We start from the raw sequence: 115,343 nt of genomic DNA, 5'->3' as shown, positions 1-115,343 counted from the left end.
GGGCTTGGGATCGCTCGTCGTATCGCACACATTAACTATCGTTCGGAAACAGAACTGAATGCTCGTTTTGGACGGAAATTCCAAAATGAGGAAGACCCGTTGAGTTCACCGGTCGCAGTCAGAAACGGTCGATATCAAGTCGAGTCGTACCTGGATTATAAAGCCAAGGATCTCGCGGTGCGGTTTGACCCCAATTCCTATATTGCGCTGACGGAAGCCCTAATGTCTCATGACGTCGGTCGGGGACGCGGAGGGCAAGCCGCCGCGGTCGCTGAGATTACTGCAACACCGTTCATCGTGGCAGTGAACTCAGATAGGCTATATTTCCCAGAACAGAGCTACCAGTTAGCGGCTGACTTTGGGCCGGACACTCCGGTGCACCTGATCGATTCACCTATCGGACATGACGGATTTTTGACCGATCTTCACCAGGTAGCTGATGCCATGATCGATACGTTAGGACTCTGAAATAGCATGCACGTTCGTTGGTCCCATGAAACACCCCTTCCAGATTCAGATCTCGTTGTCTTTCTCCACGGGTTCGGAGCTGACGAAAATGACCTGCTGCCACTGGGTAACGCTTTCGATGACCGGTACACGATCGCTAGCGTACAAGCACCTAAGAAACTGCCGGATCATTTCGGCGGCTACTGCTGGTTCCCCATCTCGACTGAGCTGGAAGCTAACGGCCAAGACATCATTACGCCGGTGCAGCAGCTGGATGACTGGGTGCAATCCGTAGCCTCTGATTATCGCAGCGTGTCTCTGCTTGGTTTCTCCCAGGGTATGGCTATGGCAACATCGTTGATGCGCATGCGGCCAGGGACATACGCGACCATTATTGGTCTCTCCGGATTTGTCGTCGACGCCACGGAAACTCCTGAGCTGCAAGCTTTGTTCCAGGACGACCAGGTGGCCGCAACCCAACAGCCTTTCTTCTGGGGGTACGACCCAGGTGATCCGATTGTCGCCTCGGACCGAATCGCTGAAACCGGTGCCTGGCTACGACCACGTGTCACACTCGAAGAACGTACCTATAACGGGATTGGCCATGGCATCCACCCCCAGGAAATCTCGCACTTCATGGCGTTCCTGAACGAGCAGATGTAGCCAACCCCACACTCATCGACTACTCGGTTTCAATGACAACATCGAGGTCAAGCTGTGCAAGGGTGATCACGTCGTCAGCAAACAGCTGGCGCCCGCGACGTGTCTCCGTTGTTCCGTTGACCTGCACTTCTCCTGCAGTAATAACATCACGGGCATCGACCCCATCTTCCACCACATTGGCCAGCTTCAACGCCTGACCAAGTCGGATCATATCGTCACGGATCATTAGTGTTTCGCTATTGGTGCTCATACTCCCATTGTCACCCACAAGCGCCAAAGTTTCGACTAACCTAAACTAGTTGCAGGTCTATCCATGACCCCACCATCAAACGTGTAATTTTTCGATAATGGAAAGTGATACCTCCATGGCACAACCGTCCACTCTCGACCAGGTCATTAACCTGGCAAAACGCCGCGGATTCGTCTTCCAGGCCGGTGAGATTTACGGCGGTTCACGCTCAGCATGGGACTACGGTCCACTTGGCGTCGAACTCAAAGAAAACATCAAATCTCAGTGGTGGAACAACTTTGTCCGAGGTCGCGGCGACATGGTCGGTCTGGACTCATCCATTATCCTGCCCCGCAAAGTCTGGGAAGCATCCGGCCACGTCGAAACGTTCGTCGATCCATTGGCCGAGTGCACGGCATGCAACCACCGCCACCGCGACGACCATTTGATTGAAGCTTTTGAAGACAAACACGGCCGCACGCCGGCACGCGAAGAGCTTGTCTGCCCGAACTGCGGTACCCGCGGTAAAATGACCGAAGCACGGACCTTCTCCGGTTTGATTCGTACATTCCTCGGCCCGGTGGCCGATGACGATGGTCTGCACTACCTGCGCCCTGAAACCGCGCAAGGTATGTACCTCAACTTCTTGAACGTGGTCAACACCTCTCGCAAGAAACCACCTTTTGGCATCGGCCAGATCGGTAAAGCCTTCCGTAACGAAATCACTCCCGGAAACTTCATTTTCCGCACCCGTGAATTCGAACAGATGGAAATCCAATTCTTCATCCCACCCGCTGAGGCCGACACCTGGTTCGACACGTGGGTCAACCAAGCACAAGACTGGTTCTTTGACCTCGGCATCAACCCAGACAATCTACGCCAGTACAACGTCCCAGACGGCGAACGTGCACACTACTCTTCGGTGACCATCGACCTCGAATACAAGTTCGGATTCTCAGGTGGCGACTGGGGCGAACTCATGGGGATCGCCAACCGTGGTGACTTCGACCTCACGAACCATACTGAAGGTTCCGGAACCAAGATGCAGTACTTCGACCAGGCATCAGGCGAGCGCTACACCCCATACGTGATTGAACCGTCGTGGGGACTGACACGCTCGCTCATGGCTTTCCTCGTCGATGCGTACTCTGAAGATGAGGCCCCAAATACCAAGGGTGGCATCGATACCCGCACCGTGCTGCGCCTGGATCCTCGTTTGGCGCCTGTGAAAGCTGCTGTGCTCCCGCTATCCAAGAAAGCAGAACTGGCAGAGCCCGCCAGTAAACTTGCTGCTGATCTGCGCAAGCGTTGGAACGTAGACTACGACGACGCAGGTGCTATCGGCCGTCGATACCGTCGTCACGATGAAATCGGTACACCGTACTGTGTGACCTTTGACTTCGATTCGCTTGACGACAACGCCGTGACAATCCGTGATCGCGATAGCATGGCCCAAGAGCGTGTCTCACTCGATAAGGTTGAAAGCTACCTATCGGAAAACCTGGGAGTCTAAGTGGAATTCCGCGACTGGCACGACGGAGACGACCTACGTTTACTGGAACTCTTCTCGGATCCGTACAACGCACAGCACCACCATGATCGCGCCATGCTGGGCGCCTCAACGCAGGAGCCTTTCGGCGTAGGTGTGGTGGCCGTCGACGACGGTATTCCGGTTGCAGCTGGAGCATTACGAGCACAGGCTATTCATCCGCAGCGGATGTGGTGCTATATCGAAACTGCTCCGCTGCAACGCCAACGCGGCATCGCGACTGCACTACTACAACAACTGCTCGAGCGGGCACCCGAGAATACTGAACTCAAGACTCGTTCTGCTGCAACGGATACAGCCACCGCCAACTGGCTGACCACCCACGGCTTTGCACCGGTTCAGCATACACAGCGTGTCATTGTAGCGTCGAAGTCGTTTGAACCAGTCGATATCGACGTCCAACAACTGGCAACCGGCTCAGTTGAACTATCCAAGGTGGTTGCTGAATACTACAACGCCACCCATGGATGGGATCCTTCCGAAATCACACTGACGCAGGCGCAGCAATTGTTGCTAGCCCCGCAAACGGGAGCCCAGCAAGTGTTCATCACACGTTCGGAGAATGGGATCGCAGCCTTTGCCATCGCCTATCCCGGTCCGGTGCCCAATGTAGTTGATCTGTTGATCGGCCACGATCCCAAACACCCAGAGCCGACTGACGACCTCCGGGCGTTGTTGGCGACCGCCGGTGCAGAGCGCAGCTTAGCCATCGAAATCGACAACTCGACGACGGTGCTGAACCCACTGATCGAAGCGGCGGTGGAATCCGACACCGCCCTTATCGAGCACGCATCCACCATTTGGGCAACTGACGCCACACCAAATGCATAACGTACCGTCGAATATTCCTGCCACGCGGCGCAGGGTGGTCATCTGGATGGTCAGTATCTTGGTACCTATGGGCCTTGCCCTTATTGCCGCCATGATCTGGCTATGGCCGTCCGGCGTCCACCAGGAACTTTCCCTTGATGACCCATACGGAACGACCGAGAGCTTCGCAGTCGAATCGGGATCAGTGGTATCTGTTGCGGCTAGTGCTTGCGAGGGTGCATCAGATACTGGGAGTCCCACCGAGGTGCAAGTAGACATCGAATGTCAGACAGCCCAGGTTGCTACCGACTCAGGAACATATGACGTAGAAATTCCGGTGCAAGTCTCTGCTTCTTCAGAAGTGGTGCGTGGCGATAGCGTCAAAATTCTTGTCGGCGATCAGCTTGCCGAAACCGGAGTCTTCGTCGACTTTGAACGAACAGTTCCGGTTGGCCTCCTAGCCGCCCTCTATGCGTTGGTGGTTATCGTTGTTGCACGGTGGAGAGGCGTCCGCGCGATTGGTGGCTTGGTCCTGTCATTTGTCGTGTTATTCGGCTTCATGATTCCTGCGCTACTCGAGGGCGGTCCGCCCTTCTGGGTGGGGCTCATCGGCAGCATGTTGATTATGCTCGTTGTTCTCTATTTTGCCCACGGCTTCTCGCTACGGACGACGACCGCTCTCCTCGGGACTTTTATAGGACTCCTGCTCACGGCTGCCCTTGCAGCTTGGGCATCCGATGCAGCGTATCTCATCGGGCTGGGAGAAGAATACTCGTATATGCTGGCCTCGGTTGTGCCCGAGATACGGCTTTCCGGGATTGTCCTGACCGGCCTCCTAGTCGCCGGTCTGGGGGTGCTCAACGACGTCACCATTACTCAGTCCTCGGCAGTATGGGAAATTAAGGCAGCACAACCAACCATCTCGTCGCGAAGTCTGTTTGCTGCCGGCATGCGTATTGGTCGTGACCATATTGCTTCGACTGTTTACACGATCGCCTTCGCCTACGCTGGGGCGGCATTGCCAATGCTTATCGTCGTTTCCTTATACGACAGGTCTATGCTCGATACTCTCATGTCAGCAGAAATGGTCGAAGAGGTCGTTCGTATTCTTGTGGGTTCGGTCGGGCTAGTACTGGCAATACCGATTACCACAGGCATAGCTGTAGCCGTGTCGAATGCAGTGGCAGATCCACCCGCTCAAACAGCAGAGTCATCTGCAAAACACGTGCAGTAACGAAAAGGGATCTTCACCGCACAACCGGTGAAGATCCCTTCTCATATAGGTCAGAGTTAGACTAAAGTAACGCCATCCTTACGTGCTTGTCTCCAGTCTTTGAAAAAGCCGTGGGCAATCACATAGAGCATTACAGCTACGATAGCGGGCCACATCAGGACGTATACGGTGAGAAAGAAGGTTGTCATGAGTATTCTCCTCGTTCGGGTGGAGTGGAATTAATTTTCTGGTGAACCGTCATCGGATGTCTCTTTTTTCTCGCGTTTAACCGCTTGCAAGGCGAGTTCCTGTTCCTCAGTCGGATCGAAATCGCCGGTGCGATACTGAATCACGTCGAAGTCGAAATTCTGTTTACTACGAACCGACATGAAGTAGCACACCAGGGTACTGACGGAGTAGGCGATCAGAGAAGCACTGAGTGTCTCGTAGTCGCGTAGGACACCAAAAGCAAATGGTGCTGTGATCAGCACTGAAAGGATGCCGACAATTTGGCCCACTCGGATGCCGAAGAAACCAAACGCCATCAGCCCAAGGACAACTCCGACCCCAAGGATTGCCAGGATATCAATGACATATCCGAAGAAATTATCCAATGGAATCAGGCCGAACCGGACAGGGATGAACAGTGCCAAGCCGGCAAGGACCCCCACGGTAAAGGCAGCGTTGGTGACCTTTTTCCAGTAGAAGCTGGCCAGGACAGGGAATACTAGTGCGCCCCAGAGCGCGCCAACGAACACCAAAAGGTCCAGAATATTGAGCTGCAAGCTCGCGAAGACCACGGCTGTGGCCGTGGCGACAATCATGGTGATTCGGCCAACCATCAGCATCGTCTTCGGATTCGCTCGTTCTTTGCCTGCAACGTTCTGTCCGTAAATATCGGCCATGGTGATGGAAGACAGCGCAGCAAGGTCAGAATCAGCCGTTGACGACAACGCTCCAATGACCATAATCACAAAGAGAATCAACAGTACTGGCGGGAGGAAATCTGCTGCCATTTCAGGTATCAGATTATTTACATCGCCGCCTGTAGGTTCGAAGCCCATGTACAGTGCCAGGACACCGAGCATGCCGACGCCAATCACCATTGCACCGTAGCTAATGGTGGCCGTGATGAAGGTTGGCTTAATAAGATCCTGTCGGACCGCGAATAGCCGCTGGGCAATGGTCTGGTTACCAATCGCATAGGCGAGAACCGCTGCGATATACGGTGCGCCTTGGTGCATGAAGGCATCGCTTGAGAAGAAGTTGCTCTGCTGCGGCGTCAGGTTATTTGCACCGGATTGGAAGAGTTCCGGGAAACCGGCAACGAAGAAGATAAACGGCACGATGATGGCCACTGCTCCAAGCATTGCGCAAACTTGCACGAAGTCCGTCATAACGGAAGCACGGAACCCGGACCACAAGCTATACAACAGTACTCCGGCAGCTACTGCAATGACACCTTGAGCAAAGCTGAAGGGCGACAGCATCGAGATGAGAGCGCCACCAGCAATGAAGTTCGACATCAAACTGATGATGCTACCGACTACGTTGGAGCCCGCAAGCATGAGCTGTGATGAGCGGCCGTGGCGCGCATACATAACCTCAGCGAGAGTATGGGCTTTAGGCGCAACGGTTCGAATGCGTTTACCGAAGGGGTAGATGAATAGGATCATCAAAGCGCCCCAGAGGCCATAGTGGATTGGCCCGGATATGCCGTATGTATAGCCCGCCGTTGCTGATGCATACATTGAAGATGCCCAGATCCAAGTCGCGGTCATCGATGCAGCCGAAACACCAAATCCGAGCGTATTGCCTGCGGTCATGAAGCCATCGGCATTTTCCTTGCGCTTGGCAATCGTTGTGGTGATGTAAAGTGTGCCACCGTAGAAAACAAGTAAAATGAGAATGATCCCAAGATAACCGAATTGAAAACCATCGCCGTCCATAGCTTTCCACCACTCCTTCCATAATTTGTTTCTCAACAAGGTGCTCAAAACACCACGCAAAGTGTGATGTGTGTCACCGAGTGTAGCGTGATTGAATCCGGGAGGGGAGTGACGGTCTGCTGTAAAAATCTCGAGCTAATGACGAGGTCAGTCCGTAGACGTTGAGGGGTTCGTAGGCGTCTCTTGTGATTCTGGTGTTTTGGCCGCTAGGAAGGATAAGGCGAAAAAGAGCCCCGCTACTGTCAAGGCAATCGCACAGACGATATAGGTCATGGCAGGTCCCCAGTAGGTGAAGCCAAATCCGCCCACGAGGCCGGCGAAGCCCAGGCCAATGTCGAATGTCATATTCCAAGCAACACTTCCACGATTGGTGCTGCCAGACTGCTCAAAGCAGAGCAATAAACTTGAGGCTTGCACTGTACCGATCCCAAAGCCTAAGACCATCATCGCAATCATCAGCGCTGTCCCCGCGGGTAATAGGGCAATGAAAATGAGGCTGACCAAGGTGATCGCCAGCCCCGCGTTCATAACCGTTATTGGGGATCGCCGATCTAGAGACGAGCTCGCGAGGAACCTTCCAGCAATGGCCAAGAGCTGCATGCTCACAATGTAGAGCGCCGGCGATGCATTATCAGCAGCAGGCCCAAAAGCTAGGAGCAATCCGAGTGTCGTCAAGACGATAGCAACTGGAAGCAATACTGTCATGAGGCCGCCCCAGTGCATGCGCCCATTCTGGTTCTGTCGGACCGCTTGTGCAGCCGTGCTGCGCAGGCTGTGTTGTCGCGGAATGGCAAGGAGCGCGGGTAAAGCTAACAGCACGAGAGCAAAGGTTAGCCATCGAAAACCGGTGGCTGACATGATATTGATAAGCCACAACCCCGACGGCGCACCGATCGCGGTGGCGCCTGAGGTAGTGACACCAAAATATCCGAGGGCTTTGCCTAAGCGCTCCGGCGCCACGGTCGAAGGCACTGCTGCAGTGCCGATCACCACAAGGATGCCGAATCCTAGACCACCAATAAGGCTGCCAGAGATGAGCGCAAAGAGCGGGAAATGGGTCAGCAAGCCCAAGAAATTTCCGAGAGCCTGCAGGGTGAGCGCAATAAGGAACGTCAACCGCGGACCAAGCCAGTTATTCAGGATCGGCGCCAGAGGCTGAACGACTACGACCGCTATCATCATTAGCGTGAGTACTGTGCCCGCGGTGACCGCAGTTAAGCCCATCTCGACCCCGATGGAGACCAGCGTGGCGTAGTTGAGGAAGAAGGTGCCGAAGCCAAAGAGCGCAATGCACATCACCGCTAGTAATGCGGGCGTGAGTGTGCGCTGCACTTTCGGCGGGTAGGCTGAGGCGGTCAACTGGAGGATTTCAAACGGAGCACGGCCACGAGAAATTCCCCGTCTTCCACGAAAGCTTCGAACTGCCATGTGCCAAAACGTTGAACGACTTCCAGACCCGCCGCTTCAGCATCATTTGTAAATTGCTGATTGGAGTAGCCTCGGGCCAGCTGAAAGCCGCTAATATAACGAGATCCGCTATGCATATGCTTGGCGACATTCTCAAGTGCAGGCAGTCGCTCCCAATCGGCGAGAAATGTTTGCACATTCCCGGCGGCCACGACGATGTCAAAGGTTTGCAATTGGCCTGCATCGTCGTGCAGCGAAAAGTCAGCTAGGTCTGCAACTTCGAAGTGCGCTTTCGGGTACTTGGCCTTTGCAACGTCCACTAGGTAGGGGTCGAGGTCTACGCCTATGACCTCATGACCAGCGGAGGCAAGATAACCCGCTAGGCGTCCGTTGCCTGAACCAGCGTCTAGGATCGTGGATCCCCGGTCTGCAAGGGCGTCAATGGCGCGCCCCTCGCCATCGATGTCTTTTCCTTCGGCTTCCATGCGTTCCCATCGTTCTGCGTAGCGCGTCGAGTGTGTTGGGTCCTGCATGGCAGCGCGCCACTTATTCATCTCCTGTTGTGCTGCAGGCCTTGGCGTAGCTGATAGGGACAAAGTGTGGGACGCGTCGAGTGTCGGGTCAAAACCTTGGTTAGACATGCACTCATTCTAGGCAGCCTGGCGAAACTTGGCTGACCATTTGACGCACAGCGTAGATGACGGGCATGTGCATATGTGCACACGAGCTGTGAACCATTCGGTATCGATCAACCTGGAGCAGAGTGTGGCCAATACCACTGTCGAGCTGGCATATTAGACACTAGCGGATGCAGTGCAACTTCAATACTGCACCATCAGAACTATTGCCGAACCGTAGGCTTTCCTGCGGTTCGGGTCATGTCGGAAGGGACAATATGACACAGACTCTTACGCACTTTATAAACGGCGCTGCCGTAGAGGGTACGTCCGGCCGCTTTGCCGATGTGTATCACCCAGCGTTCGGTACGGTTGCTGCACAGGTACCTTTGGCATCGGTCGAAGAGGTCAATGATACTGTTGCTATTGCGGCAAAGGCCCAGGTTGGTTGGGAAGCTCTTAATGCCCAGCGCCGAGCCCGTATTCTTGGTCGCTTTGTGGATCTGTGTCAGGAAAACATGGATGACTTGGCTACCGCGCTCTCAAATGAACACGGTAAAACTTTTGAAGACGCTAAAGGCGACGTACAACGAGGCTTAGAAGTCATCGAGTTCTGTATGGGCGCCCCGCACCTGCTGAAGGGCGAATTTTCTGATGGGACAGGTAGTGGCATTGATACCTATTCGATGCGCCAAGCTCTCGGTGTCAGTGTCGGTATCTCACCATTCAACTTTCCAGCTATGATTCCTCTCTGGCAGGCCGGGCCAGCGCTTGCAGCCGGTAATGCGTTTATCTTGAAACCTTCCGAGCGTGACCCGTCGGTACCACTGATGCTTGCTGAACTCTTCAAACAAGCTGGAATGCCAGACGGTGTGTTCCAGGTAGTCAACGGAGACAAGACAGCTGTGGATGCGCTCATGGAACATCCTGAGGTGCAAACCGTAGGCTTTGTGGGATCCACTGCGATCGCTCAGTCCATCTATACGACAGCTGCTGCGAACGGAAAGCGCGCACAGTGCTTCGGTGGTGCCAAGAACCATGCCATTATCATGCCCGATGCTGACTTGGATCAGGCTGCGGACGCGCTAATCGGTGCCGCATTTGGGGCCGCAGGTGAGCGCTGTATGGCGCTGTCAGTCGCCGTACCCGTAGGAAAGGAAACGGCTGACGCGCTTGTTGCCAAAGTGCTTGAAAAAGCCAAAAAACTCAAAGTTGGACCGTCACTGGATCCATCCTCAGATTTCGGACCAGTTGTTACGGCTGAAGCAAAACAACGCATCGAAGCCGCGATTGCTACGGGCGTCGAAGAAGGGGCCGAGCTAGTGCTTGATGGCCGCGGCGTGGCAATCGACGACTACGAAAACGGTTTCTACGTGGGCGCTACGATCTTCGATAAGGCGACGAAGAACATGAGCATTTATCGAGACGAAATCTTCGGTCCGGTCCTGACAATTGTGCGCGCCAACGATTTCGAAGAAGCACTCGCACTGCCATCGGAACACCAATACGGAAATGGCGTTGCCATCTTCACCCGCGACGGCGATACGGCCCGCGAATTCACACGCCGTGTGGACGTGGGCATGGTTGGCGTCAACGTGCCAATCCCGGTACCCATCGCGTACTACACGTTCGGAGGTTGGAAAGCATCCGGCTTCGGCGATCTCAACCAGCACGGTGCGGATGCATTCAGATTTGTCACCAAAACCAAGACTGTCACTTCACGATGGCCGTCAGGTGTCAAAGAAGAAGCCAGTTTCGTCATGCCCCTGCAGTAAAGGATCACATGTCACAAGACGAACTTTTGACATCCGTCCAGGGCGGATTGGGCGTTATGACGCTCAACCGCCCCAAGGCGGTTAATGCACTCTCGTACAACATGATCGGGCTTATAGACCAAGCCCTCACGGAATTCGAACACAATGACGATGTCCACGCCGTGCTAATTCGCGGCTCAGGAGACCGTGGACTGTGTGCTGGTGGCGACGTGGTTTCCATCCACGACAACGCCATTAACAACGACCTCGCAGCAGCAACACCCTTTTTCAGGGATGAGTACACCCTCAACAACCGCATCTATAACTACCCCAAGCCGTATATCGCTATCATGAACGGGCTGGTACTCGGCGGGGGAGTAGGCGTCTCATCGCCAGGATCGCACAGGGTGGCTACCGATTCCACCAAACTGGGTATGCCAGAAGTGGGTATAGGTTTCAGCCCGGACGTTGGCGGTTCTTACTTTCTCGCCAACGCACCACAACATGTCGGCAACTATATGGCCCTTACTGCCTCCCACGTTTCGGGAGCGGACGCCGTGTATGTGGGCATGGCAGATGTGCGCGTACCGGACGCTCACATCGAGGCGCTCATTGAACGACTCGAAACTATAGCCACTCCGGAACAGGTTGACGAGATCTTGGCAGAATTTAACGAGCCTGGGGAATCCACCTTAGAAAAAGAATCCACCTGGATCGATGAAGCCTTCGGTGCTGCGACCGTGGAGGAAATTCTCACCGCGGTCGAGGTGGTGGCTGCCCAGGGCAATGAGACGGCGCAAAAAGCCGCCAAAGTATTACATCGGCATTCACCAACAGGGCTAAAAGTCACCTTGGAAGCTATCCGTCGGGCCCAGGATCTGCAGTTTGCCGAAGTCCTGGCCCAAGACTTGCGTACCACAATGCACGCTATGGAGGGGGCCGATCTTGCCGAGGGAATTCGCGCCCAAATCATTGATAAAGACCGGGACCCACAGTGGGACCCCGCACAGTTGATTGATGTCACCGATGCTGCTGTACAAGCGTTCTTCGGTCCCGTCGATGGCATCGAGGATCTCACCGTCTAATATGTAAGGACACGGTATGAAAATCGCATTTCTCGGCCTGGGGAATATGGGTTCCCACATGGCACGAAACCTCGTAGGCGCCGGATATAGTGTCAAAGGATTCGACGTGGTTGACACGGCGATAAAAAACTCAGCCGATGACGGGGTGGCCCCGGCTGAAACAGCTGAAGACGCAGTAACCGACGCTGACGTCGTCATCACGATGTTCCCGGCAGGAAAACATGTTTTGGAAGCGTACTCCAGCGGGCTGCTAGCAGCAGCCCAGCCCGGAACATTATTTATCGACTCGTCAACTATTGCCGTCGACGATGCAGTCGAAGCCGCCAAGCTGGCCAACAACGCCGGACACCTGACCTTAGACGCGCCAGTTTCAGGTGGTACGGCAGGCGCTGAGAAAGGCACGCTTACCTTTATGGTCGGCGGGAGACAGGACGCTTTCGACAAGGCTAAACCACTTTTTGAAGTGATGGGTCGACAGATCGTCCACGCAGGCGAATCCGGTACCGGACAAGCCGCCAAGATCGTGAACAATATGGCCTTGGCGATTAACACCATCGGCACTGCAGAAGCGTTTGCTCTGGGGGAGAACCTTGGACTGAGCAACCAAACGCTTTACGATGTGATGTCAACTTCTGCAGCGCAGTCGTGGGCGGTTACCACGAATTGTCCTGTACCCGGTCCCGTTCCAGAATCGCCGTCCTCAAATGATTACCGCCCGGGCTTTGCCACCGGTCTCATGGCAAAAGATCTGAACTTGGCACGAGAAGCTATTGAATCGACCAACACTCCCGCAGACTTCGGGCTGGCGGCTTATCGTGCGTACACTGAATTCAACGCGGAGGATACTTCGGGCAAAGACTTCTCCGCGATCATTGCCACCAAGCAGAAAGGCTAACTGTGTCTGAGCAAGTTATACTGACCGAGACCGTCGACCGGGTGGGCGTTATACGTCTCAACCGACCAGATGCGATGAATGCGCTCAACGTTGACATCATGCATGCCATTGTGGAAGCTTCCGAAGCGTTTCAAGAAGACGCCAATATCATGGCGATCGTGGTGACCGGCAATGAGAAAGCTTTCGCAGCCGGTGCCGATATTAAAGAGATGCAGACCAAGCCCTATATCGAGATGCAACAGTCAGACTGGTTTGGGCATTGGAACCGCTTTACTGCAATACGTCTCCCGATTATTGCCGCAGTCAATGGCTACGCCCTCGGGGGCGGGTGTGAACTGGCGATGATGGCCGACATGATCATTGCCGGTCCGAAGTCGAAATTTGGTCAGCCCGAGATCAATCTGGGAGTTATCCCGGGTATGGGCGGTTCTCAACGCTTGACGCGCGCGATTGGCAAATCTAAAGCTATGGACTTGGTTCTTACCGGCCGCATGATTGACGGAGAAGAAGCTGAACGTGCAGGTCTCGTCGCTCGGCTCGTTGAAGATGACAAAGTATTAGAGACTGCCATGGAAATCGCGCAGACTATAGCCTCCAAATCGCGTCCCGTGGTGATGGCAGCAAAAGAAGGCGTCAACAACGCATTCGAAACCACATTGCAGCAGGGTCTGTTATTTGAACGTCGTACGTTCCATTCTTTGTTTGCCCTTGAGGATCAAAAAGAGGGGATGGACGCCTTCTCAAATAAGCGCCAGCCCGAGTTCAAAGATCGGTAGTTTGCACAATTAACCCAAACAAATGCCGGTTGGTCAGTATCTGTTGACCAACCGGCATTATTGTTTTGCAACTTGGTTCGTGCTTAGTTAAAATCTGCTGCAGAAAACTCATGGTTGTAGCCATGAGTCGTTGTCCGAGCGGCAAGTGACTGCCCAGTTTTCTCCCCGTCAGCTCCGTGGAACTCAGCTTCCTTCTTTCGTAATTCAACCCGACGAATTTTGCCTGAGATAGTTTTTGGCAGATCAGAAAATTCTATACGGCGGATTTTTGCATACGGCGGCAACTTACTGTCAGTGAATGCCAGTATGTCTTGAGCTGTCTCAGTATCCGGCGCATACCCGTCTGTAAGCACAACATAGGCTTTGGGCACCGCTAAGCGTATCGGATCAGGTGAGGGGACCACTGCTGCTTCCGAAACACCTGGATGCTCAATAATCGCGGATTCAAGTTCAAAAGGTGACAGCTTGTAATCGGATGCTTTAAACACGTCGTCGGCTCGTCCAATATAGGTAAAGACATCATCGTCATCGCGATACATGATGTCACCGGTACGGTAGTAGCCATCTCGGAATGCTGCTTCATTCTTGGAGGGGTCTTTGTGGTAACCGGCCATCAGCCCCATGGGTTTCGGATTGATAGTCAGGCAAACTTCACCCTCGCCAGCCCCGCTAATGAGCTCGTCGGTTGCCGGATCTATCAGCACGACATCATAGCCCGGAAGTGCTCGGCCGAGGGAACCCGGTTTCACGTCCTGTCCAGGTGTATTGGCTATTTGTAAGGTACTTTCTGTCTGGCCAAAACCATCACGAATGTCGGCGTTCCATGCCGTCTTCACTGCCTCGATGACTACCGGGTTCAGGGGCTCTCCGGCTGCTAGAACTTTCTTCGGTGGTGAGACCATCTTCGTCAGGTCGGCCTGGATAAGCATGCGCCATACGGTTGGCGGAGCACAGATCGAGGTGACTCCTTCGGTGTCCATGACCGACATCATTTCCTGAGCCTCGAACCGCGGATAGTTATACAGGAAGATCGTGGCCTCGCCTATGAATGGGGCGAAGAAGTTGGACCAGGCATGTTTTGCCCAACCGGGCGACGCAACATTCAGGTGAATATCGCCGGGTTCTAACCCAATCCAATAAAGAGTCGAAAGGTGTCCTACCGGGTAGGTCGTATGGGTGTGAGCAACCATTTTTGAACGAGATGTTGTCCCAGATGTGAAGTAGATCAGAGCAATGTCGTCGGCTGGTGTGGGCTCAGTGGCCTCAAACTGTGTAGGTGCCATATCGGCGTCCGCATACAGGTGCTGGGGATGCACGGTGTCAGAAGGCAGTTGAGTAGTCGAGGTTGTGATGACCTCGAAGTCGCCTTCCACGGCATCAAATTTCGCCGTGTTGTGTGGGTTGGTCACTACCCAGCTAGCTTCCGAGCGTGAGATGCGTTCATCGATCTGTTCGGGACCGAGCATCACGGTCGTCGGCAAGAGCACGGCTCCGATTTTAAACCCTGCCAACATCGTTTCCCACAACTCATATTGGTTGTCGAGCATGACTATGATGCCATCGCCACGTTTCACCCCGAGATTGCGCAACCAATTTGCTACCTGCGACGAGCGGGCGGAGAGCTCTGCATAGGTAGCCGAATACCGTGAGCCATCTGCTTCGAGAATGACCAGTGCATCTTGATTCGAACGCTCATCGGACACCGCGAGTTTGTCGAACCAATCCAGCGCGAAGTTGAAATGCTCAAAGCTTGGCCAAGTGAAATTTTTTCGAGCAGTCTCAATATCGGTGCGATGGGCTAGTAAAACGTCCCGAGCGTGTCGGTACTGATCGGTCACAGACATAGGGCTCCTTCATTCGAGGTAGAAAACTTGTCTCGGAAGTAGAGTAGATGCACTGTGACATAGCGTACATAAGTTTTGTGATTCGTGCGCCGGGTGACTGGCAGACAGTGTTGTGCCGTGAGTTAGTGGCTTGGGGTGCGGGCATGCGGTAGGTCAAGCCAGGGGTGGGGCCGACAAGGCTTGATACATTATTTCCTCAAGGTCTGCGCCTGGAAATTGGGTGCAATTTCGCGGCGAGACTTTCAGTGAAGCGCTACTCACTGTACACTTGTGCAGTGAATGGGTGAGATGTTTATCACCACTTTGCTTGAGAGAAGGATGCACATGACAACTGTGGAATCGAACGGACTTATTGATAACGCGAACCAAGCCCCGTTCCCCGACGCGGACGTCTTGGATGTTGTGTCCCTCCTGGACCCAGCTGAACAGGAGCAGCTTCTCAAGATTCGTGGGCATCTACAGCGCAACGTTCGTAAACAAGTTATTGATTACTGGAATAGCGAGGCATTCCCTTTTGAGATGCTTCCTGCACTCGGAGATCTAGGTCTGGGTGAGCTAGTTGTAAGCAACTACTCCTGTCTTTTTCGAGGACTCGTATATGCCGAAGTCGCTCGAGTTGATGTCTCGTTATGTGCTTTGGTGGGTATTCACAATGAGCTCATCGTGGGCATGATCGATCAACTTGGGTCAGATGCCCAGCGGGCACAATGGCTCGATAAGTTACGTCGTTTTGAAGCCATTGGATGTTTTGCCATGACGGAACCGGACCACGGTTCCGATGTTGCCGGAGGTATGGAAACCACCGCCACAAAAACAGCAAACGGATGGGTCATACATGGCGAAAAGCGTTGGATAGGCGGCGGGACGTTTGCAGACTTTGCGCTCGTTTGGGCTCGTGACACAGCCACCGATACCGTCAAGGGATTCCTCGTTCCAATGGATTCACCGGGGGTGACCGCGAACAAAATCTCGAACAAAATTGGCTTGCGGATTATGCAGAATGCCGACATCTTCTTTGACCATGTGGAGATTTCCGATGCTGACGCACTTCCTGGCGCGGCTGAATTCAGCGCAGCGAACGATATGCTTCGCAATTCACGGATATGGGTCGGGTGGCAAGCATACGGTGCGCAATTGCATACCTTTGATGTGGCTCGAGATTATGTCCTCGGTCGAACACAGTTTGGTCAACCCTTGGCGAAGTTCCAATTGGTGCAACAGGATCTTGCCGAAATGATTTCCAATGCCATGGCCTCCTTCGGACTGATGCAGCAAGTTGCGCGTTTACAGGCTGAGGGTCGCGTTGAAATGGTCCATGCTGCAATGGCGAAATCCACTGGATCACGAATGTTGCGTGACTCAGCGGCTAAAGCTCGAAACATGCTTGGCGGTAACGGAACGGTTTCTACCTACGAGGCGGCAAAGATTTTTACCGACGCAGAGATCGTGCATACTTACGAAGGAACCTACGAAATCAATTCACTCATCGTGGCACGAGCCGTCACGGGCATGTCGTCATTTGTATAGAAGAGGAGTCAACATGGAAATTCAAGGACAAGCAGCGATCGTTACCGGAGGAGCATCGGGGCTCGGAGCTACCACTGCACAACGTTTTGCTGAACAAGGCATGAAGGTGTACGCCTTCGACCTGGCCCCCGGACTCGAGCAGGCGCCTTCAGTTGACAACGTTGAGTACCTAGAAGTCAACGTCACGGATCATGACTCAATTCGCGGGGCTATACGTCATATCGCAGACAAGAACGAACCACTGAGGGTGGTCATAAACTGTGCGGGGATTGGCACCCCCGGTCGGATCTTGTCAAAACGGGGACCCCACGATCTGGACCAATTCGCCAATGTCATCAACGTCAATCTCTTAGGCACGTTTAACGTGATGACGCTCGGGGCAGAGCTGATTTCCCAACAAGAACCAGTCGATGATGACGGCCAACGCGGTATTGTCATCAACACAGCCTCCGTGGCAGCATTTGAAGGACAAATTGGTCAGGCAGCCTATGCAGCTTCTAAGGGCGGCGTGCACTCGCTCACCATTTCAGCTGCTCGGGACCTGGCCTCCCACGGCATCCGTGTCAATACCGTTGCGCCCGGCATTATTGAAACCCCGATGATGGCGGGTATTACACCAGAGTTCCGTGAAACGCTGGAAGCTTCGGTACCGTTCCCGGCTCGCCTGGGTCGTCCAGATGAATACGCGCAGCTGGTGCTTGATCTCATCGGCCACAATTACATCAACGGGCAAACCGTGCGCATGGATGGTGCACTGCGGATGGGACCACGGTAGTTGCGTGTAGCCACAGACTTGATGATTGGTCCAGGAGGAAACCGATGACACAAGCTTTTATCGTTGATGCGCTTCGTACACCAGTAGGACGTCGTAATGGAGCGTTGGCGGATATACATTCCGCTGATCTCGCAGCAGCACCGCTATCGACGATGTTTGATCGCGTGGGTGTTGAAACTGAAGCCTACGATGAAATCATTCTCGGTTGCATCGACCAGATTGGACCGCAGTCTTTCGACATTGCTCGTACAGCGTGGCTTGGCGCGGGTGGTTCAGAAGCGGTCCCGGGAACGACTATAGACCGTCAATGCGGTTCCGGCCAGCAGGCGATCCACTATGCGGCACAGGCGGTGATGTCGGGAACCTCAGACCTCATCATCGCAGGTGGTGTGCAGAACATGTCCACCATACCTATAGGCACGGCAAATTCCATCATGAAGGATCAAGGCTTTTCGACCCCCTTCACTGGGTCGAAGTCCTGGGCGGATCGTTACGGTGATCAAGTCATTTCGCAGTTCCACGGTGCCGAGATGATCGCGAATCGATGGGGGATTACGCGCGACCAAGCTGAAGCTTTTGCCGCTGAATCGCATCGTCGCGCAATCGCTGCTCAAGAGTCCGGATTCTTCGCTGAAGAGATTCTTCCATTGGGCGGTCTGCGTGACGATGAAGGTCCTCGTACTCCGAATCGTGCCAAGATGCGTGAACTGCAAACACTACGGCCCAACGGCATACATACCGCCGCAAGTGCTTCACAAATTAGTGACGGTGCTGCTATGCTCGCCATTGCTTCTGAACACGCAGTTGAAGAACACGGCTTGGTCCCAAGGGCGCGTATTCACCACATCTCGGCTCGCGCTGACGACCCGGTCATGATGCTGTCTGCACCAATTCGTGCAACGCGCTTCGCATTGGAACGCACCGGCATGGACATTGATGATTTTGACGCGATCGAGATAAACGAGGCATTTGCTTCGGTGGTGTTGGCATGGGAGAAGGAACTGCGCCCAGACATGTCCAAGGTAAATAAACATGGCGGTGCCATCGCGTTGGGCCACCCGATCGGGGCAACCGGGGCGCGTTTAATGACGACGTTGCTGCACTCGCTGGAAGACTCAGGGGGCCGTTATGGTCTCCAGACCATGTGTGAAGGTGGCGGGCAAGCGAACGTGACAATTATTGAGCGGCTCGACAACTAATCGGCCGTGACGCTAGCCATTGCACCTCTTACGGATGGAGCTACCTTATGACGACCATTGGCCAATTTTCGTCTTCAGTTCAAGACCAAATCAGAACTAGCCAACGCAATTCAGTGTCGCTGCAGTTCGCCCGAGTTGCTGAAACGCAACGCGATACGATCGCACTGAAGTACCAGGATCGTAGCTGGACCTACACGAAGTTGAATCAGGCTATTACCGCGGCCGCCGCTCAACTGCGCAGTCTGGGATTGCAAGCCGGTGACCGTGTGGCTGTAATGGGCAAGAACTCGGATACCTTCCTCATCCTGTTTTTTGCCGCATCGCGTGCAGGGTTGGTGCACGTACCAATCAACTTTGCTCTAACCGGACCTGAACTGCAGTACCTGGTAGATGACAGCGCTTCAACGACCATCATCGTGGATGATGAGTACGAAGCCACCGTGCAAGCCATAGCCGAATCAACCGGACTTAACCATGTAGTGAGAATCTCTCAGATCTCTGAACATATTGAGACGGTCTTGGCCAATGAACGCCAGTGCCAAGAAGCTGCGGAATTAGAAAAATGGGATACCGCCGAAGAAACTGATCTTGCCCAGTTGCTCTATACATCCGGCACCACATCGGCACCCAAGGGAGCGATGCTCACGCAAAGAGCACTTTTGGCTCACTACAACGGCACTGTTCAGTCGCTGGATATGACCGCAGACGACAATCCGCTGGTGCCCATGCCGCTATACCACTCAGCGGCCATGCATGTGTTTAGCGCACCATACCTCATGCTGGGTGCCACCATTCGGCTGATGCGTATCCCCGATATCCCAGAGATACTGCAGCGGATAGAAGAGGAACACATCGGTTCCTTGTTTCTGGCGCCTACCGTGTGGGTTCCACTCTCTCAACATCCAGACCTTGAGAAACGTGATCTCTCCTCACTGAAGAAAGCTCAATACGGTGCATCCATCATGCCCGTCACTGTCCTACAACGGTTACGGGAAGACTACCCAAAGATAGGCTTCTACAACTGCTTTGGTCAAAGCGAAATGGCGCCGTTGTGTACCGTATTGCGTCCTGAAGAGCATGATGAGCGGCCCGCGTCGGCGGGTCGTCCAATCGTAACCGTCCAGCTTCGCGTCGTTGATCCTTCTACGGGTGAAGAAGCCGATACCGGCACTACTGGTGAAGTGCAGTATCGATCACCACAACTCTTCTCTGGATACTGGAATAAACCAGATCAAACCGCAGAGGCCTTCATGGACGGCTGGTTCCGCTCCGGAGACCTAGTCGTTATGGATGAGCAAGGCTACATCGAAGTTGTCGATCGAATTAAAGACGTCATCAATACCGGAGGCGTCCTCGTGGCATCTCGCGAAGTTGAAGATGCCATCTATCGACACCCGGCAGTAGCCGAAGTGGCGGTTGTCGGTCGAGCACACGAAAAATGGATCGAACAGGTCACCGCAGTAATTGTGCTGAAAGAAGGCCACAAAGACGTCAGTGCAGATGAGATCAGGGACCTCACACGAGAGACCTTGGCTCGGCACAAAGTCCCCGGACATATCGAATTCGTTGATGAGCTACCACGCAATCAGTCGGGTAAATTGCTCAAACGTGAATTGAAATAAGCCGTGGTAAGAAGGTCCATTTAGCGGAACTGAGCGTCGGAATACTCGTGGCCGTAGCCGTCCGTTGTCGTTCGCTTGGCTAAGACACTTGCCGTGTGCTGGCCTTGGTCACCGTGCACCTGAACTTCGTCATAGCGAAGCGCGACGCGACGTGTTTTCCCAGAAACCGTCTTGGGCAAACCCTCCACAAATTCCAAGCGACGGATGCGTGCATACGGCTGCAGGGCACTTCGAGCGTGGACAAAAATAGCTTCAGCTGTTTCTGCGGTCGGGGAGTAGCCCGGTGCTAACACGATATAGGCTTTTGGTACGGCAGTGCGAAGCGGATCCGGACTCGGAACAATCGCGACTTCAGATATCGAAGGGTAACCCATCAGACCGTTTTCCAGCTCAAACGGTGACAGCTTATAATCCGAGGCTTTGAACAAGTCATCGGCGCGACCCACGTAGGTATAGACACCGTCGTCATCACGGGACATGAGGTCCCCAGTCAAATATAGATCCGAACCAAAGGCCTCAACATTGCGTTCTTCATCCAAATAATAACCCGGTGTCAGACCAACAGGCTTTGATTCTAGGCGCAGTGCAACTTGGCCGGTACCGGCTCCAGCAATAACTTCTTGAGTCAACTCGTCGACGAGTTCGACGTCGAAGCCCGGAAGTGGCTTTCCAAGGGCTCCAGCAGGTACATCAAGCCCTGGTGTTGTCGCGATCTGGAGAGTGGTTTCGGTCTGTCCATAACCATCACGGATCGTGACGCCCCAGGCCTCACGCACACTCTCTAGCGTCGAAAGATTGAGGGGTTCGCCCGCCGACAGAGCATTGGTTGGTGGGTTTTGGACTTGTGCCATATCCGAGTGAATTAACATGCGCCACACAGTGGGAGGTGCGCACAGGCTCGTGACAGAAAACTCCTCGATTACAGCGAGCATCGTGGTCGCATCGAACCGAGCGTAATTCACCGATAAGACTGTAGCTTCTCCAATCCAAGGCGCAAAGAACGATGACCATGCATGCTTGCCCCAGCCTGGAGAGGAGATATTCAAATGGACATCTTCTGCATCAACCCCTAACCAATACAGGGTTGAGAAATGCCCGACCGAATAGGTCTCCTGGGTATGCAGGACCATCTTGGGTTCACTGGTTGTTCCAGATGTAAAGTACACGAGCATCTCAGCATCCGCGGGCGTTGGCCCATCCACAGTAAACTCATGGGTGGAAGCGTAAGCATCGGTATAGGCATAGGTGCCGTCGACAGCTTCAGCGCCCGTGACGAACAATCCCAGGGACGCCGGATCGATACCAAAGTCAGCGAGTTCACTAAACTTGTTAATGTTTTGCTGATTGGTCAGAGCCCACTGCACACCGGCTCGTTCAACACGTGAAGCAAGCGCCTTGGAATCCAACATGACCGTAGTCGGCAAAATAACCGCACCAATCTTGATAGCGGCCAGCATTGCCTCCCACAGCTCTACTTCGTTGTCTAACATCATCATGAACTTGTCGCCGCGTCCTACACCAAGCGATTGGAACCAACCGGCTACCTGTGTTGAACGGGCTGACAGTTCAGCAAAGGTCAGAGTCTGGGTGCCGACATCCCCGGTAACGATCAGTGCTGGCTGGTCAGCTCGTTCCGGGTCTTTGGCAACCGCATCAAACCAGTCCAACCCGAAATTGAAGTGCTCAAATTCTGGCCACGTGAACTTTTCAGCAACCTCGGACGGATCCAACGCCATGAGGCGATCACGGGCTGCACGATACTGTTCGGTCACATTCATTGAGCATCCTTCAAAACAACAGGTCAGATCCGAAGATCATTCTAATCAACGAGGACGCACATGGCGTGGTGTGCGTCGCCAGGTAACACTCAGCGGAAAATTTACTTCCAGCCCAGCAACTTGAAGACCTCGTACCAACCGGCAAAAATCTCACGGTTGCGCTCTGGCCCCAGCTGGGCGGGGTTGGCGAACAGTACATAATCGGCATCGACTACGGCTTGGTCCTGGGAAAGCATTTCAGCCAGTGCTTCGACATTGCCGACATAGGTTGGACCAGAGCGTGCTGGACCGCCATCTAGTTGGCCAGCCTGGTCACGGGTGCTGCCCGCGTAGCCAAACATCCGCTCGTCTTGGACAGAACGCAGCGCATACATCGAACGGCTAACGGCTGTCATGCCACCGGTCGTCAACCCTGAAGCAGCATAGGCGTCCTGGTAACGCAGAATTTGATCAGCTTGCTGAATGTGGAACGGCCGGCCGTCGTCCTGGAGCAGCAACGTTGAAGAGAGCAGGTTGTAGCCCTGCTGCCCCGCAGTGATTCCTGAATTGGTGGAACCTGAGCCCCACCAAAGACGATCAACCAGACCGGGGGATTGGGGCTGTGTCACAAGTTCAGTGGCGCCGCCAGGAGACCATGGCGAATTGGGGTCACCGGTGGCTACGGGATGGCCGGATACCGCGTCACGAATGCGTTGGCCGCGTTCTTTAGCCACATCGCTCCAGGTCTGACCTGGATCTAGGCTGTAACCGAATTGTTGCTGACCATCGATTGCCGCCTCAGGTGAGCCACGTGAAATACCAAGTTGTAGGCGACCACCTGAAATGAGATCGGTGGTAGCAGCTTGCTCGGCAAAGTACAGAGGATTTTCGTAACGGAGATCAATCACACCGGTTCCCAGTTCAATACGCTGGGTCTGTGCAGCCATTGCAGACAACGTGGGGAACGGTGCGGACATCATCCACTGGAAATGATGCACCCGAATCCAGGCCCCATCAAGCCCTTCCTCTTCGGCTGCCACGGTCATAGCCAGTTGATCATCGAACGCTGTCTTTGGGTCGACGGTTCCCGTTGCGCGGTCGTAACCAAAATTCCCAAAATTCAAAAATCCAAGTTTTTTCTGCATACTCGCCTCAACGATGCATCACGGAAATGTATTTCGAATGAGGTGATCGTTACTTTTGTCCAAAAATTTCTCGACAGGCTCAGACCTCGACTGGGTGTTTGCCCCTGGAATCTGGGATACTTGATGTGTTATGACTACCGTTTCTTCAAAGACAGCCACCACAGGCCCGGGCCCCGCCTTCTCTACTCGCGACCGTGGAACCGGGGACCAAGGGTCCCACCACCCGGCACCCTCGGTGACGTCAATGCGTCTGGCGCCCCTGCAGATCGGCAACCTGACCATTGATACGCCTGTCGTTTTAGCACCCATGGCAGGTATTACGAATACGGCTTTTCGCCGTCTCTGCCGTGAATATGGTGGAGGCCTCTATGTCTCGGAGATGGTGACCGCCCGCGCTCTTGTGGAACGTCATCCAGAGTCAATGCGCATCATCGAACACGATGCAGACGAAGTCCCGCGCTCAGTGCAGTTGTATTCAGTAGATCCGGTGTACACACGCAAAGCAGTCAGGATGTTGGTTGACGAAGACCGCGCCGATCATATTGACCTGAACTTCGGATGTCCCGTCCCGAAAGTTACCCGCAATGGTGGCGGCTCCGCACTCCCGTGGAAGATCGATCTCTTCACCGCGATCGTAGCCGGCGCAGTCAAAGAGGCTGAACGCGCTAATATCCCGGTCACCATCAAAATGCGCCGCGGTATTGATGAAGAGCACCTCACCTACATCGAGGCAGCTCGCCGTGCTGTAGACGTCGGAGTCTCTGCCGTTGCATTACACGGTCGAACCATGCGTCAGCACTATTCTGGAGAGGCGAACTGGGATTCCATCGCACGTCTCAAAGAGGCTGTTACAGAAGTTCCGGTACTTGGTAACGGCGACATCTGGTCTGCTGAAGACGCCATGGCCATGATCGAATATACCGGGGCAGACGGTGTTGTAATCGGCCGAGGTTGTCAGGGTCGTCCGTGGCTATTCGGTGACGTCCAAAACGCTTTCACAGGGTCTGAAGCACGTTTTCATCCCGACCTGGGTACCGTAGCCGATGTGTTGTACCGGCATGCAGAACTGCTGGTAGAAACTTTCGGCGGCAATGAAGACAAAGCCTTGCGCGACATCCGCAAGCACATTTCCTGGTACTTCAAGGGCTACCCGGTAGGCGGGGACATGCGTCGAGTCATGACCGCAGTCGAAACACTCGACCAGATGCGAGACTTGCTCGACACCGTCGACCGTACCGTGCCCTATCCTGGTGCTGATGCCGAAGGACCGCGAGGTAGAGCTGGAGCACCAAAGAAACCACACTTGCCCGAAGGCTGGCTGGACTCTCAAGACATCACAGACGCACACCGGACACAGATTCACGAAGCAGAACTGGACATCTCAGGGGGCTAAACGGTGAGCAACACCGGTCAAGGACTCAACGGGCAGCAAGCAAAAGCCCCCAAAAATTCGCAACAGCCGAGTCTGTTCTGGCCGCAATACCGGCCACCTTACGCGGGGGAAGCAACGCAAACCCCCGGTTATGCTCCCTGGGATATGGCACGCTGGGTCCCTGAACCCAAGAAATCCACGTACCGTTCGGATTTTGAACGCGATCGCGCTCGCATTCTGCACTCTGCAGCGCTTCGACGTCTCGCGGCAAAGACACAAGTGGTGTCTCCCGGAGACGACGATTTCATTCGCAACCGGCTCACGCACTCGTTAGAAGTAGCTCAAGTGGGGCGCGAATTTGGACGCTCACTAGGCTGCGATCCAGACGTCGTTGACGCAGCTTGTCTCTCACACGACTTGGGGCACCCACCGTTTGGCCACAACGGGGAAAAGGCGCTCGACGAGGCTGCGGCTGAAATCGGTGGCTTTGAAGGAAATGCACAAACTCTACGCTTATTGTCCCGCCTGGAACCGAAGAAAATGACGGACCACGGCACCCCCGCAGGACTGAATCTCACGCGTGCCACCCTGGATGCAGCCACCAAATACCCGTGGTTGAAAAACGACGCCCCGTTAAAATCAGACGGCAAACCCACTCGAAAGTTTGGGGTGTACGATGACGACGCAGCAGTGTTCAACTGGTTCCGGGAGGGCATAGACAGTCAGCGGTTGTCCATGGAAGCCCAAGTGATGGACTTAGCCGACGACGTTTCCTATTGCGTTCACGACGTAGAAGATGGCATTGTGTCAGGCATGTTCCAGTTAGGCTGGCTCACCAATCCTGAACAACGCGCGGCTGCTGTTGAAACGACTTGCCAGTGGTACCTACCCACTACAGAGCCCGAGGTTATTGAGGCCGCGTTGACGAGACTTGAAGCGACTTCCACGTGGGTGATGAGCGCCGATGGGGCGCGTAACGCACATGCTGCGCTGAAGGACATGACCTCGCAACTGATCGGCCGGTTTTCTACCGCCGCTTTCGAAGCAACCCGCGATGCCTATGGTAACGATGCACTCACCCGTCATACCGCCGATGTGATCGTCCCAGAAGAAACCGAAATTGAAATTGCCACGATGAAAGGCATCGCCGCGCATTACGTCATGTCCTCGGCACGCCGTCAGCCGTTATATGAAGCGCAACGAGAGATTCTGTTGGAACTTGTTGATTTCCTTCTGAGCACTGATGCACAGTTTTTGGAACCGATGTACGCACAAGATTGGCGCGCAGCGCCCAATGACGTCGTCCGAAAGCGCGTAGTTATCGATCAGGTGGCCTCACTGACCGATACTTCGGCCCTAGTCTGGCACGGGAACCTCGTGCGGGGGATCGCCCAGCCAACGAGCTTGCCGCACGGGATCCAGCTTTAGGCCAAGAGCCGGTTCAAGACTCGTGGCAAGGTTGCTGCAGCAGTTGATTGCAGGTAAACATCCGCGGTATTTGACAGACCCGTGGGGACCGGATTGATCTCAATAACTTTTGCGTCAGCTTCTTGACCGATGATCGGGAGTGAAGCAGCCGGTTGAACCAAACCTGAAGTACCAACGACAACAACAAGGTCGGCATGCTGCACTGCATGCACAGCAGAGCTAAAAACATCCTCCGGTAACCTCTCACCGAACCAGACGACACCGGGTCGTAGAACACCTGTTGCACAGTGCGAACAAGTTACAGGATCAAGCAGGTTATCGTCATCGAATTCTTGTCCTGGCCGAATCGCCGCTGACCTCGAGTCGTAAGCGACAGGTGTGTTGCAGTCGAGGCACCGATAATTTTGTAGTGCACCGTGGAGATGTAACACCCCGTCAGCTCCGCCACGTTCATGAAGATCATCGACATTCTGCGTTGCCACGGTCAAGAAGCCGCCGGTTGCAGCCAGGTGTTTTTGCCACGAACCGATCGCCTCATGACCTGCATTTGGCTCGGCAGCATCGATAAGTATGCTACGCCATACGTACCAACTCCACACAAGAGATGTGTTGGCACGGAAAGCCTCTTCTGTCGCGAGTTGCTCGGGCTCAAAGCGTTCCCAGAGACCTGTTTGGGCGTCGCGGAAGGTCGGAACCGAAGATTCAGCGGACATACCAGCGCCGGTTAACACCACTACCGATCGAGCCTCTGCGACCCAATTGGCGGCTCCCTCAATTTCGCTCATCATCGGTAGAGCTCCGGTAAGACATTTCCCGCGGTGTCAGCGATATAAACGTCAGCGTCCTCGGACAGGGGAGTGACATTCGGGTTTATTTCAATGATCTTAGCCCCTGCTGCCGATGCCGCAATTGGTAGGGACGCAGCCGGTTGCACGATATTAGAGGTGCCGACAACCAGTGCAACATCAGCGGAGCGGACAGCATCCAAAGCATCATTCATAGCTTGCTGTGGCAACATTTCCCCAAACAACACAATGTTTGGTCGGATGAATCCGTGCTGGCATTGGGTGCACGGAGGCGGATCTTCAAGTACTAATTGATCGAGCTCCGGTCTGGCTGCTAACTGTTCTGGGGTGGCAGTTTGCAGCTCGTAATCAGATGGAGCATCGCATTCGAAACACCGGAAACTAAAAGTTGAACCGTGCAAATGTGCCAGGACGTCGGCATTTCCGCGTTCATGGAGGTCATCGATATTCTGAGTGATGATGTCCAACGCGCCATTCTTCTCGCGTAGCTCGCGCTGCCAAGTGCCGAGAACATTATGACCTTCGTGGGGTTCTACAGAACGTATCACCCGTGCTTGGTGCAAAATCCAAGACCACACCAAATCGGGTTGATCCGACATTGCTTCAGCCGTGGCCAGTTGTTCAGGCGAATACTTTTCCCACAGACCGGTTTGAGCATCACGATATGTGGCGATGCCCGATTCGGCTGACATCCCTGCACCGGTGAGCACCGCGATCCGCTGAGCACCCTCCAAGTGGACGCGAGCATCACGAATTGCTGTACGTAAATCTTTGCGCATGGCACCACTGTAGGACAGTCGAATGGTGGCAGCGAATCCCGGGAGCGGGAAGATTCAATCGCTAAAACACAACGGCGTCTCGCAACGAGCCTGCAATCCTACGGGGACCGCAGTAGCGAGACGCCGTCATGGTGACGTGTCGTCAGAGTAGATTTAGAACCTCAGAGCTAGGTGGCAGGAACTTCGAGTTCGATGTCACCGCCGTTGGCGTCTTCAAAGTCCACTTCCCAGTGAATCGAACCGTCATCTTCGTCTAGTTGAATCTGGTCGAATCGCGCATCAGTGTGCTGACTGAATGCCTCATCCAACGCCTCGGATACAGTAACCGTTGCCTGATCTGCTTCACGGATGTCGTCATCATCAGTATCTGTTTCATCGACGGTGATCGTGCCATCTGCCGAGACATCCAACTGATGAACTTCATTGTCCGCGACGACATCTACCTCATAAGTCGATCCGTCATCTTCGCGGTCAATGTCGATGATGAATCCATTGCTATATTCAGATTCGACCGCATCAATGATCGAGTACACCTCGTCATCTCCGGTCGCTTCGGCGGTTTCTGACGCACCGTCGGAATTATCTTCCTGGTCAGCAGCATCGCTTTCAGTTGCCGGTGTTTCTTCTTCGGCAGGCGCGTTAGTGTCTTGCTGTTCAGTCTGTTGATCTGCCGGTTGTTCGTCCTGAGCTGGTTCTTCAGCAGTGCAAGCGGTAAATAACGCAAGCGCAGCCACGCCAGCAAGCCCAGCATAAAGTTTGTGTTGACCTGTTTCAGATTTCTTAAACATGGAACGTATCCTTCGGATGATTTCGTTAATTGTTAGTTTTGCGAAGTTGGTCCTCGACGGTCCAATTCATGTCCAGTCTAACGAAAATTCAACACCGTGTCTCTAGCGGTGAAACGCAGCCTGCAGCGAATTGGATCACTGATTGGTCGATACTGCCATGAGAGTGTTATCCACAATACGAAGGGGTATGGCTGCGCGAAAATCTTGATTCGGCTTACACTGAGAGATATGGCAGGACGCATCACTCGGGCATCAATCGACAAGGTACTAGAAGTCGCAGATCTAAAGTCTGTGGTTGAAGAGCACGTCTCACTTCGTACGGCAGGCATCGGATCCTTCAAAGGACTGTGCCCCTTTCACGACGAACGTACACCTTCCTTCCACGTGACACCTGCTAAAGGCTTCTATCATTGCTTTGGCTGTCAAGAATCCGGCGATGCCATCAAATTTCTGATGGAAATCGAACACACGTCTTTTACAGAGACAGTAGAGCTCCTGGCTGCACGGGCCAATGTCAGCCTGGAATATGAAGAGGGGGACGTTCCTGACCGTCCAACCGTTGCGACCAGGCAACGCATGCTTCAAGCGCATCAAATCGCTGACGAATTTTACCAAGAGGCCATCAATTCTCCCGCAGGGGCAGAAGGAAGAAACTTCCTCACGAATAAAGGGTTTACGAAGGAAGACGCACAGCGTTTTGGCGTGGGCTATGCACCTGGTGGGTGGAATAACCTCTTGTCCCATTTACAAGAACGTGGGTTTTCGGTTGAAGAGCTGACCGAAACTGGTCTCTTCTCTGAAGGTCGACGCGGTCTCTACGACCGGTTTCGTAATCGGCTCATGTGGCCTATCAAAGACATGACAGGAAACACAATAGGTTTTGGCGCTCGACAGCTTGATGACGATGACAATGGTCCCAAATATCTCAATACGCCAGAGACGAGTCTCTACAAGAAATCACAAGTCTTGTATGGCCTGAATATGGCAAAGAGCGAGGTTGCCCGGAAACGACAGCTCGTCGTTGTCGAAGGATACACCGATGTTATGGCGGCACATCTTGCAGGGATCACGACAGCAGTTGCCACCTGTGGCACGGCTTTCGGCGAAGGACACGTGAGAATCGCTCGCAGGCTTATTACCGATGATGGTTCTGGTGGTGAAATCGTTTTCACATTTGACGGCGATGAAGCAGGTCAAAAGGCAGCTATGCGTGCGTTCGAGTTCGATAATCAGATCGTTGCAAAAACATTTGTCGCGGTTGCTCCACAGGGGCAAGATCCGAATGATCTTCGCCAACACTATGGCGATGAAGCAGTGCAACAGCTCATAGAATCACGTGAGCCGCTATTCGAATTCGCTATTAAAACTCGGTTGAAGGACTATAACCTGGACTCTGTGGAAGGCCGTACAGGTGCACTCCACTACGCGGCTCCGATCGTGAACGAGATTCGTGATCCGGTGATGCGTGATGGCTATGTGCGGGAACTGGCGGGCTGGCTTGGCATGGATGTGGATGCTGTCCACTCAGCGGTGCAACGTGCACCCAAAGCGTCGGCGATAAAAGCCTCTCGGGAAGATCACCAAACATCACAATCTGGTGAAACTGCTCCCGAGCAGAATTTTCGGCCGGACCTGCGTGACCCTGTAGCTCGCATGGAAAAGGAAGCGTTGGAGGTTATTCTGCAGCGACCTGAGTCGCTATCGCAGGAACAATGGAAAGCACTTTTTACCTCACAGTTTAAAGTTCCCGTGTACAGAGCGATACAAGCTGCCATTCTGGCAGCCGCACGGAATGCACAGGACACTTCTAACTGGGTTCAGCATGTAACAGTAGAAGTACCGCAGCCCTTGTATTCGTTCGTAACAGAGTTAGCGGTAGCACCTCTGCCTGCTTCGACTGAGGAAGACGTTATGCGTTACAGCAGAGACATTATGAATCGCCTGTTGGAAATGCAGATTACCGAGCAGAAAGCAGACCTTATAGGTAAATTGCAGCGCTGGGACTCCGAAAAGGACCCGGAAGGTTTTCAGGCGATACAGCAACGTCTTGTCGAATTGGAAAACCAACGGCGTTTCCTGCGTCCGATTGACTAAATTCATAGTCAAGAGGGCAGGAAACGCCGCGGTTATACATCCAGAACGTATCCGGGATGGACCTCAAGGGTGTGAAGTTTGAGTCGCTAACTTTAGCGTCCGAAAAAGTTCGTGACGGAGTTAGAGCGCCCAGGAAACAGCGTTGCCGGCGAGGCCGGCGAGCGAAGTGGCATTGTCTTCGCCTGCGCCTTCGATTTCAGCGCCTTCTTCGGTTTCGCCGCCCATTGGATCCTCTGCTGGTGCGTCACCTTCTGGAGGTGTCTCGCCTTCGGCAGGGGATTCACCCATTGGATCTTCTTCAGCTGGGTCTTCTGCTGGTGCGTCACCTTCTGCTGGCGCTTCAGCAGGATCTTCGCCCATTGGATCTTCCTGGGCTGGATCCTCCTGTTCAACTCCTGGGTCAGCAGGTTCTTCTTCGGGTGCTGGTTCTTCTCCACCGCATGCGGTGAAGAGGGCCAGCGCAGCGACTCCTGCGAAACCTGCGTACAGCTTGGAACGGTTAGAATCGGTTTTCTTAAACACTGGGTTTAGCTCCTTCGTTCTTTCGGTTCGTTCGTTGTATTAGGTTTTCAACGATGGTCCTCGAAAGGTCCAACTGACATTTAAGTCTAGTTGTTTATCGACTAATTAGACATGAGGGGTTGGTTCAGTGAGACCGGTTTTTTGAAAGCAAATCACTGATTAGACATCTCCGAGAAGCGTCTGATATAGTATTCATTTGTTGCCTTCCCCCATAGCTCAACGGCAGAGCACTCGACTGTTAATCGAGGGGTTACTGGTTCGAATCCAGTTGGGGGAGCGAAAAGCCCCGTCCGTTTGGACGGGGCATTTTTATTGCCAGCGCTATCCTCGGTGAACACAGTGATCGTTGTGAGGACAGGCGAAGGGAAGTGCGGTATCTCGCTTCGAGTCATCGGGTGTCAAATCTCAAATGATGCTCATTTCACTGGTCTTCACCATTGATGACCAGGGTCGTGAAAGCTTCTTCAGAACGTTCAATGATGCGGGCGAACAAGCTCCCATGAACCGATAAACGTAGTCAGCTGGTGGTCACGAACCTCTGATGGAACTCTCAGTAACTATGGTGTGTCGCGGTGTCGGGTTTTTGAACAATATGTGCCGAGTGAAGCTTCTGCGCATAGGTGTTGCTGAATATTTGGTTCTCGTGAAGGCTGTTAGATATGTGGATAGGTTGGAACGAATTCGACATCCTGCTCGGGGATGTACATTCTTTGAAGGACAAGCGTTCAGTGGTGCGTCCAATCATCGCCGAGATTCGGAAACAATTTCAGATATCGGTTGCTGAAGTTGAAGACGTTTCCTTGCACCGACGTGTACGCCTGGGTGTTTCGACAGTGAGCGGGGATCGCTTTTATCTGCAAGAAACGCTCAATAGGGTAGAAGGTCTCGTAGCCAACAGACCTGAAATCGAGCTTTTGGCCTCAAAGCTGCGGATAGTACAGTCCACAGACTTCTAAGCGGCATGTACTTTTTCAGCCGAAGAACGCGAACTCGAACTTCAAAGGTTGCTCTGACAAACTGGAAGTATCAGGCTAATAAACTAGAACAGATGTAAAGAGGGTTATCGTCCGGTTTATACTTGTCGGAGATAGCATCATAGATCCGCCCGCATTACACGTACGAAGGTAGTGACTAATGACCATCAACGGCTCACCACAGGTGACGACGAAAACTCGGATGAGTTCGCTGCTTGACTTGTTATCAACGATTTTTCGTTTGGTTCCCAAGCAGTTGAGCGACAATCTCTCGCTGCTCAGCAGCCAGTTAAAAGCCAAAGGAATTCGTGCAGGTGCAGGCGTTGGTATTGCGCTCATAGGACTCGCGTTTGGCGCCATAACATTCATCGCGCTTGTTGCAGCACTGATAGGTGCTTTCATGGCAGAAGGGCCACTATGGCAAACATCGCTCTGGGTAGCGTTGGGAGCGTTCGTCGTCATGCTTATTCTGCTTGTCGTTGGTGCACTGGTAGTTCGTTCCGGCTTCCCACTGTTGCAACCTGAAATCGTACGTGGCATCAAACATGACGTTGGATACGTGCTCAAGGGCAATGCTTTCGACCCCGTTGAATTCGACCGCCTCGAAGAAGAGCGTCGTCAGCAGAAAATTGTTGAAGCTCAACGACGCAAAGAACAAGCCAAGCGAGCTAAAAAAGAGCAGAAACGCGCCATACGCCGTGGCGAGGCAGCCGGGTCATTGCCTAAGACTCAGCCAACGGAAGCCCAAATTCGTCATCGGATGGAACTGCGTCGCCGACACCTTGGTGACATTCGCTCCGGGGTAGACGAAAAAACTGATTACCGCGGACAGTTCAACACCTTCACCCGTCACGCTACCGGGAACGTTTCTCGGAACAATGTTGAGCACGCTACGTCGCCATTGGCACCGCACCACTCGGCAGCCCGTGCAGGTGAGCGAGTCAATGAAGGTGTTGAATACGTGAAAGGTCGTTGGCAGCCGCTTACCGTTCTAGGTGCATCGGTGACAACTGCTGCGGTCTTGATTCGGCGTCTTCGACGCCGTTAATGCCGTGAGGCAAAGTACATTCCATTTTTGAGGTTGATATGAATCGGCCAGTAGATCAAGAGCCGGGTCACGAGCCTGAATTTACTGCGACCGACAACTGGTTGACTATCCCGAACCTGGTGACCATAGTCCGTTTTCTCTTGGTCCCGGTGTTCGTGTGGCAGATGATTCATGATGAATACTGGGCTGCGCTCATCACATTGGTGGTGTTGTTTTCAACCGACTGGATAGACGGGTTTCTTGCTAGACGACTTGACCAAGTTTCATCGGTTGGAAAATGGCTGGATCCACTAGCGGATCGACTGTCACTCTGGGTCGTGATCATTACCGTTGTGCTGTCGGGCCTTGCTCCACTGTGGCTCATATTTGCGCTTGTCATTCCAGATTTGGTCCTGGCCGGGCTAATGCTCAGCGTCTACGCAGGTAATCCTCAGATGGAAGTGACATTTCTTGGAAAAGCCCGGACCGCAGCCCTTATGCTGGGCGTTCCCCTCTTGCTCTTTGCCGAGGCCCCATTTGTTGATGAGACACTGTGGACGTCGATCGCAACCGGCATTCTGGCAATCGGAGCGGGCGGGCATTTGGTTGCAGGCGTTGATTACGCAGTGCAGGGCATTCGTTACGCCATTAAAATGCGGAAGCTCGGTCTCGACCCCAAGGACAAAGGACATAGGGACGAGTTCTTCGAAATGAACTAACTCCTAACGATTGGGTGAAATTTTGAAATTTTGCGGCCAGACATCTACAAAATGTCTTCGACGTGCGGGCACACTGTTTTAGGATGATGTGGAGCAATGAGTTTCATAGGAGTTACGCCGTAGTGTCTCAGGACCAAACAGCCAAGTTTCGCGTGCTGATTGCAGCGGATACTTACCCGCCACATGTGAATGGTGCAGCGAAGTCGTGCTATCGGCTCGCTACGAAACTCACGGATCGAGGGTATGACGTGCATGTAGTCTCACCTCACTACGCGACAGGCCCAGACACCGTTGAATATCGTGAAGAGGCAACGGTGCACCGTCTGAAGTCTTATGGTGCACCAACCCACGAGTTCTATCGTCTGGTCATGCCACGACATGCCAATCGGGTAATCGATAGCCTCATCTCTGACCTTTCGCCAGAAGTTGTACATGCGCAGTGCCACTACATGATTGGAGACGCTGCAATAAGTTCGGCGGATCGCCGTAGAGTACGACTGATTTGTACGAATCACTTCATGCCAGAAAACTTGGATCCATTTATCCCAGGGCCCCAGTTCTTTAAAAATATCGTTTCAAAGCGGTCTTGGTATGACATGGGGCGGCTGATGCACAAAGCAAATGTCATTACGACTCCAACTCGACTCTCTGCGGACAACATGAATGACAAGGCGGGCCTGGATTATGTTGTCCCGGTATCGAACGGTATCGATGTAGCCAAGTACGAACTGCGCGAGCAGGAATCGATTATTCCACACCGACACCCGACAGCATTGTTTGTTGGGCGACTCGCTGTAGAGAAAAACGTCGACATCTTACTCAAAGCCTTGACTATGACCGACCCTGAGCTCAATGTTCATGCTGAAATCATTGGTGATGGGGAACAGCGCGATACCTTGCATCGCTTAGTTGAGGAACTTGGGATCGCGGACCGGGTTATTTTCCGAGGCTTGGTGACTGATGAAGAACTGCGAGAAGCCTACCTTCGTGCTGACCTTTTTACTCAGCCGTGTACGGCAGAACTCCAGTCTTTGGCTTCTTTAGAGGCCATGAGTGCGTCAACACCAGTAGTGCTTGCGAACGCCTTGGCGCTACCGCACCTGGTGTCAGAGGGCGTCAACGGCTATCTATTCCAACCAAATAATCCGGAAGATATGGCTAGCAAAATGAACCTGGTTCTCGGTGCTAGTCTTGAAGAGCGATTGGCCATGGGCCAAGCGTCACATCACTTGGCGTCCCAGCATGGTCATGAAAGAATTATGGATATTATCCATAGGATGTATCACGGTGCTACGTCAGACGAAGTCTCAGTTATGATTTCTGAAGGTAAGCTGCGCTAGACTATGTGATCGTGTCACTTGCCATCAGGACTGCAGATGTTGTCCTGGCCTGCGTAGCGGCACGCGAGGGGTGTTAGCTCAGTCGGTTAGAGCAGAGGACTCATAATCCTTTGGTCGCGGGTTCAAGTCCCGCACACCCTACGACGATGTCGGTGTCATTGAGACCGATAGAACATACTTCGAACATGAGGTGTTCAAACACTGCTGTGCGATGACGTCTGACAGAAACAGCTAGAGCAGAGGAAATCGCCGGGGAGTGACAATGAGATTTTTCATGGATGGCCGGTACATCAGAACCGATTTTCATGACGGAATTTCACGGTTTAGTCATTCCCTGATTCATGCGGTAGCGCAACAGATGACGCCAACGGTTATCATTCACGATCCTGCTCAACGTAATTTTTTGCCTTCAAACGTTGATGTCGTTGAACTCCATGCTCCGACGTCCCCGAAAGAACCCCTGGCGGCGCGGAAAATCAATGTATATGAGCCAGACGTGGTTTTTTCCCCGATGCAAACGATCGGTTCAGTTGGACGAAAGTTTGGGCTGATTTTGACGCTTCATGATCTTATTTATTACCAGCACCGATCTCCGCCACGGAATCTCCCTCCGGCAGTACGAGGGCTCTGGTACGCCTATCATCTCTCTTATACGCCACAGCGTTTACTGCTCAATAGAGCCGATGCTGTAGCCACTGTTTCTAAAACCAGCCAGCGGTTGATCCGGAGGCATCACCTGACCAGCCGACCCGTCCACGTTATTTCCAACGCGCCTCCACTAGTTGAGCGCCCACGCGACCCGGCCGGTAGACGGGAAAAAATCCTGATCTACATGGGCTCCTTCATGGAGTACAAAAACGTGGAATCGTTGATTGCGGCACTCAGGTATCTACCGGAGTATCAGTTGCATTTGTGCTCTCGCATATCTGATGCCAGACAACAGGATTACTTCCACATAGCGGATAGCTATGGGGTTCGAGCAGACCAGTTGTGTTTCCATAATGGCATCGATGACTCGGCCTATCGCACCTTGCTCCGAAAAGCCATGGCTTTAGTTACGCTATCTCGTTCTGAAGGCTACGGTCTGCCGGTCGCTGAGGCCATGGCCGAAGGAACACCGGTCATCCTCTCGAATCTAGAAATTTTCGAGGAGATCGGCGGTAGGTTCAACCCAGGTGCACAATTTGTAAATCTTCAGTCGTCACATGTGAGTGGTGAAGTAGCGGATTCCGTAACTGCATTAGAAAATGATGAAGCGTTCATCCGTGCATCAATCGCTGCTAGGCGCCAAGCGCAGACATTTCAGTGGGAAGACTCCGCTAAGGCCCTAGTCGGAATAGCCGAAGATATTCATCAACGCCGCAGCCGACGAATGTCCTAGAACGTCGGATCTGAGTGGATAGGCCACAAGACTGATGGTTCAGTCCAACCTAAGAGAAAAGCCGGGTCTATATATAGATCCCGTGTGGTCGCTCCAATCTGCCAAGCATTTAGCTTACGGACACCCCAGTGCACGCACTGGGCAGCACAGTGTGGTGACTCATCAGAGAGTTCGCCGACCAACTGGCCCTGGGATACTGTATCTCCAACGGCTAGATCGGAAGACACTGGTTCTAAGGATGAGACCAACCCGTCACTGTGTCGAATGGTAATGACAGGTCGATCTACTACGACCCCTACGAACGTCACCTCGCCGCTGTCAGGGGCGACCACCTCTGTGCTAGACGTAGCTATATCGATACCTCGATGAGCGCTCGACCATGGCATGTCTGGTGGGACAAAGGGTGCCAGTACATCTGTTTCATGAGCTGCTTCAATGGGAGGCAGCCACCTACCGGCGGGCGGTATAAGATCTGGGCGCTCAGTGGAGGCGTGAGCCGCTGGCATCCCAAACAACAGCAATGCCACTATGAGTGTTTTCCAAATGCAAGCCACAATTGTTTTGGAAAAACGAGGACTGGGAGACGAGTCGGTGGGGGAGATGTACTGCATGTATGTATCTTGCATCATCGGGATCGAGAGTGGGCCAGGAACCAGCAAAATGTGGATAACGCCAATGTTGCCTGAAGTCAAACCGTAGAGCGGATCTAGTTTCCGGATCCGGAAATACAGGCACGTGCGCAGGAGGAATTCCCGAATCGGGCTGATATGGGGAACACACGGCAATAGTGTCAGAGCCCTCTAACGCTTCGTGTGCAAAGCATCACACAAGGCGCAAAAGCGTTTGCTCAATAAGGTATGCTGGTTGGAGCAATTGTGCGCCTACTCTGTGGGTGCCTAATTGACTACGCGCGTGAGATGTGCACCCCAGGGTTGCAGTGACACCTTTCGGTCCGGAATGTTCTGGTCAACGGTGATTCCCGAGAAGATCGCTCTCACGCTAGGAAGCTGAGAAAGTCAGCTGTTTATATTGAACCGATAACTAGAGGGTCAATCCGCACGCGGATAGACCTTGAAGGAGCGACCATGTCAGTCGTAACCATGCGTGAAATGCTGGATTCTGGTGTCCACTTCGGCCACCAGACACGTCGTTGGAACCCGAAGATGAAGCGTTTCATCTTTACTGAGCGCAACGGCATTTACATCATTGATCTGCAGCAGTCCCTGTCTTTCATTGACCGTGCATACGAGTTCGTTAAGGAAACTGTTGCTCACGGTGGGAATATCCTGTTCGTAGGTACGAAAAAGCAGGCCCAAGAAGCAATCGCTGAGCAGGCGACCCGCGTCGGCATGCCCTACGTTAACCATCGTTGGTTGGGCGGTATGCTCACCAACTTCGCTACGGTTTCCAAGCGCGTTGAGCGTATGAAAGAGCTTGAAGAAATTGACTTCGACGACGTAGCTGGTTCCGGCCACACCAAGAAGGAACTCTTGCTGCTTCGTCGTGAACTCGACAAACTGCAGTCGAATTTGGGCGGTATCCGCAACATGACTCGCACCCCTTCTGCTGTGTGGGTCATTGACACCAAGAAAGAACACCTGGCGATTGACGAAGCCGTTAAACTCGGTATCCCCGTCGTTGCCATCCTGGACACTAACGCTGACCCAGACGAAGTCACCTACCCAATCCCGGGTAACGATGACGCGATCCGTTCCGTTGCCCTCTTGACCCGTGTTATTGCCGATGCAGTTGCCGACGGTCTGATGGCCCGCAACCAGGGCAAGGGTAAGTCAGGTGCCGCTGAAGAGCCCATGGCTGAGTGGGAACGCGAACTGCTGGAGTCCGGCCAGGCTGAAGAAGCTGCAGATCAGACAGCAGCTCCAGCTGACGAGGAAACTGTAGAAGTTGCAGAAGAAGTCGGAGCTACACCTGAAGGCGAGCAGCCTGTTGCCAAGGAAGACCACTAATCCACACAATCACGTTTCGTTTTTAGACTCGCGGGTGACACCCGCAACGAACATCCAAGGAATGGGATATCTGTAATGGCGAACTACACAGTCAAAGACATTCAGGCCCTGCGTGAGCGTACTGGCGCAGGCATGATGGACGTCAAGAAGGCTCTCGACGAAGCTGACGGCGATGTCGACAAAGCCATGGAAATTATCCGTGTCAAAGGTCTGCAGGGCGCTTCCAAACGCGAAGGTCGCGCTGCCGCAGAGGGCCTGATTGCTGCCACCGTTAATAACGGCGTTGGCATCATGGTCGAAGTAAACTCGGAAACTGACTTTGTTGCGAAGTCCGATAAATTTATTGAACTCGGCAACACCGTTCTCGAAGTTGCTGTTTCATCCGGTGCGGACAAGGTAGACGATCTGCTGGCCGCTGACTACAACGGCAACCCACTGAGCGAATACGTCAAAGAAGAAGGCGCACTGCTCGGCGAAAAGGTTGAAGTTCGTCGTCTGGCACGCCTCGAAGGCGCATACGTCGACCCCTACCTGCACCGTACATCTGCAGACCTGCCAGCCCAGGTTGGCGTTCTCTTTGCAGTGGATGCAGACAGCGAAGCAGCTCAGACGGCAGCTCACGATGTTGCTGTTCACATTGCTGCTATGAGCCCGACCTACCTCAACCGTGACGAGGTTCCAGAAGACATCGTCGCTGATGAGCGTCGCATCGCAGAAGAAACTGCTCGTGCTGAAGGTAAACCAGAGCGCGCAATGCAAAACATCATTGAAGGCCGCCTGACCGGTTATTTCAAAGATGTTGTCCTGCTGGACCAGCCATTCGCCAAAGACACCAAGAACACCGTTGGCGGCGTTCTGGACGAAGCCGGAGCAAAAGCACTCTCGTTTGCACGCTTCCGTGTTGGATCCTAGTCAGTTCACTGACACTGCACGTGTCCTAATGAACTAGGTACAATCAGCGTCGTTTTTACCTAACACAAGGGGGTGATCACCACAACCGGTGATCACCCCTTCTTTATGTCTATAAACCATCAGCACAAATAGGAGCATTGCCGTGTCAGACACTCCAGCGATCAACACCCCAGGCGGTTTACAAGACGGCCCGAGGGATGCACAAGACGAAGGCGTAACCCGACGAAGGGTACTGCTGAAACTTTCCGGCGAAGTATTTGGTGGCGGGTCCATTGGTATCGACCCGGATACTGTTCGATCAGTCGCTGAGCAAATCGCTGCAGCAGCTGGGCAAGTCGAAATCGCGATTGTCGTTGGCGGTGGCAACTTCTTCCGCGGAGCCGAGCTTTCCATCAATGGAATGGATCGTCGTCGGGCCGATTACATGGGTATGTTAGGTACAGTCATGAATGCCCTGGCGCTTCAAGACTTCCTGACTCAAGCTGGTGTAGATACCAGGGTGCAATCAGCTATCCATATGTCTCAAGTGGCGGAACCATATATTCCTCAACGAGCCATCCGACATATGGAAAAAGATCGTGTCGTGATCTTTGGTGCCGGAACCGGTCTACCGTACTTCTCTACCGACACTGTTGCTGCGCAGCGTGCCCTAGAAATTCGAGCCGATCAGGTACTGATGGCTAAATCTGGGGTTGATGGCGTCTACACATCTGACCCCAAGGTAGACTCGGCCGCCAAAAAATTCGATCATCTCACCTACGACGAGGCAATCGTCAAAAATATTCGAGTCATGGACCTGACTGCTATGACAATGTGTAAAGACAACAACTTGGATATGTTGGTATTCGGTATGGAAGGCGATGGGAACGTGACACGAGCGCTGTTGGGCGACTCCACTGGTACCGTCGTCACACCGTAAGGCTGCACTTCGAAGCGTGTTTTAGACTTAGTGCACACCTCAGATTTTATATAAGGAGAAACTGTGACTGCATCCGTATTATCAGACGCCAAAAAGGCGATGGCGCGCACACTTGAGGCAACCAGCGAGGATTTCGCCGCAGTCCGTACCGGACGCGCAAACCCAGGGCTCTACTCAAAAGTGCTGGTGAACTACTACGGTAGTCCAACACCGTTGCAACAGTTGGCATCGTTTGCCGTCCAGGATGCCCGGACCATCCTAATCTCGCCATTTGATGTCACCGCACTGCGAGAAATTGAAGTTGCGTTGTCGTCCTCGGAGATCGGCGCTAACCCTTCAAACGACGGCAAAGTTATTCGCGTCGTCATGCCAGAGCTGACTAAAGAGCGCCGCCAGGAGTACGTCAAGCTGGTCAAATCCAAAGCAGAAGAGCACCGCGTCTCGGTACGAAACGCACGACGCAGTGCCAAAGAATTCATTGACCAAATGGTCGATGATGGCGACATCGGTGAAGACGAAGGCCGTCGTGCCGAAAAAGACCTCGATGACCTGACACGCAAATACGTCGACCAGATTGACGAGATGGCGAAGAACAAAGAAGAAGAACTAATGGAGGTCTAGGCTCTCGAAGCCTCAGCTCGCATGTCCAACTCAGACCCAGAATCCGAACAGTTACCGGTCATACAACAACTCGAGGGGTTTCCCGACCCAGTTCGGGACCCAGAGACCGGGATGATTGTCCCTCAAACCCGTCGTGAACGTCGGGCGCTCGAAGATGCCCAAGCAACGGTGATTCGGAGAAAAGCTGCACGCCAGAAACAGCAGCATCCCCAACCCGAACCGACAACAGATGACAAGGACGTTGTCGAAACGGAAGACTTGGATTTTGGGTCTGATCCGGCAGCCGACCTTGACCCGGAGGAATCCACCATTCTGACGGTCACACAGGTCGATTCCGAGGAAGGGTCGACACCACAGCCACAACCGGCAAGCGTTGCACCGACTAAAGAATCTCGAGCTGGTCGTAATCTACCGGCTGCGATTACCGTCGGGCTCCTCTTATTGGGCGCTGCTGTCGTCGGTATTTTCTTTTACCCCATTGTGGTAGCAATACTCATTGCGGTACTAGTGCCCCTCGGTATCTGGGAACTGGCACAAGTTGCCAAGACAAAGAACATCCATCTGGCGCTCACGCCCGCCTTGGTTGCCGGGCTCGGTATACCGATCGCCGCGTGGTTCGGTGGGGTAGACGCCATGGTGTTCGCACTGTTCGGCGGCATCTTGCTGACGGTGTTCTGGACTGCGGTCGGCGAACCCGATAGGCCCGCAGCGTCTATGGCAATGACCCTGTTAGCGATTCTGTGGCTGCCGTTTTTTCTCTCGTTTGGCATTACGCTGTTGCACGTAGAAGACGGTGCCTGGCTCGTTGCTATTACTGTTCTAGGCATCGTGGCTTCCGATACATTTGGCTATCTGGTGGGCGTCACATTGGGCAAACACCGGATGGCGCCGAAAATTTCCCCGAAGAAGTCGTGGGAAGGATTCTTCGGGTCGCTCCTCGGAGCTATCGTCGTATCAGTGGTTGTCACACACTACTGGCTCGAATACGACTGGTGGGTAGGCATCATCATCGGCACCGTGGTTATGATTGCAGCAACAGCTGGAGATTTTGCGGCCTCAATGGTCAAGCGTGACTTCGGTGTTAAAGATATGGGAAATACCCTGCCTGGCCACGGCGGGGTTATGGATCGACTCGACTCGATCGTATTTGCCATCCCAGTTGGATACACCTTGTTCGTGGTAGTTCTGCCCACAATTATGGGCTAAACGTCAAAGGAAGCGCAGTGTCAAAGACTCAAACAGCCTCGCCATTTAACTCAGTTGCTAAACGCGATTACGGATATCACCCCGGGCAAGTAGACGAATTTATCGACAGCTCGCGGCAAGCCTACGAAACCGAAGCAGGCATTACCGCAGACATCGTCCAGGAAAAAACCTTCGATCTCGTACGTGGTGGCTATCGTACTGATCAAGTTGATCAGGTACTGGAGCGTCTTGAAGATGCGCTCCGAAAGGCCGAACGCGATGAGTATATTGCGACCCACGGACAACAAGCCTGGGATCTTCAGCTCATCAATCGGCTCGAAGACCTCACCGAACGACTCGAACGACCACGTGGGGAAAAATTCCGCCCGGCAAACCCCGGGTCAGCAGGCTATGACGTCGAAGAAGTTGACGTGTGCATGGCACGGGTCACCAGTCACTTAAACGATGAAGAACATGTGCGTCTTAAGGATATACGTAACGTGACCTTTAGTAATGAAAAAGGTCCTAGCGGCTACGATGAGGCCCAAGTCGACGCTTTTCTCCAGGCTGTCATCGAACTGCTTGTGGTCCTCGACTAGGTGCCCGCATGACAATAGTCCTCGCCGTGGTCGGGATCCTCATCATGGTGGTCGCGATCGCTGTATCAATCGCACTACACGAGGTCGGCCACCTCGTCCCGGCTAAACTGTTTAACGTTCGGGTCACCCAGTACATGATCGGGTTTGGCAAAACGCTCTGGTCGACGAAAAAAGGTGAAACCGAATACGGAGTCAAAGCCATCCCACTGGGCGGCTATGTTTCCATGATCGGAATGTTGCCGCCCAATAAGCCTGGTAGAAAAGTCTCAAAATCGCGTCAACGGTATTTTCAAACTATGGCGCAGCAAGCTCGTGAGGATGCTACAGCCGAACTTACCGAGCAAGATGACGGACGAACATTCATCTCATTACCCGTGTGGAAACGGATGATCATCATGCTGGGCGGACCATTCATGAATCTGGTCATCGCTCTCGTCATCACAGCTATCCTTGTCACCTCATTTGGCGTAGCAACGCCCACTACTAAAGTCAGCGACGTCTTTGAATGTATGACTGAGACGACAGACGCCACAGCGCTACAGGCTGAATGCGACACACACGACGACCCGTCACCGGCCTGGGACGCAGGACTGCGGCCAGGTGACAACGTCACGCACTTCCATAACCAAGCAGTTTCGGATTGGGACGAACTCTCAGGTGCGATTCGTGAACGAGCAAACACTCCCACCGATATCACCTTTGAACGTGATGGTGAGACCATAAGTTCAACCATCACACCGGTACTGACAGAACGTCCCAAACTGGACCGCTTCAACCAGCCGATAAGCGATGCTTCTGGAAACCTCGAAATCGAGTCAGTGGGATTCATCGGGATGTCGTCGCAGATCGAAAATGTCGAACAACCAGTTACTGCTGCCTTCGGCGTTTTGGGTGATCAAATTTCTGGAACGTTCTCGGTCATTACTGTACTGCCGGCTAAATTGTGGGACACCGCAAAAGTCTTGGTTACCGATGGCGAACGAGATCCCACCGGACCAGTCTCGGTTGTTGGTGTGGGGCGAATCGCTGGGGAAGCAGCAGCCCAGCAAGACATCCCGATCGCTGACCGCGGCGCCATGCTGCTTTCGTTAGTCGCGGGGCTCAACGTCGCACTCATGGTGTTCAACCTCATTCCACTGCTCCCATTAGATGGTGGTCATGTGCTCGGTGGCCTCTGGGAATCGATACGGCGGGGCTGGGCTAAGCTCCGAGGTAAAGCAGATCCGGGGCCCTTTGACATTGCAAAAATGTTCCCACTCACGATAGTGGTGTTCGGCTTATTATTAAGCATGGGAGTATTGTTGATCATTGCTGACCTCGTCAAACCTGTGACAGTGTTCTAAAACCCCCGATATCCGAAGAAAGGGTGACCTTGCGGCATCTGACCCGTACGTTGCGCTGGCTGCTAGACGCTGAAGACGCGGTGGCACGTGTCACCGGCGATACGGTGCGCATCCTTTCGAACTCGGATACCGCAGCGCTGACCAACCTCATCAGCAAGCAACCCGTCACGAGCGGGTACGTTCAGTCCATACTTGATACCGGGCGACGTGCGGGCCCCATCGGAGGTTTTGCACGCGGTATATTTCTGGGAATCTTTGACCCGGTTCATCCTGGCCAATTGCTCGCAGCTTGCTGGGCGGGGGCAAACATTGTGCCGGTAACTGATGATCCTGACTACGGCGCATATTTTGGTCAAGCTCTCGTCGCACTGGATGAACACTTCGGATCGATCTTTGGGCCGCAGCCTGCGGTCACTGGTGTGTGGGACGCTTTGCAACACGGTCGTCAAACGGCTCGCGAAATACGGAAAAACCAGCCATTTATGACCATCACTGAACATTCCTCGGTGCTCGATAACCCAAATGTCCGGACTGCCACCGAAGCCGACTATAACCTTGTGTTGCCTGCATCTGTTGCTATGTTCACCGAAGAGCTCGGTTACTCGCCGCTAGCCGACGGCTCAAATGGATACCGTTTGCGTGTACGGCAGCTTATCGCCAAAGGCCACACCATGATCGAAACAGATCAACAAGCGGTGAGGTTTAAAGCCGACTTTGGCATCGTCACGTCCGACGCGATTCAAATCCAGGGTGTATGGCTACGCCCCGACGCACGTGGGCAAGGACGCGCTGCACCGGCCATGGCCTCGGTCGTTAACCGGGCCTTGAAACTTGTTCCCGTTGTATCGCTCTATGTCAACGACTACAACACGGCAGCGATCCGTACGTATGAACGGGTTGGTTTTGCTACCGTTGACCGCTTCGCTACCGTATTGTTTTAATCACCGTGAGAGGAAAATAGCCATGCGTAATCACTTGGCTCTAGTCGCCGCTGGCGCGCTGGTCTTAACCGGTTGCGCTGAGCCGCGCGAGCACTCTTCGGTCGATGTGACACCGCCACCAGAGGTTGAAGTACCAGCTCAAACTCTCTTTCACGAAGCGATGAGTGCGGCCATGAGCGATGATGCGATCATTTCTACCGGTATCCCAGCGGTAGAAACATTGCAATCCGCAGATGCAAATCTGGCTCAGTATGCACCCGAGCCAGAAGAATGCGCTGGCATCGTAGATCAACAGTATTACACCACCAATGATGTTGTAGTGGGTTTTAGCTCGCAAACCGGCGAAAACACCCACGCAGCCCAAACAGTCGTTGCGGCAGCATTTGAAACAGCAGAAGAGGCAACGAATTATTTTAACGCGCGCACCGCAGCGTGGAGTGATTGTGATTCGGTTGATCTTACGATCGATGACACCAACGTGTTGACGCTGGACTACACGGCAACAACGTTGTCTGAAGCCGAGGAAATGACCGTTCCAGATTCACTAGCCGCATCCGATCAGGATTTAGTTCTAAATTCGTCCGGGGAGCTATCCGGTGATTTGGAAGGGGCAGATACAGCTATCCCGGATCCTGGTGCGCTGCCCGACTACGTGATTTCCCCGGATGATGTTCCAGAACCTGAAGTCGAAAATATTTCCGTCACATCCTCGACGGTCATCGTCCGATTCGACACACAGGTGTTTTGGATCCTCGTAGAACCGAGTAGTGACGTCGAACGCGCAGCCGAGACACTTGCAGAAATTACACAGGCGGTGCAGGAAGAATCATGAAACGTAGTTTCGCCCTGATGTTTGTTGGCGCACTTGCTTTGACAGCCTGTACCGATCAGCCTGTGCCACCGGAACCAACGGTGAGTGCCCCCAGTTCTCCTGAAACATCCGAAACGGCAATGACACCGGAAGTGCTCACCGACAACATCGCTGAACTCATGGAGCACCCCAAGCCGGAACAGATTCCGACCGGTGATGAGGCATTGGAATCTTTCACCGCAGTTCTATTGCCGGAACAAGCCGCCGATGGATCTCAATGCCCACCTGTCACGGTGACAAAGCCAGAAACTTCTGGATTTGGTCAGTTAAGCACTCGAGATGAAGATGACGAGGAAGAATCGCAGTCCCTTGGGGCCTTTGAGTTCCCATCAGCTGATGAAGCAGAAGCTTTTACCGCCGAATTGCAAAACTTCATTGACGAGTGCTCAGCGCTCGACTCTGAAATTGAGCCTCTGAATCACCACACCGACGATGCTTTTGAACTACAGATTGAACGCGATGATGACACGGCGTCATCAATGGTGATCTTACGAGACAAAAACACAGTCCTCGTGGCCTCATCCACACCTCCAGCAGACGTTGCCTTATCGCTGACACTGACCGATCAGCTGCAAGAAATGCTGCGGTAGAATACATCGAGATACCCACAAATTTGTTTACGAACGGAGCTTCGAGTGCCCTTGCGCATGTCAACCTTATTCCTCCGCACACTGCGTGACGATCCCGCCGATGCTGAAGTCGCCAGCCATAAGTTGCTGGTGCGTGCTGGTTATATTCGCCGTGCTGCACCGGGCGGTTATACGTGGCTGCCACTAGGACTGCGGGTGAAAAATAAGGTCGAGAATATCGTTCGCGAAGAAATGGACGCTATTGGCGGCCAAGAAGTGCATTTCCCAGCGTTACTGCCCAAAGAACCGTATGAAGCAACCGGTCGATGGGAAGACTACGGTGACGGAATTTTCCGGTTGCAAGACCGTTCTGGATCAGATTTTCTTCTGGCTCCAACACACGAAGAGCTCTTTACGCTCTTGGTCAAAGACCATTATTCGTCCTATAAAGACCTGCCCGTATACCTGTATCAGATTCAGACGAAATACCGGGATGAAGCTCGACCACGAGCTGGTTTGCTCCGTGTCCGAGAATTCATCATGAAGGACTCTTATTCCTTCACCATTGATCAAGAGGGTTTGAACGAGGCATACGACAAGCACCGCCAGGCCTACGTGCGTATATTCGAACGCCTCGGTCTCGAAGTTGTGGCCGTGCAGGCCATGGCCGGTGCGATGGGTGGCTCACGGTCTGAGGAATTCTTACATCCATCCGCTGCCGGGGAGGATACCTTCGTGGAATCTCCGGGCGGTTATCGAGCAAACGTTGAGGCCGTCGACACTGTAGTTCCAGAAGCCACCGACTTCACTGACGCACCTGCTGCCGAAGTCAAAGACACGCCCGTTTCAACAACCATTGCTGCGCTGGTAGATGTTGCCAATGAGCTTGCTCCAAAAGAAGGCGGAAGTTGGGGAGCATCGGAAACACTGAAATGTGTGGTCCTTACTGCTGTTCTGGACGGTGGCCAGCGTCAAGTATTCGTCGTTGCAGTACCGGGTGATCGTGATGTCGATGTTAAGCGTCTAGAAGCTTTCGTTCCCGAAGCGCTTGACGTGGCCGGGGAACCGGAAGTTGAACCAGCTACAGCTGATGACATTGCCAAACACACCGACCTGGTTCCCGGCTACATCGGCCCGACCTTGGTGCAAGATGGCAAGCCCGTTCAAATGCTGGGCACAAAGTCTCGAACCGGCATCCCGTTCTTTGTCGATCCAAGAATCGTCAGCGGTTCCAGCTGGGTCACCGGCGCGAACCAAGACCAAAAACACGTTTTCGGTTTGGTTGCAGAACGAGACTTCACCTGGGATGCCGTTATAGAGGCGACAGCTGTCCGTGATGGCGATCCGGCACCGGACGGCTCAGGCCCGCTTGCAACCCGGCGTGGCATGGAAATGGGACATATCTTCCAACTAGGACGCAAATACGCCGAAGCGCTGGATCTGAAGGTGTTGGATGAACACGGCAAGCAAGTAGTCGTCACCATGGGCTCGTATGGCATCGGCGTATCACGCGCGGTAGCTGCGCTAGCTGAAGCCCATCACGACGACAAAGGGCTGATCTGGCCAATGAATGTAGCACCCGCTCACGTGCACATCGTTGCCACGGGTAAAGATGACCAGATTTTCGAAGCCGCTGAAGAGTTTGCCTCCAAGCTGGAAGCTGCCGGGGTCGAGGTGCTCTATGATGATCGCCGAAAAGCGCAGGCAGGCGTAAAATTCTCAGACGCAGAACTCATTGGTGTCCCCCTACATTTAATTGTGGGCAGGGGCCTTGCCAAAGGCACTCTGGAGCTCAAAGATCGACTTGCGGACACCCGCGAAGATCTTCCATTGGAGGATGCACTTGATCATGTGGTGAACCTCGTACGCACCTATCAAAATAGCTAGCAAGAGGTCTTCGAGCGACACGCGAAAAACCGCCAGCCAGTGTGGCTGGCGGTTTTGCGTGTTCAGCGCTGAAGTCTGAGCTGGCTAGGTACTACCAACCGAGGGAAAAAGGGGATCGACCCGGTGAAGCTGAAACTTCCCAACTCACGACCTGCCAGAGGCCCGCCAGAGCGATCGCTCGTTCCTCCGTGGTCTCTGCGAGTAAGTAGAGCTGTGACCATTCTTCAACAAGCTCTTCTGAATATAGGAGCATTTGACGAATACTGATGGCATCGGCAAATCGTAAATTTGCCTCCAGCGAGTAACTCACCGGAACCTGTGGCATACATTCTTGAGGAAAGACCTGTTGGAGCGCGGTGGCACCAGTATGAGCTTGGGTTTGCAGAACTCGCCATGGTTCGACATCGAGTGAGCGAGCCCCGGCTACGGTCGACAGATAATCGATACCGGCCATGTGAACAACCGCATCATCTAATGCCGTTGAAAAGCGCGTCCCGCATTCAAGTGATTCAACGTCAGCCGCAGCTTCGGGAATAGAATCAATGTTTGGTGGCGTTGTAGTGGAAGCTGCTGAAATACGTAGCGATCGAACGAGATGACTCGTATGCTGCGAGGCCGTGAGCTCACTATCAGAAGGAGCGACCCCGCTAGTGCCCCGGATATAACTGGATCCAACCCAAATGCCAAGTCCAACCAGAGCGGCGGTCACAAACATTGCAACCAGTCTACGAAATATTCGCAGACGAGAAGTCGCCGTCGGGGCGCTTGAATTCAGTTCCATCACATCACAGTATTGTGTCACAGTTATCTACAACAACACCAAGACGACCCCGGGATTGGTACAACTGTACTACTAAACACTACAAGGAGTGCATCAACGCATTATGGCTAACCGTCGTAGTTTCGCAACAAACTCTTCTGAGTCCAAACCAGCAGTATCTGAGCTGGATGCTCTGGAACGATCCGAGTTACAAGCGCTTATCGGGGGCATTGTTGAAAGTCATGGACTCTGGTGCGAAGAAGTTGTCGTTGGGGGAGCACCGGGCGATCGAGTGTTGTCGGTTTTTGTAGACCGAATCGATGATGGCGATGGCGTTATTCTCGACACTATCGCCGACGTAACCCACGAGATATCCTCCGCTCTCGATGCGCAAGGGGATGACATTCCTGAGATTGGCACAGAGACATATACGCTTGAAGTCTCGACACCGGGTACTGACCGGCCGTTGGTGCGTCAGCACCACTGGGAAAAGAACCTTGGACGTGTGGTGAACGTCATGATTGATGGCGATGAACCAATCGATGCCAAGATCCACAGCGTTGACGGTGATGGTGTTGAGCTGGTGCAGGTCATCCCCGGGGCGAAAAAAGGTATGCCGGTGAAGTACTCTGATCCACAGCATTATCGGTACGAGCAGCTTTCTAACGCGATCGTACAAGTTCAGCTAAAATAGCCAGGATACTCGGACAGTATTCAAAAAATAACTGAACGATATAACAGAATCACAAGTGAATGAACCCCACGGAGGAACCTGGTGGATATCGATATTTCCTTGCTTCGAGTGCTCGAGACGGAACATGAGGTTCCGCTGGCGCAGCTCATCCCAACAATCGAGCAAGCGCTCTTGTTGGCCTACCACAAATCTCCAGGCGCGATTCAGCAGTCACGTGCTGAGCTTGACACCAAGACGGGCAAAGTCACCATTTGGGCCACTGAATACGGTGACGACGACGAACCCATTGGAGAATTCGACGATACTCCGTCCGGCTTTGGTCGAGTGGCGGCTTCGACCGCACGACAGGTTATTGTGCAGCGTTTGAGAGACGCCGAAGATGATCAAGTCCTGGGGGAGTTCAGGGACAAGCAAGACCAGCTTGTATCCGGAGTGATTCAGCAGGGTACCAACCCCCATATGATCCAGGTCGACTTGGGTAGCGTAGAGGCTGTTTTGCCACCTGCCGAACAGGTTCCGGGAGAAGACTATACGCACGGTACTCGACTGCGGTCCTATGTGGTCTCGGTAGGTCGGGGTAATAAAGGGCCGTCAGTCACGCTTTCGCGTTCTCACCCGGGTCTTGTCAGGAAACTGTTTGAATTCGAAGTCCCGGAGATCGCTAACGGGACAGTGGAGATATCCGCGGTCGCGAGAGAAGCAGGACACCGCACGAAGATTGCCGTCAGTGCAAAAGAACCTGGTATCAATGCGAAGGGCGCGTGCATCGGTGAGATGGGCGCCCGCGTCCGAGCGGTCATGACTGAACTCAATGACGAGAAAATCGACATCGTCGACCACTCTGAAGATCCAGTGAAATTCATAACGGCCGCGTTGTCACCGTCTAAAGTCGTCAAAGTTTATGGCGTCGACGAAGCCACGAGATCTGCTTCCGTCGTTGTTCCCGACTACCAGTTATCGCTAGCGATCGGGAAAGAAGGTCAGAACGCTCGGTTGGCCGCAAAGTTAACTGGATGGCGTATCGACATCATGGGCGAGTCCGCCTACGAACAGCAGGCTGCGGCACAAGCATCAGCTGACGACTAAGTGCTTTGGCATCAACGAGACGAATTGAGTTAGACTAGTACAGGTCGACGTGCGTTTGATAGGTCTGGAGGGCTATGGCCAACCATAAACCGGTCCGATTATGTATCGGATGTCGCACGCGCGAAAAGACTACAAACTTAGTGCGCATTGCGTATGACAGCACCGTTGATTCCCGATCAGTGGTGCTTGATGACCGCCGCGTATTACCGGGACGGGGTGCATGGGTGCATCGCGAACCGGGGTGTTTATCAACGGCACTACAAAAGCGTGCGTTTCACCGTGCTTTTCGTAATCAAGTCGATACTGAAGCACTTGAAGCAGCATTAACTGCGTGCCGTGCAGAAAACACCAACACACCGAACAATGATGAAAGCGGGTCAGAGAACTGATGGATACCCGGTGAGCACACGATGAGTGCCCAACGATGAATATCAAAGTCAGCTCACGACGCATGAGCCACCTGTTAGGCGGTCTTGTGCGTATGACGACAGAGCATACATTCGACCGGCCAGAATCGCGGTTGTGTACTAAATAGTGCAAGCCACGATTCAGCCAGAACAGGAGAATCGTGGCGAAATTGCGCGTCCACGAAGTTGCCAAGCAACTTGGGATTCCTTCCCGCGAGGCGCTGAGCAAACTTGAAGAAATTGGCGAGTTTGTATCTTCAGCGTCCTCAACTATCGAACCACCGGTGGTGAAACGCCTACGTGCCGAATTTGAAAATGCGGCACCAGCGGAGAAACCGAAACCGGCTGCCAAGCCGCAGGCGGCCAAGCCTGCTGCTCCTAAACCAAAACCGGCTAAGCCTGCTGCGTCTAAAACGGAACAACCAGAAGCCCCGGCAGAAGATCCAAAGCCGGCAGCACCGCAGCCTGCCGCAAAACCGGCCGCACCAAAAGCGGCTGCGAAACCTGCGGATCCAAAACCTGAAGCCGAACCTGCAGCGCCGAAGTCTGATGCAAAACCGGCTGCGCCAAAACCAGCGGCAAAGTCCGCGGCGCCAAAACCGGCCGCACCGAAACCAGGTCCAAAGCCTGCTCCAAAACCAGGACAAGCACGTCCTGGAAACAACCCTTTCCAGACAAAACAAGACACGACCGCGCCACGGCCTGGCCCACGCGGTGGGGGACCACGTCCTGGAAACAACCCGTTCGCTCCACAGCAAGGTATGCGCCAAGAGCACGGTGGAGGTCCACGACCAGCAGGACGTGGAGCTCCAAAACCTGGACCAAGCAAGGGCCCTGCAAAATCAGGACCAAAGCCAGGTCAAAAATCAGGTGCCAAGCCACAGCAGCCACGTGAGTCAGGTCCACGCCCAACACCGGCAATGATGCCTGATCAGATTCAGAAACCTACGCCAGCAGATGCTGGCCGTGGTGGACCTCGTCGCGGTGGTGGCGGTCCACGTCGTGGCCCCGGTCGCGGTTCGCCGCAGGGCGCATTCGGCCGTGGTCCACAGACCGGTCGTCGTCGCCGCTCCAAGAAGCGTCAGCGTCAAGACGATCAGCATCAACAGGCACCGGTAATCGGTGGTGTGAAGGTTCCGAAAGGTGATGGCACTACTGTTATTCGCCTTCGCCGTGGTTCCTCTATTGCTGATCTTGCGGACAAGATTAAGGCAGATCCAGCAGCACTTGTGACGGTCCTATTCCACCTCGGTGAAATGGCTACCACGAACCAGTCGTTGGATGAAGATACCTTTGAGGTATTGGGCGCCGAGATCGGCTATCAGGTCGAGATTGTCTCGCCCGAAGACGAAGACCGCGAAATCCTTGACGACTTCGACATCGATCTCGATGACAAAGACGCAGCGGAAGACATGATCGCTCGTCCAGCTGTGGTGACTGTGATGGGTCACGTCGACCACGGTAAGACTCGTACATTGGACGCTATCCGTAAAGCACGCGTTCGTGAATCTGAAGCCGGGGGCATTACCCAGCACATCGGTGCTTACCAGGTTGATGTCGAGCACGAAGGCAAAAACCGTTCGGTGACTATCATTGACACCCCGGGTCACGAGGCGTTTACAGCTATGCGTGCTCGCGGTGCCAAAGTTACTGACATCGCCGTGCTCGTAGTAGCAGCTGACGACGGTGTGATGCCGCAGACAATTGAAGCGCTCAACCACGCCAAAGCGGCTGAAGTACCGATCGTGGTCGCCATTAACAAGGTCGATAAGGAAGGCGCGAACCCGGACCGTATCCGTGGTGAGCTCTCCGAGTACGGCCTTGTTCCCGAAGAATATGGTGGCGACACCATGTTCGTGGAAATATCCGCCCTGAAGAACCAGAATATTGACGGACTGCTGGAATCGGTCCTTTTGACCGCCGACGCGGCACTGGAACTCAACGCAAACCCAGATCGTGATGCACGTGGTGTAGCCATTGAGGCAAACCTCGACCGCGGTCGAGGCCCCGTTGCGACCGTACTCGTCCAAACCGGTACTCTCCGCGTAGGGGATACCGTCGTGGTCGGAGACGCACACGGCCGTGTCCGTGCAATGTTCGACGAATATGGCGAAAACGTTAGCGAAGCACTCCCGTCACGCCCGGTACAGGTCCTTGGTCTGTCCAGCGTGCCCCGTGCAGGCGACGTCTTCTTGGTAACCAACGACGAACGCACCGCCCGGCAAATCGCGGAGCGTCGCGAGACAGTCAAGCGAAACGCAACACTGGCCCGCCGCCGTAAACGCATCACGCTCGAAGAGTTTGACCAGGCTGTTGCCGAAGGCAAACTGGATACGCTCAACCTCATTATTAAGGGTGACGCATCCGGTCCGGTTGAAGCACTTGAAGATTCGCTTATGCAGGTTGATGTTGGCGGTGAAGACGAAGTTCAACTGCGTGTTATCCACCGCGGTGTCGGTGCCATCACACAGAACGACGTCAACCTGGCTACTGTTGATAATGCGATCATCATCGGATTCAACGTTCGCCCAGCAGAACGCGTCAACGAAATCGCTGATGAAGAAGGCGTCGATATGCGCTTCTACAATGTCATCTACGACGTTATTGACGACATCGAACTGGCACTCAAGGGCATGCTCAAGCCAATTTACGAAGAAGTGGTCCTCGGCCGCGCCGAAGTCCGCGAGATTTTCCGCTCATCGAAGGCCGGTACTATTGCCGGTTCGATGGTTTCATCAGGCATTATGCGTCGCAACACCCAGGCCCGGTTGCTGCGTGATGGCAAGGTGGTCGGCGATAACGTGACGATTACGTCGCTACGTCGCTTCACCGACGATGTCACCGAAGTTCGCGAAGGCTTCGAATGCGGTATCGGACTCGGTAAGAGCAACGACATCCGCGAGGGCGACATCATCGAAAACTACGAGATGCAAGAGAAGCCACGCGACTAACTTGCAAGCCTGCGGTGTCCACATTGGGCACCGCAGGCCCACACCACAGGAGATCTACAATGGCAGATCGCACACGTGCCGCAAGGTTGGCACAGCGAATCAAAGTCATCCTTGCCGAAGCGTTGCAGAAAACGGTGAAGGATGACCGAATCGACAATGTCACCCTCACAGAAGCACGGGTTACGAACGACCTGCAACAAGCAAGCGTGTACTACACCGTCTTCGGTGATGAGGAAGCTGTAGCTGCCGCGCACCAAGCCATGGAAGAAAACCGTGGCCTGTTGCGTCGAGAAATGGGCCGAGGCCTGAACATCCGGCTAGTTCCAACCCTGGAACTCATCCGTGACACAGTGCCTGAAAGTGCAGCACAACTCGAAGAAGTACTACGCGAAGCCAAAGCACGGGATGCAGAAATCGCAGCTCAACGCGATTCTGCAACCTATGCAGGCGACGAAGATCCTTATAAGGACTAACACATGACTGGACTAATTTCGGGGTTAATACTGGTAGATAAACCTGCGGGTTGGACGTCCCACGACGTGGTGTCCCGTACCCGTAAAATTGCCGGTACTCGAAAAGTCGGTCATGCTGGCACGCTGGACCCGATGGCCACCGGAATGTTGGTCATCGGGTTCAACAAGGCCACTCGGCTGCTTACCTATATCGTGGATACCATTAAGACATACCGGGCAACAATCCGTCTCGGCCACAACACGACCACAGATGACGCAGACGGGGAAATCGTCCAAACTCGTTTAGCAAATGCTGTCACAATTGAAGATATCGACGAGGCCATCAGCGACCTCACCGGAACGATTCAACAGGTGCCCTCAGCGGTTTCCGCGATCAAAATTGATGGTAAACGCGCATATCAACGGGTTCGTGAAGGCGAATCCGTAGAGATACCATCTCGAGAAGTCACGATTCACCGTTTTGACATTGAGGATATTCAGCGGGCTCAAGACGGCAAGACCATAGACATCGAAGTTGAAGTGGTGTGCACCCCCGGCACATATATTCGGGCTTTGGCCAGAGACCTTGGCGAAACGCTAGAAACAGGTGGTTATCTGACCGCCTTACGACGGACGGCGGTCGGCCCCTATCATGTCGACGACGCTGTCACCCTCGAACGTCTCGCACAAGAATTCCGGTACACTGATATTTCCACGGCGACCGAAAAATTGTTCCCAACTCGTACGGTCACCGAAGCCGAAGCAACTGACCTGGTCCATGGTCGGCGTATCACCGCTACAGATTCCACAGAGCTCAGCGCAGCACATTTGGACAACGGTAAGGTCATTGCCCTCATCACTGATGCCGAGCGGGCCAATAAGATCGAAGCAAAACCAGAAATCGTATTCGCCACCATGGAAGACATCACCGGAGCAACCGCATGATCCTCGACGGCTGGTTCTTTACTGGCGCTACCATCGGTGCTCTCTCAGCGGTCATCTGCATCATCGCTACCATCTTCCGGAATTACCCGGCAGACTCATCAGTCCTTTCGCTAGCTGCAGTTGAGCTATATCTCGCGGTATACGCTGTCTACGCGCTACTCTCACCCATACCTTTAAACGGTCCTGGCTGGGAGTTCTGGGGATATATCTTTACCGCAATGATCTTGCCCCCAATAGCGTTTTTCTGGGGGATTACTGACAAAACTCGTTGGTCCAATCTGGTCATGGCAGCAGTAGGCCCAACCGTATTGGTCATGATTCACAGATTGCAGGTGATTTGGCATGGCTGAAACCACAGGCCGTACCACAGGAGTCGGGCGTATCATCGTCATGGTATACGCCATATTAGCGTTGGCGGCATCGTGGCGATCCGGATTCCAACTGCTATCAAAATTCGATGAGGCGCCAGTCGCGTTCATCCTTTCTGGATTCTCTGGTCTGGTGTACATCATTGCAACCTTTGCTTTAGCTACACGTGGTCGACGAGCCTGGCAGATAGCTCATCTTGCCGTCTGGTTTGAACTCCTGGGAGTCATCATTGTTGGTGCCTGGTCGCTTTTAACACCAGAAGTGTTTCCCGAGCCGACAGTATGGTCCACTTTCGGAATTGGTTACGGATTCATTCCCCTAGTCCTACCCATTATCGGCTTGTATTGGTTGTATAAACACCCGCCCAAACCGCTAACCTAGAGTCAACCGCTCGCTAAGCAAAGGAAGACACCAAGTGCAATATTGGGCAGGCACCGCTGCAATTCCCCAGCCATCACCGCCGTCTGTGGTGACGCTAGGCAACTTTGACGGCGTACATCGGGGGCACCGAGCCGTGCTCAAACTCGTCGATGACACAGCGAAACAGCACGACTTGCAGTCTGTGGCCGTAACGTTTGACCCACACCCTCGGCTTGTACACCTGCCCGAAGAACCACTCGTGCCAATCGTCTCACTGCCCCAGAAAATTCGGCTCTTGGAATCCAGCAACGTTGACGCCACCCTTGTCATTCACTACACGTTGGATTTTGCTACACAAACAGCCGAGCAATTCGTAGAAAACATTCTCGTCGACGCGCTCAACGTCCAGATTGTCGTCGTAGGGACAGACACGCGCTTCGGCGCCGGAAATACCGGGGACATCAATACCCTGCGCAAACTCGGCAAAGTTCATGATTTCGAAGTTGTCCAAGTGGATGACATCGGCGAAACCGAGCGATGGTCGTCAACATGGGTACGGGACACCCTCGAAGCGGGCAAAGTGGCCCAGGCAAGCCGTATTCTCGGTCGCTACCACACCGTCGAAGGCGAAATTGTCCACGGTCATGCCCGCGGACGTGAGCTCGGCTTTCCTACAGCGAATTTTGCTTCAGACTCCCAGGGCATGATTCCGGCAGACGGAGTCTACGCGGGGTGGTTCACCAATGAAGTTGGGAAGCAACTCCCCGCTGCTATTTCAGTGGGGAGTAACCCCACATTTAACGACGTTGTACGGACCGTGGAAGCCCATATTTTTGATCGGCCAGACGGGGAAGTGCTGGAAGACTTTAATCTGTACGGTCAACACTGTGCAGTTGAATTCGTTGCACGCATACGGGGCATGAAAGCTTTCACCGGTATTGACGATCTCATTAAACAGATGGATGATGACGTCCGACAAGCAGGAGAGGTCTTATCTGGCAAAGCTCCCGAAATAGATGCACCACAACCGCGGAGTTAAAAATCATTGTCTACGCGTCCCACTGTCGCGCCAAAACTTAGCCTCGACACCCGTAACCGGTATACCCTGGCCTTTGATACTGACCAAGCAGATATCTATCATGGCGTACGCCCCGGCTATCAGCCTGAAATACTCGAGTTCCTGACCCAGCAGCAACCAGGTCTAGCTGTAGACCTCGGCGCCGGGACCGGCCTCTTTACAGCACAACTTGTTGCAGCTGGATGGGATGTGGTGGCCGTTGATCCAGCCGCTAACATGCTGTCTGTCCTCGCGCGTGAACACCCGGAGGTTGAAACGGTAGTCACCCAAGTAGAGGAGCTCAACACCGCACAGCGGCAAGCACAAGCCCAACTCGTGGTCGCTGCGCAGGCATGGCACTGGATCGATACCGTACAAGGGTGCCAGAAAGCCGCCGAGCTGCTTACCGAAGACGGTGTATTTGGCATCGTGCACCATCAGATAGATACTTCCGAAGCCTGGGTTTTGCGGCTCTGCAAGATCATGCATTCCGGAGACATTCATCCCGCGGAACACCCACCAGAAGTGACTTCTCGCTTTACCCAACCGGTAGGGAAGTGGTGGTGCTGGGAACAATTGCTGAGCGTTGAACAAATTCACCACCTTATGATGTCCCGCGCGTTTTATCTCCGGACGCACGACAAACAGCGACAGCGCATGCATGACAACCTCAATTGGTATCTGCTGGAACACCAGGGATACGAACAAAACACTATGATCCGTATTCCATATGTGACTTCCGCATGGCGTATGCAGCGAACTGAGTTGGGCGCTTTGGCGTGAAGGTGGTATTGTGAAGCCTTGGTGTACGCTGCGGTCCGCGGTGGCGGCACCGGCCGAACCTTCGGCCTTTGACTGATCGCGGTACAACTCTCAAGGAGTTTCTCATGTCGATTTCCCGTGAAGTAAAACAGCAGATTATTGAAGAATACGCCACACATGAAGGTGACACTGGCTCACCGGAGGTACAGGTTGCTGTACTTTCCCGTCGTATTTCGAATCTGACTGCGCACCTCAAGGATCACCCACACGATCACCACACCCGCCGCGGCCTCATGGCCTTGGTCGGTCGTCGTCGTCGTATGCTGCAGTACCTCTACTCCGAAAACATTGAACGTTACCGTTCATTGATCGAACGTTTGGGTCTGCGCAAATAAGGTGAGACACACATTGGGGCGGCGCTCCGGGAAATTTACCGGACGCCGCCTTGAAGTTTAACTAGACTGGAACCTGGTACCAATTGGTACCGAAGAAATTTTGCATCAAGCCTGTTCCGAGTCCCGGTCCTCGACAGTGGCCTCCGGAGCACGCGTTGCGGAGGCTTCGATCGAAGACCGACCTGCAGGTTTGGTGCAAATTGTATGAAAGGAGACCTATGGAAGGTCCAGAAATTCAATTTGCAGAAGCCGTGATTGATAACGGCAAATACGGTACTCGTACCGTGCGTTTCGAAACCGGTCGACTGGCCAAACAGGCAGCCGGTGCAACCTTGGTGACGATCGACGAAGAAACGTCGATGCTATCGACCACCACCTTTGGCAAGAACCCACGTGAAGGGTTTGACTTCTTTCCGCTAACCGTTGATGTTGAAGAACGTCAGTACGCAGCCGGAAAAATCCCGGGATCCTTCTTCCGTCGTGAAGCACGGCCACCAACGGATGCCATTTTGACGGCACGTTTGATTGACCGCCCGTTGCGCCCTGCGTTTGCTGACGGCATCCGCAATGAGGTCCAGGTCGTTGTCACCGTGACCTCGATTGCAGCCGACGAAGTTTATGACACTGTTGCAATCAACGCAGCCTCGATGTCCACCACACTTTCGGGCATGGACTTTGCAGGTCCTATCGGTGCCGTCCGAATCGCACTGATTGCTGACGAGAACGGCGAAACCCAGTGGGTCGCGTTCCCGAAGTACTCCCAGCTGCAAAACGCTGTGTTCAACATGGCGGTAGCCGGCCGCATGTCCGACGATGGCGACATCGCCGTCATGATGGTTGAAGCCGAAGCACCTGAAGGCGCCTGGGAAATGATCAACGGCAAGGGTGTCTCTGCCCCGACCGAAGAAATCGTTGCCGACGGCCTCGAAGCTGCTAAACCGTTCATCAAGGTTCTATGCGACTCGCAGGCAGACCTGGCCGACCGTGCTGCTAAAGCACCGGTTGAAATCCCACGGTTCGTGGCGTTTGAACAAGACGCTTTCGACGCCGTCAAGGATTACGCCGGAACCCGTTTGGCTGAGATCTTCTCGATTGCCGACAAACAGGAGCGCGAAGCAGCCTCTGATGAGTACCATCAGGAAGTTGTTGAAGCACTTGCAGGTGAAGGCAAACCATACGCTGAGCGTCAAGACGAGATCGTCAAAGCTTACGGTGCGGTCACTCGCCACATCGTGCGTCAGCGCGTTCTGACAGAACAAGTACGTATCGACGGTCGCGGGCTCACCGATATTCGCCAGTTGACCGCGGAAGTAGAAGTTCTGCCGCGCGTCCACGGCTCAGCAATCTTCGAACGTGGCGAAACGCAGATCATGGGTGTGACCACCCTAAACATGCTCAAAATGGAACAGCAACTGGACTCCCTGAGCCCAGAAACCTCGAAACGCTACATGCACCACTACAACTTCCCGCCATACTCGGTAGGGGAGACCGGACGCGTTGGATCACCAAAACGTCGCGAAATCGGTCACGGTGCACTAGCCGAACGCGCCATCTTGCCAGTGTTGCCTTCTCGTGAGGAATTCCCCTACGCGATCCGCCAGGTATCCGAAGCACTAGCCTCCAACGGCTCAACGTCAATGGGCTCGGTCTGTGCCTCGACGTTATCCCTATTCAACTCCGGTGTACCGCTGCGTGCATCTGTTGCAGGTATTGCTATGGGCCTCGTGTCAGACACCGTGAACAACGAAACACGTTATGCCGCGCTGACTGACATCTTGGGTGCTGAAGACGCCATGGGCGATATGGACTTCAAAGTCGCCGGTACCAAGGACTTCATTACTGCTATTCAGCTGGACACCAAACTTGACGGCATCCCAGCCGATGTCCTGGCAGCGGCATTGACCCAGGCACGTGAAGCACGTCTGCACATCCTGTCAGTTATGGACTCCGTGATTGATGAAGCAGACGACATGAGCCCAACCGCTCCACGTATCCTCTCGGTCAAGATCCCGGTCGACAAGATTGGTGAGGTCATTGGGCCCAAGGGAAAGATGATCAACCAGATCCAAGAAGACACCGGTGCAGACATCAGCATTGAAGATGACGGCACCGTGCTGATTGGATCGGCCGAAGGCAAAGCAGCAGAAGAAGCCCGCGATACCATTAACGCGATCGCGAACCCACAGGTTCCAGAGGCAGGTGAACGCTACCTCGGCACCGTGGTCAAGACCACCAGCTTCGGTGCCTTCATCTCCCTGACCCCGGGTAAAGATGGGCTGCTGCACATCTCCGAACTGCGGAAACTCAATGACGGCAAGCGCGTTGATGAAGTTGACGACATCGTTGCAGTCGGCAGCAAACTGCAGGTCGAAATCGCCAAGGTTGATGACCGCGGCAAACTTTCGCTGGTACCCGTCATCGATGAAGACGGTGAAGAAGGCTAAAGCCTTCTGACAGCACAAAACGCCGGGCCGAACATAGCATTTGGTCCGGCGTTTTGCCGTTCAAAACATAGCCCACAGCTGCTGCGCTAGGCGCAGCACGCACAACATTGACTAAGCTAGGCGATATGTCCACTGAAAAAGATTCTGCACAAGACCCCGTCAAAGTAGCGTTGGTAGGCGCAACCGGAAAAATGGGGCAGTATGCCATTGATGCCGTAAACGCAGCTGACGACATGGAACTCGTTGCGAAACTCTCCTCGAAGCATCCACTGGACGATATCTGTGCAGCTGGCGCAACCCACGTGCTCGACTTGACCGTCCCGAACGTTTCCTCTCAGGTCGTGGAATACGCGATCAACAACGGCCTACATACCGTGATCGGAACGTCCGGCTGGACCGAAGATAAGCGAACGACATTGGCCAAGCAGCTGGCAGAACATCCCAATCTTGGTGTACTGATCGCACCAAATTTCTCAATTGGGTCTGTTCTAGCGACTCGGTTCGCAGCTCAAGCAGCGCCCTATTTTGATTCGGTCGAAGTCATCGAGATGCATCACCCCAACAAGATCGACGCACCGTCAGGCACGGCTGTTCGTACTGCCGAAATGATTGCTGATGCCCGTGAACAGGCAGGGGTCGCACCTTCACCAGATGCGACAGAACACGACCCCGATCATGCCCGTGGTGCCACTGTTGCAGGAATTAACGTGCATGCGGTACGGCTAGCAGGTCTAGAAGCGCACCAGGAAGTGCTCATGGGCACCCCCGGCCAGCAACTAGTGCTACGGCACGACGCTTTTGACCGGTCCTCCTACATGCCGGGTGTTCTGCTTGGCTTGCGAACTGTTGCTTCTCGACCGGGTCTGTCCTACGGCCTGGACGCTTACCTTGACCTGGATTAACCACTATGAAAAACAAAATAGCTGTGGCGCTGCTGACCGCGCTGACATTACTTTTTGCATTCTTAGCGCTGTGGTCCGCCCTGGCATTTATCATTGCCGATAATTGGATAGCTAAAGTGTTGGGTTTTGCGGTTGTCGCGATCGTGATCGCTGGTATTTGGGCGCTGATCCGCGAAATCCGGTTTGGTGCGAATACCGAGAAATTGGCCAGTATTCTCGAGCGGGAGGGCAAACTCCCTGAAGATAATCTGCCACGTGTACGTGGGCGCATTGACCGCGAGGCAGCCGACCAAGAATTTGAAAATTACCGACGCGAAACTGAAGCTGATCCGAAGAACTGGCGTAGCTGGTATCGCCTCGGTCTTGCCTACGATGCCGCCGGGGACCGAAAACGTGCTCGGGCAGCCCTACGCGACGCTATCAGCATGTATCACGGCGCCTAACGTTTTGCTGAAGATCCGACATTAGAGACCTTCCGGAGTAAAGACTCAAGTGGGCCGCGCACTCCAGCGAAATACACGACGATTCCTATCGCTACTACCATGACCCAGTGCACGATCAGCATGATCCATGCATCGGCGAATAGTGGATCGCCAACGTGTAGGGTTTGGCTCCAATCGGTTGGCCATAGACCGGTCACGATTACATGGACGACATAAGCAGTTAATGCAATCATGCCGGTGGCAGTCAGCGGGAAGAGGAGCTTGCGCACTAATCCCAAGCGAGTCACGAGCAAAAAAAATCCGATAACTGCCATCGCAGCGCCAGCTGTCGAATAGATATCCAGGGGAGCACCAGAGTGGGGGACGGCCAGACCATACCAATGGGGCGCTCCCATAGCTAAATCAGTATTAATGCCGGCACCGGTAGCGCTCATAGCCGGTAGCTGCTCCACAGGGACCCCGGTGGTATGCGCGATGCGATTCGCGAAGTCAGTATCGGTGAGCAACCATATGGCGAGGCCGCGACACACAAGATAGCTGAATACGCCTATACCTAATAGCCGTACTCCAATTGCCCACTTGTGCATATTGGTGCGACCGATTGCCATCCCGAGCAGCACGTACCCGAAGAATGAGACCACCGGGTAATAGCCCGTGAAAAAGATGTCCCAGAGCAAAAGTCCAGGTTGCTGTGCCACGTCCAACAGGGCTGGAGACGTCCATAACCGCCAGGTATCAACATAGGTGGTGGACCCGCCAGTTTGAAGATGCATGAACCGAGTCAGCACCCCGTGCAATATTGGTGCTAAGACAACCCAGGAAACTGCCAAGGCGGTCAGAGCCCGTGTCGACAGCTGAATGCACCACATAGCCAGGAAGAACAAAACCCCGTAGTGCACCAAAATGATGGCTACATTCGAGCCGGCATAACCCAACACTAGGCCGATCAAGATCAGGATGATTGCCCGTAATGACAGTTGCATCCGCGAGGTAAACACATCGGTGGAGTTCCTCGTCAACAGTGTGAGCCCTACACCGGCAAGCACCACGAACAAGGCGGAAGAAACACCTGTCAGCGAGACACCTACCCACGTTGGCGATAATGTCCCGTCTGGCTCAGATCGCAGCAGTGGAAAGATATGGGTGGCGATCATACCCAATATCGCAACAGCACGGGCTGTATCTAGGCCAGTGATTCGACCTGGGACATTAAGTGGACGCATGCAGTGCAACTTTCTGACGAATGTTGATCAACACAATTGCATTTGTGTGACCTATGGTGTTTTCATCTATTGTCACAGGTAAGCTGAGATCAAGAAGCTCAGACAACCTACAAACAAGCAGCGGTGAGATAAGATGACAGAACCAATTCTTGGCACCATGGTTCCAGCTATGGTCACCCCGTTTACGGATGACGGTGCGTTGGATCTTGATGCAGCCCAGTCGCTTGCCAATTATCTGGTGGATAACGGTGCCGACGGCCTTGTTGTAACTGGTACAACAGGCGAAACATCAACACTAACCGATGACGAGAATATCAAAGTTTTTGAAGCCGTCGTTGAGGCCGTGGGCGGGCGTGCAAAAGTGCTCGCCGGTACTGGAATGAACGACACGATGCATTCCGCGGGCCTGTCGAAACGCGCCGAAGCCGCTGGCGTTGATGGGTTATTACTTGTCACGCCGTATTACAACAAACCGAATCAGGCTGGCATCAAGGCACATTTCGAATACATTGCGTCTGCAACCGACCTTCCAGTCATGATGTATGACATTCCGGGTCGCTCAGTTATGCCTATCGAACCCGAGACAATCATTGCCTTGTCAGAACATCCAAATATCGTCGCGCTCAAAGACGCCAAATCCGACTACCAGTCCACCACATTGGTGTTAGCCAACACGGATTTAGCAGTCTATTCAGGTGACGATGGGTTGACATTACCGTTGATGGCGGCCGGTGCAGTCGGCGTGGTGTCTGTGTCAGGTCATGCCGCACCTCGCACCTACCGTGAGTTAGTTGATGCAGCGAACGCCGGTGATTTCGCGACCGCACGTCAGAAACACTTTGAGCTTGATCCGATCCAGCGCGCTGTCATGACGCATATTCAGGGGGCCGTCGCTGCGAAAACCGTGTTGCAGTGGCAGGGCATTATCCCTTCTGCACGGGTACGCCTACCACTTATAGCGGCAACTGCTGAAGAAGAGGCCATCATCAAGGCAGACCTAGCCGAGGCCGGTATGGCAATCTGACATCTGCGAAGCAGACCCCCACAACCCACACTTCACGAAATTTTACGGAGGAAAATCGCGACCATGACCGAAAACCAAGAACTAGCCCATCCACCAAAACTGCAAAACGGTACCTGTCGTATCGTGCCGCTGGGAGGACTTGGCGATATTGGTCGCAACATGACGGTCTTCGAGATCAACGGGAAGCTCCTTGTTGTCGATGCTGGCGTCTTGTTCCCCGAAGAAGTTCAACCCGGCATCGATGTGATCCTGCCTGATTTTGACTACATCAAACACCGGTTGCACGACATCGTGGCGATTGTGCTGACACACGGACATGAGGACCACATTGGTGCAGTTCCGTATCTGTTGCGTTTGAATCCGGATATTCCGCTTATCGGTTCGCAACTGACGCTTGCACTCGTGGAATCTAAACTCCAGCAGCATCGGATCAAGCCACTGACGCTAGAGGCACATGATGGTGGGCGCGAGCAGCTCGGCCCGTTTGATTTAGAGTTCGTGGCGGTGAACCACTCCATCCCTGACTCCCTAGCGATTGCTATCCGCACTGAGGCGGGCACGATCCTGCACACCGGTGACTTTAAAATGGATCAGCTGCCGCTCGATGGTCGCATTACAGACCTTCGAGCCTTTGCGAGACTCGGCGAAGAAGGTGTGGATCTGTTCATGACAGACTCCACCAATGCTGAAGTACCCGGATTCACCCCGACGGAGAAAGACATCGGACCCGTCATTGACCAGTATATTGGTCAAGCACAACGCCGTGTCATTGTCGCGTCCTTCGCTTCGCATATTCACAGAGTGCAACAAGTACTCAATGCCGCGGTCAAACACGGACGCAAGGTCGCCTTCGTTGGCCGGTCGATGGTCAATAACATGGGCATTGCATCCAAACTGGGCTACTTAGATATTCCTGCAAACACCGTGATCGAACTTAAGCATGTGAACGACTATGAAGATCACGAAGTCGTGCTGATGTCGACGGGTTCGCAAGGTGAGCCTATGGCCGCTCTTTCACGCATGGCCAACGACGAGCACCGTCAAATCACTATTCAAGAAGACGACCTCGTCATTCTGGCTTCCTCAATGATTCCAGGGAACGAGAACGCTATCACCCGTATCATCAACGGGCTAATGAAGCTGGGCGCCAACGTCATTCACAAAGGCAACGCCCACGTACACGTATCAGGACACGCTTCGGAAGGTGAGTTGCTGTACTGCTACAACATCGTCAAGCCAAAGAACGTCATGCCGATTCACGGTGAGTACCGTCACCTGATGGCAAATGCCAGAATCGCAGAAGCAACAGGCGTGGACAGAGAACACGTGATTGTGACGGGTGACGGTGGCGTCATTGATCTTGCCGACGGTGTTGCCCGACAAGTGGGGGAGATTGCTTCCGAGTATGTGTATGTCGATGGACGTTCTATCGGTGCTGTGACCGAAGACGATCTCAAAGACCGTCAGGTGCTGGGTGAAGAAGGCTTCATCTCTGTTATTGCGGTTATCGATCGTGACACGCGCACTGTTATCTCCGGCCCAGAGATACACTTCCGCGGGGTTGCGGAGGACAATGGTGTGTTTGACGCGATCAAGCCCAAGCTTGTTAAGGCACTGGAAGATGCAGCCGCATCGGAGAAGGAACACTCCACACACCAGCTCCAACAAATGATGCGTCGCACTCTGGGCTCATGGGTTGCACGTAAACTACGACGCCGGTCCATGATCGTTCCAATCGTCATTGAAGCGTAAATTTTTGTCTAAATTTCGCCTCGATGCGACCTTAATTGCTCAAAAGCGGTAGCCTAGACGGTATGGCGACACGAACTTCCCCAGCCCGTTCGTCGAATAAGAAGTCTAATTCGAAATCGAAAAAGACGACTGAGACGACGGAAGAGACCCCTTATAACGTAACCGAGACGACCCAACCGTGGGTGGTCCGGGCGGTCACGCGACTTTGGTCTGCCCTTGCCACACCGTTCGGCGCCGCAGTGCGGAAAATGGGACCAGACGTTGCCATCCCGGTGGAGAATCGCCGTGATGGCACTGGATTCTTCGTACTGATTCTCGCGTTGATTATCGCTTGGACGTTCTGGTGGGCACCGGCCAGCGACCCAGCCGTGGGATCCTTCATCTATCATGTCGTGGCGGGTACTTTCGGCTGGTTTTCCATTCTATTGCCGATGGTTTTACTGGTCATCGCCGTACGATTTTTCCGCTTTCCCCAGGAACATAGTGCCAACGGGCGAATCTTTTTTGGTTTACTTTTCGCCACAATCTCAGGCTCGAGTATCAGCCAGTTGATTTTTGACAACCCCTCTATGGGAGCAACGCTCGAAGAAAAACTCACCTCCGGGGGAGTCGTCGGGTACCTCGTCGTGGATCCACTAGCCACACTGGTGACACCTGTACCAGTGTGGGTACTCAGCGTTGTCGTTGCCTTCTTCTCGGTGCTCGTGATTACCGCGACACCAGTCGGCAGAATCCCTGCCCGCATTGTGGGTTCCTACCAATGGTTGACGGGCCAAGATGCCGCAGACAGTACTGCTGGTCGTGACGCCGATGGAACTGAAACAGAGCACCCAAACACCGGTCACGATCAGTCGTATCTCTACCAGCGCGAGCGTCAGCCCGAAGCCAAGACCAAACAGCCTGGCTTCTTCGCACGACTATTCGGCGCAAAATCTTCGGCGAAAACCGACGATGAGGGCCATTCTCTAGCCGGTGACGAAGCCTTTGCTTCCGCGATTATTGACGATGAAGAAGCTGTCCCAGCCGTCGAAATCCTTGGTGATGTTGAGGCGGAACCGGCACCGGTATCTCGTCCTCAAGCTAATAAACAAACCCAAGTCATGGACTTTGGGTCGCTCTTTGAAGATGAAGAATCTGCTGACTCAACTACAGAGGCTGTAGGTGGGGAACACGACGGCGCCGAAGAAGCGCAAGAACCTGCTGTCCGGCCGGGTGTACGCCGTCCAACGGCGGATGAAATTGCCCTACAGCAAGCACGTGATGAAGCAGGATTAGGGGAGGAAAAACCCGCAGTCGCAGCTGCTGAAGTTGCCAAACCTGTCGCAGACTTGCCGACTATCCCCGCCCGTTCTGAACAGCTGGAACTCGACGGTGACGTTACCTATACGTTGCCCAGTATGGAGATGCTTCCGCAAGGGCCGCCGGCTAAAGACAGGTCTGAGGTCAATGACCGTGTCGTTGCCGCGCTCGACACCGTGTTCAAACAATTCAAAGTCGAAGCCGAAGTGACCGGTTTCTCGCGTGGACCAACGGTCACACGCTATGAAGTTGAAGTAGCTCCCGGGACCAAGGTGGAGAAGGTTACGAACCTTGAACGCAACATTGCCTATGCGGTTGCTTCTACCGACGTTCGAGTTCTCTCACCAATTCCAGGCAAGTCAGCCATCGGTGTAGAAATTCCCAACACCGATAAAGAAATCGTTGCCCTCGGCGACGTGCTCCGTTCCAACGCAGCACGTAAGACCGAGCATTCCATGGTCATGGGCGTTGGTAAAGACGTTGAAGGCGGTTACGTCATGGCCAACCTGGCCAAAATGCCGCACCTCTTGGTTGCAGGTGCCACCGGTGCTGGTAAATCGGCGTTCGTGAACTCCTTGATCACGTCGATCCTGATGCGTGCCACCCCGGATGATGTTCGCATGGTCTTAGTGGATCCAAAGCGCGTTGAACTTACCGCTTACCAAGGCGTTCCGCACTTGGTCACACCGATCATCACGGACCCCAAGAAAGCATCTGAAGTGCTGCAGTGGGTGGTTGATGAAATGGACACCCGATACGATGATCTTGCCCACTTCGGGTTTAAACACATCGATGATTTCAACAACGCCGTGCGTGCTGGCAAAGTTGTTCTTCCACCGGATTCGAAACGCAAACTGAAGCCGTACCCGTACCTGCTCGTTATTATTGATGAGCTCGCAGACCTCATGATGGTCGCTCCGCGAGATGTGGAAGACGCCGTCGTGCGTATCACACAGTTGGCCCGTGCGGCAGGAATCCACCTGGTCCTGGCTACCCAGCGGCCTTCCGTTGACGTCGTGACTGGTTTGATTAAAGCAAACGTTCCTTCACGGATGGCTTTCTCCACTTCTTCAGTCACCGACTCCAGAGTGGTACTGGACCAACCCGGTGCGGAAAAACTGTTAGGACAAGGTGATGCCTTATTCCTACCCATGGGTATGTCCAAACCAATGCGTGTCCAAGGCGCTTGGGTCAACGAATCTGAAATCCGTGATGTAGTTGATCATGTGAAGTCCCAGATGCAGGTTCAATACCGCGAGGACGTCTTACCTGAGAAACAGGCCAAGGTGATCGATGAAGACATCGGAGATGACCTTGAAGACTTGTTGCAAGCTGTGGAACTTGTTGTCACCTCACAATTCGGTTCAACTTCAATGCTGCAACGTAAACTACGCGTCGGATTTGCCCGTGCCGGTCGACTTATGGACCTCATGGAGTCCCGCGGTGTTGTTGGACCATCAGAGGGTTCCAAGGCACGTGATGTCTTGGTGAAGCCAGAAGAGCTAGCAGAAGTTATTGGCAATATAAAAGGTGAAGACACCAAGCCGATGGCCGACCATACAGACGATACTGGATCACAGGCGTTCGATAGCCCCGTAGAGACCGATATCCCAGATTATTATGACCCAACAGATGACAGTGAATCCGAGGACGCATGGCAGCTAACGGGCAGGTAAGTGCATTGAATCTACCCAATGTGCTCACCAGTATTCGCATATTTCTGGTCCCATTTTTTATTTGGGCCTTATGGGAATCAGGTACCTTTGGCGAAGAGTCAATGCAGGCTCGGTGGATTGCTGTTGCCATATTTGCAGTAGCTATGTACACCGACAAACTTGATGGTGACATAGCCCGCGCTAAGGGACTAGTAACAAATTTTGGCAAAATTGCAGATCCAATTGCAGACAAGTTTTTGACCGGTGCTGCATGGATCACGATGTCGCTCCTAGGCGAGATCTGGTGGTGGATCACCATTGTGATTTTGCTTCGGGAATGGGGCATCACAGTCATGCGTCTAATGATGCTTCAAACCCGTGTGTTACCGGCCAGCCGCGGGGGCAAAATTAAGACTGTGCTGCAGACAGCTGCGATTCTGGCGCTACTTTTGCCACTGGCCACGTTTATAGGTGAATGGTGGCTATGGTTCGGCTGGGCCATCGTGATTGCAGCGCTAGCTGTAACACTCGTGACCGGACTAGACTACGTCTTCAAAGCCGCAACTGCGCCGAAAGAAGAGTCTCAGACCGATAAGTAAAGCGAGCGGGTATGATTGACAGCTACGACGCCGAACAGATTGTTGCACAGTTAAGAAAAAAGAATCTGACCGTTGCGACTGCAGAGTCACTCACAGCAGGTATGTTGAGCTCAACGATCGCTGATGTAGCCGGAGCCTCAGCCGTCTTGCACGGTGGTGTGGTCGCTTACAACAACACCATTAAACACCGACTACTGGGTGTGTCTGCGGATACCCTCGCAGCTCGGGGCGCAGTAGATGCTGAAACCGCAAAACAAATGGCCCGTGGTGCACGAGATCGTCTGGATACCGACTTAGGTATCGCAACGACAGGCGTTGCAGGGCCGGAGCCATCCGAGGGTAAGTCGGTCGGCATCGTGTTCATTGCACTGGCTACACCTGATGGGACATATGCCAAGTTGTTACGTTTTGCCGGCAACCGTGAAAAAATACGACGTTCGACGGTAGCCGCAAGCCTCAAGCTAATGGCAGAATGGTTCGAACAACGTGGTTGAGCATATCTTCACGAAGCGCAGACGTGGTGCCGTAGAGACCGAAGCCATGTGCGTTGTATCACATAGAACACCAATTTGAAAGAAATTTTAAATAATTTGATCCCTCCGGGAACAAATTCGACAACACGTGTGTTGTGTAATGGTGGAAGGTCTTAGAGTCCCCATGCTCCTCCAGCAGGGATTCATGTAAATACAGGAGATGGTGGTTAAATATGATGAGAGAACCGGTTGTCGTAAATGGTGTAACTCGTTGGCTGAAAGCTGGCGAATCGTTGAGCCAGCAAAACGAATCCAAGGAGCCCACCCTGCCAGTGCTGCGCGAAGAGATCGGCTACGTTTTGCGTGACGTTCGTCAACGCCAAGGACGTACTCTGCGTGAGGTATCGCACGATGCACGCGTATCTCTGGGATACCTCTCCGAAGTAGAGCGCGGTCAGAAAGAAGCATCCTCTGAACTGCTCAGTGCAATCACTGCAGCACTCGATATTCCACTGTCTGTGATGCTCCGCGAGGTGTCCGATCGTATTGCCGTTGAAGAAGCAGTGCAGATCCCAGACACTATTCCCGCCGAGCTGGCACATCGCTACGCACAGCAACAACAGCAAAGCCAGGGCTTCAGCCGTGGCGATCAACTGGCTAACCGTTAGTTAGTCTGCGATAGGTTCAAAAGCTTTGAACTAGGCCGCAAGCCCTCTACGATAGCTAGAGGCTTGCGGCCTAACTGTTTTTCGCGTGACCGGGGAAGAGGACGCTATATGAGAGAATCGCATTTCTGGACTCTTATCCAGGCTGAATTCGGTTCCGCAAACGCTGGTGTGATTGCGTCATCGCTTGAGCTGCCTGGACTGAACACGACGGCTCAGGACGCTCTGGCTCAGGGCATTGATCCAAGGGCCGTCTGGGCGGCCGTCTGCGACTTGCATGATATTCCACCCCAGCAGCGGCTCGGGAAAGATATCGAGCCACGCGACACCGGCACGCTGTAAGACCCACCGACACGCTAGGGGGTCCTCGATATATAATTCTAAGTTTGTAGAATTATCCACAGGTTGCCACGAAGGTCGGAGTATCAGAGGGTTTTCCACATAACGAATTTAGGTGGCTTATCGTGTCCTGGCAGCATCATAAACTTTTGAGCATGGCAGCAAGCTAACTCGGCTTGCCATCTACAATTCAAGGAGAACAGAGTATGTCTTCAAAAAATAACCGTGACAAAGCACTGGACGCAGCGCTTGCACAAATCGACAAGAGTTACGGTAAGGGCTCGATCATGCGCCTCGGCGATGAAGTACGGGCGCCTCTCGAAGTCGTTCCAACCGGCTCTGTTGCGCTCGATATTGCTTTGGGCATTGGTGGTTTGCCACGTGGACGTGTTGTTGAAATCTACGGTCCTGAGTCTTCAGGTAAAACAACCGTCGCTCTACACGCCGTAGCTGAAGCGCAACGTAAAGGTGGCATTGCTGCATTTATCGACGCGGAGCACGCACTTGATCCAGAATATGCAAAGAAACTTGGGGTTGATACTGATGCCCTGCTAGTTTCGCAGCCTGATACCGGTGAACAAGCACTGGAAATCATGGACATGCTGATTGGATCTGGGGCATTAGACATCGTCGTGATCGACTCTGTCGCTGCTTTGGTCCCTCGTGCTGAAATCGAGGGTGAAATGGGCGATGCACACGTGGGCCTTCAAGCGCGCCTGATGTCGCAAGCGCTTCGAAAGATCACCGGCCGTTTGGCCCAGTCAAAGACCACGGCCGTATTCATCAACCAGTTGCGTGAGAAAGTCGGTGTATTCTTTGGCTCGCCGGAAACTACTACCGGTGGTAAAGCTCTGAAGTTTTATTCTTCGGTACGCATCGATATCCGTCGCATTGAAACTCTCAAGGAAGCTGGCAACCCCGTTGGCAACCGAACCCGCGCGAAGATCGTCAAGAATAAGATGGCCCCACCGTTTAAGCAAGCCGAATTCGACATCCTATACGGTGAAGGTATTTCCCGCGAGGGTGGCTTGCTAGATATGGGCGTAGAGCACAGCATCGTCCGGAAATCCGGGGCATGGTACACCTATGATGGTGATCAACTCGGTCAAGGTAAAGAGAACTCTCGTCGTTTCCTGAAAGACAATCCTGATTTGGCGGTCGAGATTGAAGATCGCATCAAGTCGACTCTCGGAATTGGTGCAGAGAATCAAGAAGCTGTTGACGACGAAGTCGCACTGAAAGCTGTAGAGGACGCCTAAACCAGATGGTGGAACAGGACGCTGATAAGGCAGACCTGAGCCAGAAAGCACGAAATATTGTGTTGCGCCAACTCTCTGCCGCGCCGAAAACGCGCCACCAGCTTGCCGAGAAATTGTTGCAACGAGAACTTCCAGACGATGTTGTTAGCGAAGTGCTGGACCGGTTCGAAGAAGTTGAACTTATTGACGACGCGGCATTTGCAGAGAGTTGGGTCCGGTCCCGGCATCGCTCAAAGGGTTTAGCGCGTCGGGCACTAAGTATGGAACTCCGTAAACGCGGTATCGACGAACATGAAGCCGAAGTTGCGCTGGAACAAGTATCGGACGATGATGAATGGCATAAGGCGACCGAACTGGTAGCGCGCAAAATATCACGTGCCTCTGTGCCTTTATCAACAGATCCGGAAGAGCGCAAACAACGCGATAGAATGGTTCGACGCCTGGTCGGGATGTTATCCAGGAAAGGATACCCGCCAGGTATGGCATTCAGCGTTGTAACGGATGCGCTGAATGCAGATGATCTTGACCCCCTCGACGAATGAAAATGAGCCCCGTGACTGAAGCCGTAACCGAACTTACAACACCACGTTCATATGAAATCCGCACCTTTGGATGTCAGATGAACGTCCACGATTCGGAGCGTATTTCTGGTCTCTTGGAGTCAAACGGGTACATCCCCGCGGTTGAAGAGTCCACCCCCGATCTTGTGGTATTCAATACTTGTGCAGTGCGAGAGAACGCTTCGAACCGGTTATATGGGCACCTAGGGAACCTGAAAGCGACAAAAGATGTTCATCCAGGCATGCAGATTGCTGTAGGTGGCTGTCTGGCGCAAAAGGACCAGAATACGATTGTAGAGCGGGCTCCCTGGGTCGACGTAGTATTTGGCACGCATAATATCGGTTCGTTACCTGCGTTGCTCAATCGGTCGTTGCATAATAACGAGGCACAGGTGGAGCTTCTAGAAGCATTAGAAACTTTTCCGTCAACGTTGCCGACGAAGCGTGAGTCGAGTTACTCAGGATGGGTTTCAATTTCAGTCGGATGTAATAACACTTGCACATTCTGTATTGTTCCGTCGCTCCGTGGAAAAGAAAAAGACCGGCGCCCAGGTGACATCTTGGCAGAGGTCCAAGCGCTGGTGGATGACGGTGCGGCAGAAGTAACGCTGCTTGGACAAAACGTAAACACCTACGGGGTCGAGTTTCGAGATCGCCAAGCATTCTCCAGATTGTTGAGAGCAACAGGCGAAATCGAGGGACTCGAACGTGTCCGTTTTACGAGTCCACACCCGGCATCATTTACCGATGATGTCATAGACGCCATGGCAGAAACACCAAACGTCATGCCGCAACTTCATATGCCCCTGCAATCCGGCTCAGACTCTATCTTGAAGTCCATGCGCCGTTCTTACCGGTCAAAGCGCTTTCTAGGCATTCTGGACAAAGTCAGGGAACGGATCCCGCACGCTGCGGTGACTACCGATATTATCGTCGGATTCCCCGGCGAAACCGAAGAAGATTTCCAACAGACGCTAGACGTTGTAGAGGCTTCACGCTTCTCGATGGCGTACACCTTCCAGTATTCCCCCAGAGAAGGTACTCCTGCAGCGGAGATGGAAGATCAGATACCAAAAGAAATCGTGCAAGAACGTTTTGAGCGCCTCGTCGCACTCCAAGACCGGATTGCAGCTGAAGAATCGGCCAAGTTGGTCGGTACTCTACAGGAACTATTAGTGACCAATGACGCAGGGGCTCGAGACGAGAAAACAGGTAGACTAACCGGTCGAGCACCTGATAACCGTCTTGTGCATTTCAGCATGCCCTCGGGCGTAGAACGGCCGCGCCCCGGAGATTTCGTAACGGTGCCCATCACAGAATCGCATTCATATCACCTCATTGCGGACCCAGAGACTCCAGAAGACTACGTACTCCGTCGATCGAGTGCTGGAGACGCGTGGGACCGTGCACAAGCTGAATCGTGTGGAACGTCAACGGGAGCACCCGCAAGTGGCGTGAATCTCGGACTACCAAGCTTGCGTGTCGGTGCAAACTAACAGTCCTGTCATCGCCCTTGTAGGAGCAACCGCAACAGGTAAAACTGATCTGGCGGTTGGATTGGCGCACGCACTCAACGGTGAAGTGATTAACGCAGATTCAATGCAGTTCTACAAGGGTATGGATATAGGGACAGCCAAAGCGACACTTGCTGAACGTGAGGGTATTGCCCACCACCTGCTTGATATCTACCATCTTAATATGGAAGCCAGCGTCGCAGAGTTCCAAAAGCTTGCCCGCGAAAAAGTATGCGAAATACGATCCCGAGGAAAAACACCAATAATCACCGGTGGTTCTGGTTTATATATGAGGGCAGCACTCGACATATTGGAATTTCCCCCTACCGATGACGAGCTGAGAGAACGCCTATCTAACGAGGTTCATCAGCTGGGTAGCAGACACCTTATTGAAGAACTCAAGTCAGTCGATCCAACGGCGGCAGAACGCATCAAAGATGAACGACGCATCATCCGTGCTGTAGAAGTGTATCGGTTGACTGGACGGCCCTTCAGTTCCTTTATGCCGAGACGCCAATATCACCCAGAGATGTTGCCGGTTGTGCAGATAGGTTTACGCATTGATCGGGCCCGGCTTCACGAACGTATTGAACAACGCGTAGAAGCCATGGTTGATGATGGTTGGATTCCTGAGGTCCAACGACTATTAGCCGAAGGACTCGCTGATGCGCCTACAGCCTCGCGCGCCATAGGCTATCGGCAGATGATGGACTTTCTTGTAGATGACACCACTCAACAAGCGGCAATGGATTCTACAATAGTAGCGACCAGGCGATTTGCTCGTCGTCAGGAAACCTGGTTTAAAGCCGATCCACGAGTACGATGGATTGATGCAGAAGCCCCGGACCTCAAGATCCAGGCTTTGGACGTCATAAAATCCAGTTAAGGTAGCCATATGATCGCCCCTTCACCCGCCCAAGACGACAACCGTGGACTCCACGACCTCACAGGGACACGTTTTGTGAAGATCGCAGGACCGGTTGGGGACTGGATCGTGTTCTATGACCCGACTGACTCGGTGCAACTGACAGACACTCTTGCCGCGATATTGTGCGACCGCATTGCCGGCGTGGGTGCTGCGGGCATCGTTGTAGTTAGATCGGTACGGCAACAATCTAGCGCAACAGCCGCAGAGTATCGGCTCGTTGCCTGGGAAGCAAACGGTCAGCCTGCTCCAAATATGACTGAGCCGGCACGTGTTGCTACGTGCCTGCTAGCAGTGCTCAAGAAGATTGCATTCGACGAAACAAGTCATCATATATTCGATACAGATTTTGGACCGATTACAACGGTTTACACGCCGTCATATATTGGTGTGGATATTGGTAGTTGGGAATTTTCAGACTCAGAAACCGCCGTCGCTGCTGGGTCTGATGTTTTGGTCATGGCAGCAGGACTTCTCGATCCCCGGCCGGGACTGAGCATTCATATTCAAAGTAATCACGTAACTGTTGCTGTAGAAACTCTCGACGAACTTGAATCTATCGATCTCGAGCAACAGCCCTCGCTTGAACCACCAGCTCCCAGACTGACAGGGATCAACTTTGTCGTTCCTGAAGATCCTTTGATGTCAAGTGGCATGGGCCAATTGCGTTTACGTAACTATACAGAAAAACAACATGCCCACGATCTTGCAGCTGCCGCCGCTGCAGCCTCCGTCGCTTTACAGCATTGGAGTGGTCTAGACCAGCTGAATGTCTGGAACGTCGCCACGGAACACGGAGATATCGTTGTCCAAGTTCATGATCAGAATAGGTTGTCGACGTTTGCGAAACTAACGAGAGTCTTCTACGGGAAGCTATAAAACTCTCTCGATGTGGAGCACACGAAAACCTTTGTCTGTTGCCGTGCGTCGGACATTGAACTGGCCCGGCATCTTCTGCTCAAGCATCGCGTCTATCCAAGGCAACAGTGAATCAGCCCCGAGCTTTTTAGCAACAACCAGCCAGGCAGCGCCTCCAGGATTGAGCATTGGTAACCAACGAATCAGCAGTTCGTGAAGGGCTTTCTTCCCAATCCGAATTGGTGGGTTCGACCAAATTAGGTCAAAGCGTATATCTTCGGTGACTTCATCTGGGTGTCTGACCTCGATATTTGATAGCCCAAGGTGTTCTGCGTTTCGTGCTGTTAACTCGGCGGCCCGTTCGTTGACCTCGACTGCGAGAACATCTGCATTTGGCGCGAGCCGTCCCAAGGTGAGGGCAATTGGACCCCAGCCCGAACCAATATCGAGAAAACTACCTTCTTGCGGAGGCACGGGCACATTGTTCAGTAACACTTCAGTACCGCGATCCAACCCATCGGGAGAGAAAATGCTAGCGGCAGTGTCGACCTTGAAAGCCTCGCCCGCAATCTGTACATCAATGCGGCGGCGACGCTCTTCGCCTCCAGGGGCGGCAGAAAAGTAGTGCTCGTTCATTACCACCAGTCTAGTACGTGTATAACACGAGTATTTGAAGGGCAGTAGGACAAGGCAAACAGTAGAGACCCTCGGGAATACGTCATGCTGTCTCAGCGTTGTTCTAGACAGTAGTGAATATTCGAATAACCGCTAGGACAGGCCGCTGATGGCGGGCCTATCGGTGACAAATATGAGATACTGCTAGATAAGAATTTCGTCTCTGAACAAGGAGAAAATGGTCACACAACACGAGCCCTCTGAACCTCACATCGATCAACAAGTCAAAGCGTTGATCGACCGAATTCTGTCTGCCGACGACGCGAAGCCGTCGCATAGCAGCTCTGAACTTCCAGATGTAGCAGCGACTGCTCAAGCACTCGACACAGGGGCTTCGAATCATACCGAATTTGATGGTGATCAATTTGAGTTAGAACAACGTCACGCTCTGCGCCGCGTTGCAGGTCTTTCGACAGAACTGGAGGACGTTACCGAAGTTGAGTATCGAAAACTTCGGCTGGAACACGTAGTCCTGGCCGGGTTATGGACAGATGGTTCTGTTGCTGAAGCGGAACATTCTCTGCGCGAGCTCGCCGCCTTGGCGAGCACAGCAGGATCAACGGTGCTCGATGGCATTATTCAGCGACGCCATGCCCCGGATCCTGCAACATTTCTAGGACGGGGTAAAGCACAGCAGCTTGCCGACGTCGTTCGGGAGCACGGCGCGGATACGGTGATCGTTGATACCGAGTTGGCACCGTCCCAGCGGAGGGGCCTCGAAGACGTAGTTGGCGTCAAAGTTATTGACCGCACAGCGTTGATTCTGGATATTTTTGCGCAGCATGCCCAGTCAAAAGAGGGTAAGGCCCAGGTGGAGCTGGCACAACTTGAATACTTGTTACCCCGCCTGCGTGGTTGGGGTGAATCCATGTCACGTCAGGCTGGTGGTCAGGCTGCTGGCGGCGCTGGAATCGGCTCGCGTGGACCAGGTGAAACCAAGATCGAACTCGACCGCCGTCGTATTCGTGACCGTATGTCGAAACTGCGGCGCGACATCAAGCAAATGAAAAATGCGCGTGTCACCAAACGCGCGCGGCGTCGCCGTAATCAAGTCCCCTCTGTGGCTATCGCTGGATACACCAACGCCGGGAAATCTTCGATCCTGAACCGCTTAACTAAAGCAGGCGTCCTAGTCGAAAACGCGCTATTTGCTACGTTGGACCCAACTGTTCGTGCTACACAAACTGACGATGGTGTTGCATACACGCTGACCGATACTGTTGGCTTTGTACGTCAGCTACCAACTCAGTTGGTCGAAGCCTTTCGATCAACTCTGGAAGAAGTTGAAGAAGCAGATCTCATACTGCACGTAGTTGATGCCTCACATCCGGAACCAGAGGCACAAATTGAAGCAGTACACCAGGTATTTGCTGATACCCAGATTCAAGACATGACTGAGATCATTATCTTTAACAAGGCTGATGCGGCTGATCCGCTTGTGTTGGTCCGCTTGCGGCGTCGTTACCCAAACGCCGTCATAGTATCAGCAGCATCCGGTGAAGGCTTTGACGAACTTGAATCAGCTATCGCAGCGGCGTTGCCTCGTCCCACAGTGCATATGGATCTCTTGGTGCCATATACGGACGGCGACGTAGTTCACCGGCTACACTCGGATGACACTGAAATTCTGGCTGAAACGTATGAGCCAGAAGGTACGGCGATGACGGTCGTCGTGTACCCAGAAGACAAGGACCAGTACCTAAGTTATGTCCGGTAATCAACCGGTAGACACCCAGCCATCCAGTCAAACGCAAACCCAAGTTGGAGCGTGGCTGGCCGACGTTGTTGACGAGCTTGGAGGTCAAACGCGTCCCGGTCAGCAGCAAATGGCTGAAGAAGTCACTCATGCGTTTGAAACAGGAACCCACTTATTAGTGCAAGCTGGCACCGGCACGGGCAAGTCTTTGGCCTATTTAATACCTGCCGTGGACCATGCCCTTGGCAGCGATTCTCCTGTAGTGATTGCAACAGCAACCTTGGCGCTTCAATCGCAGATCATCAACCGAGACTTACCAAGCTTGTTGGACACACTTGAACCATCGTTGCCGAGAACCGTTGAAGTAGCGTTGCTTAAAGGTCGGGCCAATTATGTGTGCAAACATAAGCTCCACGGAGCTGCTCCCGAACCTGAGGATGAGAGTCTTTTTGGCTCGACAGATACAACCGGACAGCCCTTATCTCAGTTGGGCGAAGAAGTTGTTCGCCTGCGGGACTGGGCCGAAGAGACTGACACGGGGGACCGGGACGATTTGAAACCCGGCGTGACCGATGAAGCCTGGCGTCAGATTTCAGTGACAGCGCGGGAGTGTATTGGGGCATCCAAATGTCCGTTTGCCGAAGAGTGCTTTTCGGAACTTGCCCGTGACGCTGCAGGAAAAGCCGATATTGTCGTGACTAACCACGCAATGTTAGCGATTGCGGCTTTCGAAGACCTCAATCTTATGCCTGAAACCGATGCGATCGTTATTGACGAGGCGCATGAGCTTACCGACCGGGTGACCTCTGCGGTAACGTCGCATTTATCTGGGCCAATGATTCGCAATGTCGCCAAACAAGCCCGCCAAGAGGCCTCAGTAGTTGCTTCTGACCTGACAGATGCTGCAGCCGGGCTAGAAGCCGCGTTTACTCCGGCGCCATCTGGCTGGTTCGCTCAAGGACTCAATGAGCATCAGCTCACCGCGCTCGAAACCGTGCAACATGAGACGCGACAAATGATGACAGATCTGAAAGAACCAGCTTCTAAGGACACCGAAGATTCCAACCGCCAGCTGGTGAAAAACCGATTGAGCGAAATTCTAGAGACCTCAGAGTTGTTGATTTCTGCCGGATCTCAGCCCAAAGGCGATACGGTCGTCTGGGCGACCAGGCCTTCCCATTTTGAGCCAGGCCAAGGGTGGATGGAAGCTGACCCTCATAGTGCGCCTTTACTTTACGCTGCGCCCCTCTCAATAGCCGGGAAATTTCGCGACAAACTGCTCAACGAATCGACCACCATCCTGACGTCAGCGACATTAGCCATTGGTGGAAAATTTGATGGAATCGTCGGAGACCTAGGTTTCACGCTCAACGGAGGAACAAAGTACAAGACCCTGGACGTCGGCAGTCCCTTCGACTATCCACAGCAAGGGATCTTGTATGTTGCTGATGACTTGCCGAAGCCCGGGCCGCAAGCCTCACCCCAGACGCATGAGCGTCTTGAAAAACTTCTTGAGGCGTCCAACGGTGGTGCGCTCTGCCTCTTCTCATCCCGGAGTGCGGCAAAGGCTGCAGCTGAAGAAATGCGACTTCGGTTTGGCGACAAGCTCAACATTCTTTTGCAGGGAGAGTCAACGCTCTCCGGACTCATCGAAGAGTTCACTGAAGATGCACACACGTGTCTTTTCGGGACTCTCACCCTTTGGCAGGGCGTAGATGTTCCCGGTGACGCTTTACGTTTGGTCACGATAGATCGAATTCCCTTCCCACGTCCGGATGATCCGCTGGCTTCTGCTCGCTCTCGGTATATCAGCCAGCGCGGTGGTAACGGTTTCATGGCGGTGTCAGCAAACCACGCGGCAGTACGTCTAGCGCAGGGTGCCGGGAGGCTTATTCGCTCGACCTCGGACCGGGGAGTGGTTGCAATATTGGATTCGAGACTTGCTACGGCTGGATACGGCGGTTTCTTGAAAGCTTCCATGCCCGACTTTTGGGCGACTCGGTCCACCGAACAAGCGCTTTCGAGTTTGAAACGACTGTCAGCCGAAATTTAGTCACAGGTCTGGCGATGCCGGCTCTGGCTTATCATGTCCCACCCCGTTGATTCAATGAATGTATAGAACATTCGAGTTGAACAACGGAAGGATGCTTGCGATGGCTACAACACTGAATATCCGCAAGACAATACAGCACCTTAAACTGACCTCCAGAGGTCGTTGCGTGCTCCAGCTCACCGTTGGTCTTGTTGCGGTTGTACTTGCAGCTGTGACAATAGCAGCGTTCGGATCTCGGCCGCCGATCTCTTCTGCAGTAGCTGCTGATGACAAGGAACAGGTAACGTACCAACAAATTGTCGTGCAACCAGGAGACACCCTGTGGGGCATTTCTAGTCGACTTTCGGATAATGGCAATCAATCAGTGGTACTCGACAAAATCTTGACGTATAACCATCTCGAAACATCCGAACTGGAAGTTGGCCAAGTACTATTAGTCCCCGCATCTGAGTAGAAGGTACGCGTCGTGCGCGTCACTCAGCACTGCGCCAATGAACTCCCAGCTAAGCTATTGCCGTGACTAATCAGCAAGAACAAGCCAAAACTGTTGCCCTAGAGGCACTACCACTTCGTGACAACTTGCGCGGGCAATTCCCATACGGGGCGCCACAGTTGGAAGTAACGCACCTACTGAACACGAATGAGAACACACATCCGGTGCCCCAGGTGGTTGCTGATGCAATCGGCAAGGCAGTGCATACAGCGGCAACCTCGCTGAATCGCTACCCTGATCGGGAATTTACCGAACTGCGCCAACGCTTGGCGGCCTACCTCGGGCACGAACTCACGGAAAATAATGTGTGGGCGGCGAATGGTTCTAATGAAGTGTTACAGCAAGTCCTCCAAGCATTCGGTGGCCCGGGCCGTAAAGTGCTCAGTTTTCCACCAACATACTCGATGTATCCGCTCCTTGCGTCTGGTACGAACACTGAATACATCAGTGGTGTTCGGGCAGACGACTTTACTCTGACACCAGATGAAGCGGCACGCCAAGTTAAAGACACAGCGCCAGACATTGTCTTTCTGTGCTCACCCAACAATCCCACCGGGACTGCCCTCGGGCTTGACGTAGTTGAAGCGGTCTATCAGGCAGGTGAACAGTTCAACACCATCGTCGTGGTAGATGAGGCCTATGAAGAGTTCTCACTTTCAGGCACCAAATCAGCTTTGACACTGTTACAGGGGCGTGAACGGCTGATCGTCTCACGGACCATGTCGAAAGCATTTGCCTTAGCTGGTGCCCGTCTTGGGTATTTGGCAACCTCCCCACAAGTCACCGATGCTTTGAGGCTGGTGCGTCTTCCGTACCATTTGTCCGCTATTACTCAGGCCGCAGCGAATGCAGCCCTAGAACACGTAGACGTGTTGTTGGCGACTGTCGATGAAATCAAAGCTCAACGCGACCGGATTGTACATGAGCTAGAGGAAATGGGATTGAAGCCTGCTGTTTCTGACTCAAACTTTGTCTTCTTCGGCTGGTTTGAAGATGCCCACGCGGTATGGCAAGGCTTGTTAGACCGAGGAGTTTTGATTCGGGATGTGGGCATACCACACCATTTGCGTGTAACAGCTGGGACAGCTGAAGAAACCACTGCGTTCCTTGTTGCGCTTCGCGAGGTAATTAGCGCCTAGAATAGCTTGAAAATATGCGGCGGCGGCTACAATGAATTGTCGCCCCCAAATCCGCCTAATAAGGAGTTTCCTGACCTCTATGACAGCTGAACTGATCTCAGGTCGAAAAGCATCGATGAAGCGTACGACATCCGAGTCGGACGTCTATGTTGAACTCGACCTTGATGGCACCGGTACCTCCGACATATCGACCGGCGTGCCATTTTTCGACCACATGCTGGATGCTCTGACTCGTCACTCGCTCATGGACATGACAGTACAGGCAACAGGTGACACCCACATTGATGTTCACCACACGGTCGAAGACACCGCGATCACACTGGGCGAAGTATTTAGGGTTGCGCTAGGGGATAAGCGTGGCATCCGTCGCTACGGTGAAGCGACAATACCAATGGATGAAGCTTTAGCTCGAGCTGTGGTCGATCTTTCTGGCCGTCCATATTTTCTGCATGAGGGTGAATCTGAAGCCCAGGTCTACCACCTCATAGGTGGGCACTTTACTGGTGCCATGACCCGCCATGTTTTTGAGTCGTTCACCCATCACGCTGCAGTCAACGTGCACATCGACTTGCTGCGGGGTCGTGACCCGCACCACATCGTCGAGGTGCAGTTTAAAGCATTTGCCCGAGCCCTCCGCCAGGCGATTGAACAGGACCCGCGAGTTGACGGGATTCCTTCCACTAAGGGCGCGCTCTAGTGTCCGCTAAGAAACCTACTATTGCAATCGCCGACTACGGCATTGGCAACCTAGGATCATTAGCCAATGCATTTGCCTATAACGGTGCCGATGTGCTGGTTACTTCCCGAGGTGCTGACCTCGTTGCGGCTGACGGCATGGTGCTACCCGGTAACGGGGCATTCGGGGCATGCAAACAAGCTATGGACAAACTCAGTATTTCACGGTGGATCGGACAACGGGTGTCAGGCGGTCGTCCAGTGCTCGGGCTATGTGTCGGCCATCAAGTACTTTTTGATGACTCAACCGAGTTTGGCAGCCATGAGGGAATGGGCGAATGGCCAGGTACCGTTGAAAAACTCAAAGCGGCTACCGTCCCACACTTGGGCTGGAACACCATACGTCCGGCCCAGAACAGCACCATATTTGCAGGTTTAGAGAACGAGCGCTTTTATTTTGCGCATTCGTATGCAGTGCTGGAGTGGAATTTTGATCAGGGGATAGAGGTCATGGAACCGCCCCACGTATCGTGGTCGAATCATGGCGGAGACTTTATTGCAGCTGTGGAAAACGGACCGTTAACTGGCATTCAATTTCATCCCGAACTTTCAGGCTATGCAGGCCTGCAACTGTTAAATAATTGGTTAGGAACTCTATAATGCCTTGGTGGTCGACGTTGCTGTTGGCGCTAGGCGGTATCTTGTTGGGTGGCGCCTGGTCACTGCACAGACAAAAAGCACCTGTATGGGTTCGCATTGCCGCTATCATCCTCGCTGCCCTTGCAATAATTGCGGCGTTCTTTACCATTCCATGGGCCGACTAGTAACGGAGAATCATGTCCACACCATTAGAACTTTTACCAGCCGTCGACGTTCAAGATGGCAAAGCCGTGCGTCTAGTACAGGGTGCCTACGGTACTGCAACCAACTACGGTGACCCTTTCGACGCAGCAATTGGTTGGCAGCAAGCGGGTGCTGAATGGCTGCATCTCGTTGACCTCGATGCAGCGTTTGGACACGGCAATAACCGCGAAATTATCCGGCGCATCACGGGCGAGCTCGGCATCAAAATCGAACTCTCCGGTGGTTTACGTGACGACTCCTCCCTGGATGAAGCACTCGCAATGGGCGCGACACGCGTGAACCTTGGTACTGCTGCTCTAGAAAACCCAGAGTGGACTGCTCAAGTGATCGACAAGTATGGCGCTAAGATTGCTGTAGGTCTCGATGTGCGGGGCGAAAAGCTCGCGACCCGAGGTTGGGTTGAAGAAGGTGGCAACATCTGGGACGTCCTCGCCCAGCTCGAAGAAGCCGGCTGCGCACGATACGTTGTCACGGACATCACGAAGGACGGTACCTTGACTGGCCCAAATACCCAGCTGTTGGTCCAAATCGCCGAAAAGACCGGCAAACCTGTGATCGCCTCTGGCGGGATCTCAACTCTTGATGATATTGCCAAACTTACCGGCATGGTCGATCACGGTATTGAAGGCGCAATTATTGGAAAAGCCCTTTACGCGGGCCAATTTACGCTTCAACAGGCCCTACAGGTCGCTTCCGGCACTGCGGTGAAAGACGTCTAAGCAATAATGCGAGATCAACCCCAACTGCCAGGCCATATTCAAGCAGCGATAGATCGCAACTTGGCCCGCCAAAATCGAGATGCTTTTGGTCGTCCCGCTGATTCAGCCGGTGCGACGTGGGAGGGACGAGATTTGTCTGGTCCTGGGATCGATGGCTCAACCAACCCACTGCATGCATTCGACACAGATGACGGCCTAGCAGATGACGCATGGACCAAAGTCAGCCAAGATTTGATTGACGGCAATGCGAATGAAAATGACGTCTTCGAAGTCCTTGAAAAGATTCGAGTCTTTGCGGCAGTTGTGCCAACCGTTGCCGAATCGAACAGCCACACGCATATTGACCACCATGGTCACGAACACACAGTGGAGTCGGACAAAGAGTCCGATGTTGCGCTAGTCTCGCTGGCATCAGCCGACGGTCGCGGCGCTTTACCCGTCTTCACATCTATCCCGAAATTAACGGCTTGGCACAAAGATGCGCGGCCCGTTGCCGTCTGGATGCCTCGTGCGTGCCTGAGCGCCGTAGATGAAGGTAACGAATTAGTTGTAGTAGATCCTGGAGCGACGCTGACATATGTGGTCCGTCGTCCTGCTGTATATGCGCTTGCCCAGCAGCAGCAATGGACACCATCATATGAAGATGTTGAGATTGCGCAAGACCTTTCAAACCTCACGGATCTTATTCCTGGGTTAGCACAGCTCGCCATGGCGCCGGGTCGAGGCGTCGCAACTCAGACAGCTGACGGGACCGTCGTTGCAGGCGGGGGAGCGGGACCTGAACTTGCATTAGTTGCTACCCCGAATGATCCCTCGGACACCGTAGGGAATAAGCTGATGCTGTCGACATTGCAAACGCTTATTGCCGACGAAGAGCTGCTCGCGCAGCGGGCCGATACCGTGGAAATAATCCTTGGCGAGACCGACTAATTAGTCATCTTTGACTTGATCAAGATTTTCCGAGACCTGCCCAAAGATCTGACGGATCATCGCGAGCTGTTCGTCGGAGACAGCATCGGTGAAAAGGCTTTTGACGCCTTTTGCATGGACAATCGAAGCTCGTCGAAACATGGTTCTGCCTTCGGCCGTGAGCTCGGTTTGCCAAGCACGTCCGTCCTCTGGACACTTCACCCGTTTCACGAGACCCCGTTCGGAGAGCACCTTGACTTGATAAGTCAGTCTGGATGGTGAAAAGACGATCGCATCCGCAAGCTGCCCCATGCGCATACGCCCCTCAGGAGCCTCTGAGAGCAACAGCAGCATGTTGTACTCGCTCAAGGTGAGGCCCATTTGCTGCTTTAGACGCTTCTCTAAGGTGTCGAGAAGACGAGCCGTGGTCTCAAAGTAGACGCGAAACGCTGGGCCAAGAGGCTGACGCAGCTGTTCACTTGTCAGATCCGTTGAGGAGTTGTTCAAAGGGAATCACTTCCAGTACTTTCGGCTGTGACGGTGCACGGCGTGGGCGCGGGGCTAAGCGGGTGACGACGTCAGTCAGGTCATCTCCAGCGTGAGCTATTCTACGACTCAAATACGCTTCATTGGAATTCGGGTCGGGGTTGGCCGAACCCCAGTCTTCCGTGGCGGCGTACACCCCGGTGGGCATAACGCGCATTCGTAGATAGGAAAACAGGGGTCTCATCGCCGTATCGATCACTAACGAGTGGCGAGGACTGCCTCCGGTTGCACCCAACTGGATTGGCACGCCGGTCAGGGAATCATTGTCGATAAGATCCCAAAATGACTTGAAAAGACCAGAATACGTCGCTTTGAACACAGGGGAAACGGCGATGATCCCGTCGGCTTGTTCAACCTCATTGATCATTTTGCTCAATCGCTCAGAACGACTAGAAGTGACCATTGAATCGGCGATATCGGTAGCTACTTCGCGCAGTTCGAAATGCTCCACCTCAGCTCTGTAGCCACGCTGCGACAATGCATCAGCGGTGGCCTCAGCAAGCTGCTTGCCTAGCAGCGAGGTTGAGCTCGGGTCACTCAGACCTGCCGTGATGACTGCAATGTGTCGGGTGTGCGGAGTGAACGGGTCTGTTGATTCAAATGACAATTCCATGGCAATCCTCGTATCGTATCCGATAGCTTAGTGTACTCGGTTGTGACAAGGTGTTATTCAGATTCGCCTTCTTGCGCCTTCTGGCGTTCTTCATAGGCTCGAGAGCCGAGCCCGCCACCTGCGATTGGAGCATTGCCTGCGGCTTGGCGTGCTTTAAGGAACTCGTGGGTTGGTGCAGATGGGACATCTTCGGGGCGGCCTTTTGCAAATTCCTTGCGCAGGGCAGGCAGAACTTTTTCGCCGAACAAATCGATCTGCTCTAACACAGTCTTCGTTGAAAGACCGGCATGGTCGATCAAGAACATTTGACGCTGGTAATCGCCCACCCACTGGCGGAATTCTAGTGTTCGTTCAATGACTTGTTCTGGTGAGCCGACTGTCAGAGGGGACATCTTAGTGAAATCCTCCATTGACGGACCATGGCCATAGACCGGAGCATTATCAAAATAGGGGCGGAACTCATTCCAGGCATCCTGGGAGTTCTCACGCATGAAGGCTTGCCCTCCCAATGCGACGTATGCCTGATTGGCCTTCCCATGACCGTAGTACTCGTAGCGTTGACGGTACAGCTGTACCATCTGGATTACGTGTTCCTTGTTCCAGAAAATATTGTTGTGGAAGAAGCCATCACCGTAATATGCCGCTTGCTCAGCAATTTCTGGTGATCGGATGGACCCATGCCAAACAAATGGTGGCACATCGTCGAGCGGACGTGGAGTCGAAGTGAATTGTTGTAGCGCAGTGCGGAAGCGCCCCTCCCAGTCGACTTCAGTTTCTCGCCAGAGACGGTAGAGCAGGTTGTAGTTTTCGACGGCTAGCGGGATGCCTTGACGGATATCTTTGCCAAACCATGGATAGACTGGGCCGGTATTACCACGCCCCATGGCGAGGTCGACACGTCCGTCGGACAAGTGTTGTAGGTAGGCATAGTCCTCTGCCAGGCGAACCGGATCCATCGTAGTAATCAGGGTGGTCGCCGTCGATAAGACGAGTTTCTTCGTTTGTGCCGCGAGGTACGAAAGCAGAACCGGCGGGTTACCTGGCGCAACAAATGGAGGGTTGTGGTGCTGGCCGGTTGAGAAGACTTCAAAGCCAGCCTGTTCGGCATGCTTTGCTATCTTCACTGTGTCCTTTATACGCTGGTTCTCGGACGGAGCCTTCCCGGTGTGTGGATCCGGCGTTATATCGCCGATGGTGAAGATACCGAACTGCATGCATTTCCCCTTAAAAATTTTTCAACTCTGAACTAACCCGAGTGTATCTGCAAATTGCAAGTATTTCAAATCTGAAATACTTTTGGTGTTCAGACATATTCGAGTTCCGCGACATGCTCTTCGTGAACCAAGAACAACCGCTGCCGCGGATCTTGAGGCACACGATAAACTGGAAGGCATGCATAACACTTTGTCTCAACCAGTCGTTGTGGGTGCCGCTATTTTCGATCATGCGTCCCAGCCAACTAAAATGTTGGCGGCTCGACGGAAGGCACCGAAATCCTTAGCAGGATACTGGGAGTTTCCAGGTGGCAAGGTAGAGCCGGGTGAATCTCATACAGGTGGACTCCTCCGCGAGATTCGAGAAGAACTAGGTGTCGACGTTGAGATTCTGGATTTGATCGAAGCACCAGATGATACGGGCTGGCCTTTGGACAATGGCATGCATCTCCACGTTTTCACGGCTGTCGTGACTGCCGGTGAACCGCTGCCACTGGTCGAGCATGATCGCTTGGAATGGACCGAGTTGAATGCACACGACCTGCATGCTCTGGATTGGATTCCGGCGGATCGTCCGATTGTTGATGCCATACTTGCTCAGCTAAGCGACCACAAAAGCACGGTGTAGGACCGTAGTTGACGGCATCGACGTTGCACCGTCAACCAGAGCCGTTGTTCGATGGCTATTCGGCGCCTCGAGTATTCAATTTCGCGGCTCGATTCACTACATTCTGTGCATGGGCGATCAGGGGGCCGTCCACCATCGTTCCACGGAACTGGAACACTCCTCGCTGCCGTTGAACTTCCGCTAAGAGTGCAAGCGCATATTCATGTTCGTCATCAGTGGGTCGATAAGCCTCGCGGATGACCTGCACTTGGGCTGGGTGAATGCACGCCTTTGCTGTCCAACCGGTTGCTACAGCGTCCTGGGCCTCAGCAATGAACTGGTCAGTAGGCGACAGGTCGGTGTGGATGGTATCGATGCTAGCTTTGCCAGCTGCAGCTGCGGCTAATAACACCTGCGCACGGGCGAAACGTGGCACATCCCGATACGTGCCGTCGGCAAATCGCGAAGCCGAACCGCCCGTGGAGACCATCAGGTCCTCAGACCCCCACATGAGTGCAACGACTGAGGGATGTTTGGCGATCTGCGGAGCCTCCGTAACGCCCGACGCTGACTCGCACAGTGCAATGATCTCCACACCGGGCAGCTCCGAGGTGACACGCGAAATATCGTCGCTGCTTTCGACTTTTGGAACCATCACATAGCGAATAGCAGTGTCGGCTAATAGCTCGACGTCCTTGCCGAAATCTGGTTCCATGACAGGATTTACACGAACGATCGTTTTCGAGATTGTTGCTGCATCACTGCTGGACAAATGGTCTGCCAGTGCTTTCCGAGCGTTCGGCCGGTCACTCGGAGCCACAGCGTCTTCGAGGTCGATGATTACGGCATCGGATCGTTCATATGCTTTCGCATATCGCTCGGGACGGTCTGCCGGGACAAAGAGTATTGCTGGTCCCATGTCAAACGTCATCATGCAGTTGCCCCTCGATGCTTTGCTTCTGATTCCCACAACATGGTCGAGCGAATACACTCTGCTACAACATCGCCGTGTTGATTCCGACCGATATGTTGGAATTTAATGATGCCCTGACCTGGGCGGGACGACGACAGCCGTTTATCCAAAATTTCAGTCTCGGTATATAGCGTGTCACCGTGGTAAAGCGGTTTGGGGAAATTGACTTTCTCAAATCCTAGGTTTGCCACGATAGTGCCTTGGGTGAGCTGGGCGACCGATGCCCCAACGATCGTCGATAAAGTGAACATTGAGTTGACCAGCGGGTGACCAAACTCTTGCTGTGAAGACCAATGTGCATCCAAGTGCAGTGACTGGGTGTTCATCGTTAGCGTCGTGAAGTTCACGTTGTCAGATTCTGTGACTGTACGCCCGGGCGCATGCCGATAGATGGCGCCCGTTTCGATTTCATCGTAGTAAAGACCACGTTGCTGAATGATTTTAGGGTGATCAGTCATGCCGCTCCTACAAGCCCAGTGATCTGGCGATCAGCATAAGTTGTACTTCGGTAGTGCCCTCGCCAATCTCCAGGATTTTGGAATCCCGATAATGGCGAGCCACAAGCGTCTCGTTCATGAAACCATAGCCACCGAAAATCTGGGTGGCGTCTCGGGCATTGTCCATAGCAGCCTCAGACGCCACCATCTTGGCAATCGAAGCTTCGGTTTTGAACGGCTGACCTGCCACTATTTTCATAGCAGCTGCATAATATGCGGAACGTGCGGCATAGGCTCGAGCCTGCATCCGCGCAATCTTGAACGAGACGCCCTGGTTTTCTCCGATGGGGCGGCCAAAGGTTGTCCGAGTCTTGGCATACCGTACGGATTCGTCCACACAGCCCTGAGCAGCACCGGTGGCAAGAGCGGCAATTGCCACGCGACCTTCATCAAGGATGCCCATAAAATTGGCGAAGCCGCGTCCACGTTCGCCCAGTAAATTTTCTTCAGGGACCTGAACATCTTGAAGGGTCAGTGGATGGGTATCGGAGGCGTTCCAGCCGACCTTGTCATAGGCTGGTTCTGCGGTAAAGCCGGGCGTATCTGTCGGCACGATGATTGTTGTGATCTCATCCTGGCCGGTTACGGCGGTGACAGTCACCATCGAGGTAATATCGGTGCCTGAGTTCGTGATGAACTCTTTGTTTCCGTTGATGGTCCAGGTCCCATTGTCTAGTGTGGCCTTGGTTTGTGTGCCACCGGCGTCGGATCCCGCTGCAGGTTCTGTGAGTCCGAACCCGGCGAGCTGTTTTGCCTCGGCGAGCGCTGGGAGCCACTGTTGCTTCTGTTCTTCGGTCCCGTACTTCAGGATGGGCATCATACCAAGCGATACCCCCGCCTCAAGAGTGATGGCTACTGATTGGTCGACTTTGGCCAACTCTTCGAGCGCCAAACACAGGGTGAAATAGTCGCCCCCTTGGCCACCGTATTCTTCGGGAATCGGCAGCCCAAATAGCCCCATCTCACCCATCTGGTCAATGACTTCGTAGGGGAATGATTTTTCTTTGTCGTGCTTTGCAGAGACGGGGGCTACCACGTCTTGAGTGAACTCGCGGACGCCTTCAACGAGGGCGAGTTGTTCTTCATCCAGGAGGTGATCGATTGACATAGATAAACCTTCTTTCGCCGAACCAGCTCTACTCGCCGTCTTCGGTATTGTCTGCGGTGACCGTTAGAATATTCTGATCTAATCTGACTTGTTGCGCATCGGTAACGTGAATTGTCACGGTGCCATTCAGCGGGGCTTTGAGCGGATGCTCCATTTTCATTGCTTCAATCGTGACAACCGTTTGGCCTGCACTGACATGACTTCCGTCAGGCACATGTATCGCCGTCACGGTGCCTGGGAGTGGTGCTCGGACCTGTGGGTCGACGCCACGTTCTTCGGCTTCGAGGCTGGCCAGCGTGTGGAGTACCTGGGCTCGGTGATCAAGTACCGTCACCACACCGGTGAAGGTATTGGAATCCACCCAAACGCGTGTGCCGGTAGGCTTTCGCGCTTCTGCGATCAGTGTGACTAGCTGTGCGCCAGCTTCATCGTGATAGATGAATTCATGTTGTTTTTCAGCGGGGACCAAATGGGTATCGGCGTCAAGTGATATCTGAAAGACTTGGCTTTCTTCCTCGTCGGTGTGAACTTGGTAGGCGGGGGAGACGGAACCAGTGATTCTAAATCCGTCATTGGACCACGCGGATGTGGGCGCTTGCGTATTGATATGCACCAGGTGTGCTGCCATGTGAGCATGTTGTGGTGCGGGATCATCAAACTCCATGTTGGGAAGCCGTTGCTCTACCAGTGTTGTGTCCATCTCGCCTGCGACGACATTTGGATCTCTGATGAGGTGCTGGAGGTATTCGAGGTTGGTATTGACCCCCAGAATGGTCATCTCATCTAAGGCTTGATCCAACCGTGCTAACGCTTCTGCTCGGTTGCGGCCAGTCGCGATGACTTTGGCCACCATCGGGTCGAACTCAATGCCAATTTCCGAACCGACCCGAAGCCCAGAGTCGACGCGTATACCGGCGCCGGTAGGTTCAGTTAGATGTAGCACTGTTCCGGTAGAGGGCATGAATCCGGCTGCCGGGGTTTCCGCGTAGACACGAGCTTCAACGGAGTGCCCCTGTGAAATCACATCATGTTGTTCCACGGATAGAACTTCTCCAGCGGCAATCCGAATCTGCTGTTCTACCAGATCGATGCCGGTGGTTTCTTCGGTAACGGGGTGTTCAACCTGCAACCGGGTGTTCATTTCCATGAAATAGAACTTGTCGGGTTCTGTATCGGACACCAGAAATTCTACGGTTCCGGCACCCACATAGTTCACGGACTTTGCCGTTTCTACGGCAGCTTCTCCAATGCGGTTCCGCGTTTCGGGGGTCAGTAGTACTGAAGGGGCTTCTTCGATAATTTTTTGGTGACGACGCTGCAATGAGCACTCGCGTTCGCCCAGATGAATGACATTACCGTGGGTGTCTGCTAACACCTGTACTTCGATATGACGCGGCGCGCGGACGAGTTGTTCAATCAGCAGCGTATCGTCGCCAAAGGCTGCCTTGGCAACACGGCGTGCGGTTTCCAACTGCCCCGCGAGTTCACTGTGTGATTCGACGACGTGCATACCTTTGCCGCCGCCGCCGGCAGATGGCTTGATGAGCATCGGGAAGGTCATATGTCGGGTGGCATCGATGAGTTCTGCATCGCTGAGTCCGGGTTCAGAAACCCCCTCTACCATCGGCACACCGGCCTCGGCGACATGATTCTTGGACCGAATTTTGTCGCCCATGACTTCAAGGGCATGTTCATTGGGCCCGATGAATGTGATGCCGGCTTGTTGACAAGCCCGTGCGAGCTCCACGTTTTCAGAGATGAAACCATAGCCCGGGTGAATCGCCTCGGCACCGGTTTCAACCGCAGCTTGTACCACCGCATGGGGATTGAGGTAGGAATCCGCAGATGTCTCACCGAGCAATACAGCCTGGTGCGCGAACCGCACGTGGGCTGCATCCTGATCAGCCTCTGAATAGACAGCCACCGATCGAATACCTAGGTCATGGAGTGTTTTGGCAATGCGAATAGCGATTTCGCCACGATTTGCAATGAGGACTTTAGAAAATAGCTGCATATCAATCACATCCGGAATAGACCAAATTGGGGGTCAGCCATTGGGGCGCGGGCGCAAACATCGAGTGCCATGGCCACTACACGACGAGTATCTTCTGGATCGATGATGCCGTCGTCCCAGAGCCGCGCAGTGGAATAGTAAGCGTCGCCCTGAGCATTGTATTGGTCCAAAATTGGTTGTTTGAAGGCAACTTCGTCCTCGTCAGACCACTCTTCGCCGGCGGCCTCATACTGGTCTCGCTTTACAGTGGCCAAGACCCCGGCTGCCTGTTCGGGGCCCATGACGGAGATCCGGGCATTGGGCCACATGAAAAGGAATCGTGGTGAATATGCACGTCCACACATGGAGTAGTTGCCGGCACCGAAGGAGCCACCAATGACCACGGTGATTTTTGGTACTCGAGTGGTGGATACAGCGGTCACCATCTTGGCGCCGTTCTTCGCAATGCCGCCAGCCTCATAGTCTTTACCAACCATAAAGCCTGAAATATTCTGCAGGAACAAGAGCGGAATCCCTCGCTGATCGGCGAGTTCAATAAAATGTGCGCCTTTGAGAGAAGATTCCGAAAACAGGATGCCGTTGTTGGCGATGATGCCCACCGGGTGTCCATCGATGCGGGCAAAACCCGTGACAAGCGTCGTGCCGTAATTCTCTTTGAACTCATGAAACGTATCAGCGTCAATGATGCGTGAAATGATTTCGCGGACGTCAAACGAGGTTTGCTGATCGGTTGGAACAACTCCGCAGATCTCGCCTGGATCGTGAGCAGGTTCTACAGCTTCAAGCTTGCTCCAGATTCGGTCAGGGGTTTCCGGCAGCGTAGCGACAATATTGCGAACGATCTGCAGGGCATGGTCGTCGTTTTCTGCAATATGATCTGCCACACCGGACGTCCCCGTATGCACCTCAGCGCCGCCGAGTGCTTCCGAAGTCACGACTTCTCCGGTGGCCGCCTTTACCAACGGGGGGCCACCCAGGAAAATCGTGCCTTGGTTCCTGACAATGACGGATTCGTCGCTCATTGCCGGAACATATGCGCCACCGGCTGTAGAAGACCCAAGTACCGCTGCGATTTGTGGAATACCACGTGATGACAGTTGTGACTGGTTATAAAAGATGCGTCCGAAGTGCTCTCGATCAGGAAAAACCTCATCCTGCCGTGGTAGAAATGCGCCGCCCGAGTCCACAAGGTACAAGCATGGGAGACGGTTATCCATGGCGACCTCTTGTGCACGGAGGTGCTTTTTGACCGTCATTGGATAGTATGTGCCACCTTTAACTGTCGAATCGTTGCACACGATCATGACGTAGCGACCCTGGACTAGCCCGATCCCGGCGATAAGCCCGGCTCCGGGGGCATCGTCGTCATACATCCCGAAGGCTGCTAATGAGCCAATCTCTAAGAACGGGGAACCCGGGTCAAGTACGCGATGAACGCGCTCGCGGGGCAGTAAGCGTCCCCGATCTAGATGGCGTTGACGAGCACGTTCCGAACCGCCTTTAGCAACCTCAGCCATGCGGTCGCGCAGTTGTTGGCGCAGTTGGCTGTGATGGGTAAAGTTTGCTTGATATTGCTCGGAGTTGGCATCAACCTGTGTAATCAGCTGTTGCATTCTTCTCCTGACAGAATGGATGCAGTGGAAGTTTCAGTTTATGGAGACTAACTGAAATTCAGAATAGTGAATGGAGATTGCATTTGTCTAGTACTGAGATGAACACAGAGGGCGGCGGGACGAAAACCCAGCGCCAACTCGAAAAGGAAAAGCGCCGGGGGCAGCTCCTGGCTGCTGCGGGACGGCTCTTCTCGCAGCGAGGATTTGCCGCCGTCTCGCTCGACGAAATTGGAGCTGAAGTCGGGGTGACGGGTCAAGCTATATATCGGCACTTCGAATCGAAGCAGCATATGCTTGGCGCGCTCATCGGGCAGGCGGGCTATAACCTGCTGCAGGCGGGAAAGGTGATCGAAGCGGAGTGCACTGACACGTATGAGCGGCTGCAGCAACTGGTTGAGTTACAGACAGATTTTGCTTTAACCTCGCCCGACGTTATTCGAGTGCAAGACCGGGATCTGGCGGCCGTGGAGGCTCGACAGCAGCGCGAGATTCGGCGCACTCAGCGTGAGTACATTGATATCTGGGTTCGAGCCATGCGTGACATTCATCCAAGTGAGACTACAGAGCAGCGACTCGTGCGAGCGCATGCATTGTTCGGCTTGATCAACTCGACGGGCCATTCTTTCAGGGGATTGGCAAAGCGTCAGCAGACCGGCAATTTCCTCGCATACCTCAAAAAAATGTTGCCGCAGATGGCCATGGAGTCCATCTACGCAGCACCTGAGTAGTCCTTCGATCAGATGACCTGGTGACGTAGTTCACGGTTTGTTAGATTGATGGTCGAAACAATCAGTTCCCGAGGAAAAATGGTTATGACAGAACAACTGACGTACTCCTATGCCGCAGGTCCCACCGATGTTCCTTTGATCGAGGACACGATTTCCGCCAATCTTGCGAAAACTGCGGCTCAATATCCCAACAACATCGCGCTCATTGATGCAGCCGCGGCCCGCCAATGGAACTATCAAGAGTTTTATCGCGACGTGCGGAGTCTTGCAACCGGCTTGCACCGAGCTGGAGTCGTCACAGGAGAGCGTGTTGGTATCTGGGCCCTAAACCGGTGGGAGTGGGCAATGGTCCAATATGCGACCGCAGAATTGGGCGCCATCATGGTGAACATTAATCCAGCCTATCGGCAGCATGAACTGAACTACGTGTTGCAACAAGCCGGTATAACCACCCTCATTGCATCAGAGGCAGTGCCAACCTCGAACTATCCCAAGCTCATTCAGCGTGCGGAAGACGAGCTGGGCGCGTTGGACCGGGTGATTATCATGAATGACGCCTCCTGGGACGAAGTCTTTGACGTAGAACCCGACGACGCGGCGCTGGACGCGATTCAATCGACGCTGAGCAACACCGACCCCATCAACATTCAATACACCTCGGGTACCACAGGGTTCCCGAAAGGTGCCACACTGTCGCATCGCAACATTCTGAATAACGGTTTCTTCGTCGGTGAGATCAACCGCTATACCGATCAGGACCGAATTTGCATTCCTGTGCCGTATTACCATTGCTTCGGGATGGTCATGGGAAATCTTGCGGCAACCACTCACGGTGCTGCAATGGTTCTTCCGGCACAAAGTTTTAATGCCGAACAGACGTTGGCGACCGTTGAAAAATATCAGTGCACCTCGCTTTACGGGGTGCCAACAATGTTTATCGCAGAACTGGCGTTAGACCACTTGGCCGACTTCGACTTATCGTCTCTGCGGACCGGCATTATGGCTGGTTCACCGTGCCCCGACGAGGTGATGCGTAAGGTCATTGACACCATGAATATGGACGAGGTGACCATATGCTACGGCATGACAGAAACCTCACCTGTCTCCATGCAGACTCGTCCCGACGATGACCTGAAGCTCCGTGTCTCAACGGTGGGCAGACCGAGTCCACATGCCGAGATCAAAATCGTTGATCCGGCTACCGGGCAAACCCAGCCGATCAATACTGCCGGTGAGTTGTGCACCCGCGGTTACCTCGTCATGCAGGGCTACTGGAACCAGCAAGACCAGACTGATGAGGCCCTTGGTGAAGACGGGTGGATGCGCACCGGTGACGTCGCTCAGATGGATGAACGTGGCTACGTGCAGGTGACAGGCCGTATGAAGGACATGGTCATTCGTGGAGGTGAGAATATTTATCCACGGGAGATCGAAGAGTTCCTCTATACTCATCCGGATATTTTGGACGCCCAGGTTATCGGTGTTCCTGATGAACGCTACGGTGAGGAACTCATGGCATGGGTGCAATTGCGTAAAGGCGCACCACAGCTAACAGCCGAGGGGTTGCGCGAGTTTTCCGTGGGATCGCTAGCGAAATATAAAATCCCGCGCTACGTCTATGTTGTTGAGGATTTCCCTACCACTGTCACAGGCAAAGTGCGGAAAGTAGAAATGCGAGAAACATCAGTGTCGCTGCTGGAGCAAGGTGGAGTTATCGATGATTATCGTAGTCCGATGACCGAAACTGCTTCGCACTGAGTTCCCAGCAGTAGTTCGCTGGTGGGCGGGCTGCGTGACGCACGACGGCAATACTTCGGAGTTGTTGACTTCACGTCTTAGACTAATTGGGGTCGAAACATCATTGTTTCGGCCCCACGAGTGAACATTTGGTTTGAGAACTAAAGGCGTGTAACCATATGACCGATACTTCGAACCTCCCACCGGAGGTTTCACCGGCCGACGAAACGGCCGTAAATCAGGCTGTAGAAGCGGCTATCGCGGCCTTTGAGCAAGCCAGTAATCTGGATGAGCTCAAAGCAGCACGAATCTCCCATACCGGTGACAATGCACCATTGACGCTTGCGAACCGGTTGATCGGTAAGCTCGATAAAGCAGAAAAAGCCGACGCCGGTAAGCGCATGGGCCAAGCCCGCGGCAAGATGAACACAGCGCTCGCAGCCCGAGAAGAGCAACTGCAGGCGGAGTACGAAGCCCGCATGCTCGTGGAAGAGACCGTCGATGTCACCACCGTCGTGCGTCGACGTCGACATGGCGCACGCCATCCGCTGGAGCTCTTGCAGGAACGTGCCTCCGATATCTTCATCGGGATGGGTTGGGAAATTGCAGAGGGCCCCGAGTTGGAATCCGAGTGGTACAACTTTGATGCTTTGAACTTTGAGCCAGACCACCCAGCTCGAGAGATGCAAGACACCTTCTTCGTGGAACCTGCTGACGGGCATTTGTTGTTGCGGACTCACACGTCTCCGGTACAAATCCGTGCGATGTTGGAGCGCGGTGCGCCCACCTACATTCTTGTTCCAGGTAAAACCTTCCGAACGGATGAACTCGATGCCACCCACACGCCGGTCTTCCATCAGTTCGAAGGACTAGCGGTTGATAAAGGCCTGACCATGGCCGATTTGCGCGGCACGTTGGAATACTTCGCAACGTCGATGTTCGGTTCCGAAGCAGCCATACGGTTGCGGCCAAACTTTTTCCCGTTTACAGAACCCTCGGCTGAACTCGATGTTTGGTACCCCAATGCCAAAGGCGGCCCACAGTGGGTTGAATGGGGAGGCTGCGGTATGGTGCATCCGCAAGTACTGCGCGCAGCAGGAATTGACCCGAATGTATACTCAGGTTTCGCGTTTGGTATGGGTGTAGAACGAACCCTGATGTTCCGCAACGGTGTAACCGATATGCACGACATGATTGAAGGCGACGTACGTTTCTCGTCGCAATTTGGAATGGAGATATAGTCCCACCATGCGTATCCCGTTATCTTGGTTGCGCGAATACACGCAACTTCCAACCGATGCCACCGCTGAAGATCTCATGGCGGACTTGGTCACCGTTGGTTTAGAAGAAGAAGATGTTCACGGTTTCGAACTGACCGGCCCCATTGTCGTGGGCAAAGTGCTAGAAAAGGTGCCTGAAGAGCACTCCAACGGAAAAACTATTAACTGGACACACGTTCAGGTCGTCCCTGATGGTGCCCCACAGGAACTTGAAGGCAAAGGCATTGAACCCTCAGGTGTTCAAGGTGTAGTGTGCGGCGCGCATAATTTTGAGGTCGGCGACAAGGTCATTGTTGCGCTGCCCGGGGCGATCCTACCCGGGAACTTTGCGATCTCTGTACGAAAGACTTACGGGCACACTTCCGCTGGAATGATTGCTTCGGAAGCCGAACTCGGTCTGGGTGAAGGCCACGCTGGAATTGTAGTTCTTTCCGAATGGGGACTCGACCCAGAAATAGGTACTGACGTACGCGCGCTGTTGCACCTTGATGATGAAGCAGCGGAGATTAACGTCACTCCAGACCGCGGTTATGTGCTGTCAATGCGTGGAGTCGCCCGTGAATACGGACTGGCTACCGGCACCGAATTCACCGATCCAGCGGCTGCTGTCAACGTACCTGTACCTAACGAGGACGGATGGCCCGTCCGGGTTGAAGATCAGGCGCCTATCCATGGGGCTCCTGGAGCTTCGCGGTTCGTGGCACGGCGGGTCGATAACGTTGACCCAACGGCGCTCACACCGCAGTGGATGGTCTCCCGTCTGCGTTTGGCTGGAATCCGGCCGTTGAGCTTACCGGTGGACATCTCGAACTATGTGATGCTGGAACTAGGCCAACCACTGCACTTTTACGATGCCGAAAAGCTTACCGGCCCGATCGTAGTTCGTCGGGCTGCAGCTGACGAGACACTCGAGACGTTGGATGGTAAGACCAGAACACTACATCCCGAGGATTTACTCATTACCGACGACTCCGGAGCGATCGGTATGGCCGGTGTCATGGGGGGCCTGGCAACCGAAGTTGGCGATGACACCACGTCGGTTCTCATCGAATCAGCAAATTTCGATCCCATTTCTATTTCACGAAGCCAACGTCGTCATCGGTTGCCCTCCGAAGCCTCTAAGCGAAATACCCGTGGAGTGGACTGGCATGTCGCGGATAAAGCAGCACAGCGCGCTGCCGAACTTCTGGTCGAACTCGCCGGCGGTACCATCAATCCAGGCGTAACAGATATCGGAGAGGCACCTGTTGCACAACCGGTCCGCCTTCGTGCTGACTATCCTTCTAAAGTTGTTGGATACGACTACACCGAAGAGCAGATCAATGATGTGTTGGTCCAGTTGGGGGCCTATGTAACACAGCAACGCGACGACAGTGATGGGACCACCATTTTCGATGTCATTCCACCGTCTTGGCGTCTTGACATAGAGATCGCTGAAGATTTGGTGGAAGAAGTTGCTCGTCTCGTGGGATACTCAAAAATCCCGGCGACATTGCCGGTGCCTCCACCGGGGCGAGGTCTGACCAAACGTCAGCGGTCCCGACGTCAAGTGGCCAACGCTTTGGCCAGCGCAGGGCTGATCGAGACACTGTCGTACCCGTTTGTTACAGTTGCACAGAATCAGAAGTTTGGTGCGGCAGACGAAACCTCAGCGCAAACACAACGCATGGTCAAACTGGCCAACCCCATCTCGTCTGAATTTGGTTGGTTGCGCACGACAATCCTTCCCGGTCTGTTAGAAACCTTGCGCCGCAACGTATCACGCGGTTTCCGTGATATCGCCCTGTACGAATCCGGGCTGGTTTTTCTACCGGGGGAGCGAATTGGTTCTGCGCACATCCCACCCTTGGGCGCGAAACCTACCGCCGAGGTCTTGGCAGAGATCGAGGCGGGGATACCCGAGCAACCACATCGCATAGCCGCAGTCTTTGCCGGTCATGACTCACATCCCGGACCTGATCACACGCCTCGGAGGTACGACTGGCAAGATCCGATTGCTGCCGCGTTAGACATCGCCGACGTCGTTGGTGCGGAACTCACGGTACGCCAGGGTAAACACCAAGCCTTTCACCCCGGACGCAATGCCGAACTGGTTGTTGCCGGTGAAGTGATCGGCCATGCTGGTGAACTGCTACCTCAACTTATTGACACGTGGGACTTGCCTGCACGGACCGCAGCCCTGGAGCTGGATTTGGATGCCCTCATCGCAGCTGGTCCAGATGTGGTTGAAGCTGCACCGGTCGTAAGTTATCCTGCCACGTACCAGGATGTCGCACTGGTGGTAGATGCTGCCGTGGTAGCCGCAGACGTGCAGAAAACCTTGCGGTCAGCAGCAGGAGAGCTGTTGGAAGGCATCAGTCTCTTTGACGTCTATACCGGTACAGGCATTGCAGACGACAAGAAATCCTTGGCGTTCAATCTACGCTTCCGAGCGGCCGACCGTACTCTGACAGCGGATGAAGCTTCGGAGGCGCGTTTGGCAGCAATCAACGCAGCGGAAGCAGAACACGGAGCAGTACTACGGTGACACAACCTTGGGAACTGAATGATCCAGTGCCGGAAAACAACTATGACCGTTCTCGACGTCGACGGCGGCAGTTTGCGACGACGCTGATTGCCCTGCTGGTTGTCGTCGGGCTCCTCGGCACGACCGTGCTGTCGCTGTTCTAAGAAGCATTACGAAATGTTTGGCCCCGTTGGAAGTTTTCCCAACGGGGCCAGACATTTAACCGGATCGTGTTAGGCGTTATGGAATGAGAACGGTTTTACCGGTGGTCTCGCGAGACTCTAACGCACGGTGGGCATTAGCAGCGTCGGAGAGATCAAATCGTTGGTCCACGCTCAGTTTCAGCGCCCCCTCCGAAAGCCAACCGAAAATTTCTCCTGCGCGCCAGGAAACTTCGTCACCGGTTCTCGTATAGTGCGCCAGAGACGGACGAGTTGTGAAAAGCGCTCCTTCAGCATTGAGCCGTTGCAGGTCCAACGGGGGAACCGGCCCAGATGCTGCCCCAAAGAGAACAGCCATGCCGCGAACGCGCACCGACGATAACGTCGTATCAAATGTGTCAGCACCGACGGCGTCAAAAGCAACGTCAACACCCACGCCGTCGGTGACTTCTTGCAACTTGCTGCCAAAGGAATCGTAATCAAACACGTCATCAGCGCCGGCCGCTAGTGCAAGTTTACGTTTCTCGTCCGTTGAGACCACTGTGTAAACATTCGCACCCAAATGTTTGCACATCTGAGTCAATAACTGTCCGACACCACCGGCGCCCGCCGTGAGAAAGACATTGTGGCCCTTCGAAACCTCAAAGGTAGAACGACAGAGATAGTGAGCAGTCATTCCTTGCAGCGGGATGGCCGCTGCTTCGATGAGATCGATTGAATCGGGTACCGGGAGGAGTTTATTGGCCGGTGCTACAAAGAACTCAGCATACGTTGCGCTAGCTGAAGCGGTCGCGACGCGGTCACCGACCGCGACGTTATCTACGCCATCGCCCAGGGCCACAACGGTCCCAGAAGCTTCGCTGCCGGGAATAAACGGGTATTCGACGTCGTAGAGACCAGATCGTTGATACGTTTCGATGAAATTTAACCCGGTGGCCGCAGTCTCAACTAAGACTTGGCCAGACCGTGGTGTCGGAACTTGCGTCTCGCGCCACTCGAATTTCTCGGGCCCGCCAGCATCAGTTACAACGGCGGCGTGCATAGTTTCAGGAAGTTCAACAGGAGTTTGCGTCATATTGCTACGCTACATTCCACGGGAGTGCATCGCCAGAGCTGCACTCCTGCATAATTATTAGAGATACTGCATAAAATAATGTTAGGGTGGATTCATGACTCTTCGTGTAGCTGTTTCAGGAGCCAGTGGCTATGCCGGTGGCGAGGTTCTTCGCTTATTGTCCTCGCATCCGGAAGTAGAGATTGGCTCGATTACCGCCCATTCCAATGCCGGCCAAAAACTCGGGGGACTTCAGCCCCATCTACACGCACTCGCTGATCGAGTGCTTGAACCCACCGAAGTCGAAGTGCTGCGCGGGCACGACGTTGTGTTCCTGGCGCTGCCGCACGGTGCGTCTGCAGATATCGCCGCTGAACTTTCTGACGATACGCTGGTTATCGATGCTGGCGCAGATCACCGTCTGGAATCGACCCCAATGTGGGAGAAGTTTTATGGTTCACCGCACGCAGGAACCTGGCCTTACGGATTGCCAGAACTGCCAGGACGTCGTGAGAAGCTCGTAGGTGCTAGACGCATTGCCGTTCCGGGATGCTATCCCACCGGCTCATTGCTTGGTCTAGCACCGGGTTTTGACGCCGGGGTGTTAGAAGCCGAGGATGTGGTCATTGTTGCAGCATCAGGTACTTCTGGTGCAGGTAAGTCCTTGAAGCCCCACTTAATCGGTTCCGAAGCCATGGGGAATATGAGCCCTTATGGTGTTGGCGGCGTGCATCGGCACACTCCAGAGATCATTCAAGGCCTGTCCTGGGCCGCTGGTGAAGAGGTCAGCCTCTCGTTTACGCCAACGCTGGCACCAATGCCGAGAGGCATTTTAACCACTGCGACCGCGAAGTTTAAACGCGGCGTATCCGTTCCTGAAATCCGTGCTGCTTGGGACAAAGCCTACCGGGATGAACAGTTCGTCCACCTGCTTCCTGAAGGTCAGTGGCCATCCACGAAATCCGTGCTGGGCTCGAACCACGTCGTCATGCAGCTGGCGGTTGATGAATCCTCGGGACGTGTCGTCGTGGTCGTTGCCGTCGACAACTTGACCAAAGGTACCGCCGGAGGAGCGATCCAATCCATGAACGTCGCCCTTGGATACCCAGAAGGAACAGGACTCACCGCACAAGGAGTAGCCCCGTGAGTATTACCCAACCAGCAGGTTTTTCAGCCTCGGGAGTTGCCGCAGGAATTAAAGACTCCGGCGGGCTTGATGTAGCTCTCGTTGTGAACCACGGTCCGCGGTTTGATGCGGCGGGGGTGTTTACAACCAACCGGATTGCTGCCGCACCCGTTCGATGGTCCCAGTCCGCCATTCACAACGGACAAGCTCGTGCGGTCATACTGAATTCTGGCGGCGCAAATGCGTGTACCGGTACACCTGGCGACCAAGACGCTGCGGTCATGGCCGAACAGACCGCAGCAGCGTTAAAGCTTGCTGCAGATGATGTGTTGGTATGCTCCACCGGTCTGATCGGTGAGCGCTTACCCATGGATAACGTGACCTCGGGCATCAAACTCGCTGCCGATGTACTCAGTGCTGACGGATCCGAGAGTGCTGCCAAAGCCATCATGACCACCGACACCGTGCATAAAGTCGCTTCGGCCAACGGCACCGGCTATCTTGTTGGCGGCATGACTAAGGGGGCGGGGATGATTGCACCGGGCATGGCAACCATGCTGGCGGTTGTCACCACCGACGCGGTCGTCGAAGGCACAGATGCCCAAGAGCTGCTAGCCGAAGCGGTGCGAACCACGTTCAACCGTGCCGATTCAGATGGTTGCATGTCGACCAACGACACGGTCATTCTCATGGCTTCGGGGGCTTCGGGCGTGACACCAGATACCCATGAGCTCCAAGAACTCATTCGCGAAGTGTGTGCTTCACTGGCCCGACAGATTATTGGAGATGCCGAAGGATCAACCAGGGACATTGCCGTGACAGTCCACGGTGCTGCAACAGAACAAGAGGGCGAAGACGTAGCTCGGACCGTGACGCGTTCAAATCTGTTCAAGACCGCAATGTTCGGTAAAGATCCCAACTGGGGACGTATTATCTCAGCCGTCGGCACCACGGACGCTGCATTTGATCCCACTACCATTGATGTCGCAGTCAACGACGTCTTGGTGTGCCAGAACGCTGGAATCGGTGAAGATCGGAATTTGGTGAACTTTGATAATCGTGAAGTCACCGTCGACATCTATCTGAAAGCCGGCGAGCACGACGTGACAGTCTGGACCAATGATCTGTCATATGACTATATTCGCGAAAACGCCGAATACTCCTCATAGAAGAGCCACATGACTACAACACCTCGTGATATGTCCAAAGCTGCCGAAAAGGCAGCCGTTCTCATCGAAGCCCTACCGTGGGTTCAAAAGTTTGCCGGCACAACCATGGTTATTAAATACGGCGGTAACGCTATGGTCTCCGACGAGCTTCGCGAAGCATTTGTGAAAGACATGGTATTTCTGCACCACTGCGGCATCCATCCCGTGGTCGTCCACGGGGGAGGCCCCCAAATCAACGCCATGTTAGACAAACTCGAAATTCAATCTGAATTTCGCGGCGGACTTCGAGTCACTACTGAAGAAACCATGGAAGTGGTTCGCATGGTCTTAACCGGACAGGTTGGCCGCCAACTTGTGGGTTTGATCAACTCCCACGGCACGTATGCCGTTGGCATGTCGGGTGAAGACGCCGATCTGTTTGTTGCCCACCGCACCGAACATGTCGTTAATGGTGAGATTATTGATCTAGGACTGGTTGGCGATGTCGTCAAAGTCAACGCCGAAGCTATAACCGACTTGATCGACAACGGACGCATCCCGGTCGTTTCGTCTGTAGCGCCGGAGTTTGACGCAGAGACCGGCCAGCCTACGGGTCAAGTCCTCAACGTCAACGCTGATACGGCTGCTGCAGAGCTTGCCGGTGCGCTTGGGGCGGCCAAACTCGTGGTACTGACCGATGTCGAAGGTCTCTACGGAAACTGGCCGGATCCGGCATCCCTGATCACTTCGATCAGTGCTGACGAACTTCGCGACATGCTCGGAGACCTCGAGTCAGGCATGATCCCCAAAATGCGTGCCTGCTTATCAGCGGTTGAATCCGGTGTGCCACAAGCGCACATCGTCGACGGCCGTCAACCGCACTCCATGCTGCTAGAAATCTTTACAACCGCCGGTGTCGGCACCCAAGTCACACCATAGGAGCCCACTTGTCACAAAATGTATTGGACCGTTACCAGCGGACCATGACCAACATGTTCGGTACCCCAGCTCGCGCCCTTGTAAAAGGCGAAGGTGTCTATGTTTGGGACGCCGATGGCAAACAGTACACAGACTTTCTTGCGGGGATCGCGGTGAATGCCTTGGGCCACGCCCATCCCGCGCTGGTCCAGGCACTAACAGAACAGGCTCAAACCCTCGGTCATATCTCGAACCTGTTCACTTCACTACCGCAAGTTTCACTGGCTGAACGCCTCATCACGCTTGCTGGTGCCAATGACGGAGCATGTTTCTTTGCGAATTCCGGAACCGAAGCCAACGAGGCGGCGTTCAAATTAGCACGACGGTACGGACACTCTACCGGTGGTAAAAGAACCAAAATCATCGCGTTGGAGAACGCCTTCCATGGCCGCACCATGGGTGCACTCGCCTTGACTTGGAAGCAACAGTACCGTGAACCATTTGAACCGCTGCCGGGTGGGGTGACATTCGTGCCAGCCGGAGATCTTACTGCGTTGCAGGCTGAGCTCGACGACACCGTCGCGGCAGTCGTGATTGAACCAGTACAGGGCGAAGCCGGTGTGCAGAACTTCCCTGCGGGGTATCTCGCACAGGTGCGTCAAGCGTGTAACGATCACGGCGCATTGCTTATTTTTGATGAAATTCAATCGGGCATCGGACGCACTGGTACATGGTTCGGGTTTCAAAACACCGAGCTGACTGGCACAGCAGAACCTGTCATCCCTGACGCAATGACGTTAGCCAAGGGCTTGGGCGGTGGCATGCCGATCGGCGCGATGGTCACCTTTGGCCGTGCCGTCTCCGAACTCTTTACCGCAGGCCAACACGGGACCACGTTTGGTGGTAACCCAATGGCAACCGCAACTGCTTTGGCAGTACTCGATACCATCGAAGCTGAACAAATTTTAGACAATGTCCGCGATGTCGGAAGTTACCTTGCTCAACAGCTCAGAGAGCTGCCAGGGGTCAAAGCTGTACGAGCTTATGGTTTGTGGCAGGGCATCGAACTCGATACAGATGCTTTGCTCGCCCAAGGACAGAAGCTTCCCGAAAAAGGGCTCGCACCGAAAATTGTGGCTAAGGCTCTCGAGTACGGCTACATCATCAATGCCACCGGGGAACTAACGCTTCGTCTAGCACCACCGCTGATCATCACCAAAGACCAGGTCGACCCGCTGCTGACGGATCTGCCAAATATCATCGCTGAAACTGTAGCCGAAGCGAATTCGTAGACCACAGCATAAGGAGCGGCACCATGCCAACAACACCACGCCACTTTCTGGTCGATACCGACCTCACCCCGGCTGAGCAATCTGAAGTTCTCGATCTCGCAGAGATGATGAAGAGACAGCGCTATTCCTTCAAACCGCTGGCTGGACCACAGACCGGGATCGTCATGTTCGACAAGACCTCAACGCGGACGAGAATTTCGTTTGCGGCGGGTCTTACCGAACTTGGTGGGAACCCACTGATTATCAACCCTGGCGAATCCCAGCTCGGGCATAAAGAATCCATCTACGATTCGGCCAAGGTTTTTGAGCGTATGGTGTCTGTCGTCATCTGGCGTACCTATGCGCAGTCGGGGATCAACGAGCTCGCTGAGAACTCAGCCATCCCTGTGGTGAACGCGCTCACGGATGATTACCATCCGTGCCAGGTGCTCGCCGATTTGCAAACTGTGCGAGAACACCGCGGTTCGACCCAGGGACTCGTCATGACGTATCTCGGCGACGCTGCCAACAATATGGCCAATTCCTATCTTCTCGGTGGAGCTACCGCCGGGATGCATGTACGGATCGCCGGACCTGAAGGCTATTTACCAGATGAAGCTATCGTTGCAGCAGCCCAAGCTCGCGCACAAGAAACCGGCGGCTCCATTACGGTGACAACCGATGCATCGCAGGCTCTGGAAGCCGCTGACGTTGTCGTCACTGATACATGGATCTCCATGGGACAAGAAGACGAAACTGAACAGCGGTTGAAGTTATTTGAAGCGTACTCAGTGGATAGCGAGGCAATCGCCCAAGCTGCAGATAACGCCATATTTTTGCATTGCTTACCTGCATATCGAGAGTATGAAGTCTCATCCGAAGTCATTGACGGACCACAATCGCGAGTTTTTGATGAGGCCGAAAACCGGCTTCATGCGCAGAAAGCTCTTATCGCATGGTTGCTGTATGCATCCGGTTTGGCGGAGATTCCAGAAGAATTGATCCTGCCGCTGGCAGAAGCCTCTCGAGGCCAAGTGCAGTAGTCATGACCACTCCGTTGACCAAGGTCGCTCGACAACACGAAATTCGGACTGTGCTCAGCATCGAACACATCCGTTCGCAAGCAGAATTAGCAGATGCGCTTCAGCGACGTGGCGTTTCGGTCACGCAGGGTACGCTCTCTCGTGATTTAGTTGACATCGGAGCTACGAGAATACGCACTGATTCGGGTCTTACCGTGTACCACGTCCCAGCCGAAGGCATTGATAGCACAGCAGTTTCGGGTGCCCAAGGTTCGGAAGCTACAGGAGCGCGTCTTTCCGCATTGTGCAGAGATTTGCTGTTGTCTGCTGAAGGATCCGGCAATATTGCAGTGCTTCGTACACCACCGGGAGCAGCCCAGTTTTTAGCCTCGGCAATTGATCATGCCAGGTTGCCGAGCGTTTTGGGCAGTATCGCAGGTGACGACTCAATTATGGTAGTGACCCGACTGGCAGACGGGGGCCCTGAAGCCGCCTCGGAGTTTATTAGCTATGCGGAACAAGACCCGCGTTCCTAAAGACAAACGACAAAGCGCTCGGCTAGATACTACTATCCGAGCGCTTTGTGATAGTTATGTAGTGTGAACTGGGCCCGAGGTTAGAATTCCCAGTCCAGGTCGGCGATCTCATCTTCAGGCGGCGCCTCAATTGGTTCTACTGAATCGTAGTCACCGTACGTGTGGGTTGCAGTGCTTTCGCCTGCACTGGCCTCGACTTGAACTAATTCAGATGAATCTTGTGAGAAATAGAAGGCAACAGTGTCCGCGCCTGGATAGAGCTCGGTTTCTGTCTCGCCGGTGGCTGGAACAGTATATTTATAGACAGCCTGGTCTTCCAGTTCAGTTTCCTCGACTTCTACTGCTTCCAAGTCTTCTTCCGTCAGGCCCTCTGTGAGAGCAAATGTCCGGTCTGAAAGCCCTTCGAATTCATCGGTAAATTGTTCAATATCAGCTACTTCAGACTCTGGAGTCTTGATCCACTGACCTTCTTCGATACCCTCGGCGTCAAACATTGCCTGCATATCTTCATCGGTGAACGTCATTCGGATAAACGTAGATTGTTGATCAACGACCAAGATTTCCATGTCCATATCCGTTGTGTTCGCTTTGATCGCGAAGTTTGCTTGATCCGTCTGGCCAGAAAACTCCATGGCACTCAGGTCGTTCGCATGGACACCGTCTGGATCAGACAGGGTATAGGTCAGAGACTCAGCTTCTTCCATGGACTGTTGTGCCGATTCAGAAATCTCTGTCAGGTCTGGGGCACCGCCACTGCAAGCAGCGAGCGTCCAAGCAGAGACGACTCCGAGTCCTGTTAACGAAAGCCATCGGGTTGGTCGCGTCATCGTTCTAGTCAAAAAAGCTCCTCAGATGTGATGTGAAATGCGAGGCGAGAAATGCTGCACACCCCACGTATTGCTTATTGATGTTGTTCGGGTGGATCTGTCACCGGGTGATTTTCATAGGCAGTTAAGAACTCGCCCATTTTGTCTAAACCCATTGCGGTAATTGTCGCTCGAGCCGACTGCGGTCCGTGATCAGGATCTGCCCCCGCGTTGAGCAGGGCTGTCGATATCTCTTCGTTTTGCATAAAGATTGCACTCGTCAACGCTGACTGTCCACGGCTATTCAATGCGTTGACATCGGCATGACGCTCGATGAGTGCATTCACTACAGCAGCCTGCTCACGGTAGGCTGCCAAAATCAAAAAAGTATCCCCGTTATGGTTCGTGAGATTCACCGGTATACCCTGATCAATAGCCGACGACAAGGCTTGTACTTTCCCTTCACGGGCGAAGTCATACAACGAATTGAGGAATTCAATCTGATCGTCTGACAGTTCTGGTTCGTTATCAGTCATGTATGCAGTTTAGACAATTTTCGGCCACTAAATGATTTCAAGGCCATCACGTGGTCCACCGTGCCAAAGATGGACGTTGTATGAGGCGATTGGACGAGTATCGTGATTCATGGCGTCGCCAACTAGATCCCATAAGAAGCCGCAAGGGTGGTATTTCGTATTCTCAGCGTTCGGAGTCAATTTGCTTGAGGGATATTTGATAGTTTTGAAGTAAGGACTGACCGCAGACGAAGAGGGAACAACACATGACTGATAGTCAACCGCATGGTACGAACGAGGGGTCACTTTGGGGTGGCAGATTCTCAGATGGTCCTGCAGAGTCCCTAGCGGCCCTGAGCAAATCTACTGATTTCGATTGGCGACTGGCTCGCTACGATATTGCGGGATCTCGGGCCCATGCGCGTGTCCTCAACCGTTCTGGTCTGCTCACTGATGCTGAGCTGACCGATATGATTGCGGCTCTCGAGCAACTCGAAAACGATGTGCTCGATGGAACATACGTTGCGGCAGCATCCGACGAAGACGTTCACGGTTCTTTGGAACGTGGGCTACTCGAACGCGCCGGAGAGAACCTTGGCGGCAAACTCCGAGCGGGGCGGTCGCGTAATGATCAGATCGCTACGATGGGTCGGATGTTCCTGCGTGATCATGCACGAACTGTTGCCGGCTTACTTGTTGAAGTCGTCGACGCGCTTATTGCCCAAGCTGAAGCGCATCCGTACGCCCCGATGCCTGGACGCACGCACCTGCAGCATGCGCAACCCGTGTTGCTATCCCACCACCTATTAGCCCATGGTTGGGCCTTTCTCCGAGACCTCCAGCGGTTTGTCGACTGGGATCGCCGCGCCGCTGTGAGCCCGTATGGTTCCGGAGCACTTGCAGGATCGTCCCTCGGCCTTGACCCGTTGCCCGTGGCACATGATCTCGGCTTTGATTATGCGGTGTGGAACTCCATTGATGGCACCGCCTCTCGTGACGTCTTTGCGGAATTCGCGTGGATTGCGTCGATGATCGGCGTCAACCTGTCCCGTATTTCAGAAGAAATCATCTTCTGGGCTACCAAAGAGGTCAACTTCGTGACCCTGCACGATGCCTACTCAACAGGATCGTCAATCATGCCCCAGAAGAAAAACCCAGACGTCGCCGAATTGGCCCGAGGTAAATCAGGCCGGCTCATCGGCGATTTCACCGGTCTTATGACCACTCTCAAGGCGCTACCGCTGGCATATAACCGTGACTTGCAAGAGGACAAAGAGCCAGTATTCGACGCTGCGGACACACTCGAACTATTGTTGCCCGCATTCGCTGGTCAAATTGCCACTCTGAAATTCAATACAGAACGGATGGCTGAACTTGCGCCAGAGGGATTTGCCCTGGCTACAGACATTGCAGAGTGGCTCGTACGTCAAGGTGTCCCGTTCCGAGTTGCGCATGAGTTAGCCGGCGAAGCAGTTCAGGTAGCCGAATCCCGCGGTGTTGAACTCTGGGATCTGACCGACGAGGAATATGCCGGTATATCGGAGCATCTGACCCCAGCAGTACGTGCTGTGCTGAGCACCGAGGGCTCACTCAACTCGAGATCATCTCAGGGTGGTACGGGACCAGAGGCGGTCCAGGAGCAGTTGGCAGAATTTAAGCGACAGCTGAATGAAATGCGTGATTTTGCAGCCTCAAATCCTACCGGACTGCGCTGAATGACCACTAGACTAAGTGGTCGAAGTTAGCTGAGTGCTGGTGCTACGGCGCTAGCAGTAAAGGAGCCTTGGTGACCGACCAACAAGGGTCAACCGACACCACGTCCTGGTATGAACAAGAACTGGCAATAGAGCGTAGGTATGTTGCCAAGCTCTATGAACGTTTAGACGGACTACGGGACGAAAAACAAGAACAACTCAAGCGTATCCAAGCTCAAGGACTGCAGGGTTCGTTTCAGAACCAGTCAGAGCGTGATTCGTTCGCGAGTCTTTACCAAGACCGTATCAACCAATTGAATGCTGTAGATGACCGGTTGGTGTTCGGGCGTCTGGACACCGAGCAGGAAAGTCACCGTCATATCGGTCGGATTGGTTTATCAGATGATGAGCGAACTCGCCTTCTGGTCGATTGGCGCGCACCGGAAGCTGCACCGTTTTATCAAGCTACCGCCGCCAACGCACAAGGGGTAGCTCGGCGTCGTCACATTATGATGACCGGGCGCGAAGTTGAGTCGTTCGAAGACGATGTACTCAATAGTTCGCATCCAGGGGAGGCCTCTCAGACATTGTTGTCTGCTGTAAGTGCACCTCGTACCGGAGTCATGGGCGATATCGTCGCCACGATCCAACGCGAACAAGATGAGATTATTCGTGACGAAATGCGTGGCGTGCTCGTCGTTCAAGGAGGACCAGGTACGGGGAAAACAGCAGTTGCTCTCCACCGTGCCGCATACCTGCTCTATACCCATCGCGAACGACTCGCGAAAAATGGCGTTCTCCTCGTTGGCCCGTCCGAAGCATTCATGAACTACATTGACCAGGTCCTGCCCTCGTTAGGGGAGACCGGGGTTGTGATGAGCTCGGTCGGTAACCTGTATCCGGGGATTGAAGTCGTTCCAGGACATGACCGCAGTGCAGCAGAAATCAAAGGTCGTGCCTTGATGACCGAAGTCCTTGCGAACGCTGTAAGTCTCCGTCAACGCTCCATCCCGGAAACCACCTGGGTGCATGTCGACGGCATCGATCTAAGAGTGCGTCCTGTACAAATCCGTAGAGCAATAGGACATGCTCGGAAATCTGAACGACCACACAACCAAGCACGAGAAGTCTTCGTCGACCATATGGTGCGGACGTTATATGACCAGCTGCGCGATATTGTGAGCCCGAAGCGTGAAGACGGCCTCGTAAATAAGGCTGATAGGACGTATCTGCATCAAGAAATCCGGCAGTCTCGCGACGTCCGCCGGTTATTGAATATGTGTTGGAAACCGTTGACACCCACCGGGGTTGTCAACGACCTGCTATCCCAACCGAAGTATCTGGTTGATGCGGCCCCGATGCTCAGTACGAGTGAAATCCTGACATTGCTCAGAGAAGACGGGACACCATTTACCGATGCTGATGTCCCGTTGATCGATGAAGCAGCGGAATTATTAGGGGAACTCGTAGCGGACACTGCCGAAGCGGAACAGTCCCTGAACCAACGCAATGTCGATACCGCAGAAGCAGCGTTAGACAATATGTACAATGCGCTAGAAGACATCGGCGTCGACGGCATCGTTACAGCTGAGATGCTTGCAGCAGCCCAAGAGCCTGAAACCACTTGGGCCTCGGTGGCCGACCGAGCGAAAGCTGACCGCACGTGGACATATGGTCATATCATCGTTGATGAAGCCCAAGAATTGACGTATATGCAGTGGCGGATGCTGTTTCGTCGCTCACCCTTGCGTTCCTTCACCATTGTTGGTGATCTTGCTCAGGCTTCCTGGGCCGACGCTAGTGCAGACTGGACGACTGTACTCGAACCGTTTGCAGGGCAGAACTGGAGACTTTCTGAACTGACCGTAAACTACCGCACTCCAGAACGAATCACCGATGTTGCGACGCGTGTAGCAACTCATGCTGGCCGCCCAGTGACAAGGCCGAAAGCGCTGCGTTTGGGAGACTTCGACCCAGAACTTATTCGAACCACCGACGAAGATGTTGGCGATACACTTCTGCATGTCGTGCAATCACAGTTGGAACGGCACCACGGTGGGCTCGTAGGCATTATCGTAACGGCTGACCAATACGTAGATGTGTACCGGCAGCTTGAGAGCGCCTATCCGGGAAGAGTCTGGACGGGAGCAGGACGACGTCGTCAACGTGACTTAGCGCTGGTGACCCCACAACAAGCAAAAGGTCTGGAGTATGACGTAGTGATTATCTCTGAACCACAACATGTGGTTGCATCAGCGAATGGTTCGGTCGGTGACCTCTATGTGGCGATGACACGAGCAACTCAGAGCCTCGCCATAATCACGACCGCCCGAGACGAAGATCTGCCTGCAGGCCTTCGTGACATATAAACACAATTTTTTATTCAGCCACAACTAGAACTGGTAGTTTGATCAGCGTGAACAATGAAGAGTTTTTGAGCCGACAAACAAATGATCCTTCGTTCGAGAATATCTGGCAGGAATTGCAATGGCGTGGCCTTATTCAGGTCTCGACTGATGAAGCCAAACTCGAGGAAGCCCTATCGGGGGACCCAATAAACTATTATTGTGGCTTCGACCCGACGGCCGCATCTCTGCATCTTGGACACCTCGTGCAACTTTTGGTGCTGCGCAGACTGCAATTGGCAGGTCACTACCCGGTCGCATTGGTCGGTGGTGCAACCGGACTGATCGGGGACCCACGTCAAACGAATGAACGTAGTCTCAATACTCGTGACACCGTCGAAGGTTGGGTCGACTCACTGAGAACACAGATCGAGCACTATCTATCCTTTGAAGGCGACAACGGTGCCACCATGGTGAATAACCTGGATTGGACCGGTGGATTGTCAGCTCTCGATTTTCTGCGAGATATCGGTAAGCACTTCCGGGTCGGGACTATGATCCGAAAAGAAATTGTGGCCTCACGGTTAGATTCTGATGAAGGAATCTCCTACACCGAATTTTCCTACCAGGTGCTGCAGGGTATGGATTTTATGGAGTTGTACCGGCGACATAACGTCACCTTACAAACAGGCGGTTCGGATCAATGGGGCAACCTCACGTCGGGTACCGAACTCGTGCGCAAGGTAGAAGGCGAACATGTACATGCTATTGGTACGCCGTTGATTACGAACGCAGACGGAACCAAGTTTGGTAAATCTGAGGGCAACGCTATCTGGTTGAATCCGGACATGTGCTCCCCATACACCTTCTATCAATTCTGGCTCAATACAGCGGATGCGGACGTGGTAGAGCGACTGAAGGTATTTACTTTTCTTGGTCGCGCAAAAATCGCAGAATACGAACAGAAAGTCGCAGATGAACCCTTCCGTCGCGAAGCGCAGCGTCGTTTGGCATGGGAAGTTACGTCATTGGTACACGGGGAAGACCAGACCCAACGGGCTATCGATGCCTCGGCTGCGCTGTTTGGTCGCGGCGAGCTTGAATCAATTGACGAGGCAACATTGTACGCAGCAGGTTCTGAACTCCCGATGGCTGAGCAAACTGACCTAGGCAATGCGATGACCATCATCGATCTGTTGGTTGCTACCGGTCTCGAGAAATCGAAGTCCTCTGCACGTCGCACCGTAGGCGATGGCGGCGCATACTTGAACAACGTCAAAATTCAAGATCCTGAACAGGTCTTCACGAAGGCGGATGCTCTGCACGGAAAATACTTTGTTGTACGACGCGGACGCAAAAATCTCGGCTTTATCAACCTGATTCCAAACGAAAATTGAGATCTAGGTCTCTAAAAACGGCCCAATCGGCACAAATTGAATAGAATTGCCACCAAAATCGGCGGATTCATGCGGAACTAGACGACAGTTCCAAATGAGCCCGCCGATTTTGCGTTTTGGTTTGGGGTGTGTATAGTTATCTCTCGTGCCCAGGGCGGATCGGAGACGTGAAGCGCTGTGACATGAAGGTTTTTGTTGAAAATTGTATAGCG

Annotated in this window: 109 protein-coding genes and 2 tRNA genes (1 of these 111 running past the window's edge); 84 read left to right on the top strand and 27 right to left on the bottom strand. The window is 53.7% G+C overall.

Features of this window, described 5'->3' with window-relative positions:
• Together metX and G583_RS0100555 are read left to right on the top strand one after the other, a co-directional pair.
• Positions 1-468: the final stretch of a homoserine O-acetyltransferase MetX gene (metX, locus tag G583_RS0100560; protein ID WP_022869243.1), read on the top strand. 663 nt of this gene lie to the left of the window's left edge; the window shows 468 of its 1,131 coding nt (coding positions 664-1,131); its start codon lies beyond the left edge, outside the window; the stop codon is at positions 466-468.
• Positions 469-474: 6 nt separating this feature from the next.
• Positions 475-1,110, top strand: coding sequence for an alpha/beta hydrolase (locus tag G583_RS0100555; RefSeq protein ID WP_022869242.1), 636 nt, complete (start codon positions 475-477; stop codon positions 1,108-1,110).
• A 19-nt stretch (positions 1,111-1,129) separates the two neighbouring features.
• On the opposite strand, the gene G583_RS13325 is transcribed toward G583_RS0100555, so the two are convergent.
• On the bottom strand, positions 1,130-1,360 hold the full coding sequence (locus tag G583_RS13325) for an RNA-binding S4 domain-containing protein (RefSeq protein ID WP_040894574.1): 231 nt from the start codon (positions 1,358-1,360) through the stop codon (positions 1,130-1,132).
• 115 nt (positions 1,361-1,475) lie between these two features.
• On the opposite strand from G583_RS13325, the gene G583_RS0100545 reads away from it, so the two are divergent.
• Genes G583_RS0100545 through G583_RS13320 form a run of 3 tightly spaced genes read left to right on the top strand, consistent with a single transcriptional unit; the run spans position 1,476 to position 4,932 of the window.
• Positions 1,476-2,852, top strand: coding sequence for a glycine--tRNA ligase (locus G583_RS0100545; RefSeq protein WP_022869240.1), 1,377 nt, complete (start codon positions 1,476-1,478; stop codon positions 2,850-2,852).
• Positions 2,853-3,719 carry a GNAT family N-acetyltransferase gene (locus tag G583_RS0100540; protein WP_022869239.1) on the top strand — a complete coding sequence of 289 codons (867 nt, stop codon included), beginning with the start codon at positions 2,853-2,855 and terminating at the stop codon, positions 3,717-3,719. It abuts the gene before it with no gap.
• Positions 3,712-4,932: a YibE/F family protein gene (locus tag G583_RS13320; protein ID WP_084677194.1), complete on the top strand. Its 1,221-nt coding sequence runs from the start codon at positions 3,712-3,714 to the stop codon at positions 4,930-4,932. The genes G583_RS0100540 and G583_RS13320 overlap by 8 nt, the downstream gene beginning before the upstream one ends.
• 56 nt (positions 4,933-4,988) lie before the next feature.
• Here the strand turns inward: G583_RS13320 and G583_RS16805 are convergent, their stop codons facing one another.
• The 4 genes from G583_RS16805 to G583_RS0100515 form a co-directional block, all read right to left on the bottom strand.
• Positions 4,989-5,120 carry a putative transporter small subunit gene (locus G583_RS16805; RefSeq protein ID WP_022869237.1) on the bottom strand — a complete coding sequence of 44 codons (132 nt, stop codon included), beginning with the start codon at positions 5,118-5,120 and terminating at the stop codon, positions 4,989-4,991.
• Positions 5,121-5,150: 30 nt separating this feature from the next.
• Complete coding sequence (locus tag G583_RS13315; RefSeq protein ID WP_022869236.1) at positions 5,151-6,860, bottom strand: sodium:solute symporter family protein; 1,710 nt, start codon at positions 6,858-6,860, stop codon at positions 5,151-5,153.
• Between the two features lie 147 nt (positions 6,861-7,007).
• Positions 7,008-8,219: an MFS transporter gene (locus G583_RS0100520; RefSeq protein ID WP_022869235.1), complete on the bottom strand. Its 1,212-nt coding sequence runs from the start codon at positions 8,217-8,219 to the stop codon at positions 7,008-7,010.
• Entirely contained in the window at positions 8,216-8,908 is a 693-nt protein-coding gene (locus G583_RS0100515) for a class I SAM-dependent methyltransferase (RefSeq protein ID WP_245540554.1), read from the bottom strand. The genes G583_RS0100520 and G583_RS0100515 overlap by 4 nt, the downstream gene beginning before the upstream one ends.
• A 254-nt stretch (positions 8,909-9,162) precedes the next feature.
• On the opposite strand from G583_RS0100515, the gene G583_RS0100510 reads away from it, so the two are divergent.
• The 4 genes from G583_RS0100510 to G583_RS0100495 are packed head-to-tail and all read left to right on the top strand — an operon-like array spanning position 9,163 to position 13,394.
• Positions 9,163-10,659, top strand: a complete 1,497-nt coding sequence (locus G583_RS0100510) for a CoA-acylating methylmalonate-semialdehyde dehydrogenase (RefSeq protein WP_022869233.1) — start codon at positions 9,163-9,165, stop codon at positions 10,657-10,659.
• Between the two features lie 8 nt (positions 10,660-10,667).
• Positions 10,668-11,723: an enoyl-CoA hydratase/isomerase family protein gene (locus tag G583_RS0100505; protein WP_022869232.1), complete on the top strand. Its 1,056-nt coding sequence runs from the start codon at positions 10,668-10,670 to the stop codon at positions 11,721-11,723.
• Between the two features lie 16 nt (positions 11,724-11,739).
• Positions 11,740-12,618 carry a 3-hydroxyisobutyrate dehydrogenase gene (gene mmsB / locus G583_RS0100500; RefSeq protein ID WP_022869231.1) on the top strand — a complete coding sequence of 293 codons (879 nt, stop codon included), beginning with the start codon at positions 11,740-11,742 and terminating at the stop codon, positions 12,616-12,618.
• Between the two features lie 2 nt (positions 12,619-12,620).
• Complete coding sequence (locus tag G583_RS0100495; protein ID WP_022869230.1) at positions 12,621-13,394, top strand: enoyl-CoA hydratase; 774 nt, start codon at positions 12,621-12,623, stop codon at positions 13,392-13,394.
• An 83-nt stretch (positions 13,395-13,477) separates the two neighbouring features.
• Here the strand turns inward: G583_RS0100495 and G583_RS13310 are convergent, their stop codons facing one another.
• Complete coding sequence (locus G583_RS13310) at positions 13,478-15,238, bottom strand: AMP-binding protein (RefSeq protein ID WP_022869229.1); 1,761 nt, start codon at positions 15,236-15,238, stop codon at positions 13,478-13,480.
• Between the two features lie 324 nt (positions 15,239-15,562).
• Between G583_RS13310 and G583_RS0100485 the strand changes: the two genes are divergently transcribed.
• The 4 genes from G583_RS0100485 to G583_RS0100470 are packed head-to-tail and all read left to right on the top strand — an operon-like array spanning position 15,563 to position 20,361.
• Complete coding sequence (locus G583_RS0100485; RefSeq protein WP_022869228.1) at positions 15,563-16,765, top strand: acyl-CoA dehydrogenase family protein; 1,203 nt, start codon at positions 15,563-15,565, stop codon at positions 16,763-16,765.
• A 13-nt stretch (positions 16,766-16,778) separates the two neighbouring features.
• Positions 16,779-17,540 carry an SDR family NAD(P)-dependent oxidoreductase gene (locus G583_RS0100480; RefSeq protein WP_022869227.1) on the top strand — a complete coding sequence of 254 codons (762 nt, stop codon included), beginning with the start codon at positions 16,779-16,781 and terminating at the stop codon, positions 17,538-17,540.
• Positions 17,541-17,584: 44 nt separating this feature from the next.
• Complete coding sequence (locus G583_RS0100475; RefSeq protein ID WP_022869226.1) at positions 17,585-18,739, top strand: acetyl-CoA C-acetyltransferase; 1,155 nt, start codon at positions 17,585-17,587, stop codon at positions 18,737-18,739.
• A gap of 47 nt (positions 18,740-18,786) precedes the next feature.
• Positions 18,787-20,361 carry a fatty acyl-CoA synthetase gene (locus tag G583_RS0100470; RefSeq protein ID WP_022869225.1) on the top strand — a complete coding sequence of 525 codons (1,575 nt, stop codon included), beginning with the start codon at positions 18,787-18,789 and terminating at the stop codon, positions 20,359-20,361.
• A gap of 20 nt (positions 20,362-20,381) precedes the next feature.
• On the opposite strand, the gene G583_RS0100465 is transcribed toward G583_RS0100470, so the two are convergent.
• Both G583_RS0100465 and G583_RS0100460 read right to left on the bottom strand, forming a co-directional pair.
• Positions 20,382-22,139 carry an AMP-binding protein gene (locus G583_RS0100465; RefSeq protein ID WP_022869224.1) on the bottom strand — a complete coding sequence of 586 codons (1,758 nt, stop codon included), beginning with the start codon at positions 22,137-22,139 and terminating at the stop codon, positions 20,382-20,384.
• A gap of 101 nt (positions 22,140-22,240) precedes the next feature.
• Positions 22,241-23,263 carry an LLM class flavin-dependent oxidoreductase gene (locus tag G583_RS0100460; protein WP_022869223.1) on the bottom strand — a complete coding sequence of 341 codons (1,023 nt, stop codon included), beginning with the start codon at positions 23,261-23,263 and terminating at the stop codon, positions 22,241-22,243.
• A gap of 244 nt (positions 23,264-23,507) precedes the next feature.
• Between G583_RS0100460 and dusB the strand changes: the two genes are divergently transcribed.
• Both dusB and G583_RS13305 read left to right on the top strand, forming a co-directional pair.
• The gene (dusB, locus tag G583_RS0100455; RefSeq protein ID WP_022869222.1) at positions 23,508-24,656 is read left to right on the top strand and encodes a tRNA dihydrouridine synthase DusB; all 1,149 of its coding nucleotides are present in this window, start codon (positions 23,508-23,510) and stop codon (positions 24,654-24,656) included.
• A 72-nt stretch (positions 24,657-24,728) separates the two neighbouring features.
• Entirely contained in the window at positions 24,729-26,063 is a 1,335-nt protein-coding gene (locus G583_RS13305) for a deoxyguanosinetriphosphate triphosphohydrolase (protein WP_051129615.1), read from the top strand.
• Here G583_RS13305 and G583_RS0100445 read toward each other — a convergent pair.
• The 3 genes from G583_RS0100445 to G583_RS16080 all read right to left on the bottom strand — a co-directional run bounded on the left by G583_RS0100445 (position 26,060) and on the right by G583_RS16080 (position 28,436).
• Positions 26,060-26,851, bottom strand: a complete 792-nt coding sequence (locus G583_RS0100445; RefSeq protein ID WP_022869220.1) for an NAD-dependent deacylase — start codon at positions 26,849-26,851, stop codon at positions 26,060-26,062. The genes G583_RS13305 and G583_RS0100445 overlap by 4 nt on opposite strands.
• Positions 26,848-27,648, bottom strand: coding sequence for an SIR2 family NAD-dependent protein deacylase (locus G583_RS0100440; RefSeq protein WP_022869219.1), 801 nt, complete (start codon positions 27,646-27,648; stop codon positions 26,848-26,850). Before G583_RS0100440 ends, G583_RS0100445 begins: the two co-directional genes overlap by 4 nt.
• Before the next feature lie 167 nt (positions 27,649-27,815).
• Complete coding sequence (locus G583_RS16080; protein ID WP_022869218.1) at positions 27,816-28,436, bottom strand: PepSY domain-containing protein; 621 nt, start codon at positions 28,434-28,436, stop codon at positions 27,816-27,818.
• Between the two features lie 228 nt (positions 28,437-28,664).
• Here G583_RS16080 and dnaG point away from each other — a divergent pair, with 228 nt between their 5' ends.
• Positions 28,665-30,530 (top strand): DNA primase, encoded by a 1,866-nt coding sequence (gene dnaG / locus G583_RS0100430; RefSeq protein WP_022869217.1) that lies wholly within the window; start codon positions 28,665-28,667, stop codon positions 30,528-30,530.
• A 120-nt stretch (positions 30,531-30,650) separates the two neighbouring features.
• On the opposite strand, the gene G583_RS0100425 is transcribed toward dnaG, so the two are convergent.
• Positions 30,651-31,052 (bottom strand): hypothetical protein, encoded by a 402-nt coding sequence (locus tag G583_RS0100425; protein WP_022869216.1) that lies wholly within the window; start codon positions 31,050-31,052, stop codon positions 30,651-30,653.
• Positions 31,053-31,257: 205 nt separating this feature from the next.
• On the opposite strand from G583_RS0100425, the gene G583_RS0100420 reads away from it, so the two are divergent.
• The 7 genes from G583_RS0100420 to G583_RS0100385 all read left to right on the top strand — a co-directional run bounded on the left by G583_RS0100420 (position 31,258) and on the right by G583_RS0100385 (position 36,493).
• A tRNA-Asn gene (locus G583_RS0100420) sits at positions 31,258-31,329 on the top strand.
• 382 nt (positions 31,330-31,711) lie between these two features.
• Positions 31,712-32,008, top strand: a complete 297-nt coding sequence (locus tag G583_RS0100410) for a DUF503 domain-containing protein (protein ID WP_022869214.1) — start codon at positions 31,712-31,714, stop codon at positions 32,006-32,008.
• Between the two features lie 178 nt (positions 32,009-32,186).
• Positions 32,187-33,074 carry a phage holin family protein gene (locus tag G583_RS0100405; protein ID WP_022869213.1) on the top strand — a complete coding sequence of 296 codons (888 nt, stop codon included), beginning with the start codon at positions 32,187-32,189 and terminating at the stop codon, positions 33,072-33,074.
• Positions 33,075-33,112: 38 nt separating this feature from the next.
• Positions 33,113-33,772: a CDP-alcohol phosphatidyltransferase family protein gene (locus G583_RS0100400; protein ID WP_022869212.1), complete on the top strand. Its 660-nt coding sequence runs from the start codon at positions 33,113-33,115 to the stop codon at positions 33,770-33,772.
• Positions 33,773-33,894: 122 nt separating this feature from the next.
• Positions 33,895-35,112, top strand: a complete 1,218-nt coding sequence (locus tag G583_RS0100395) for a glycosyltransferase (RefSeq protein ID WP_022869211.1) — start codon at positions 33,895-33,897, stop codon at positions 35,110-35,112.
• A 67-nt stretch (positions 35,113-35,179) separates the two neighbouring features.
• Positions 35,180-35,253, top strand: a tRNA-Ile gene (locus tag G583_RS0100390).
• A 121-nt stretch (positions 35,254-35,374) separates the two neighbouring features.
• Positions 35,375-36,493 (top strand): glycosyltransferase, encoded by a 1,119-nt coding sequence (locus G583_RS0100385; protein ID WP_029629114.1) that lies wholly within the window; start codon positions 35,375-35,377, stop codon positions 36,491-36,493.
• Here the strand turns inward: G583_RS0100385 and G583_RS0100380 are convergent.
• Positions 36,490-36,879: a M23 family metallopeptidase gene (locus G583_RS0100380; protein ID WP_245540584.1), complete on the bottom strand. Its 390-nt coding sequence runs from the start codon at positions 36,877-36,879 to the stop codon at positions 36,490-36,492. The two genes, G583_RS0100385 and G583_RS0100380, sit on opposite strands and share 4 nt — an antisense overlap.
• A gap of 699 nt (positions 36,880-37,578) precedes the next feature.
• Here G583_RS0100380 and rpsB point away from each other — a divergent pair.
• The 11 genes from rpsB to G583_RS0100325 all read left to right on the top strand — a co-directional run bounded on the left by rpsB (position 37,579) and on the right by G583_RS0100325 (position 48,307).
• Entirely contained in the window at positions 37,579-38,460 is an 882-nt protein-coding gene (rpsB, locus tag G583_RS0100375; RefSeq protein ID WP_022869208.1) for a 30S ribosomal protein S2, read from the top strand.
• A gap of 75 nt (positions 38,461-38,535) precedes the next feature.
• The gene (gene tsf / locus G583_RS0100370; protein ID WP_022869207.1) at positions 38,536-39,372 is read left to right on the top strand and encodes a translation elongation factor Ts; all 837 of its coding nucleotides are present in this window, start codon (positions 38,536-38,538) and stop codon (positions 39,370-39,372) included.
• A 160-nt stretch (positions 39,373-39,532) separates the two neighbouring features.
• Positions 39,533-40,291: a UMP kinase gene (pyrH, locus tag G583_RS13295; RefSeq protein ID WP_040894678.1), complete on the top strand. Its 759-nt coding sequence runs from the start codon at positions 39,533-39,535 to the stop codon at positions 40,289-40,291.
• Between the two features lie 99 nt (positions 40,292-40,390).
• Positions 40,391-40,912 (top strand): ribosome recycling factor, encoded by a 522-nt coding sequence (frr, locus tag G583_RS0100360; protein ID WP_051129614.1) that lies wholly within the window; start codon positions 40,391-40,393, stop codon positions 40,910-40,912.
• A 21-nt stretch (positions 40,913-40,933) separates the two neighbouring features.
• Positions 40,934-42,118, top strand: a complete 1,185-nt coding sequence (locus G583_RS13290; protein ID WP_022869204.1) for a phosphatidate cytidylyltransferase — start codon at positions 40,934-40,936, stop codon at positions 42,116-42,118.
• Positions 42,119-42,135: 17 nt separating this feature from the next.
• Entirely contained in the window at positions 42,136-42,696 is a 561-nt protein-coding gene (locus G583_RS0100350) for a DivIVA domain-containing protein (RefSeq protein WP_022869203.1), read from the top strand.
• 8 nt (positions 42,697-42,704) lie between these two features.
• Positions 42,705-44,039, top strand: coding sequence for a M50 family metallopeptidase (locus tag G583_RS0100345; RefSeq protein WP_022869202.1), 1,335 nt, complete (start codon positions 42,705-42,707; stop codon positions 44,037-44,039).
• 29 nt (positions 44,040-44,068) lie between these two features.
• Positions 44,069-44,980, top strand: a complete 912-nt coding sequence (locus G583_RS0100340) for a GNAT family N-acetyltransferase (protein ID WP_156832022.1) — start codon at positions 44,069-44,071, stop codon at positions 44,978-44,980.
• Between the two features lie 22 nt (positions 44,981-45,002).
• Positions 45,003-45,812 carry a hypothetical protein gene (locus G583_RS0100335; RefSeq protein WP_022869200.1) on the top strand — a complete coding sequence of 270 codons (810 nt, stop codon included), beginning with the start codon at positions 45,003-45,005 and terminating at the stop codon, positions 45,810-45,812.
• Positions 45,809-46,441: a hypothetical protein gene (locus tag G583_RS0100330; protein ID WP_022869199.1), complete on the top strand. Its 633-nt coding sequence runs from the start codon at positions 45,809-45,811 to the stop codon at positions 46,439-46,441. The genes G583_RS0100335 and G583_RS0100330 overlap by 4 nt, the downstream gene beginning before the upstream one ends.
• 45 nt (positions 46,442-46,486) lie before the next feature.
• The gene (locus G583_RS0100325; RefSeq protein ID WP_022869198.1) at positions 46,487-48,307 is read left to right on the top strand and encodes a proline--tRNA ligase; all 1,821 of its coding nucleotides are present in this window, start codon (positions 46,487-46,489) and stop codon (positions 48,305-48,307) included.
• A gap of 91 nt (positions 48,308-48,398) precedes the next feature.
• On the opposite strand, the gene G583_RS0100320 is transcribed toward G583_RS0100325, so the two are convergent.
• Positions 48,399-49,022 (bottom strand): hypothetical protein, encoded by a 624-nt coding sequence (locus G583_RS0100320; protein WP_022869197.1) that lies wholly within the window; start codon positions 49,020-49,022, stop codon positions 48,399-48,401.
• Between the two features lie 169 nt (positions 49,023-49,191).
• Between G583_RS0100320 and G583_RS13285 the strand changes: the two genes are divergently transcribed.
• The 14 genes from G583_RS13285 (at position 49,192) to G583_RS0100250 (ending at position 62,334) form a co-directional block, all read left to right on the top strand.
• Positions 49,192-49,761, top strand: coding sequence for a ribosome maturation factor RimP (locus G583_RS13285; protein ID WP_022869196.1), 570 nt, complete (start codon positions 49,192-49,194; stop codon positions 49,759-49,761).
• 81 nt (positions 49,762-49,842) lie between these two features.
• Entirely contained in the window at positions 49,843-50,847 is a 1,005-nt protein-coding gene (gene nusA, locus G583_RS0100310) for a transcription termination factor NusA (protein ID WP_022869195.1), read from the top strand.
• A gap of 74 nt (positions 50,848-50,921) precedes the next feature.
• Positions 50,922-51,236, top strand: a complete 315-nt coding sequence (locus tag G583_RS0100305) for a YlxR family protein (RefSeq protein WP_022869194.1) — start codon at positions 50,922-50,924, stop codon at positions 51,234-51,236.
• Between the two features lie 179 nt (positions 51,237-51,415).
• Entirely contained in the window at positions 51,416-54,205 is a 2,790-nt protein-coding gene (gene infB / locus G583_RS0100300) for a translation initiation factor IF-2 (RefSeq protein ID WP_022869193.1), read from the top strand.
• A 59-nt stretch (positions 54,206-54,264) separates the two neighbouring features.
• The gene (gene rbfA / locus G583_RS0100295; protein WP_022869192.1) at positions 54,265-54,678 is read left to right on the top strand and encodes a 30S ribosome-binding factor RbfA; all 414 of its coding nucleotides are present in this window, start codon (positions 54,265-54,267) and stop codon (positions 54,676-54,678) included.
• A 3-nt stretch (positions 54,679-54,681) separates the two neighbouring features.
• Complete coding sequence (gene truB / locus G583_RS0100290) at positions 54,682-55,602, top strand: tRNA pseudouridine(55) synthase TruB (protein ID WP_022869191.1); 921 nt, start codon at positions 54,682-54,684, stop codon at positions 55,600-55,602.
• A complete protein-coding gene (locus G583_RS0100285) occupies positions 55,599-55,952 on the top strand; it encodes a hypothetical protein (protein ID WP_022869190.1) in 354 nt (117 codons plus the stop codon). Before truB ends, G583_RS0100285 begins: the two co-directional genes overlap by 4 nt.
• Complete coding sequence (locus tag G583_RS0100280; RefSeq protein WP_022869189.1) at positions 55,945-56,352, top strand: hypothetical protein; 408 nt, start codon at positions 55,945-55,947, stop codon at positions 56,350-56,352. The genes G583_RS0100285 and G583_RS0100280 overlap by 8 nt, the downstream gene beginning before the upstream one ends.
• Positions 56,353-56,386: 34 nt before the next feature.
• The gene (locus G583_RS0100275; protein WP_022869188.1) at positions 56,387-57,370 is read left to right on the top strand and encodes a bifunctional riboflavin kinase/FAD synthetase; all 984 of its coding nucleotides are present in this window, start codon (positions 56,387-56,389) and stop codon (positions 57,368-57,370) included.
• Positions 57,371-57,376: 6 nt separating this feature from the next.
• Complete coding sequence (locus G583_RS13280; RefSeq protein ID WP_022869187.1) at positions 57,377-58,171, top strand: class I SAM-dependent methyltransferase; 795 nt, start codon at positions 57,377-57,379, stop codon at positions 58,169-58,171.
• Between the two features lie 104 nt (positions 58,172-58,275).
• A complete protein-coding gene (gene rpsO, locus G583_RS0100265) occupies positions 58,276-58,545 on the top strand; it encodes a 30S ribosomal protein S15 (protein WP_022869186.1) in 270 nt (89 codons plus the stop codon).
• 218 nt (positions 58,546-58,763) lie between these two features.
• Positions 58,764-60,989, top strand: a complete 2,226-nt coding sequence (locus tag G583_RS0100260; protein WP_022869185.1) for a polyribonucleotide nucleotidyltransferase — start codon at positions 58,764-58,766, stop codon at positions 60,987-60,989.
• Positions 60,990-61,114: 125 nt separating this feature from the next.
• A complete protein-coding gene (gene dapB / locus G583_RS0100255; protein ID WP_022869184.1) occupies positions 61,115-61,891 on the top strand; it encodes a 4-hydroxy-tetrahydrodipicolinate reductase in 777 nt (258 codons plus the stop codon).
• A 5-nt stretch (positions 61,892-61,896) separates the two neighbouring features.
• Positions 61,897-62,334 (top strand): tetratricopeptide repeat protein, encoded by a 438-nt coding sequence (locus G583_RS0100250; RefSeq protein ID WP_022869183.1) that lies wholly within the window; start codon positions 61,897-61,899, stop codon positions 62,332-62,334.
• On the opposite strand, the gene G583_RS0100245 is transcribed toward G583_RS0100250, so the two are convergent.
• Positions 62,331-63,557, bottom strand: a complete 1,227-nt coding sequence (locus G583_RS0100245; RefSeq protein ID WP_022869182.1) for a heparan-alpha-glucosaminide N-acetyltransferase domain-containing protein — start codon at positions 63,555-63,557, stop codon at positions 62,331-62,333. The two genes, G583_RS0100250 and G583_RS0100245, sit on opposite strands and share 4 nt — an antisense overlap.
• 133 nt (positions 63,558-63,690) lie before the next feature.
• Here G583_RS0100245 and dapA point away from each other — a divergent pair, with 133 nt between their 5' ends.
• From dapA to G583_RS0100185, 12 genes are all read left to right on the top strand, one after another.
• Entirely contained in the window at positions 63,691-64,581 is an 891-nt protein-coding gene (gene dapA / locus G583_RS0100240) for a 4-hydroxy-tetrahydrodipicolinate synthase (protein ID WP_022869181.1), read from the top strand.
• A 63-nt stretch (positions 64,582-64,644) separates the two neighbouring features.
• Positions 64,645-66,333, top strand: coding sequence for a ribonuclease J (locus G583_RS0100235; RefSeq protein ID WP_022869180.1), 1,689 nt, complete (start codon positions 64,645-64,647; stop codon positions 66,331-66,333).
• Positions 66,334-66,395: 62 nt separating this feature from the next.
• Positions 66,396-69,308 carry an FtsK/SpoIIIE family DNA translocase gene (locus G583_RS0100230; RefSeq protein WP_029629111.1) on the top strand — a complete coding sequence of 971 codons (2,913 nt, stop codon included), beginning with the start codon at positions 66,396-66,398 and terminating at the stop codon, positions 69,306-69,308.
• The gene (pgsA, locus tag G583_RS13275) at positions 69,287-69,886 is read left to right on the top strand and encodes a CDP-diacylglycerol--glycerol-3-phosphate 3-phosphatidyltransferase (protein WP_022869178.1); all 600 of its coding nucleotides are present in this window, start codon (positions 69,287-69,289) and stop codon (positions 69,884-69,886) included. Before G583_RS0100230 ends, pgsA begins: the two co-directional genes overlap by 22 nt.
• 11 nt (positions 69,887-69,897) lie before the next feature.
• Positions 69,898-70,380 carry a CinA family protein gene (locus G583_RS0100220; RefSeq protein WP_022869177.1) on the top strand — a complete coding sequence of 161 codons (483 nt, stop codon included), beginning with the start codon at positions 69,898-69,900 and terminating at the stop codon, positions 70,378-70,380.
• Positions 70,381-70,592: 212 nt separating this feature from the next.
• Positions 70,593-71,027, top strand: a complete 435-nt coding sequence (locus tag G583_RS0100215; RefSeq protein ID WP_022869176.1) for a helix-turn-helix domain-containing protein — start codon at positions 70,593-70,595, stop codon at positions 71,025-71,027.
• A gap of 108 nt (positions 71,028-71,135) precedes the next feature.
• Positions 71,136-71,366 (top strand): DUF3046 domain-containing protein, encoded by a 231-nt coding sequence (locus tag G583_RS0100210; protein ID WP_022869175.1) that lies wholly within the window; start codon positions 71,136-71,138, stop codon positions 71,364-71,366.
• A gap of 203 nt (positions 71,367-71,569) precedes the next feature.
• Positions 71,570-72,622: a recombinase RecA gene (gene recA / locus G583_RS0100205; RefSeq protein ID WP_022869174.1), complete on the top strand. Its 1,053-nt coding sequence runs from the start codon at positions 71,570-71,572 to the stop codon at positions 72,620-72,622.
• Between the two features lie 5 nt (positions 72,623-72,627).
• The gene (locus G583_RS13270) at positions 72,628-73,164 is read left to right on the top strand and encodes a regulatory protein RecX (RefSeq protein WP_022869173.1); all 537 of its coding nucleotides are present in this window, start codon (positions 72,628-72,630) and stop codon (positions 73,162-73,164) included.
• A 2-nt stretch (positions 73,165-73,166) separates the two neighbouring features.
• Entirely contained in the window at positions 73,167-74,678 is a 1,512-nt protein-coding gene (gene miaB, locus G583_RS0100195) for a tRNA (N6-isopentenyl adenosine(37)-C2)-methylthiotransferase MiaB (RefSeq protein WP_245540553.1), read from the top strand.
• Positions 74,668-75,582, top strand: a complete 915-nt coding sequence (miaA, locus tag G583_RS0100190; protein ID WP_022869171.1) for a tRNA (adenosine(37)-N6)-dimethylallyltransferase MiaA — start codon at positions 74,668-74,670, stop codon at positions 75,580-75,582. Before miaB ends, miaA begins: the two co-directional genes overlap by 11 nt.
• 9 nt (positions 75,583-75,591) lie before the next feature.
• Entirely contained in the window at positions 75,592-76,500 is a 909-nt protein-coding gene (locus tag G583_RS0100185; RefSeq protein ID WP_022869170.1) for a diaminopimelate epimerase, read from the top strand.
• On the opposite strand, the gene G583_RS0100180 is transcribed toward G583_RS0100185, so the two are convergent.
• Positions 76,495-77,115, bottom strand: coding sequence for a class I SAM-dependent methyltransferase (locus G583_RS0100180; RefSeq protein ID WP_022869169.1), 621 nt, complete (start codon positions 77,113-77,115; stop codon positions 76,495-76,497). The two genes, G583_RS0100185 and G583_RS0100180, sit on opposite strands and share 6 nt — an antisense overlap.
• 217 nt (positions 77,116-77,332) lie before the next feature.
• On the opposite strand from G583_RS0100180, the gene hflX reads away from it, so the two are divergent.
• From hflX to G583_RS0100135, 9 genes are all read left to right on the top strand, one after another.
• On the top strand, positions 77,333-78,871 hold the full coding sequence (gene hflX / locus G583_RS13265; RefSeq protein WP_022869168.1) for a GTPase HflX: 1,539 nt from the start codon (positions 77,333-77,335) through the stop codon (positions 78,869-78,871).
• Entirely contained in the window at positions 78,861-80,903 is a 2,043-nt protein-coding gene (locus G583_RS13260) for an ATP-dependent DNA helicase (protein ID WP_022869167.1), read from the top strand. Before hflX ends, G583_RS13260 begins: the two co-directional genes overlap by 11 nt.
• Positions 80,904-81,003: 100 nt before the next feature.
• Positions 81,004-81,357, top strand: coding sequence for a LysM peptidoglycan-binding domain-containing protein (locus tag G583_RS13255; RefSeq protein ID WP_022869166.1), 354 nt, complete (start codon positions 81,004-81,006; stop codon positions 81,355-81,357).
• A gap of 62 nt (positions 81,358-81,419) precedes the next feature.
• Complete coding sequence (locus G583_RS0100160) at positions 81,420-82,535, top strand: histidinol-phosphate transaminase (RefSeq protein ID WP_022869165.1); 1,116 nt, start codon at positions 81,420-81,422, stop codon at positions 82,533-82,535.
• A 79-nt stretch (positions 82,536-82,614) separates the two neighbouring features.
• The gene (gene hisB / locus G583_RS0100155; protein ID WP_022869164.1) at positions 82,615-83,232 is read left to right on the top strand and encodes an imidazoleglycerol-phosphate dehydratase HisB; all 618 of its coding nucleotides are present in this window, start codon (positions 82,615-82,617) and stop codon (positions 83,230-83,232) included.
• Entirely contained in the window at positions 83,232-83,870 is a 639-nt protein-coding gene (hisH, locus tag G583_RS0100150) for an imidazole glycerol phosphate synthase subunit HisH (protein WP_022869163.1), read from the top strand. Before hisB ends, hisH begins: the two co-directional genes overlap by 1 nt.
• A complete protein-coding gene (locus G583_RS16765; RefSeq protein WP_022869162.1) occupies positions 83,870-84,034 on the top strand; it encodes a hypothetical protein in 165 nt (54 codons plus the stop codon). The genes hisH and G583_RS16765 overlap by 1 nt, the downstream gene beginning before the upstream one ends.
• Positions 84,035-84,046: 12 nt before the next feature.
• Entirely contained in the window at positions 84,047-84,793 is a 747-nt protein-coding gene (priA, locus tag G583_RS0100140; protein WP_022869161.1) for a bifunctional 1-(5-phosphoribosyl)-5-((5-phosphoribosylamino)methylideneamino)imidazole-4-carboxamide isomerase/phosphoribosylanthranilate isomerase PriA, read from the top strand.
• A gap of 6 nt (positions 84,794-84,799) precedes the next feature.
• Positions 84,800-85,723: an SseB family protein gene (locus G583_RS0100135; protein WP_022869160.1), complete on the top strand. Its 924-nt coding sequence runs from the start codon at positions 84,800-84,802 to the stop codon at positions 85,721-85,723.
• On the opposite strand, the gene G583_RS0100130 is transcribed toward G583_RS0100135, so the two are convergent.
• From G583_RS0100130 to G583_RS0100120, 3 genes are read right to left on the bottom strand one after another with little or no spacing between them, the layout of a single operon-like run.
• Complete coding sequence (locus G583_RS0100130; protein WP_022869159.1) at positions 85,724-86,209, bottom strand: MarR family winged helix-turn-helix transcriptional regulator; 486 nt, start codon at positions 86,207-86,209, stop codon at positions 85,724-85,726.
• Positions 86,178-86,861, bottom strand: coding sequence for an FMN reductase (locus G583_RS0100125; RefSeq protein WP_051129582.1), 684 nt, complete (start codon positions 86,859-86,861; stop codon positions 86,178-86,180). Before G583_RS0100125 ends, G583_RS0100130 begins: the two co-directional genes overlap by 32 nt.
• A gap of 53 nt (positions 86,862-86,914) precedes the next feature.
• Positions 86,915-88,075: an LLM class flavin-dependent oxidoreductase gene (locus tag G583_RS0100120; RefSeq protein ID WP_029629106.1), complete on the bottom strand. Its 1,161-nt coding sequence runs from the start codon at positions 88,073-88,075 to the stop codon at positions 86,915-86,917.
• A gap of 178 nt (positions 88,076-88,253) precedes the next feature.
• On the opposite strand from G583_RS0100120, the gene G583_RS0100115 reads away from it, so the two are divergent.
• Positions 88,254-88,703: a (deoxy)nucleoside triphosphate pyrophosphohydrolase gene (locus G583_RS0100115; RefSeq protein WP_022869158.1), complete on the top strand. Its 450-nt coding sequence runs from the start codon at positions 88,254-88,256 to the stop codon at positions 88,701-88,703.
• A gap of 55 nt (positions 88,704-88,758) precedes the next feature.
• Here G583_RS0100115 and G583_RS0100110 read toward each other — a convergent pair whose 3' ends face one another.
• Genes G583_RS0100110 through G583_RS0100090 form a run of 5 tightly spaced genes read right to left on the bottom strand, consistent with a single transcriptional unit; the run spans position 88,759 to position 94,887 of the window.
• Positions 88,759-89,616 (bottom strand): HpcH/HpaI aldolase/citrate lyase family protein, encoded by an 858-nt coding sequence (locus tag G583_RS0100110; protein WP_022869157.1) that lies wholly within the window; start codon positions 89,614-89,616, stop codon positions 88,759-88,761.
• Positions 89,613-90,113 (bottom strand): MaoC family dehydratase, encoded by a 501-nt coding sequence (locus G583_RS0100105; protein ID WP_022869156.1) that lies wholly within the window; start codon positions 90,111-90,113, stop codon positions 89,613-89,615. The genes G583_RS0100110 and G583_RS0100105 overlap by 4 nt, the downstream gene beginning before the upstream one ends.
• A gap of 7 nt (positions 90,114-90,120) precedes the next feature.
• Entirely contained in the window at positions 90,121-91,260 is a 1,140-nt protein-coding gene (locus G583_RS0100100) for an acyl-CoA dehydrogenase family protein (protein ID WP_022869155.1), read from the bottom strand.
• A 28-nt stretch (positions 91,261-91,288) separates the two neighbouring features.
• A complete protein-coding gene (locus tag G583_RS0100095) occupies positions 91,289-93,274 on the bottom strand; it encodes an ATP-binding protein (protein WP_022869154.1) in 1,986 nt (661 codons plus the stop codon).
• A 5-nt stretch (positions 93,275-93,279) separates the two neighbouring features.
• On the bottom strand, positions 93,280-94,887 hold the full coding sequence (locus G583_RS0100090; RefSeq protein ID WP_022869153.1) for a carboxyl transferase domain-containing protein: 1,608 nt from the start codon (positions 94,885-94,887) through the stop codon (positions 93,280-93,282).
• An 83-nt stretch (positions 94,888-94,970) separates the two neighbouring features.
• On the opposite strand from G583_RS0100090, the gene G583_RS0100085 reads away from it, so the two are divergent.
• The 5 genes from G583_RS0100085 to G583_RS16670 all read left to right on the top strand — a co-directional run bounded on the left by G583_RS0100085 (position 94,971) and on the right by G583_RS16670 (position 101,302).
• Positions 94,971-95,615, top strand: a complete 645-nt coding sequence (locus tag G583_RS0100085; protein WP_156832021.1) for a TetR/AcrR family transcriptional regulator — start codon at positions 94,971-94,973, stop codon at positions 95,613-95,615.
• An 84-nt stretch (positions 95,616-95,699) separates the two neighbouring features.
• Entirely contained in the window at positions 95,700-97,373 is a 1,674-nt protein-coding gene (locus tag G583_RS13250) for an AMP-binding protein (RefSeq protein ID WP_022869151.1), read from the top strand.
• Positions 97,374-97,531: 158 nt separating this feature from the next.
• Entirely contained in the window at positions 97,532-98,593 is a 1,062-nt protein-coding gene (gene pheS / locus G583_RS0100075) for a phenylalanine--tRNA ligase subunit alpha (RefSeq protein ID WP_022869150.1), read from the top strand.
• 7 nt (positions 98,594-98,600) lie between these two features.
• Positions 98,601-101,159, top strand: a complete 2,559-nt coding sequence (gene pheT, locus G583_RS0100070; protein WP_022869149.1) for a phenylalanine--tRNA ligase subunit beta — start codon at positions 98,601-98,603, stop codon at positions 101,157-101,159.
• Positions 101,156-101,302, top strand: a complete 147-nt coding sequence (locus G583_RS16670) for a hypothetical protein (protein ID WP_022869148.1) — start codon at positions 101,156-101,158, stop codon at positions 101,300-101,302. The genes pheT and G583_RS16670 overlap by 4 nt, the downstream gene beginning before the upstream one ends.
• Positions 101,303-101,378: 76 nt before the next feature.
• Here G583_RS16670 and G583_RS0100060 read toward each other — a convergent pair whose 3' ends face one another.
• Positions 101,379-102,374: a quinone oxidoreductase family protein gene (locus tag G583_RS0100060; protein ID WP_022869147.1), complete on the bottom strand. Its 996-nt coding sequence runs from the start codon at positions 102,372-102,374 to the stop codon at positions 101,379-101,381.
• A gap of 94 nt (positions 102,375-102,468) precedes the next feature.
• On the opposite strand from G583_RS0100060, the gene argC reads away from it, so the two are divergent.
• The 6 genes from argC to G583_RS0100030 are packed head-to-tail and all read left to right on the top strand — an operon-like array spanning position 102,469 to position 108,374.
• A complete protein-coding gene (gene argC, locus G583_RS0100055; RefSeq protein ID WP_022869146.1) occupies positions 102,469-103,500 on the top strand; it encodes an N-acetyl-gamma-glutamyl-phosphate reductase in 1,032 nt (343 codons plus the stop codon).
• Positions 103,497-104,648, top strand: a complete 1,152-nt coding sequence (gene argJ, locus G583_RS0100050) for a bifunctional glutamate N-acetyltransferase/amino-acid acetyltransferase ArgJ (RefSeq protein ID WP_022869145.1) — start codon at positions 103,497-103,499, stop codon at positions 104,646-104,648. The genes argC and argJ overlap by 4 nt, the downstream gene beginning before the upstream one ends.
• A 9-nt stretch (positions 104,649-104,657) precedes the next feature.
• Entirely contained in the window at positions 104,658-105,566 is a 909-nt protein-coding gene (gene argB / locus G583_RS0100045) for an acetylglutamate kinase (protein ID WP_022869144.1), read from the top strand.
• 8 nt (positions 105,567-105,574) lie between these two features.
• Positions 105,575-106,837: an acetylornithine transaminase gene (locus G583_RS0100040; RefSeq protein ID WP_022869143.1), complete on the top strand. Its 1,263-nt coding sequence runs from the start codon at positions 105,575-105,577 to the stop codon at positions 106,835-106,837.
• A gap of 23 nt (positions 106,838-106,860) precedes the next feature.
• Entirely contained in the window at positions 106,861-107,859 is a 999-nt protein-coding gene (gene argF / locus G583_RS0100035) for an ornithine carbamoyltransferase (protein ID WP_022869142.1), read from the top strand.
• A 2-nt stretch (positions 107,860-107,861) separates the two neighbouring features.
• Positions 107,862-108,374, top strand: coding sequence for an arginine repressor (locus tag G583_RS0100030; protein WP_022869141.1), 513 nt, complete (start codon positions 107,862-107,864; stop codon positions 108,372-108,374).
• Between the two features lie 80 nt (positions 108,375-108,454).
• Here G583_RS0100030 and G583_RS0100025 read toward each other — a convergent pair whose 3' ends face one another.
• Both G583_RS0100025 and G583_RS0100020 read right to left on the bottom strand, forming a co-directional pair.
• Positions 108,455-109,201 (bottom strand): hypothetical protein, encoded by a 747-nt coding sequence (locus G583_RS0100025; protein ID WP_022869140.1) that lies wholly within the window; start codon positions 109,199-109,201, stop codon positions 108,455-108,457.
• Between the two features lie 74 nt (positions 109,202-109,275).
• On the bottom strand, positions 109,276-109,716 hold the full coding sequence (locus tag G583_RS0100020; RefSeq protein ID WP_022869139.1) for an ankyrin repeat domain-containing protein: 441 nt from the start codon (positions 109,714-109,716) through the stop codon (positions 109,276-109,278).
• Positions 109,717-109,961: 245 nt separating this feature from the next.
• Between G583_RS0100020 and argH the strand changes: the two genes are divergently transcribed.
• The 3 genes from argH (at position 109,962) to tyrS (ending at position 115,131) form a co-directional block, all read left to right on the top strand.
• Complete coding sequence (gene argH, locus G583_RS0100015; protein WP_022869138.1) at positions 109,962-111,410, top strand: argininosuccinate lyase; 1,449 nt, start codon at positions 109,962-109,964, stop codon at positions 111,408-111,410.
• 71 nt (positions 111,411-111,481) lie between these two features.
• On the top strand, positions 111,482-113,758 hold the full coding sequence (locus G583_RS0100010; protein WP_022869137.1) for a HelD family protein: 2,277 nt from the start codon (positions 111,482-111,484) through the stop codon (positions 113,756-113,758).
• Positions 113,759-113,799: 41 nt separating this feature from the next.
• Positions 113,800-115,131 carry a tyrosine--tRNA ligase gene (tyrS, locus tag G583_RS0100005; protein ID WP_029629101.1) on the top strand — a complete coding sequence of 444 codons (1,332 nt, stop codon included), beginning with the start codon at positions 113,800-113,802 and terminating at the stop codon, positions 115,129-115,131.
• Positions 115,132-115,343: the final 212 nt, after the last annotated feature.

This window comes from Yaniella halotolerans DSM 15476, assembly GCF_000420805.1.
GTDB lineage: Bacteria > Actinomycetota > Actinomycetes > Actinomycetales > Micrococcaceae > Yaniella > Yaniella halotolerans.
The sequence above is the reverse complement of the archived record's forward strand: the minus strand, read 5'-3'. Positions and strand labels throughout refer to the sequence as shown.

Bases quoted from the DNA above. Each gene is read 5' to 3' on its own strand.
- G583_RS0100405 (WP_022869213.1), top strand. From the start codon at position 32,187: ATGACCATCAACGGCTCACCACAGGTGACGACGAAAACTCGGATGAGT.
- G583_RS0100510 (WP_022869233.1), top strand. From the start codon at position 9,163: ATGACACAGACTCTTACGCACTTTATAAACGGCGCTGCCGTAGAGGGT.
- G583_RS13320 (WP_084677194.1), top strand. From the start codon at position 3,712: ATGCATAACGTACCGTCGAATATTCCTGCCACGCGGCGCAGGGTGGTC.
- G583_RS16805 (WP_022869237.1), bottom strand. From the start codon at position 5,120: ATGACAACCTTCTTTCTCACCGTATACGTCCTGATGTGGCCCGCTATC.
- G583_RS0100100 (WP_022869155.1), bottom strand. From the start codon at position 91,260: ATGTCAATCGATCACCTCCTGGATGAAGAACAACTCGCCCTCGTTGAA.
- G583_RS0100505 (WP_022869232.1), top strand. From the start codon at position 10,668: ATGTCACAAGACGAACTTTTGACATCCGTCCAGGGCGGATTGGGCGTT.
- G583_RS0100110 (WP_022869157.1), bottom strand. From the start codon at position 89,616: ATGATGACGTTTGACATGGGACCAGCAATACTCTTTGTCCCGGCAGAC.
- G583_RS0100285 (WP_022869190.1), top strand. From the start codon at position 55,599: ATGATCCTCGACGGCTGGTTCTTTACTGGCGCTACCATCGGTGCTCTC.
- G583_RS16765 (WP_022869162.1), top strand. From the start codon at position 83,870: ATGCCTTGGTGGTCGACGTTGCTGTTGGCGCTAGGCGGTATCTTGTTG.
- G583_RS0100410 (WP_022869214.1), top strand. From the start codon at position 31,712: ATGTGGATAGGTTGGAACGAATTCGACATCCTGCTCGGGGATGTACAT.
- miaB (WP_245540553.1), top strand. From the start codon at position 73,167: ATGAGCCCCGTGACTGAAGCCGTAACCGAACTTACAACACCACGTTCA.
- argF (WP_022869142.1), top strand. From the start codon at position 106,861: ATGCCAACAACACCACGCCACTTTCTGGTCGATACCGACCTCACCCCG.
- G583_RS0100020 (WP_022869139.1), bottom strand. From the start codon at position 109,716: ATGACTGATAACGAACCAGAACTGTCAGACGATCAGATTGAATTCCTC.
- priA (WP_022869161.1), top strand. From the start codon at position 84,047: ATGTCCACACCATTAGAACTTTTACCAGCCGTCGACGTTCAAGATGGC.
- G583_RS13255 (WP_022869166.1), top strand. From the start codon at position 81,004: ATGGCTACAACACTGAATATCCGCAAGACAATACAGCACCTTAAACTG.
- G583_RS0100105 (WP_022869156.1), bottom strand. From the start codon at position 90,113: ATGACTGATCACCCTAAAATCATTCAGCAACGTGGTCTTTACTACGAT.
- G583_RS0100555 (WP_022869242.1), top strand. From the start codon at position 475: ATGCACGTTCGTTGGTCCCATGAAACACCCCTTCCAGATTCAGATCTC.
- G583_RS0100115 (WP_022869158.1), top strand. From the start codon at position 88,254: ATGCATAACACTTTGTCTCAACCAGTCGTTGTGGGTGCCGCTATTTTC.
- G583_RS0100305 (WP_022869194.1), top strand. From the start codon at position 50,922: ATGGCCAACCATAAACCGGTCCGATTATGTATCGGATGTCGCACGCGC.
- G583_RS0100060 (WP_022869147.1), bottom strand. From the start codon at position 102,374: ATGACGCAAACTCCTGTTGAACTTCCTGAAACTATGCACGCCGCCGTT.
- G583_RS0100030 (WP_022869141.1), top strand. From the start codon at position 107,862: ATGACCACTCCGTTGACCAAGGTCGCTCGACAACACGAAATTCGGACT.
- pheS (WP_022869150.1), top strand. From the start codon at position 97,532: ATGACCGATACTTCGAACCTCCCACCGGAGGTTTCACCGGCCGACGAA.
- G583_RS13310 (WP_022869229.1), bottom strand. From the start codon at position 15,238: ATGTCTGTGACCGATCAGTACCGACACGCTCGGGACGTTTTACTAGCC.
- G583_RS0100215 (WP_022869176.1), top strand. From the start codon at position 70,593: ATGATGAGAGAACCGGTTGTCGTAAATGGTGTAACTCGTTGGCTGAAA.
- G583_RS0100125 (WP_051129582.1), bottom strand. From the start codon at position 86,861: ATGGAATTGTCATTTGAATCAACAGACCCGTTCACTCCGCACACCCGA.
- G583_RS0100480 (WP_022869227.1), top strand. From the start codon at position 16,779: ATGGAAATTCAAGGACAAGCAGCGATCGTTACCGGAGGAGCATCGGGG.
- G583_RS0100210 (WP_022869175.1), top strand. From the start codon at position 71,136: ATGAGAGAATCGCATTTCTGGACTCTTATCCAGGCTGAATTCGGTTCC.
- rpsB (WP_022869208.1), top strand. From the start codon at position 37,579: ATGTCAGTCGTAACCATGCGTGAAATGCTGGATTCTGGTGTCCACTTC.
- G583_RS0100485 (WP_022869228.1), top strand. From the start codon at position 15,563: ATGACAACTGTGGAATCGAACGGACTTATTGATAACGCGAACCAAGCC.
- G583_RS0100475 (WP_022869226.1), top strand. From the start codon at position 17,585: ATGACACAAGCTTTTATCGTTGATGCGCTTCGTACACCAGTAGGACGT.
- G583_RS0100235 (WP_022869180.1), top strand. From the start codon at position 64,645: ATGACCGAAAACCAAGAACTAGCCCATCCACCAAAACTGCAAAACGGT.
- G583_RS13260 (WP_022869167.1), top strand. From the start codon at position 78,861: ATGTCCGGTAATCAACCGGTAGACACCCAGCCATCCAGTCAAACGCAA.
- G583_RS0100445 (WP_022869220.1), bottom strand. From the start codon at position 26,851: ATGATGAGCGAAATTGAGGGAGCCGCCAATTGGGTCGCAGAGGCTCGA.
- G583_RS0100185 (WP_022869170.1), top strand. From the start codon at position 75,592: ATGATCGCCCCTTCACCCGCCCAAGACGACAACCGTGGACTCCACGAC.
- G583_RS0100095 (WP_022869154.1), bottom strand. From the start codon at position 93,274: ATGCAGCTATTTTCTAAAGTCCTCATTGCAAATCGTGGCGAAATCGCT.
- G583_RS0100545 (WP_022869240.1), top strand. From the start codon at position 1,476: ATGGCACAACCGTCCACTCTCGACCAGGTCATTAACCTGGCAAAACGC.
- G583_RS0100280 (WP_022869189.1), top strand. From the start codon at position 55,945: ATGGCTGAAACCACAGGCCGTACCACAGGAGTCGGGCGTATCATCGTC.
- G583_RS0100220 (WP_022869177.1), top strand. From the start codon at position 69,898: ATGATTGACAGCTACGACGCCGAACAGATTGTTGCACAGTTAAGAAAA.
- G583_RS0100470 (WP_022869225.1), top strand. From the start codon at position 18,787: ATGACGACCATTGGCCAATTTTCGTCTTCAGTTCAAGACCAAATCAGA.
- G583_RS0100090 (WP_022869153.1), bottom strand. From the start codon at position 94,887: ATGCAACAGCTGATTACACAGGTTGATGCCAACTCCGAGCAATATCAA.
- G583_RS13285 (WP_022869196.1), top strand. From the start codon at position 49,192: ATGGCTAACCGTCGTAGTTTCGCAACAAACTCTTCTGAGTCCAAACCA.
- dusB (WP_022869222.1), top strand. From the start codon at position 23,508: ATGCGTCTGGCGCCCCTGCAGATCGGCAACCTGACCATTGATACGCCT.
- hisB (WP_022869164.1), top strand. From the start codon at position 82,615: ATGACAGCTGAACTGATCTCAGGTCGAAAAGCATCGATGAAGCGTACG.
- frr (WP_051129614.1), top strand. From the start codon at position 40,391: ATGGCGCGCACACTTGAGGCAACCAGCGAGGATTTCGCCGCAGTCCGT.
- G583_RS0100460 (WP_022869223.1), bottom strand. From the start codon at position 23,263: ATGCAGAAAAAACTTGGATTTTTGAATTTTGGGAATTTTGGTTACGAC.
- truB (WP_022869191.1), top strand. From the start codon at position 54,682: ATGACTGGACTAATTTCGGGGTTAATACTGGTAGATAAACCTGCGGGT.
- G583_RS0100135 (WP_022869160.1), top strand. From the start codon at position 84,800: ATGCGAGATCAACCCCAACTGCCAGGCCATATTCAAGCAGCGATAGAT.
- pheT (WP_022869149.1), top strand. From the start codon at position 98,601: ATGCGTATCCCGTTATCTTGGTTGCGCGAATACACGCAACTTCCAACC.
- rbfA (WP_022869192.1), top strand. From the start codon at position 54,265: ATGGCAGATCGCACACGTGCCGCAAGGTTGGCACAGCGAATCAAAGTC.
- tsf (WP_022869207.1), top strand. From the start codon at position 38,536: ATGGCGAACTACACAGTCAAAGACATTCAGGCCCTGCGTGAGCGTACT.
- G583_RS16080 (WP_022869218.1), bottom strand. From the start codon at position 28,436: ATGTTTAAGAAATCTGAAACAGGTCAACACAAACTTTATGCTGGGCTT.
- argC (WP_022869146.1), top strand. From the start codon at position 102,469: ATGACTCTTCGTGTAGCTGTTTCAGGAGCCAGTGGCTATGCCGGTGGC.
- G583_RS13290 (WP_022869204.1), top strand. From the start codon at position 40,934: ATGTCCAACTCAGACCCAGAATCCGAACAGTTACCGGTCATACAACAA.
- dnaG (WP_022869217.1), top strand. From the start codon at position 28,665: ATGGCAGGACGCATCACTCGGGCATCAATCGACAAGGTACTAGAAGTC.
- G583_RS0100465 (WP_022869224.1), bottom strand. From the start codon at position 22,139: ATGAATGTGACCGAACAGTATCGTGCAGCCCGTGATCGCCTCATGGCG.
- G583_RS0100245 (WP_022869182.1), bottom strand. From the start codon at position 63,557: ATGCGTCCACTTAATGTCCCAGGTCGAATCACTGGCCTAGATACAGCC.
- G583_RS0100120 (WP_029629106.1), bottom strand. From the start codon at position 88,075: ATGCAGTTCGGTATCTTCACCATCGGCGATATAACGCCGGATCCACAC.
- G583_RS13325 (WP_040894574.1), bottom strand. From the start codon at position 1,360: ATGAGCACCAATAGCGAAACACTAATGATCCGTGACGATATGATCCGA.
- G583_RS0100330 (WP_022869199.1), top strand. From the start codon at position 45,809: ATGAAACGTAGTTTCGCCCTGATGTTTGTTGGCGCACTTGCTTTGACA.
- mmsB (WP_022869231.1), top strand. From the start codon at position 11,740: ATGAAAATCGCATTTCTCGGCCTGGGGAATATGGGTTCCCACATGGCA.
- G583_RS0100440 (WP_022869219.1), bottom strand. From the start codon at position 27,648: ATGCGCAAAGATTTACGTACAGCAATTCGTGATGCTCGCGTCCACTTG.
- G583_RS0100025 (WP_022869140.1), bottom strand. From the start codon at position 109,201: ATGACGCGACCAACCCGATGGCTTTCGTTAACAGGACTCGGAGTCGTC.
- dapB (WP_022869184.1), top strand. From the start codon at position 61,115: ATGTCCACTGAAAAAGATTCTGCACAAGACCCCGTCAAAGTAGCGTTG.
- G583_RS0100335 (WP_022869200.1), top strand. From the start codon at position 45,003: ATGCGTAATCACTTGGCTCTAGTCGCCGCTGGCGCGCTGGTCTTAACC.
- G583_RS13250 (WP_022869151.1), top strand. From the start codon at position 95,700: ATGACAGAACAACTGACGTACTCCTATGCCGCAGGTCCCACCGATGTT.
- G583_RS0100380 (WP_245540584.1), bottom strand. From the start codon at position 36,879: ATGCCATGGTCGAGCGCTCATCGAGGTATCGATATAGCTACGTCTAGC.
- G583_RS0100400 (WP_022869212.1), top strand. From the start codon at position 33,113: ATGAATCGGCCAGTAGATCAAGAGCCGGGTCACGAGCCTGAATTTACT.
- argB (WP_022869144.1), top strand. From the start codon at position 104,658: ATGACTACAACACCTCGTGATATGTCCAAAGCTGCCGAAAAGGCAGCC.
- G583_RS13270 (WP_022869173.1), top strand. From the start codon at position 72,628: ATGGTGGAACAGGACGCTGATAAGGCAGACCTGAGCCAGAAAGCACGA.
- G583_RS0100260 (WP_022869185.1), top strand. From the start codon at position 58,764: ATGGAAGGTCCAGAAATTCAATTTGCAGAAGCCGTGATTGATAACGGC.
- dapA (WP_022869181.1), top strand. From the start codon at position 63,691: ATGACAGAACCAATTCTTGGCACCATGGTTCCAGCTATGGTCACCCCG.
- recA (WP_022869174.1), top strand. From the start codon at position 71,570: ATGTCTTCAAAAAATAACCGTGACAAAGCACTGGACGCAGCGCTTGCA.
- pgsA (WP_022869178.1), top strand. From the start codon at position 69,287: ATGGCAGCTAACGGGCAGGTAAGTGCATTGAATCTACCCAATGTGCTC.
- G583_RS13315 (WP_022869236.1), bottom strand. From the start codon at position 6,860: ATGGACGGCGATGGTTTTCAATTCGGTTATCTTGGGATCATTCTCATT.
- G583_RS0100230 (WP_029629111.1), top strand. From the start codon at position 66,396: ATGGCGACACGAACTTCCCCAGCCCGTTCGTCGAATAAGAAGTCTAAT.
- G583_RS0100250 (WP_022869183.1), top strand. From the start codon at position 61,897: ATGAAAAACAAAATAGCTGTGGCGCTGCTGACCGCGCTGACATTACTT.
- G583_RS0100345 (WP_022869202.1), top strand. From the start codon at position 42,705: ATGACAATAGTCCTCGCCGTGGTCGGGATCCTCATCATGGTGGTCGCG.
- hflX (WP_022869168.1), top strand. From the start codon at position 77,333: ATGGTCACACAACACGAGCCCTCTGAACCTCACATCGATCAACAAGTC.
- G583_RS0100385 (WP_029629114.1), top strand. From the start codon at position 35,375: ATGAGATTTTTCATGGATGGCCGGTACATCAGAACCGATTTTCATGAC.
- rpsO (WP_022869186.1), top strand. From the start codon at position 58,276: ATGTCGATTTCCCGTGAAGTAAAACAGCAGATTATTGAAGAATACGCC.
- G583_RS0100180 (WP_022869169.1), bottom strand. From the start codon at position 77,115: ATGAACGAGCACTACTTTTCTGCCGCCCCTGGAGGCGAAGAGCGTCGC.
- G583_RS0100320 (WP_022869197.1), bottom strand. From the start codon at position 49,022: ATGTTTGTGACCGCCGCTCTGGTTGGACTTGGCATTTGGGTTGGATCC.
- G583_RS0100515 (WP_245540554.1), bottom strand. From the start codon at position 8,908: ATGTCTAACCAAGGTTTTGACCCGACACTCGACGCGTCCCACACTTTG.
- argH (WP_022869138.1), top strand. From the start codon at position 109,962: ATGACTGATAGTCAACCGCATGGTACGAACGAGGGGTCACTTTGGGGT.